Source organism: uncultured Desulfovibrio sp., from assembly GCF_902477725.1.
In the GTDB taxonomy this organism is placed as follows: Bacteria; Desulfobacterota; Desulfovibrionia; order Desulfovibrionales; family Desulfovibrionaceae; genus Desulfovibrio.
Genome location: NZ_CABSIF010000010.1, coordinates 1 through 115343 on the forward strand (window position 1 = coordinate 1; position 115343 = coordinate 115343).

Annotated in this window: 110 protein-coding genes, 3 tRNA genes, 1 pseudogene and 1 riboswitch; of the genes and pseudogenes, 63 read left to right on the forward strand and 51 right to left on the reverse strand. The window is 54.8% G+C overall.

Annotated features, from left to right (window positions below):
- From RDK48_RS10290 to RDK48_RS10300, 3 genes and pseudogenes are all read left to right on the forward strand, one after another.
- Positions 1–1315 (forward strand): annotated as a pseudogene (locus tag RDK48_RS10290) (glutamine synthetase type III); the annotation flags it as partial.
- Between the two features lie 327 nt (positions 1316–1642).
- Entirely contained in the window at positions 1643–2500 is an 858-nt protein-coding gene (dapF, locus tag RDK48_RS10295) for a diaminopimelate epimerase (protein WP_298997257.1), read from the forward strand.
- Positions 2501–2514: 14 nt separating this feature from the next.
- Positions 2515–3741, forward strand: a complete 1227-nt coding sequence (locus RDK48_RS10300) for an LL-diaminopimelate aminotransferase (RefSeq protein WP_298997254.1) — start codon at positions 2515–2517, stop codon at positions 3739–3741.
- 1248 nt (positions 3742–4989) lie between these two features.
- Here the strand turns inward: RDK48_RS10300 and RDK48_RS10305 are convergent.
- A tRNA-Pro gene (locus tag RDK48_RS10305) sits at positions 4990–5067 on the reverse strand.
- Positions 5068–5193: 126 nt separating this feature from the next.
- Between RDK48_RS10305 and RDK48_RS10310 the strand changes: the two genes are divergently transcribed.
- The 10 genes from RDK48_RS10310 (at position 5194) to RDK48_RS10355 (ending at position 16987) form a co-directional block, all read left to right on the forward strand.
- Positions 5194–6258 (forward strand): chemotaxis response regulator protein-glutamate methylesterase, encoded by a 1065-nt coding sequence (locus RDK48_RS10310; protein WP_240825599.1) that lies wholly within the window; start codon positions 5194–5196, stop codon positions 6256–6258.
- Between the two features lie 23 nt (positions 6259–6281).
- Positions 6282–8213 (forward strand): HEAT repeat domain-containing protein, encoded by a 1932-nt coding sequence (locus RDK48_RS10315; RefSeq protein ID WP_298997246.1) that lies wholly within the window; start codon positions 6282–6284, stop codon positions 8211–8213.
- A 692-nt stretch (positions 8214–8905) separates the two neighbouring features.
- Positions 8906–9742 carry a protein-glutamate O-methyltransferase CheR gene (locus tag RDK48_RS10320; RefSeq protein ID WP_298997542.1) on the forward strand — a complete coding sequence of 279 codons (837 nt, stop codon included), beginning with the start codon at positions 8906–8908 and terminating at the stop codon, positions 9740–9742.
- Positions 9743–9752: 10 nt separating this feature from the next.
- Positions 9753–10529 carry a ParA family protein gene (locus tag RDK48_RS10325; protein WP_298997243.1) on the forward strand — a complete coding sequence of 259 codons (777 nt, stop codon included), beginning with the start codon at positions 9753–9755 and terminating at the stop codon, positions 10527–10529.
- Positions 10523–11224, forward strand: coding sequence for a chemotaxis protein CheW (locus RDK48_RS10330; protein WP_298997240.1), 702 nt, complete (start codon positions 10523–10525; stop codon positions 11222–11224). The genes RDK48_RS10325 and RDK48_RS10330 overlap by 7 nt, the downstream gene beginning before the upstream one ends.
- 110 nt (positions 11225–11334) lie before the next feature.
- A complete protein-coding gene (locus RDK48_RS10335; RefSeq protein WP_022658680.1) occupies positions 11335–11703 on the forward strand; it encodes a response regulator in 369 nt (122 codons plus the stop codon).
- A 69-nt stretch (positions 11704–11772) separates the two neighbouring features.
- Positions 11773–14841, forward strand: coding sequence for a chemotaxis protein CheA (locus RDK48_RS10340; protein WP_298997237.1), 3069 nt, complete (start codon positions 11773–11775; stop codon positions 14839–14841).
- Positions 14842–14962: 121 nt separating this feature from the next.
- On the forward strand, positions 14963–15478 hold the full coding sequence (locus tag RDK48_RS10345) for a nitroreductase family protein (protein WP_298997234.1): 516 nt from the start codon (positions 14963–14965) through the stop codon (positions 15476–15478).
- Positions 15479–15745: 267 nt separating this feature from the next.
- Positions 15746–15955 carry a 50S ribosomal protein L28 gene (gene rpmB, locus RDK48_RS10350; protein ID WP_027180796.1) on the forward strand — a complete coding sequence of 70 codons (210 nt, stop codon included), beginning with the start codon at positions 15746–15748 and terminating at the stop codon, positions 15953–15955.
- Positions 15956–16012: 57 nt separating this feature from the next.
- Entirely contained in the window at positions 16013–16987 is a 975-nt protein-coding gene (locus RDK48_RS10355) for a rhomboid family intramembrane serine protease (protein ID WP_298997232.1), read from the forward strand.
- Between the two features lie 192 nt (positions 16988–17179).
- On the opposite strand, the gene RDK48_RS10360 is transcribed toward RDK48_RS10355, so the two are convergent.
- The 3 genes from RDK48_RS10360 to RDK48_RS10370 are packed head-to-tail and all read right to left on the reverse strand — an operon-like array spanning position 17180 to position 19464.
- The gene (locus tag RDK48_RS10360; protein WP_298997230.1) at positions 17180–17689 is read right to left on the reverse strand and encodes a threonine/serine exporter family protein; all 510 of its coding nucleotides are present in this window, start codon (positions 17687–17689) and stop codon (positions 17180–17182) included.
- A complete protein-coding gene (locus tag RDK48_RS10365) occupies positions 17686–18567 on the reverse strand; it encodes a threonine/serine exporter family protein (RefSeq protein ID WP_298997228.1) in 882 nt (293 codons plus the stop codon). The genes RDK48_RS10360 and RDK48_RS10365 overlap by 4 nt, the downstream gene beginning before the upstream one ends.
- Positions 18568–18570: 3 nt before the next feature.
- On the reverse strand, positions 18571–19464 hold the full coding sequence (locus RDK48_RS10370) for an ornithine carbamoyltransferase (protein ID WP_298997226.1): 894 nt from the start codon (positions 19462–19464) through the stop codon (positions 18571–18573).
- Between the two features lie 262 nt (positions 19465–19726).
- On the opposite strand from RDK48_RS10370, the gene RDK48_RS10375 reads away from it, so the two are divergent.
- From RDK48_RS10375 to RDK48_RS10410, 8 genes are all read left to right on the forward strand, one after another.
- Positions 19727–20389 (forward strand): HAD family hydrolase, encoded by a 663-nt coding sequence (locus RDK48_RS10375; protein WP_298997223.1) that lies wholly within the window; start codon positions 19727–19729, stop codon positions 20387–20389.
- A 1-nt stretch (position 20390) separates the two neighbouring features.
- Complete coding sequence (locus tag RDK48_RS10380; protein WP_298997221.1) at positions 20391–21098, forward strand: ATP-binding protein; 708 nt, start codon at positions 20391–20393, stop codon at positions 21096–21098.
- Between the two features lie 206 nt (positions 21099–21304).
- A complete protein-coding gene (metA, locus tag RDK48_RS10385; RefSeq protein ID WP_298997218.1) occupies positions 21305–22240 on the forward strand; it encodes a homoserine O-succinyltransferase in 936 nt (311 codons plus the stop codon).
- Positions 22241–22281: 41 nt separating this feature from the next.
- A complete protein-coding gene (locus RDK48_RS10390) occupies positions 22282–22725 on the forward strand; it encodes an Rrf2 family transcriptional regulator (protein WP_298997215.1) in 444 nt (147 codons plus the stop codon).
- Positions 22709–23545, forward strand: coding sequence for a Fe-S cluster assembly protein NifU (gene nifU, locus RDK48_RS10395; protein ID WP_297147991.1), 837 nt, complete (start codon positions 22709–22711; stop codon positions 23543–23545). Before RDK48_RS10390 ends, nifU begins: the two co-directional genes overlap by 17 nt.
- Positions 23546–23550: 5 nt before the next feature.
- On the forward strand, positions 23551–24705 hold the full coding sequence (gene nifS / locus RDK48_RS10400) for a cysteine desulfurase NifS (RefSeq protein WP_298997210.1): 1155 nt from the start codon (positions 23551–23553) through the stop codon (positions 24703–24705).
- 251 nt (positions 24706–24956) lie between these two features.
- Positions 24957–26216 carry an HD-GYP domain-containing protein gene (locus RDK48_RS10405; protein ID WP_298997206.1) on the forward strand — a complete coding sequence of 420 codons (1260 nt, stop codon included), beginning with the start codon at positions 24957–24959 and terminating at the stop codon, positions 26214–26216.
- 33 nt (positions 26217–26249) lie between these two features.
- Positions 26250–27254, forward strand: coding sequence for a bacteriohemerythrin (locus tag RDK48_RS10410; protein WP_298997203.1), 1005 nt, complete (start codon positions 26250–26252; stop codon positions 27252–27254).
- A gap of 91 nt (positions 27255–27345) precedes the next feature.
- Here RDK48_RS10410 and nrdG read toward each other — a convergent pair whose 3' ends face one another.
- The 12 genes from nrdG to rplM all read right to left on the reverse strand — a co-directional run bounded on the left by nrdG (position 27346) and on the right by rplM (position 41963).
- A complete protein-coding gene (gene nrdG, locus RDK48_RS10415) occupies positions 27346–27861 on the reverse strand; it encodes an anaerobic ribonucleoside-triphosphate reductase activating protein (protein ID WP_298997539.1) in 516 nt (171 codons plus the stop codon).
- Positions 27854–28024, reverse strand: coding sequence for an anaerobic ribonucleoside-triphosphate reductase (gene nrdD / locus RDK48_RS10420; RefSeq protein ID WP_034605181.1), 171 nt, complete (start codon positions 28022–28024; stop codon positions 27854–27856). Before nrdD (RDK48_RS10420) ends, nrdG begins: the two co-directional genes overlap by 8 nt.
- A gap of 52 nt (positions 28025–28076) precedes the next feature.
- Positions 28077–30332, reverse strand: a complete 2256-nt coding sequence (locus RDK48_RS10425; RefSeq protein WP_374042269.1) for an anaerobic ribonucleoside triphosphate reductase — start codon at positions 30330–30332, stop codon at positions 28077–28079.
- Between the two features lie 121 nt (positions 30333–30453).
- A riboswitch (cobalamin riboswitch) is annotated at positions 30454–30633 on the reverse strand.
- 605 nt (positions 30634–31238) lie between these two features.
- Positions 31239–33854: a pitrilysin family protein gene (locus RDK48_RS10430; protein ID WP_298997197.1), complete on the reverse strand. Its 2616-nt coding sequence runs from the start codon at positions 33852–33854 to the stop codon at positions 31239–31241.
- Between the two features lie 267 nt (positions 33855–34121).
- A complete protein-coding gene (locus RDK48_RS10435) occupies positions 34122–34844 on the reverse strand; it encodes an ABC transporter ATP-binding protein (protein WP_192111566.1) in 723 nt (240 codons plus the stop codon).
- A 156-nt stretch (positions 34845–35000) separates the two neighbouring features.
- Positions 35001–35822, reverse strand: a complete 822-nt coding sequence (locus tag RDK48_RS10440) for an ABC transporter ATP-binding protein (protein WP_298997194.1) — start codon at positions 35820–35822, stop codon at positions 35001–35003.
- On the reverse strand, positions 35819–36856 hold the full coding sequence (locus tag RDK48_RS10445; RefSeq protein WP_298997191.1) for a branched-chain amino acid ABC transporter permease: 1038 nt from the start codon (positions 36854–36856) through the stop codon (positions 35819–35821). Before RDK48_RS10445 ends, RDK48_RS10440 begins: the two co-directional genes overlap by 4 nt.
- Positions 36856–37749, reverse strand: coding sequence for a branched-chain amino acid ABC transporter permease (locus RDK48_RS10450; RefSeq protein ID WP_298997188.1), 894 nt, complete (start codon positions 37747–37749; stop codon positions 36856–36858). Before RDK48_RS10450 ends, RDK48_RS10445 begins: the two co-directional genes overlap by 1 nt.
- 123 nt (positions 37750–37872) lie before the next feature.
- A complete protein-coding gene (locus RDK48_RS10455; RefSeq protein WP_298997186.1) occupies positions 37873–39018 on the reverse strand; it encodes an ABC transporter substrate-binding protein in 1146 nt (381 codons plus the stop codon).
- A 117-nt stretch (positions 39019–39135) separates the two neighbouring features.
- Positions 39136–40950: a YcaO-like family protein gene (locus RDK48_RS10460; protein WP_298997184.1), complete on the reverse strand. Its 1815-nt coding sequence runs from the start codon at positions 40948–40950 to the stop codon at positions 39136–39138.
- Between the two features lie 172 nt (positions 40951–41122).
- The gene (rpsI, locus tag RDK48_RS10465) at positions 41123–41515 is read right to left on the reverse strand and encodes a 30S ribosomal protein S9 (protein WP_022658654.1); all 393 of its coding nucleotides are present in this window, start codon (positions 41513–41515) and stop codon (positions 41123–41125) included.
- Between the two features lie 13 nt (positions 41516–41528).
- Positions 41529–41963, reverse strand: a complete 435-nt coding sequence (rplM, locus tag RDK48_RS10470) for a 50S ribosomal protein L13 (protein WP_022658653.1) — start codon at positions 41961–41963, stop codon at positions 41529–41531.
- A 370-nt stretch (positions 41964–42333) separates the two neighbouring features.
- On the opposite strand from rplM, the gene RDK48_RS10475 reads away from it, so the two are divergent.
- Both RDK48_RS10475 and RDK48_RS10480 read left to right on the forward strand, forming a co-directional pair.
- Entirely contained in the window at positions 42334–43572 is a 1239-nt protein-coding gene (locus RDK48_RS10475) for an HD domain-containing protein (RefSeq protein WP_298997181.1), read from the forward strand.
- A gap of 13 nt (positions 43573–43585) precedes the next feature.
- Positions 43586–44338, forward strand: a complete 753-nt coding sequence (locus tag RDK48_RS10480; RefSeq protein ID WP_298997179.1) for a translation initiation factor 2 — start codon at positions 43586–43588, stop codon at positions 44336–44338.
- Positions 44339–44518: 180 nt separating this feature from the next.
- On the opposite strand, the gene RDK48_RS10485 is transcribed toward RDK48_RS10480, so the two are convergent.
- From RDK48_RS10485 to RDK48_RS10505, 5 genes are all read right to left on the reverse strand, one after another.
- Positions 44519–46549 carry a methyl-accepting chemotaxis protein gene (locus tag RDK48_RS10485; protein WP_298997176.1) on the reverse strand — a complete coding sequence of 677 codons (2031 nt, stop codon included), beginning with the start codon at positions 46547–46549 and terminating at the stop codon, positions 44519–44521.
- A 546-nt stretch (positions 46550–47095) separates the two neighbouring features.
- A complete protein-coding gene (locus RDK48_RS10490; RefSeq protein ID WP_298997173.1) occupies positions 47096–47836 on the reverse strand; it encodes an RNA methyltransferase in 741 nt (246 codons plus the stop codon).
- A 7-nt stretch (positions 47837–47843) separates the two neighbouring features.
- A complete protein-coding gene (locus RDK48_RS10495) occupies positions 47844–48449 on the reverse strand; it encodes a DUF456 domain-containing protein (protein ID WP_298997170.1) in 606 nt (201 codons plus the stop codon).
- A gap of 18 nt (positions 48450–48467) precedes the next feature.
- On the reverse strand, positions 48468–49766 hold the full coding sequence (locus RDK48_RS10500) for a phenylacetate--CoA ligase family protein (RefSeq protein WP_298997168.1): 1299 nt from the start codon (positions 49764–49766) through the stop codon (positions 48468–48470).
- 85 nt (positions 49767–49851) lie between these two features.
- Complete coding sequence (locus tag RDK48_RS10505) at positions 49852–50910, reverse strand: DUF1786 domain-containing protein (protein ID WP_298997165.1); 1059 nt, start codon at positions 50908–50910, stop codon at positions 49852–49854.
- Between the two features lie 117 nt (positions 50911–51027).
- Between RDK48_RS10505 and RDK48_RS10510 the strand changes: the two genes are divergently transcribed.
- Positions 51028–51112, forward strand: a tRNA-Leu gene (locus RDK48_RS10510).
- A 6-nt stretch (positions 51113–51118) separates the two neighbouring features.
- Here RDK48_RS10510 and RDK48_RS10515 read toward each other — a convergent pair.
- The 20 genes from RDK48_RS10515 to RDK48_RS10610 all read right to left on the reverse strand — a co-directional run bounded on the left by RDK48_RS10515 (position 51119) and on the right by RDK48_RS10610 (position 64228).
- Positions 51119–52213 (reverse strand): site-specific integrase, encoded by a 1095-nt coding sequence (locus RDK48_RS10515; RefSeq protein WP_298997163.1) that lies wholly within the window; start codon positions 52211–52213, stop codon positions 51119–51121.
- Positions 52214–52399: 186 nt separating this feature from the next.
- Positions 52400–52582: a hypothetical protein gene (locus RDK48_RS10520; protein WP_298997161.1), complete on the reverse strand. Its 183-nt coding sequence runs from the start codon at positions 52580–52582 to the stop codon at positions 52400–52402.
- The gene (locus RDK48_RS10525) at positions 52579–53097 is read right to left on the reverse strand and encodes a hypothetical protein (protein ID WP_298997158.1); all 519 of its coding nucleotides are present in this window, start codon (positions 53095–53097) and stop codon (positions 52579–52581) included. The genes RDK48_RS10520 and RDK48_RS10525 overlap by 4 nt, the downstream gene beginning before the upstream one ends.
- Complete coding sequence (locus tag RDK48_RS10530) at positions 53090–53461, reverse strand: hypothetical protein (RefSeq protein ID WP_298997155.1); 372 nt, start codon at positions 53459–53461, stop codon at positions 53090–53092. Before RDK48_RS10530 ends, RDK48_RS10525 begins: the two co-directional genes overlap by 8 nt.
- Positions 53449–53739, reverse strand: coding sequence for a hypothetical protein (locus RDK48_RS10535; RefSeq protein WP_298997152.1), 291 nt, complete (start codon positions 53737–53739; stop codon positions 53449–53451). Before RDK48_RS10535 ends, RDK48_RS10530 begins: the two co-directional genes overlap by 13 nt.
- Positions 53736–56063, reverse strand: coding sequence for a DNA methyltransferase (locus RDK48_RS10540; RefSeq protein ID WP_298997148.1), 2328 nt, complete (start codon positions 56061–56063; stop codon positions 53736–53738). The genes RDK48_RS10535 and RDK48_RS10540 overlap by 4 nt, the downstream gene beginning before the upstream one ends.
- Positions 56064–56458: 395 nt before the next feature.
- On the reverse strand, positions 56459–57181 hold the full coding sequence (locus RDK48_RS10545) for a hypothetical protein (RefSeq protein ID WP_298997146.1): 723 nt from the start codon (positions 57179–57181) through the stop codon (positions 56459–56461).
- A gap of 18 nt (positions 57182–57199) precedes the next feature.
- Positions 57200–57568: a hypothetical protein gene (locus tag RDK48_RS10550; RefSeq protein WP_298997144.1), complete on the reverse strand. Its 369-nt coding sequence runs from the start codon at positions 57566–57568 to the stop codon at positions 57200–57202.
- A 93-nt stretch (positions 57569–57661) separates the two neighbouring features.
- Positions 57662–58621, reverse strand: coding sequence for a DUF1351 domain-containing protein (locus tag RDK48_RS10555; protein WP_298997141.1), 960 nt, complete (start codon positions 58619–58621; stop codon positions 57662–57664).
- Positions 58622–58633: 12 nt separating this feature from the next.
- On the reverse strand, positions 58634–59086 hold the full coding sequence (locus tag RDK48_RS10560) for a single-stranded DNA-binding protein (RefSeq protein WP_298997139.1): 453 nt from the start codon (positions 59084–59086) through the stop codon (positions 58634–58636).
- Entirely contained in the window at positions 59086–59745 is a 660-nt protein-coding gene (locus RDK48_RS10565; RefSeq protein WP_298997136.1) for an ERF family protein, read from the reverse strand. The genes RDK48_RS10560 and RDK48_RS10565 overlap by 1 nt, the downstream gene beginning before the upstream one ends.
- Positions 59746–59874: 129 nt before the next feature.
- Positions 59875–60126: a hypothetical protein gene (locus RDK48_RS10570; protein ID WP_298997133.1), complete on the reverse strand. Its 252-nt coding sequence runs from the start codon at positions 60124–60126 to the stop codon at positions 59875–59877.
- A complete protein-coding gene (locus RDK48_RS10575) occupies positions 60123–60266 on the reverse strand; it encodes a hypothetical protein (RefSeq protein WP_298997130.1) in 144 nt (47 codons plus the stop codon). The genes RDK48_RS10570 and RDK48_RS10575 overlap by 4 nt, the downstream gene beginning before the upstream one ends.
- Before the next feature lie 97 nt (positions 60267–60363).
- The gene (locus RDK48_RS10580) at positions 60364–60675 is read right to left on the reverse strand and encodes a hypothetical protein (RefSeq protein ID WP_298997128.1); all 312 of its coding nucleotides are present in this window, start codon (positions 60673–60675) and stop codon (positions 60364–60366) included.
- Between the two features lie 21 nt (positions 60676–60696).
- A tRNA-Pro gene (locus RDK48_RS10585) sits at positions 60697–60771 on the reverse strand.
- A gap of 1148 nt (positions 60772–61919) precedes the next feature.
- Entirely contained in the window at positions 61920–62072 is a 153-nt protein-coding gene (locus RDK48_RS10590; protein WP_298997125.1) for a hypothetical protein, read from the reverse strand.
- Positions 62069–62206 carry a hypothetical protein gene (locus RDK48_RS10595; RefSeq protein WP_298997122.1) on the reverse strand — a complete coding sequence of 46 codons (138 nt, stop codon included), beginning with the start codon at positions 62204–62206 and terminating at the stop codon, positions 62069–62071. Before RDK48_RS10595 ends, RDK48_RS10590 begins: the two co-directional genes overlap by 4 nt.
- Before the next feature lie 85 nt (positions 62207–62291).
- The gene (locus RDK48_RS10600) at positions 62292–62492 is read right to left on the reverse strand and encodes a hypothetical protein (RefSeq protein WP_298997121.1); all 201 of its coding nucleotides are present in this window, start codon (positions 62490–62492) and stop codon (positions 62292–62294) included.
- Positions 62493–63359: 867 nt separating this feature from the next.
- Complete coding sequence (locus tag RDK48_RS10605) at positions 63360–63539, reverse strand: hypothetical protein (RefSeq protein ID WP_298997119.1); 180 nt, start codon at positions 63537–63539, stop codon at positions 63360–63362.
- A 62-nt stretch (positions 63540–63601) separates the two neighbouring features.
- Entirely contained in the window at positions 63602–64228 is a 627-nt protein-coding gene (locus RDK48_RS10610) for a S24 family peptidase (RefSeq protein ID WP_298997117.1), read from the reverse strand.
- 88 nt (positions 64229–64316) lie between these two features.
- Here RDK48_RS10610 and RDK48_RS10615 point away from each other — a divergent pair, with 88 nt between their 5' ends.
- The 31 genes from RDK48_RS10615 (at position 64317) to RDK48_RS10765 (ending at position 91483) form a co-directional block, all read left to right on the forward strand.
- Positions 64317–64556, forward strand: a complete 240-nt coding sequence (locus RDK48_RS10615; RefSeq protein WP_298997115.1) for a hypothetical protein — start codon at positions 64317–64319, stop codon at positions 64554–64556.
- Between the two features lie 236 nt (positions 64557–64792).
- Entirely contained in the window at positions 64793–65272 is a 480-nt protein-coding gene (locus tag RDK48_RS10620) for a phage regulatory CII family protein (RefSeq protein WP_298997112.1), read from the forward strand.
- A gap of 2 nt (positions 65273–65274) precedes the next feature.
- Complete coding sequence (locus tag RDK48_RS10625; protein ID WP_298997110.1) at positions 65275–65562, forward strand: hypothetical protein; 288 nt, start codon at positions 65275–65277, stop codon at positions 65560–65562.
- On the forward strand, positions 65562–65906 hold the full coding sequence (locus tag RDK48_RS10630; protein WP_298997107.1) for a hypothetical protein: 345 nt from the start codon (positions 65562–65564) through the stop codon (positions 65904–65906). Before RDK48_RS10625 ends, RDK48_RS10630 begins: the two co-directional genes overlap by 1 nt.
- Before the next feature lie 182 nt (positions 65907–66088).
- Positions 66089–66667, forward strand: coding sequence for a DNA cytosine methyltransferase (locus tag RDK48_RS10635; RefSeq protein WP_366125088.1), 579 nt, complete (start codon positions 66089–66091; stop codon positions 66665–66667).
- The gene (locus RDK48_RS10640; RefSeq protein WP_298997103.1) at positions 66657–66929 is read left to right on the forward strand and encodes a hypothetical protein; all 273 of its coding nucleotides are present in this window, start codon (positions 66657–66659) and stop codon (positions 66927–66929) included. The genes RDK48_RS10635 and RDK48_RS10640 overlap by 11 nt, the downstream gene beginning before the upstream one ends.
- A gap of 181 nt (positions 66930–67110) precedes the next feature.
- Positions 67111–67992 carry a hypothetical protein gene (locus tag RDK48_RS10645; protein WP_298997101.1) on the forward strand — a complete coding sequence of 294 codons (882 nt, stop codon included), beginning with the start codon at positions 67111–67113 and terminating at the stop codon, positions 67990–67992.
- A complete protein-coding gene (locus tag RDK48_RS10650; protein ID WP_298997099.1) occupies positions 67989–68594 on the forward strand; it encodes a hypothetical protein in 606 nt (201 codons plus the stop codon). Before RDK48_RS10645 ends, RDK48_RS10650 begins: the two co-directional genes overlap by 4 nt.
- 11 nt (positions 68595–68605) lie before the next feature.
- The gene (locus RDK48_RS10655) at positions 68606–69049 is read left to right on the forward strand and encodes a RusA family crossover junction endodeoxyribonuclease (protein ID WP_298997096.1); all 444 of its coding nucleotides are present in this window, start codon (positions 68606–68608) and stop codon (positions 69047–69049) included.
- Entirely contained in the window at positions 69046–69381 is a 336-nt protein-coding gene (locus RDK48_RS10660; protein WP_298997093.1) for a hypothetical protein, read from the forward strand. Before RDK48_RS10655 ends, RDK48_RS10660 begins: the two co-directional genes overlap by 4 nt.
- Positions 69378–69551 carry an anaerobic ribonucleoside-triphosphate reductase gene (nrdD, locus tag RDK48_RS10665; protein ID WP_298997090.1) on the forward strand — a complete coding sequence of 58 codons (174 nt, stop codon included), beginning with the start codon at positions 69378–69380 and terminating at the stop codon, positions 69549–69551. The genes RDK48_RS10660 and nrdD (RDK48_RS10665) overlap by 4 nt, the downstream gene beginning before the upstream one ends.
- A 242-nt stretch (positions 69552–69793) precedes the next feature.
- Positions 69794–70378, forward strand: a complete 585-nt coding sequence (locus tag RDK48_RS10670) for a glycoside hydrolase family 108 protein (protein WP_298997086.1) — start codon at positions 69794–69796, stop codon at positions 70376–70378.
- Positions 70378–70677, forward strand: coding sequence for a hypothetical protein (locus RDK48_RS10675; RefSeq protein ID WP_298997083.1), 300 nt, complete (start codon positions 70378–70380; stop codon positions 70675–70677). The genes RDK48_RS10670 and RDK48_RS10675 overlap by 1 nt, the downstream gene beginning before the upstream one ends.
- 56 nt (positions 70678–70733) lie before the next feature.
- Complete coding sequence (locus RDK48_RS10680; RefSeq protein WP_298997080.1) at positions 70734–70955, forward strand: hypothetical protein; 222 nt, start codon at positions 70734–70736, stop codon at positions 70953–70955.
- 127 nt (positions 70956–71082) lie between these two features.
- On the forward strand, positions 71083–71316 hold the full coding sequence (locus tag RDK48_RS10685) for a hypothetical protein (protein ID WP_298997078.1): 234 nt from the start codon (positions 71083–71085) through the stop codon (positions 71314–71316).
- Between the two features lie 2 nt (positions 71317–71318).
- Positions 71319–72590: a PBSX family phage terminase large subunit gene (locus tag RDK48_RS10690; protein WP_298997075.1), complete on the forward strand. Its 1272-nt coding sequence runs from the start codon at positions 71319–71321 to the stop codon at positions 72588–72590.
- A 2-nt stretch (positions 72591–72592) separates the two neighbouring features.
- Positions 72593–73099: an N-acetyltransferase gene (locus RDK48_RS10695; protein WP_298997072.1), complete on the forward strand. Its 507-nt coding sequence runs from the start codon at positions 72593–72595 to the stop codon at positions 73097–73099.
- A 2-nt stretch (positions 73100–73101) separates the two neighbouring features.
- On the forward strand, positions 73102–73317 hold the full coding sequence (locus RDK48_RS10700; RefSeq protein ID WP_298997069.1) for a hypothetical protein: 216 nt from the start codon (positions 73102–73104) through the stop codon (positions 73315–73317).
- 10 nt (positions 73318–73327) lie between these two features.
- Complete coding sequence (locus RDK48_RS10705; RefSeq protein WP_298997065.1) at positions 73328–75037, forward strand: portal protein; 1710 nt, start codon at positions 73328–73330, stop codon at positions 75035–75037.
- A gap of 1 nt (position 75038) precedes the next feature.
- Positions 75039–75341 (forward strand): hypothetical protein, encoded by a 303-nt coding sequence (locus tag RDK48_RS10710; protein WP_298997063.1) that lies wholly within the window; start codon positions 75039–75041, stop codon positions 75339–75341.
- The gene (locus RDK48_RS10715; RefSeq protein WP_298997061.1) at positions 75331–76002 is read left to right on the forward strand and encodes a hypothetical protein; all 672 of its coding nucleotides are present in this window, start codon (positions 75331–75333) and stop codon (positions 76000–76002) included. Before RDK48_RS10710 ends, RDK48_RS10715 begins: the two co-directional genes overlap by 11 nt.
- Before the next feature lie 24 nt (positions 76003–76026).
- Entirely contained in the window at positions 76027–77040 is a 1014-nt protein-coding gene (locus RDK48_RS10720; protein WP_298997058.1) for a major capsid protein, read from the forward strand.
- Between the two features lie 32 nt (positions 77041–77072).
- The gene (locus RDK48_RS10725) at positions 77073–77510 is read left to right on the forward strand and encodes a Bbp16 family capsid cement protein (RefSeq protein ID WP_298997055.1); all 438 of its coding nucleotides are present in this window, start codon (positions 77073–77075) and stop codon (positions 77508–77510) included.
- A 72-nt stretch (positions 77511–77582) separates the two neighbouring features.
- Positions 77583–78179, forward strand: a complete 597-nt coding sequence (locus RDK48_RS10730; protein WP_298997052.1) for a hypothetical protein — start codon at positions 77583–77585, stop codon at positions 78177–78179.
- On the forward strand, positions 78179–79282 hold the full coding sequence (locus RDK48_RS10735; protein ID WP_298997049.1) for a hypothetical protein: 1104 nt from the start codon (positions 78179–78181) through the stop codon (positions 79280–79282). The genes RDK48_RS10730 and RDK48_RS10735 overlap by 1 nt, the downstream gene beginning before the upstream one ends.
- 9 nt (positions 79283–79291) lie before the next feature.
- Positions 79292–79690 carry a hypothetical protein gene (locus RDK48_RS10740; RefSeq protein ID WP_298997046.1) on the forward strand — a complete coding sequence of 133 codons (399 nt, stop codon included), beginning with the start codon at positions 79292–79294 and terminating at the stop codon, positions 79688–79690.
- A gap of 2 nt (positions 79691–79692) precedes the next feature.
- On the forward strand, positions 79693–81738 hold the full coding sequence (locus RDK48_RS10745) for a hypothetical protein (protein WP_298997043.1): 2046 nt from the start codon (positions 79693–79695) through the stop codon (positions 81736–81738).
- 2 nt (positions 81739–81740) lie between these two features.
- Positions 81741–82202 (forward strand): GNAT family N-acetyltransferase, encoded by a 462-nt coding sequence (locus RDK48_RS10750; protein ID WP_298997040.1) that lies wholly within the window; start codon positions 81741–81743, stop codon positions 82200–82202.
- Between the two features lies 1 nt (position 82203).
- Entirely contained in the window at positions 82204–82830 is a 627-nt protein-coding gene (locus RDK48_RS10755; RefSeq protein ID WP_298997038.1) for a hypothetical protein, read from the forward strand.
- Positions 82827–84635, forward strand: a complete 1809-nt coding sequence (locus RDK48_RS10760) for a hypothetical protein (RefSeq protein ID WP_298997036.1) — start codon at positions 82827–82829, stop codon at positions 84633–84635. Before RDK48_RS10755 ends, RDK48_RS10760 begins: the two co-directional genes overlap by 4 nt.
- Positions 84635–91483, forward strand: a complete 6849-nt coding sequence (locus RDK48_RS10765; protein WP_298997034.1) for a hypothetical protein — start codon at positions 84635–84637, stop codon at positions 91481–91483. The genes RDK48_RS10760 and RDK48_RS10765 overlap by 1 nt, the downstream gene beginning before the upstream one ends.
- A gap of 29 nt (positions 91484–91512) precedes the next feature.
- On the opposite strand, the gene RDK48_RS10770 is transcribed toward RDK48_RS10765, so the two are convergent.
- Complete coding sequence (locus tag RDK48_RS10770) at positions 91513–92286, reverse strand: hypothetical protein (RefSeq protein WP_298997032.1); 774 nt, start codon at positions 92284–92286, stop codon at positions 91513–91515.
- A 90-nt stretch (positions 92287–92376) separates the two neighbouring features.
- Between RDK48_RS10770 and RDK48_RS14975 the strand changes: the two genes are divergently transcribed.
- Complete coding sequence (locus tag RDK48_RS14975; RefSeq protein WP_374042270.1) at positions 92377–92715, forward strand: type II toxin-antitoxin system PemK/MazF family toxin; 339 nt, start codon at positions 92377–92379, stop codon at positions 92713–92715.
- A 149-nt stretch (positions 92716–92864) separates the two neighbouring features.
- Positions 92865–93143: a hypothetical protein gene (locus tag RDK48_RS10775; RefSeq protein ID WP_298997027.1), complete on the forward strand. Its 279-nt coding sequence runs from the start codon at positions 92865–92867 to the stop codon at positions 93141–93143.
- A gap of 33 nt (positions 93144–93176) precedes the next feature.
- On the opposite strand, the gene yecR is transcribed toward RDK48_RS10775, so the two are convergent.
- Both yecR and RDK48_RS10785 read right to left on the reverse strand, forming a co-directional pair.
- Positions 93177–93566 (reverse strand): YecR family lipoprotein, encoded by a 390-nt coding sequence (gene yecR / locus RDK48_RS10780; protein WP_298997024.1) that lies wholly within the window; start codon positions 93564–93566, stop codon positions 93177–93179.
- Between the two features lie 31 nt (positions 93567–93597).
- The gene (locus RDK48_RS10785; protein ID WP_298997021.1) at positions 93598–93831 is read right to left on the reverse strand and encodes a hypothetical protein; all 234 of its coding nucleotides are present in this window, start codon (positions 93829–93831) and stop codon (positions 93598–93600) included.
- A gap of 371 nt (positions 93832–94202) precedes the next feature.
- Between RDK48_RS10785 and RDK48_RS10790 the strand changes: the two genes are divergently transcribed.
- Positions 94203–94949 carry an endonuclease gene (locus tag RDK48_RS10790; RefSeq protein WP_298997018.1) on the forward strand — a complete coding sequence of 249 codons (747 nt, stop codon included), beginning with the start codon at positions 94203–94205 and terminating at the stop codon, positions 94947–94949.
- A 1095-nt stretch (positions 94950–96044) separates the two neighbouring features.
- On the opposite strand, the gene RDK48_RS10795 is transcribed toward RDK48_RS10790, so the two are convergent.
- Positions 96045–97349 (reverse strand): McrC family protein, encoded by a 1305-nt coding sequence (locus RDK48_RS10795; RefSeq protein ID WP_298997016.1) that lies wholly within the window; start codon positions 97347–97349, stop codon positions 96045–96047.
- Between the two features lie 16 nt (positions 97350–97365).
- Entirely contained in the window at positions 97366–99882 is a 2517-nt protein-coding gene (locus tag RDK48_RS10800) for an McrB family protein (protein ID WP_298997012.1), read from the reverse strand.
- A gap of 360 nt (positions 99883–100242) precedes the next feature.
- Between RDK48_RS10800 and RDK48_RS10805 the strand changes: the two genes are divergently transcribed.
- The 3 genes from RDK48_RS10805 to hsdR are packed head-to-tail and all read left to right on the forward strand — an operon-like array spanning position 100243 to position 105273.
- On the forward strand, positions 100243–101694 hold the full coding sequence (locus tag RDK48_RS10805; protein WP_298997009.1) for an N-6 DNA methylase: 1452 nt from the start codon (positions 100243–100245) through the stop codon (positions 101692–101694).
- On the forward strand, positions 101691–102920 hold the full coding sequence (locus tag RDK48_RS10810; RefSeq protein ID WP_298997006.1) for a restriction endonuclease subunit S: 1230 nt from the start codon (positions 101691–101693) through the stop codon (positions 102918–102920). The genes RDK48_RS10805 and RDK48_RS10810 overlap by 4 nt, the downstream gene beginning before the upstream one ends.
- Before the next feature lie 10 nt (positions 102921–102930).
- Positions 102931–105273, forward strand: a complete 2343-nt coding sequence (gene hsdR, locus RDK48_RS10815; protein ID WP_298997004.1) for an EcoAI/FtnUII family type I restriction enzme subunit R — start codon at positions 102931–102933, stop codon at positions 105271–105273.
- A gap of 245 nt (positions 105274–105518) precedes the next feature.
- On the opposite strand, the gene RDK48_RS10820 is transcribed toward hsdR, so the two are convergent.
- The 5 genes from RDK48_RS10820 to RDK48_RS10840 form a co-directional block, all read right to left on the reverse strand.
- The gene (locus RDK48_RS10820; RefSeq protein WP_298997001.1) at positions 105519–106481 is read right to left on the reverse strand and encodes a peptidoglycan-binding protein; all 963 of its coding nucleotides are present in this window, start codon (positions 106479–106481) and stop codon (positions 105519–105521) included.
- A gap of 193 nt (positions 106482–106674) precedes the next feature.
- The gene (locus RDK48_RS10825; protein ID WP_298996998.1) at positions 106675–108321 is read right to left on the reverse strand and encodes a hypothetical protein; all 1647 of its coding nucleotides are present in this window, start codon (positions 108319–108321) and stop codon (positions 106675–106677) included.
- Between the two features lie 15 nt (positions 108322–108336).
- Positions 108337–109803 carry an ATP-binding protein gene (locus tag RDK48_RS10830; RefSeq protein WP_298996995.1) on the reverse strand — a complete coding sequence of 489 codons (1467 nt, stop codon included), beginning with the start codon at positions 109801–109803 and terminating at the stop codon, positions 108337–108339.
- 3 nt (positions 109804–109806) lie between these two features.
- A complete protein-coding gene (locus RDK48_RS10835; RefSeq protein ID WP_298996992.1) occupies positions 109807–112302 on the reverse strand; it encodes an Hsp70 family protein in 2496 nt (831 codons plus the stop codon).
- Positions 112299–112679: a hypothetical protein gene (locus RDK48_RS10840; RefSeq protein WP_298996989.1), complete on the reverse strand. Its 381-nt coding sequence runs from the start codon at positions 112677–112679 to the stop codon at positions 112299–112301. The genes RDK48_RS10835 and RDK48_RS10840 overlap by 4 nt, the downstream gene beginning before the upstream one ends.
- A 910-nt stretch (positions 112680–113589) precedes the next feature.
- Between RDK48_RS10840 and RDK48_RS14980 the strand changes: the two genes are divergently transcribed.
- Both RDK48_RS14980 and RDK48_RS10845 read left to right on the forward strand, forming a co-directional pair.
- The gene (locus RDK48_RS14980) at positions 113590–113775 is read left to right on the forward strand and encodes an integrase core domain-containing protein (RefSeq protein WP_366125083.1); all 186 of its coding nucleotides are present in this window, start codon (positions 113590–113592) and stop codon (positions 113773–113775) included.
- A 1183-nt stretch (positions 113776–114958) separates the two neighbouring features.
- Entirely contained in the window at positions 114959–115153 is a 195-nt protein-coding gene (locus RDK48_RS10845) for a hypothetical protein (RefSeq protein WP_298996986.1), read from the forward strand.
- Positions 115154–115343: the final 190 nt, after the last annotated feature.

Sequence of the window (115343 nt, forward strand, 5' to 3'; positions counted from 1 at the left end):
CGAAGTGGCCCCCGGTCAGTTTGAAATCGCCCCGGTGTACGAAGAAGCCAACATCGCCTGCGACCACAACATGCTCTGCATGAACATGATGCGTCACATGGCTGGCAAGCACGGTTTTGTGTGCCTGGTGCACGAAAAGCCCTTTGCGGGCGTGAACGGCAGCGGCAAGCACAACAACTGGTCCATCAGCGATTCTGATGGCTCCAACCTGCTCAACCCCGGCTCCACGCCGGTGGACAACGCCCAGTTCCTGGTCTTCCTGGCCGCCGTGCTGCGCGCCGTGCACATGCACAGCGCGGCCCTGCGCCTCGGCACCGTGGGCGCTGGCAACGACCACCGCCTTGGCGCCAACGAAGCCCCGCCGGCCATCCTGTCCGTCTACCTTGGCGAACAGCTTACCGACGTGCTTGACACCATCATCAACGGCAAGGGTTCCAAGAACAAGAAGAGCGCGGTCATGGAAGTGGGCGTTTCCACCCTGCCTCCGCTGCCCGTGGATCTTTCCGACCGTAACCGCACAAGCCCCTTTGCCTTCACCGGCAACAAGTTTGAATTCCGCGCCGTGGGCTCCTCGCAGTCCGTGGCTCCGGTCAATATCGCCCTGAACGCGGCTGTTGCCAGCGCCCTGGACGACATTGCCACCGAACTTGAAGCTTCGGTTGCCGGCGGCACCGATCTGAACACGGCCCTGCAGTCTCTGCTGCCCCGCCTGTTCAAGGAACACATGCCCATCGTCTTTAACGGCAATGGCTACGCTGAATCCTGGGCTGAAGAAGCCGCCCGCCGCGGCTTGCCCAACTACAACAACACCGTTACCGCTCTTGAGCACTACAGCGATCCCGATGTCATGAACGTCTTCCTGCGTCACGGCATCCTGACCGAGCGTGAAATTCTCTCCCGTCAGGACATCCTGCTGGAAAACTACAGCAAGACCGTGTGCATTGAAGGCAATCTGTTGGCCGACATGATCCGCTCTTCCGTGCTGCCGCCCAGCATGGAAGCCCAGACCAGGGCCGCCGATGCGGTGGTTAAAACCCGTGCCGTGCTTGGCGACAAGGGCGCTGCAAGCGAAGAGGAATACTTTAACGCACTGCGCGGCCACATTGTTGCACTCCAGAAGGGTGTGGCGGTGCTGGAAAAGGCCGTGGAAAAAGCCCAGTGCACCGAAGGCGCGCTGGAACAGGCCAAGGCCGCTCGTGACGGCATCTTGCCCGCCATGACCGAATGCCGCACCCATGCAGACGCTCTTGAGCGCATGGTTGATGACAACCTGTGGGTTCTGCCCAAGTACGCAGAACTGCTCTGGGCTCACTAGGTCGTTAAGAAATAGTTGGGGGCAGGGGGTCTCATCCCGGGGGGGAAGATGGTCCCCTTGCCTCCGGCCCCTGCGGTTCTGCCGCAGGGAGCCACAGGCCTCGCCGTTCGCCGCAACGGACGGCGAAGGCCAGTGGTCATCAAGCGGAGAGTCTGGCGGCTCTCCGCTTTTTTTTGCGTCCTTAAACCGCCGCCGCACGTTGGATTCACGGCAGGCGCGCCGCACTGTGTTTACTTTTGCCTTGAATCAGAATAAATACTTATTTGTGATACTGCCAAGATAATTATGGGCAGCCTGTTTCGGCCCCCCGTATGATAAGGAGTATATATGGCTGCAACACTGCGCTTTACAAAAATGCAGGGCATCGGCAACGATTATGTCTATGTGAATGGCTTTGAAGAACGTGTCGAGAACCCCAACGACCTTGCCCGACAGATCAGCGACCGCCATTTCGGTGTCGGGTCTGACGGTCTTGTACTGATCCTGCCTTCCGGCACTTCAGACGTGCGCATGCGCATGTTCAACTCTGATGGTTCCGAGGCTGAAATGTGCGGCAATGCCATCCGCTGCGTGGGCAAATATGTTCACGACCACGGCATTCTTTCCAAGGATGTTATCCGCGTTGAAACCCGCGCCGGGGAAAAAATCGTCCGCCTGCTGTTTGAAGGCGGCGAGGTCTGCGGCGCTACGGTTGATATGGGCGAACCCGTGCTGACCCCGGCCAACATTCCAGTGCTGGTCGAGGGCGACACAAGCGCCCAGCGTTTTGTGGCCCGCCCCGTCGAGGTTGACGGCGCAGGCTACGATATTACCGCTGTTTCCATGGGCAATCCGCATGCGGTTGTGTTCATGAAAGGCATTGACGACCTTGATCTGCCCAAGATCGGCCCCAGTTTTGAGCACCACAGGCTGTTTCCGCAGCGCACCAACACCGAATTTGTGGAAGTGATCTCTTCCACCAAGGTGAGAATGCGCGTGTGGGAACGCGGCGCGGGCGAAACCCTTGCCTGCGGCACCGGCGCATGCGCCGTTGCGGTTGCCTGCGTGCTCAACAACCTTACCGGGCGCGAGCTTGACGTGGAACTCAAAGGCGGCACCCTGCACATCCATTGGGACGAAATTTCCAACCATGTCTACATGACCGGCGGAGCCGTCACCGTCTTCACCGGCATATACCACATCTGATTCAGAGGAATGTGATGACCAGCGTAAACAGCAATTTTCTCAAGCTGCAAAGCAACTATCTTTTTGCGGAAATAGCCCGCAAGGTCGCCTCCTTCAAGGAAGCCAACCCCGAAAAGCGCGTCATCAGCCTGGGCATTGGCGATGTGACCCGCCCCCTTGCCCCTGCCGTTGTTGCGGCGCTGCACAAGGCTGCGGACGATATGGGCGATGCCGCTACGTTTCACGGGTACGGCCCGGAACAGGGCTATGCCTTTTTGCGCGAAATCATCGCGGAACACGACTACAAGGCGCGCGGTGTTGATCTGAGCCCCGACGAAGTGTTCGTGAGCGACGGCGCCAAGTCGGACGTGGGCAATTTTCAGGAGCTTTTTGCCGCTGACAGCATTGTGGCAGTGACTGACCCAGTCTACCCCGTCTATGTGGATTCCAACGCCATGGCGGGCCGTTCCGGCGAATTTGACGGCAAGCAGTGGGACAGGCTCGTGTACCTGCCCTGCCTCAAGGAAAACGACTTTGTGCCGGACTTTCCCAAAACCCGGCCCGACATCATCTATCTGTGCTACCCCAACAACCCCACGGGCACAGTGCTTTCGCGTCAGGCGCTTCAGGGTTGGGTCGACTACGCCCGCCGCGAAGGCTGCGTCATTCTGTATGACTCCGCTTACGAGGCGTATATCACCGACAGTTCTGTTCCCCACAGCATTTACGAACTTGAGGGTGCGCAGGAAGTGGCCGTGGAATTCCGCAGCTTCTCCAAAACCGCTGGCTTCACCGGCCTGCGTTGCGCCTACACGGTTGTACCCAAGGCGCTCCAGGTCAGCGATGCCAAGGGCGGCAAGGTTGCGCTCAACGGCCTCTGGAACCGCCGCCAGTGCACCAAGTACAACGGCTGCCCCTACATTGTGCAGCGGGCCGCTGCCGCCACCTACAGCCCGGAAGGCCGGGCGCAGGTCATGGACGTTATCCACGGCTACCAGCGCAATGCAGAAAGCCTGCGCAACGCAGTAACCGGCATGGGCCTTTCCGTCTACGGCGGCGTCAATGCTCCCTACATCTGGGTGAGCGTGCCTGACGGTATGACCTCCTGGGGATTCTTTGACCACGTGCTGAACAATACGGCTCTTGTGTGCACACCCGGCGCTGGCTTTGGCGCTTCTGGCGAAGGCTATGTGCGCCTGACGGCCTTCGGCTCCCCTGCTGATACGGAAGAAGCCATCAAGCGCCTTGCCTCACTGAGCTAGGTGTATGGCGCGCTCAGCGCGCCTCTAGAGCAACGAAACAAGCATCCGCAGGCCTAACCTCGGTTGCCGCAAAATAGCAGAAAGCCCGTTTCTTAGAGGATGTGATGAGCATCCCCCAAGAAACGGGCTTTCTCCACTTCAAATGATAACAGAATACTATGGTTCAGGATTATCTGGAGATGCCAGGGAGCATTCCCTTACTGCTGGCCCATATGACAACTTGAATTGATTAACTACGCCAGAAAAAGGTATCCCGCCACCCGGGCAAAAATGGCGGAATACCTGACTCCTGAACGCTAAACTGGAATAATCACAGATCAGGAGGTTGCCGACAGACAGCGTGAACCAACTTTCACGCCATCACTACGCTACCAGCCCCTGTGGATTCCAGCCTACCGATTCAGCAGTCTATTTCTTACCTTTACGGCAGATTCGTTCACATTATATTTTCAAGAGACCCTGATCATCAAAAACTCGACGAGTTCTTTTCTCTTACCGCTCGAATTGGCTGCAAAAACATTAAGTACAGGAATAGCTGGTTACATACACATTCATATTAGATAGCCAAAACATCCATATTGTCTGACTGCTGTCGGTGCAATATATATATTTATGAGCGAGTCAAACTTATTCTTAACTTATTTTGGTATGCCTTACTTTCACCAACGTGTGTTCATGCTTTTTTTGAAAACTACTTTTTCTGGCAGTTACACAAGAAATTATTATTTATACTTTATTTTTCAACATACCTAACATCAAAAAATAAATAATTTTTCTCAATATTTGCTAAAAATACCATCTCATAGACTGATAAATTTTTTACATAAATTGTATAGACACATATTACTATTCAGACGATTTAATGGCTTGTAATTTTCACAGATCTTTTTATCGCGCTTTATACACTATTTTTATGGGTACATGCATTAAAAAACAAAGCAGCTTGCTATGTTAAATTAGCCAGAGCTACCGGGTACACTTTTACAGATGCCTGTTCGTGCCACCACGCCATGGTGTTTATTGGTTTAGCAAGATCAATCTGGACATTGTGAGCATAGGATTAAGTCCTTGCAGACACCTTGCCGACGACTGCCAGCCATCAAACGGCGACAGATAAAACCGGGCACTGTCGGCAACTAACCAGAAATGATTCTTCAAAATTTAAAAGCAGAGAGCCGCGCGATGGAAATGAAGAAGGGAAAAACAAAAAAAGGGCTTACGGTGGTTACCGTAAACCCTTGATTTTGCTGGTCGGGATGGCGCGATTTGAACGCGCGGCCTCAGCGTCCCGAACGCTGCGCTCTAGCCAAGCTGAGCCACATCCCGTTGAGAGAGGGAACATAAGCGAGACTGAGTAGTTTGGCAAGTAATTTTTTATTTGTAAAAAAATAATGCCTGACGTAGCATACAAAAACTAGATAGAGAGAGAATTTTTTGGAGTGAGCTTATCCTATGATCAGTGTCCTCGTGGTTGATGATTCAACCTTTATGCGCAACACCATTACTTCACTTCTGGAGCAGGATTCTGAAATCAAGGTTGTGGGCACGGCCCGCAACGGTCAGGAGGCCCTGGAAAAAGCCGAAGAACTCGATCCGGACGTAATGACGCTTGATGTTGACCTCCCAAGGCTTGATGGCCTTGGAGTTTTGCAACAGTTGATGAAAAAGACTCCGATTCCCGTGCTGATGGTCAGCTCTCTCACACAGAGCGGCGCAGAAAGCACATTAAAGGCGTTAGAGTACGGCGCTCTTGATTTTATTCCTAAAACCATGAGCTGCGACCGGGAGTGTTTTGGGGCGGAACTGCAGCGCAAGGTGCGGGCCATCGCACGGCGTAAAACCATCATCAAACTCAAGTACAGGCGCATCAACCAGATTCAGGTTCCGGTTCCACGCCCTCAACCTTCGCAACCTGCGGATTATGTGCAAACGCCCTGCACCGGGCCGCGCGATCTGGTTGTAATCGGCGTATCCACCGGTGGGCCGCCAGTGGTGCAAAAGATTCTTTCAGCACTGCCTGCGGATCTTCCGGCCTGCATACTTATTGCGCAGCATATGCCGGCGGCTTTTACAAATCCGTTTGCCAAGCGTCTCGACAGTGTTTGCAAGATCGGCGTTACCGAAGCCCAGGATGGTGACAAGTTTAAAACCGGCCATGCGTATGTCTGCCCTGGCGGCAAACACTTGGGCATTCGCATGCGCGGCCCGTTGCCAGAAATCTTTGTTGCAGAAGAACCACGCGATGCCCTTTACAAACCTTCGGCAAACGTGCTTTTTGAAACTGCGGGCAAAGCAATGGGAAGACGCACGCTTGGCGCAATTCTCACCGGAATGGGTTCAGACGGATGCGAAGGGGCCAAGGTTCTTAAAGAGAAGGGCGGCTGCCTTATAGCGCAAAATGAGGCATCCTGTGTCGTTTACGGTATGCCCAAGGCGATTGTAGACAACAAGCTCGCCAACCTCATTCTTGATGTGGACGATATTGCCAACGCCATCATAACAACGGTCAGAGGCTGACCCCACCGTAGCAGGACATGACTATGAACATGGAAAATCCACAGCACAAAGCAATTCTTGAAGCCCTGAAGTCGGGCGAAAATGACGCGATTCGCGACGCGGCATTCAGCGCTGGCGATCAGGGCCTCCAGGATGCCGTTCCCATGCTCTGCGAACACATCAAAAGCCCAAGTGTGGGCGTACAGGAAGCAGCGGAATACGCCCTGCGCAAAATTCGCGGGCCACAGGTGGTTGTAGCTCTGCTGCCGCTCCTGAGCAGCGACGAAGCCCCCGTGCGCAACGTGGCCATGGACATTCTGCGCGAAATCGGCTCGGACAGCATTGAGAGCATTCAGCCCTACCTGCAGCACGACGATGCGGACCTGCGGATATTTATCACAGATATTCTGGGATACTGCCGTACGCATCAGTCCTGTCTGCTGCTCTGCCGCGCCCTGCTCAAAGATCCGGAAGTGAATGTGCGTTATCAGGCTGCTGTGAGCCTTGGCACACTGGCTTTTCCCGAAGCCGTCAACTCCCTGTGCCAGGCCATGCACGATGAGGAATGGGTGCAGTTTGCCGTGGTGGAAGCCCTTGCGAAAATCAAGGACTACTCCGCCGCCAGCGCTCTTGTGAAACTGCTTTCGCAGGCCTCGTCCCTTGTGAGTTCGGCCATTGTGGACGCCCTTGGCGATATGGGCGATGTAAAGTCCATTCCCCTGCTCTTCAGTTCGCTTGAAAATGTTCGCGAAGCCCTGCGCCACAAGATTGTCAAAGCTATCGTGCAGATTCTCAACGGGCGCGGCTTGTCGCTGCTGGCTGGCAAATCGCAGGAGAGGCTGCGTTCCTACCTGCTCGACGCCCTTACAGACAATGACGAAGACATTTTGCTGGCCTCCCTGCAAGGCCTGAGTGCCATTGGCTCGGACGCGTGCACCGAAGACATCATCAACATGGCTGCCACCCTCGACAGGGAACGCCAGGATGAACTCTATGAAGCCGCCATCAAGGCCATAGCCGCCATCGGCTACAATGACTCCGTGCGCGATGCCCTGAACAGCGTTGATGAATCGCGCACCCTGCTGGCAATGGAGGCCTGTCATCTTATGGCAGACCGCCGTTGCGTGCCTGATCTCAAGAATGTTTTCTGGGATGCCAGCCCGGAACTGCAGCGCATGGCGGCAGCGGAACTGGCTCAGCTTGGCGATTGCGCCGACTCCCCATTCTTTGTAACAATCATGAATGATTCAGAAGATGCAGAAGTTCTTAAGAGCGCACTGGTCTTCTTTGGCAACCAGCCCACCTGCCCTGACGTGGAAGACCTTGTCTTCGCCCAGCTGGATCACCGCTATGTGGACGTTAAGGAAATGGCGCTGGAAGCCTGCATCAATCTGCACAGCGCCAAGCTGAACGAGCGCTTCAAGGAGCGCGCCAAGAGCGAAGACCCCCTGCAGCGCATGATGGCCGTGTATGCCCTTGGCCGTTACGGCATTGTGGAAAATCTGTCTGAAATAACGGCAGCGCTTGACGATGAATCGCCCCGCATACGGCAGGTGGCGGTGGAATCCTTCCAGAGTCTTGGCGAACAGGCCGAGGGATATCTGCCCCTGCTGCTGCCCCGCCTTTCAGATGAAGACAAGGATGTCCGTCTTGCAGTGATTGACCTGCTTGGGCAAATCGCTTCCCCAACTGTGCTGCCCTACATTCTCAATGGGCTTGATGACGAAAACGAATGGGTTCGCATACGCGCTGTTGATGCGCTGGGCATGCACAAGGTTGCCAATGCCGTTCCGCAACTGGCGCAAATGCTTGAGAATTCAAGCCCCATGGTGGCCCTCAAAATTATTGAGGCTCTCGGTAAAATCGGCGGCAATGTGGCCTTTAGCGTGCTGCTGGGTTTGATGAATCATGAAGACCCAGATATCCAGCATGCAGCGGAAGAAGCGGTGGCAACGATCCAGGCCGAACAGGAGTAGGTATGTCTCAGCCCCCTACGTTATTTCCCAAAAGCCCGCTCGGCTCTGCCCAGAATAGCGGCAACGGCTCATCTGCTGGCGGCGCGGCTACTCCCGCAGAGCAACGTCCACGGTTTAGCGTGACGCCAACGCCCGGGGCAGCGCCTGCCGCTCCGGCTGCCAAACCCGTTGCGCCCGCCCCGGCCTCGCCATTCAGAACAACAGTTCCTGCCCCTGCAAGCCCGGCGCAAGGCACAGGCCTGACAGGTTCTGCATTCCGCACACCTGCGGGTGCAGGCGCTGGCACAGGCTTGGGGGGCACACAGCCAGCAGGCGGTGCCACCAGCCCAACTGTGCCTGCGGCAACACGCCCGCCCCTTGGACAATCCGGCCTGGGACAATCCGGCCTTGGTCAGACCGCATCCGGGCTGTCTGGAGCCACAACCCGGCCTCCTCTCGGGCAAACTGGTCTTGGACAATCAGGGCTAGGCCAGTCAGGCCTGGGGCAAACAGCAAGGCCTCCGTTGGGGTCTGCCCTGCCGCCGCGCACAGCAAGCCCCGCGCCTGCTGCGGGCGGCTTTGGTGCCACACGGTCCGCGCAAAGTGCACCCGCGACCAGCGCCATGCGCCCGCCGCTCACGCCTGCTGCGGCTTTTCGCTCGCCCACGCAAGCGGCAGAAAACACCCGCGCAGCCTCGCCCTTTCGCAAGGATTTGCAGATATCGGACGAAGAATTTCTGCAACTGCGCGATTTCATCTATCAGCAGTGCGGCATTTTCATTGCTGAAAACAGAAAGTACCTTGTTGAGAATCGGCTTTCAAACCGCATCAAGGAACTGAACCTCAAAAGTTACAGCGACTATTACAACTTTCTGCGCTTTGACGGCAGCCGCCGCACAGAACTCACCAAGCTTTTTGAAGTGGTGACAACCAACGAGACAAGCTTTTTCCGCAATCCGCCGCAGCTTGAAGTTTTTCAAAAAAGTGTGCTGCCCGACATACTTGACCAGTGCCGCAAGGCTGGGCGCAAAAAGCTGCGCATCTGGTCGGCTGGCTGTTCCACGGGCGAAGAACCCTACACGCTCGCCATCATATTGTGTGAGGTTCTGAAAAGTGAACTTTCCAGCTGGGACATCAAGATCACAGCCAACGACCTTTCCGAGGCCGTATTGGCTGCTGCCCGCCGGGGTGTTTACAACGATTATGCCCTGCGCACGACCCCCAAGGAAATTGTGGACGCTTACTTTATCAAGGAAGACACGCAATACAGGGTCAAGCCGGAACTGAAGTCGCTCATTTCCTTTGGGCCCATTAACCTCAACGAGAGGGAACAGCTCAAACGTATTGAAAAATCGCAGATTGTTTTCTGCCGCAACGTTATCATCTATTTTGACGATGAAATGAAGCGCAAGGTTATCAACGCCTTTTACGACAACCTTGAAATCAACGGCGCTTTGCTTATCGGGCATTCCGAATCCCTGCACAACATCAGCCGCGCGTTCCAGCTTGAACACCACAAGGGAACCATTGTTTACAGAAAAATGAGCTGATACTGATACCATGTGTGCAAAAATTCTGGCTATTGCCAATCAAAAAGGGGGCGTCGGCAAAACCACGACATCCATTTCGCTGAGCAGCGCGCTTGCCCGCATGGGGAAAAAAGTTCTTGTTCTTGATCTTGATCCCCACGCCTGCGCCACGTTGCATGCGAGAATATACCCCGAAGGCATCGCTTGCAGCCTGCATGATCTTTTTCTTGCGCAGGAAGATGCCTGGCCCGTGATCTGGCCTGACCTTATCCATGTGCAGGCGCTGCCGGGAATGGACGTGGCGCCGGGCAGTATACGGCTTTCAGAGCTTGAAGTTGACTTTCGCGAGCGTCAGGCCAAGGGAAGTGTGCTCCTCCGCAGCCTCACGCATGTGCGCGATGAATACGATTACATAATTCTGGATTGTCCGCCCCATGTGGGCATTCTGCTGGTCAATGCGCTGGTTGCCGCAGACCTGCTGATAATTCCGATCCAGACAGATTTTCTTGCCTTGCACGGGCTTAAGCTGCTGTTCGACACGCTGCACACGTTGAACAAGGCTCTGGGCAGGTCCGTACGCTACCGGGCGGTGCCCACCATGTACGACAGAAGAGCAAAAGCCTGCACACGGGTACTTGAACTGATGCGGCGCAAAATGGGGCAATCCATGTTCTCAACGGTCATTGGGGTGGACACGCACTTTCGCGAGGCCAGCGCCCAGGGGTGCACCATTTATGATATCGACGCCCGCTCAAAGGGTGCGCTCGGGTATAATTCGCTTGCAGAAGAAGTGGTAAAGCTATGGTAAAAACGCCCGAAGAGTACTTTGCAGACCAGTGCCTGGCCGTGCCGCAGGCGGCAGACGCAACGCTGAGCGTTGCGGAACAGGCCTTTGTGCAAAAATATCTGGGCAGCGATGCATTGCAGACCATGCCGGTGCTTGAGCCGGAACAGGTGATGGCTGGCGCAGCTGGAGAATCAAAAGACCATACGCGCCATTCCCGTCATGGCGGACATGCAGAGGCAGAAGCAGCCCGGCCTTCCTTGCGCACACGGCTTGCGGCAGAAGAACAGGTACAGATGGTTTCGTTCTATGTGCGCGAGCAGGTTTTTTTGCTGCCAGTACCGGTAATTGTCGAGGTGCTGCGCTACATGCCGCTGACCCGGCTGCCCATGGCGCCCCCCTTTATTGCTGGTGTTGTCAACTTGCGCGGCAAGGTTACGCCACTGCTGCACCTGGATGCATTGCTGACCACAGACCAGACAAAGCGCTATACCGAAAAGAGCTTTATCATCGTTTGTGGCACAGAAGACATGCAGCTTGGCCTTATTATTGACAAAATACATACCATGTACATGGTTTCAAAAGACAGCATCAGCTGGAACATTGAGGCGCAACTTGGCGAAGGGGCAGATTTTCTGTGCGGCCTCGCCAATATCAAGGAGCGCCTCCACGGTATTATCGACCCGGAACTGATTGTCGAAAAACTTATTGAAGTCTGATCGCCGGCCTAGCTGAAACAGCGTACGGTCTGACTTGCCAATAATCTGAATAATCTCTAGAGTTCGGTGAAATTTGTACGGCAGCCAACAACAGACGGACAGGATCACCTATGAAAAAACATATTATGGTCGTAGACGACTCCAAGACTATCCGTAACCTAGTAGCCTTTGTTCTCAAGGGCGAAGGCTTCAAGGTCAGCACCGCCGAGGACGGCCTTGATGCTATTGAAAAGCTTTACAGCCTTGAGCCGGTCGACCTGATTGTTTCGGACGTGAACATGCCCCGCATGGACGGTTTCACGTTTATCAAGACTATCCGCGCTCAGGATGCCTATAAGGATATTCCTATTATTGTCCTTTCAACCGAAGGGCAGGAAAAGGACATCCAGACCGGCATGAGCCTCGGCGCCAACCTTTACATGGTAAAACCGGCTCAGCCTGAAAAAATGGTTCGTAATATAAAGATGCTTCTGGGATAGCCGATAAGAAAGACAGTATGTGTCCAATTCGGACATTAGTGTGCTTTCAGCCATATAAAGGTACAGGTTATGAGCCAGGAATTTTTTGATCCGGAACTTTTCGCCGATTTTATCGCGGAAGCCAAAGAACATCTCGAAACTATCGAGCCTAACCTTCTTGAGCTTGAGAAGGCGCCGGACAATCTTGCTCTGCTGAATGATATCTTTCGGCCCATGCACTCCCTCAAGGGCGCATCGGGTTTTCTGGGGCTGAACCGCATCAATCAGCTTGCGCACAAGTCTGAGAATATTCTGGACGAACTGCGCAAGGGCACGATGGTTGTCACCTCGGAAATCATGGATGTCATTCTGGCATCCACCGATGCCCTGCGCCAGATGATCGACAATCTTGAATCCACCAACGCTGAAGGCGAAGTGGAGATTGGGCACATCATGGCTCAGATCGAAGCCATCATGGCCGGCGAAACAACGCCGCAACCAAAAGAAGAGATTGTCGAACCTGCCTCTGTTGCTGAAGAACCTGCCATGAGTGAAGAACTGTCCACGGCAGATGAAGCTGCGGAAGCGCACAGCGAAAACAGCCACGACAACCCAGCCGCCACAGCCGGGGACAAAGCAGAGTTTACGGCCATGTCTGGCAAGGATTGGGTGCAGACGCTGCCCGATCTGCCCACGTATACCCTCACCGCCTTTGGCGAAGGGCACCTGAAAGATTTTATCGATGAGTCCAACGACACCATCGAAAACCTCACAAGTTCCCTCCTGGATCTGGAAGAAAATCCCGTTGGCCGTGATGAACTGGTCAACGATATTTTCCGTTTCTTCCACAACATGAAGGGCAACAGCGGCATTATCGGCTACAGCGAACTGAATTCGCTCACGCACGAAGCAGAAACCCTGCTCAACAATGTCCGCCAGGGCAAGATCACGCCCACCCATGAGCTGATCGACCTTCTGCTTCTTGTGGTTGACGTGCTGGAAGCTCTGGTGCAACGCATCAATATTGAAGCGGGTTCAGCCACTCCTTTCAACATTTCTCCCGTGGTCAAGCAGCTTCAGGAAGCACAGACAGGCGGCCCCATTTCGCTGCCGCAGGAACTTCTTGACGCCCAGGCCAGCCAAAACGGCAACGGCGACCATCACGAAGCCGCAGAGAGCCAGGACGTAGCGCAAGAGGCCAGCGAGAAGGAAGCCCCTGCCGCCGCAGAACCCCACGCTCCGGTTGAAGTGGTCACACCGACATTTTTTGCCGTTGGCGCTGAAAACGATGATACCGAGGCCTTTCGCGTCACGGTGCGTCAGCAGTTTGAAATTATTCATGCTGCGCTGGAAACTCTCAAGAAAGACGGCAGCCACAAAGATTCCATTGATGCCCTGTACCGCTGCCTGATTGCGGTCAAGAACGCCTGCGCCTTCATGGAATTTGAAGACATCAAGGTTTACGCCGAGCGCACGGCTGGCATAGTGGATCAGGGGCGCATCAGCGGTATTGATTTTGAATTGATGGTTGACCTGCTGGATCAGGAAGTTTCCATCATCAAAGATATGGTTCAGCTTGCGCTGGACGGCCCTGCCAAGGCCGCCACCCCGTCAGCTGCGCCTGCTGCGGCTCCCAGCCCGGCCTCGACCCCGGCGGACGAAAAGCCTGCTGAACCTGCAGCCGAAACCAAGGTCGAACCCAAGATCGAAAAGGAACAGGCTGCTCCGGCTGCTGCCAAGCCCGCTGCACCTGCCAAGCCAGCCGCTCCGGCTGCTGCAAAGCCCGCTGCGCCCGCAAAACCGGTGGCACCAGCAGCCAAGCCTGCTGCACCTGCAAAACCGGCGGCTCCGGCTGCGGCAAAGCCTGCGGCACAGGCCGCGGCACCGGCTGCCGAGAACCACAAGGGTTCTTCCACTATCCGTGTTGACCATGAACGCCTTGACCACCTGATGAATCTCATTGGCGAACTCATCATCAACCGTAACAGGTACACCCTCATCGCCCGTTCGCTCGAAGACACCGGGCATGACGTGGATATTTCCCAGGTCGCCCAGAGCCTTTCTGAAACCACCTACGCCATGGCGCGCATTTCTGACGATCTGCAAGACACCATCATGAAGGTGCGCATGGTTCCGGTTTCTTCGGTCTTTTCCCGCTTCCCCCGGCTGGTGCGCGACCTTTCGCGCAAAAGCGGCAAGGAAGTGGATCTGGTCATGGAAGGTGAAGAAACTGAACTGGACAAGAGCGTTGTTGAGGTCATTGGCGATCCGCTTGTCCACCTTATCCGTAATTCTGTTGACCACGGTATTGAACCTGAAGACCAGCGCCTCGCTGCGGGCAAGCCCGCCAAGGGCAAGGTTGTACTGCGCGCCTTCCACAAGGGCAACTCTGTTGCCATTGAAATTGAAGATGATGGCAAGGGCATTGACCCCGCAAAAATGCGCGAAGTTGCCATCCGCAAGGGCGTCATCACACCTGAGGAAGCCGCACAGCTTGATGACCGCGAATCGCTGGAGCTCATCTTTGCCCCCGGTTTCTCCTCGGCTGAAAAAATCACTGATATTTCAGGCCGCGGCGTAGGTATGGATGTGGTGCGCACCAACATCAAGAATCTCAAGGGCAGCGTCAGCACGTATTCAGAGGTGGGCAAGGGCACTCGCTTCACCTTGAGCCTGCCCCTGACTCTGGCTATCATTGACGCGCTTATGGTCAATGTTTCCGGGCAGATGTACGCCATTCCCCTTGATGCCGTCTCTGAAACCACCAAGATTGAAGCCGAACGCCTCACAGATGTGAAGGGACGCAAGGCCGTAACCCTGCGCGGCGAGGTACTTGGTGTTGTGGAGCTTTCAGAAATGCTGGGGCTGCCCCGCACTGATCCTCTGCCAGATGTGCTTTCCGTGGTTGTCATTCACGACAACGACCGGCGTCTGGGTCTCGTGGTCGATCGGCTCCTGGAACGGCAGGAAATTGTTATCAAACCCCTGGGCGCATACCTTGGCGACCTCAAGGGGATTTCGGGCGCAACCATCATGGGCGATGGCTCGGTCATCCTGATTCTTGACCCGCACGAAATTTACATACTGGCGACCTCCAAAGCTCCTTCCATCGGCGCTGGGGGCGAACAGGGGAAGCAGCCGGTTTCAGTAAGAATGTAACGCTACAGGGGGCCAGAAGGCCCCCTTTTCCATTGGTGAGAAGTCAAGAAACACCACTTGACCTTTCTGCTGTTTTTTCAGCCAGCGGAGCAAAGCCATTCCTGCCAAAAAGGATAAAGCCATGATAGAATTGTTGAGCAATCGTCGCAGCATACGCAAATTCACAGATGAAGCCGTCAGTGATGAGCATCTGGAAAAACTGCTTATGGCCGGGCTTCTGGCCCCTTCATCCAAGGATACCCGCCCGGTGGAACTGGTGGCGGTGCGCGACAAGGCTGTTATTGCCGCGCTGGCCGACTGCCGTGACTCCGGCACCATGCCCCTGCGCACAGCCCCCCTGGTGCTGGCCGTGGTGGCAGATACCGACAAAGCGGACGTATGGGTTGAAAATGCCTCCATTGTTGCCATTCTGGTGCAACTGGAAGTGGAACGCCTGGGCCTCGGCTCCACATGGGTGCAAATGCGTCTGCGCACCAACGGTGCCGCTTCCGCCGAGGCGGAAGTAAGAAAAACACTTGGCATTCCCGATCATTATGGCGTACTTTGCCTCGTGGCCATTGGTCACAAGGACGAAGTAAAAAAGCCTCGGGAGCTTGATGCGTCTGACTGGGCGCGTACGCACCGGGATTACTTCTGAGTTGAGTAACCAGCTCCTATGGATTGGCTTGAAAAATTGGGCTGCTCCAGAGTGGTAAGGCCTGCCCTGTTCAATGATGGGCTGGCAAACCAGACCCCAAGTGAAGTCGCCTTTTTTTGAGAAAATTTCTTGCCTTTCCATGCTGCATGAGCTATATGACCTTTTCGCGCGGTTATGCCCATATGCAACGCTGTCATTTTTTTCGGCGCGGGCTTTGTTCTTGCCGCATTTGAATTGAACTATTTTTTTGCATATACGGAGGAATGTATGAGCAAGGAATGCATCTTTTGCGGCAAAAAGCCCCAGGTCGGCAATCTTGTGAGCCACTCCAACATTAAGACCAAGCGTCGCTTCAATCCCAATTTGCAGCGCGTGCGTCACCAGTTCCCCGATGGCAGCGTGCGGACCCTTTCCGTCTGCACCCGTTGCCTGCGCTCTGGCGTTGTTGTTAAGCCCACGGTGCGTAAGCAGGCCTAACTGACCTTCTTTTGCAGCTTTCAGCCCCGACAGGTTTCTGCCGGGGCTTTTTTGCTTATGCGTACAATTCCACCGAGAATTTTTGCCTTTTCGCGTTACTGGCGCGCCCGCCGCAGGCCCAGCAGCCTGCCTCTCGACTGGCGCCCGATTGCCAGCTTGCAAGGCACCACGGGCTATGCACGCTTTCGTGAATGGCTGCTTGTGCTCAATGCCTGCAATATCCCTCACCAGACTGTGCAGATGAACGGCAGAGAATACATTTATGTGCCCGCGCTGTTTGAAAATATTGCACTCAGGGAGCTGGGGGACTTTGTGCGCGAAAGCGCAGCGCCTGCCGCCCAGCCCCCGCCGCTGCATGTTTTTCCCCATGCCTACATGGCAATGCTGGCGCTGCTGCCGCTCATTCTCTGGCACGGCTGGCGCATGGGCTGGTGGCCTGCCCCCGCAGTCCTGCCACCGCCAGATATGTGGAGCAGCGCGGGCATCCTTGACGCAGTGCGGGTTCGCGTTTTCAATGAATGGTACAGAAGCTTCACCGCGCTTACCCTCCATGCCAGCCTTACCCATCTTTGCGGCAACATAGCCTTCGGGGCTATATTTATGACCCTGCTGGCCCGTATGACAGGCGTTGGCAGAGCCTTGTGGCTCACCCTGCTGGGAGGCGCGCTGGGCAATGCCCTGACCGTGCTGTTGCGGCCCCGCCCGGTTTTGAGCATGGGATTTTCCACGGCACTGTTTGCCAGCATTGGGGCTATTTCCGGCTACATGGCCTGCCAGCAACAAAGCAAACGCAAAACCATGCTGCCTGTGGCTGCCGCAGCCGCCTTGCTGGCCATGCTCGGCACAGAAGGCGAAAATACCGACTATGCCGCACATCTGGCCGGGCTTGGCTGTGGGCTGGCGCTGGGAGCATTTGAAGCATGGCAGGTGCGAAACTGCCGTAGGAGGTTGAGCCAATGGACGGCGGGTGCACTCACGGCCCTGATCTGCACCGCTGCATGGTGGTGGGCCTTTGCCGTCATGCGCAACTGACTGAGCAAAAAAAATCCTGACGTGAACACGCACATCAGGATCATGTTTTTAGCTGTAATTTTTTAATCACCACAAGTCAGCGCAGGCCAGCGCCTTCTCACGCCACTATCTTTCCACCAGACCTGCTCCCATCCTCTGTATGCCAGCCCAGAGCCGCACGGCAACACTATTCCTGCGTGGCAAGCGCCTGATTCAGACCGCGGTGCCGCCCTTGCTCAGCTTGTGCAGTGTACGCCCAAGCGGCGCTTCGCGGTGGAAAAGAAGCAGGGGTAGTATGGCCCCGATGGCCAGGGCGCACATGATGAAAAATGCCGTGAGCCCGTTGTAGACAACGCTGACAAGCACAGTCTGGCCCTGAGGCGTCCCGGCAGTGTTGAGGAACTGCAAGGTCGCCAGAATGGCCTTATAGGCAAACATGCCGGGAATCATGGGCAACAGCGCGGGGAACACAAACATTTCCGCCGGGGTATGGCAGCGGCGCGCGATGGGCATACTGCAAAAGGAAATAATCAACCCGGCGCAGAGCGATGCGCTGGCAATCCCCATACTGGCCTGCAACAGCAAAAAACGGCTCATATGGCCCGTGGCGGCAAGCAGGCCAGCCATGACGGCTATCCGCTTGGTGGGCCGCGAAATGGCCGCAAAACCAACTGCGGCAACAGCTGCGAGCGCGCCATCCGCAAGACAGTCAACCAGCATCATAGCGAATCCACCCCCATCAGCAGCATGGTTGTTGCCAGCCCCAGAGCAATGCAGATAATGAGCGTACTGGCCTGAATCAGCCGCGAAACGCCCATGAGCACATGCCCGTCAAGAATATCCAGCATGGCGTTGATCAGGGGGATGCCGGGGATGAGAAACAGCACGCTTGCAGCCATGCCTGTTTGCGGCGTGTTGCCCAGATGCAGCAGCACGCCCAGCGATGCCGCCAGAGAGGCTGCAAATGAGCAGAGAAAAAACGTGACCTTCAGGTCAAGGCCCCAGTGCAGCAGTTTCTGCCGCAGATAGAAGCCCAGAAAGGTTGCGCAGAAAACCAGCCCCATAGCCACCGCATCGCCGTTGAACAAACCGCAAAAGGCGGCATTGGCGCAGGCCACAAGAAAACGCAGCAGCACGGGATTAAGCGTGGGCACCGCGCAGATGGCGCTGAAATGCTCGCGCGCCTTGGCAAGGCTGAGTTTTTCATCGGCAATGCTCCAGCTCAGGGCATTGAGCGCCGCCACCCGCTGAAAATTGGGCGCTCCAGACACAATGGAGCTGACCGCGGTGCGGCGCTCCGCCGGAATGCCCCCTTCGGCTGGCTTGATGACCGAAAGCATGAGGTGCTTGGGGAATATGGCCAGTTCCACCTCAAAACCATATGCCCGTGCAATGCGGCAGGCGGTGCGGTCTACTCGTGAAGTCTGCCCGCCCGCCGCAAGCAATGTGGAAGCATAAACCTGTATGAACTCAATAAGCTCTTTGGCAGTCAGAACGTTATGCTTTGTTCCGCAAGCGGCATCAGCCTCACCCGCAACAGTCGAATCCGCCGCCAATGCAGACAGCGTATTCAGACCGCCCTGCCCGTTTTGCAAACCCATAAACTAGATCCCGCTTTCATTATCAAGAAAAACCCAGTGCAACATGCGCTTGTGAACCCGCAAACGGTATTCTGCCTGTTGCACCAACAGTGAGGCCTTACTGGCCAGAATGGAATCGTCAACACGGATGGCTGCTATGGGCGAAGCACTCAGCATAAGATGCGCGTCATGCGCCGCCTTGGCGAGCAGTTCCGGCGTCACGCTCCAGCTTTCGCGCTCTTCGTCCGTCAGGCCGCTACGGCAGCCCGCAAAAACATAGTTGACGCCGCGCACGGCCTCTTCCACACTATCCACAATGGTAATGCGCGACCCGTAGCGCTCCGCAGCTTCTTTGAGCGGCGCGGGGTCCACGCGGGACGGCACGGCAATGCGCAGTGAAAAGGGAAACCATGCCGTTGCCGCCATCAATGAATGCAGCGTTCCGTTGACGCAGCCCAGCCAGCCGCAGGTCACGCCGTCAAGATAACGCGAATTGCGCAACATGCAGGCGATGTCGGCCAGCGCATGCGCCGGGTGCGCATCCGGGCTGCCCGCATTGATAAGCGGGAAGCGCAGACACGATGCCTCCATATCCCACCCGCCCACGGGCATGCCATACATGTACATGCAGTCAATGTAGTAGCTGAAAACGGGCAGAAGCTGTTCCTGATAATCATTCATTTCATTGCGCCAGCTGCCACGGCTGCCCTCGTACACCACAGCGCCGCCCATTTGCCGCACAGCGGCAGAAACGCAAAGCCTCTCGGGCAGGGAGTGTTGCGAAAACATCAGCAGGGCCACGCGCTGCGCCATAAAGTCTGTTTGCAGCTTCGGTTCCGGCATGCCCAATGCCTGCTGCACCAGCAGCCAGGACGCCTTTTCACCAAGACTCTTGATATTTAAAATATGTCTCGCCATAGATCCTCCGTGACGGTCGTCACATACAGCATCTTGAGCCCGCGATACTGTTCTATCAATGCGTGAAAATTCTGTCCAGCAAAGCACAAAAAGCGGCAGGCATCACAAACCCTTATGTGCATTTTGCGAAACAATCTTTTAACACACTGAAAAAAAAGAGAATAGTGGATCTTGTCGCATTAATACCCATTGAATACTTGTGATTTAATCCACTTTTCAGCTACAGTACGGGTGCCCGCTTGCAGGGCCCACAGGAGCATACATGAGAGCATTCATTTTTGATCTGGATGGAACACTGGTTGACAGCCTGGAAGACATTGGTCAGGCCTGCAACGATGTTCTGGCCAGTCACGGCTATCCAGTTCATCCCTTGCCAGCGTACAGATTCTATGTGGGCCGCGGCTTTCACAAACTTGTGAATGACGCCCTCCCCGAGGGTGAAGCAGCAAAGCTTTCTTCAGCCCAGCTGACAGCGTTGATTGCAGAGGCCCGTAGCCGCTACGGTGAAAATATGTGCATCCGCACCAAGCCCTATGCCGGCATCACCGAAGCGCTGCACACGCTTGCCGCAGATGGCCACGCCCTGGCCGTCCTTTCCAACAAGCCGGACGACCTCACGGTTGAGCTGGTGCGCCGCTACTTTCCTGACGTGCCGTTTACCCTTGTGCGCGGCGGCAGGGAGGGGGTGCCCCTCAAGCCGGAGCCGGACGCCCCGCTCGACATGCTGCGGCACATGGACTTTTTGCCCCAACGCAGCTTTTACGTGGGCGACAGCAACGTGGACATCTTCACCGCCCGCAACGCGGGTATGATCTCAATCGGCGTGGCCTGGGGATTTCGCGGCGCGGACGAGCTGCGCGCAGCCCAGGCCGACCATGTCATCGACACGCCCGCAGCGCTGACGCGCCTGGCAAAGGAGGCATAATATGAAACGTCCCATCATTGAGATTGACGAAGAAAAGTGCAACGGCTGCGGGCAATGCGTACTCGACTGCGCCGAAGGCGCGCTTGCCATCATTGACGGCAAGGCCAAACTTGTCAGCGACATCTACTGCGACGGCCTCGGCGCGTGTCTGAACTGCCCCGAGGGCGCCCTGCGCCTTGTGGAAAGGGACGCGCCCGAATTTGATGAAGAAGCGGCCCTGGCCGCCAAGGCAAAAAGGGATGGAACCGCCCAGCCCCACCGCCCCCACGGCGGCGGCTGCCCCGGCAGCATGGCGCGCACGTTCACCCCGCTGACTGGCGGCCCTGCAACCACGGCCCCCGCCGGATCGCAAGACCTGCGGGCGCAGGTGCCCACCTGGCCCATCCAGTTGCGGCTGGTTCCGCCCACAGCGCCCTATCTGCGCGGGGCCAATATCTTGCTGGCCGCCCATTGCGCAGGCTTTGCCCTGCCCAATCTGCATACGGACTGGATGCGCGGGCGCGTACCCATCATTGCCTGCCCCAAGCTTGAAGACAACGAAGTGCTGGTGGAAAGGCTCACAGCCATCATCAAACAGGGCGGCATTGCGGGCATTACCGTACTGCGCATGAGCGTGCCCTGCTGCGGCGGGCTGGACAGGCTGGCGCACCGCGCCATTGAGGCAGCAGGTAGCACCTTGACGCTGGAGACGCATATTGTACAATTGTAAGTATGCTATAAGAAGTATACATGGGCAAGAAATGCCCATGTAGGAAATACCTAAAGTCCGCCTTGACAAAACATAGTGTAATGCTATGTTTTAGGGGCGGGCTTTTATTAATTGAAATCGCCCAAAAACTGTAACCCGCAGACGGGCCGTAAGGGGCAGTGAACGCACTGCCAAGTAAGACTGCTTTGCTGTAAAGGATCATCGACATGCCCATCAAGATTCCTGCTGATCTTCCCGCCTGTGCAGCGCTTGAGAGCGAAAACATCTTTGTGATGACGGAAGATCGCGCTGTTCAGCAGGACATTCGTCCGCTGGAAATCGCCATCGTCAACCTCATGCCCACCAAGATCGCCACAGAAACCCAGTTGCTGCGGCTTTTGAGTAATTCGCCCCTCCAGGTCAACATCACCCTGCTGCGCACAGAAGCTCACGAATCCAAAAATACTCCCACTCAGCATCTTGAGCGTTTTTACAAGACATTTTCAGAAATTCGCCACGGCAGCTTTGACGGCATGATCGTGACCGGCGCTCCGGTGGAACACCTCCCTTTTGAAGATGTGGACTACTGGCACGAGCTGCTGGACATCATGACCTTTGCGCAAAGCCGCGTGTACTCCACCTTGTACATCTGCTGGGCGGCGCAGGCGGCCCTGTACCATTTTTACGGTATCCCCAAGTACGCCTTGCCTGCCAAAGTTTCCGGCGTGTTCCAGCACGACATTTTGCAGCCGGCCTGCCGCCTGTTCAGCGGCTTTGACGATACGTTTGTCGCGCCCCATTCGCGCCATACAGAAGTTCGCGCCAAGGATGTGAGCAAACAATCCGAGCTGCGCATTCTTGCCGAATCGCCAGAAGCCGGGCTTGCTCTGGTTGAGAGCCGCGATCATTCACAGGTTTTCATGACCGGGCACCTTGAGTACGACAGGGGCACCCTGGATGCGGAATTCCGCCGCGATCAGGAACGGGGCATGAGTCCCATACCGCCCAGCAACTACTATCCCGGCAACGATCCCAGCCGTCTGCCCAACATGAACTGGAGGGCACACGCGCACCTGTTCTACTGCAACTGGCTTAACTACTACGTTTACCAGGAAACGCCCTTCAGCCTTACTGCCATTGCCCGTGACCGGCAGGGCAAGTAAGAGTTCATAATCCTGAACCCCTACAGGATACGAGGATGCCTATGCGATTTTCTACCAGAACCCGTTACGGATTGCGCTTCTTGCTGCGTCTGGCGGCCCAGCCCCAGGGCTCTCTTTTGCAACTGGGGCAGGTAGCCCGTGAAGAAAACATCTCATCGGGCTATCTGGAACAGATAGTGCGGGCACTGCGCCCCATGGGCATCTTGCGTGCTGTGCGCGGTTCTGGCGGCGGGTACTCCCTTGCCAAATCGCCATCAGATATTAACATTGAAGAAGTCTTTCAGCATCTTGAGGGTGAAATTTCCCCTGTGCGCTGTCTGAGCAAGGGTCGCCATTGCCAACGCGAATCCCACTGCTCCACCCGGGGCTTCTGGACAGAACTGGACGGGCACATCCGCTCCTTCCTGCAAAAGCGCACCTTGCAGGAAATCATTGACACAGAGAAATGCTCCGTAACGGGAGGCAATCATGTGGAATTACACTGAAGCAGTACACGACCACTTTCTGCGGCCGCACAATGTGGGTCCCCTTGAAGGCGCCAACGCCATTGGCGAAGTGGGCAGCCTGACCTGCGGCGACGCCCTTAAGCTATATCTCAAGATCAACGACCAGCACATCATTGAAGACGCCAGCTTTGAAACCTTTGGCTGCGCCAGCGCCATTGCGTCAAGCTCTGTGCTGACAGACATGGTCAAGGGCATGTCTGTTGAAGACGCGCTCAAGATCACCAACAAGGACATCACCAATGCTTTGGGCGGCCTGCCCAAGCAGAAGATGCACTGCTCCGTCATGGGCCAGGAGGCGCTTGAAGCCGCCATCCGCCAGTGGAAGGGCGAACCGCCCGTGCCCCATGCCCACGAAGACGGCAAGCTGGTGTGTAAGTGCTTTGGCATCACGGATGCCCAGATTATCCGCGCCATCACCGAAAACGGCCTCAAGACCGTTGAAGAAATCACCAACTACACCAAGGCTGGCGGCGCATGCGGCGAATGCCTTGATGAAATCGCCGAAATTCTGGCTGGTCAGCTCAAGCAGAAGCCCCTGGTCGAGCTCAAGCCCAAGCCGCGCCTCACCAACGTGCAGCGCATGCAGAAGGTGCTCAAGACCATCGATGAAGAAATCCGCCCCCAGCTTGCTGCTGACGGCGGTGATATTGAACTGGTGGATGTGGACGGTCTGCGCGTTGTGGTCTCCCTGCGCGGGCGCTGCGCCCAGTGCCGCTCGAGCGAAGTGACCATCCGCGATCTGGTGCAGCGCCTGCTGCGCGAACATGTTGAAGCCGACATCGTGGTTGAGGAGGCCTAACCGCCATGAAAACCATCTATCTTGACAACAACGCCACCACGGCTGTTGCGCCTGAAGTACGCGATGCCATTCTGCCCTATCTGAACGAGCTGTACGGCAACCCTTCAAGCATGCACACCTTTGGCGGTCAGGTGGCCGATGCGGTCGAAACAGCCCGTGAGCAGATGGCCGGGCTGCTGGGCGCAAACCCGGACGAAATCATCTTTACCTCCTGCGGGTCGGAGAGCGACAATGCCGCCATATGGTCTGCCATCCAGACCCAGCCTGAAAAGCGCCACCTCATAACCACCCGCGTGGAACATCCCGCCGTGCTCAGCGTCATGCAGCACTGGGAACGCCAGGGTTACCGGGTGACCTACCTTGGCGTGGACAACAAGGGACGCCTTGATCTGGACGAATACGCAGCTGCCCTCACGCCTGATACGGCGCTGGCATCCATCATGTTTGCCAACAATGAAGTGGGCAATATCTATCCCATCCAGCGCATGGCTGAAATGGCCAGCGAGCGCGGCGTGCTGTTCCATACTGATGCCGTGCAGGCCGTTGGCAAAACGCCCATTGACCTTGCCCATCTGCCTGCGGATATGCTTTCGCTCTCCGGCCACAAGTTGCACGCCCCCAAGGGAATTGGCGTGCTGTATGTGCGCAAGGGTGTGCGCTTCCGCCCGTTTTTGCGGGGCGGCCATCAGGAACGGGGCCGTCGTGCAGGCACCGAAAATGTGCCCTACATTGCAGGGCTTGGCGCAGCGGCTCAGCTTGCCATTGCACACATGCAGGAAGAACGTGTCAGCGTGGCCATGCTGCGCGACAGGCTTGAACAGGGACTGCTTGAACGTATCCCCGACTGCATGGTGAACGGCGATGTGGATAACCGCCTGCCCAACACCACCAATATTGCATTTAAAAACGTGGAAGGCGAAGCCATCCTGCTCATGCTCGACAGGTTCGGCATCTGTGCAAGCTCCGGGTCTGCCTGCACCTCTGGCAGCCTTGAACCTTCGCATGTACTGCGCGCCATGGGTGTGCCCTTTACATACGCCCACGGCTCCATCCGCCTTTCTCTCTCCCGCTACACCACGCAGGAAGAAGTGGACTTTGTCATCCAGAACTTCCCTGATGTCATCAAAACCCTGCGCATGATTTCTCCTTTCAAGAATTAATCCTGGCTCAAACAACAATTGGCGCAGACTTCAATACCTTTAGATTACGTGCCGCACTCATCCGGGTGCGGCACATTTACGTCTGCGGCAAAAATTCTGCGCAATTGTAACATACGGCTCTGGTTGCACCCATGATGCCAAAAAGTACTCTTTCTTTCGGTCGCTACGCAAATGAGCCTATTGCCTCCAAGGGCCGGTTGTCCTATTATTTTACTTTGAATATCTGTCCCGATTGGTGAGAGTGAGGTTTCATGCGTTCAATTCGCCTTTTTGATCTGCTGATGGGTTTTTCGCGTGCGCTGGATATGGTCACGCCGCTTCTTGCCGGACACCATCTGCGGGTTGCCTTTTTGAGCCAGGTTATTGCCGAACGCATGCGGTTACCCCGCACCACGCGCAAATACATGCTTATGGCCAGCATGCTGCACGATATTGGGGCAGTGCCGCTCAAAAGCGATACGCGCGACCTCATCTTTGAGCGCAACAAAGCCCTGCACTGCCGGGCTGGCTGGGCCTTTTGCAAAACAGCAGGGCTGCCCACGCCGGTATGCGAAATGGTGCTGCATCACCATACGGAATGGTGCAGCTATGAGGCATCCGACCAGCATTCACTGCCAGCCAATTGTATTCACATGGCTGACCGGGTTGACGTGGCCCTGCGCGGCAAGCAGACTTCTGACCTGCACAGCATCTGCCTCACCTTGCAGGCAAGAGACAGGGAATACGCCCCAGCCTGCCTTGCAGCGCTGGCAACCCTGGCTCATGATGCGGAAATTTCAGCGCTTCTGGGCAGCCACGAGCGCATGGAAGAATACCTGGCCACGGCATTTGGCTCTGTGATTCTTGGCCCGGTGCAGCTTGTGGAACTGTGCGGGCTTTTTTCGCAAACCATTGACTCCAAAAGCCCCTTTACCGCCACCCACTCCCTTGGCGTGGCCTATACGGCGCGCATGCTGCTCAGGCTGACCCGCATGGCCGATGCCGACGATCTCACAACCATGTTTGTGGCCGGTCTGCTGCATGACATTGGCAAACTCGCGGTGCCGCTCGAAATTCTGGAAAAACCAGCGGCGCTCACGCCTGACGAAGTGCAGGAAATTCAGAAACATGCTGAAATCAGCATGGAGTTGCTGGGTTCCATACCCGGTTTTACCTGCGTACGGGAATGGGGAGGCAGACACCACGAGCGCATTGACGGCACTGGCTATCCCCACAATATTGAAGGAAGCAGCCTGACACTCCCTGTGCGTATCATCGCCGTAGCGGATGTATTTACAGCCCTCACAGAAGACCGCCCCTACCGCAACGGCATGCCTCTGGCCGAAGCCATGAGAATCATCGCATCCATGGCGGAACTCGGCTATCTGGACAACGGCGTGGTAGCGCTCCTGGCCGATAATGTGCTACGCGTCAACAAAGAGCGCATACGCGCCCAGCGCAAAGCCGCAGCAAACTTTGTGGTTATGCGCAGGCTGTGCGATGAGGCGGCCAAGGCTGCCAGGCAACCTTGAACTGGGTAGCCATACCCACTGACGGGGGGAATCATGGGCGTTCCAATCATTTTTCTGATTATTGCTCCCTTGGCTGGCATTATCGCCATGCAGCTCACCCCGCCCTTTTCTCGGCTTGCTGTTGTCCTCTCCCTGATTTTTTCCTTCTGCGGCCTTGTGCTGCTCTACCGCTACCTCCTGCTTCCCTTGCGCACATTCGTAGCTGCCCTCGCGCAGCCAGGCTGCGCTGAAATTCCGTCCATACCCACGGCCTGCGATGTTGTGCGCGCTCTGGAAGACAGCCTCAATGCCAGAGAGGCCACGCTTCGCCACGATCTTGCCGAGGCGCGCGAAACAGCAGCCAAACTCCGGCAGGAAATTCAGGAACTACGCGAAAGGCGCGTTGTGGACATGCAGACGCAGCAGACTGCCCTTGCGGCGCTGCGCAAAGCCCAATCTGAATTGAATGACCTGGCTACAGCTGCTGATGCGGACAGTGGGTTGCCTGTGGACCGCCCGCACATCAGGGAGCAAATTCTTGACCTTTCTGCGGTGCTCCACCATAGCGAATGCATATTGCTGCACGCCAGCCAGCTTTTAGGTACAGCTGACACCGACAAAGACGAAGCAGATACTACGCTTGCAGAGGCCTTCCCTTGGGATAGCCGCTACAACACAAACATTCCGGTCATTGACGGCCAGCACAAACTTTTGCTTTCGTACATCAACAAACTACACCGTGGAATGCAGAAAGGCTGCGACAAAAAGCTGCTGCTCGAAATTCTTGATGATCTGACGGGCTATGCTTTTAGCCATTTTGCCACAGAAGAAATATTCTTCAGCCGCACGGCTTATCCGCTCACAGCACGGCACATTGAAGTACACCAGAGTTTCAGAAAAACAGTGACAGAACTCAGGGAGGCCGTGCTTGACGACAAGGCCTTTATTGATATTGCCCTGCTGGAATACCTGAAAACCTGGCTGGTGGATCATATACAGCAGATGGATGTGGGTTTTGCCTCATATGTGACCGGCACAAAGCCCACACCGGAGCAGTAAGCCTTCTGCGGCCAGACCCCAATAAAAAACCCCGCTAAAAGCGGGGAACAGACGCGATCGGCAGAGCAAACTGTCAGGACTCGCAAAAAGTTCAACGGCTGAGCAGTTCTGCCGCTATTCGTTCTCGGGCAGCGCGGTCAAGAAGGCGCTGGTTTGAACTGCCCCTAAACTGCAGCTCAAGGTCGCGGAGGCTTTCCACATAGGGGCCATCCACAAGAACATCCGTCAGTTCCAGCAGCCGGTTTGTCCAATAGTCATTGCGGGCAAGCAGGGCTTCGAATGTGTACCCCGTGTAAGTCATCACATTTTTGCGCATGGCCTGTACACCCTCGGCCACGGCGCAGAGCGCCTGGGCCTGCTCAAAGGGCTCCCCGCCAGACAGCGTCACGCCCGCCAGGAGAGGGTTCTCCCCAAGCTGGGCAAGGGCGGCCTCCGCCGTAAACGGAAAGCCGCCCTCAAAGTCGTGCGTCTGCGGATTGTGGCACCCTTTGCAGTGATGCGGGCAACCCTGCGTGAACAGGACATACCTCAGGCCCGGGCCGTCCACTATGGATTCTTCCACAATGCCTGACAGCCGCATGACCCCGGCATTACCGGATTCAGGCATGCTTGACACGATCGCGCTCTTCCGAGCGCTTGGCATTGTTGAAACGGTCAAGCGTTCCCACAAGGTAACCGGTGATGCGGCGGGTACGTTCAAAGCCCACATCCTGACCCACAAGTTTCTGCGCGGGCTTGGTTTCCTCGAACAGACGCGATTTCATTAGCATTTTCGCTCTCCTTGTTCTATCAGCAAAAGTTGATGAAAATTGTATATGACCGCTAGTCCCACTTGGGGGTGTGCGGGTATTTTTTACGCAGTTCTTTAAGCAGCTCGGCACTCACGGCTTCGCCTTCCTTACGGCCGCAACGGGGGCAGGCGCCGTTGATCACACCCACATAGCCGCAGACAGGGTCGCGATCCAGGGGATGGTTGATGGAGCCGTAGCCAACGCCATTATCATGCATAAAACGGATGATGCTCTCAAAAGCCTCAAGGTTTTTGCAGGTATCGCCATCCAGCTCCACATAGGTGATGTGGCCCGCATTGGTCAGCGCGTGGTACGGAGCCTCGATCTGTATCTTTTTAAAGGCCTTGATGGGGCAGTACACCGGCACGTGGAACGAGTTGGTGTAGTAATCCCTGTCAGTGATGCCGGGAATGCTGCCGAACTTTTCCTTGTCGAGGTTGACAAAGCGCCCGCTCAGGCTTTCCGCCGGGGTGGCGATGAGTGAAAAATTGAGCCCTGTCTTTTCAGCCTCGTCATCGCACCGTTTGCGCAGATGCGTAACAATCTCAATGCCAAGCTTCTGGGCATCTTCGCTTTCGCCGTGGTGCTGGCCCACAAGAGCCTTGAGCGTTTCGGCAAGGCCGATAAAGCCCACGGTCAGGGTGCCGTGCTTGAGCACTTCTTCAATGCTGTCGTCCCAACCCAGTTTGTCGGAATCAAGCCAGATGCCCTCGCCCATGAGGAAGGGATAGTTACGCACCTTTTTGGCGCTCTGGATCTTGAGCCGATGCAGCAACTGGCGGAACACCAGATCGATCTTGTCGTCCAGCAGGGCGTAGAAACGGCTGATATCACCGCGCGCATCCAGCCCAAGCCGGGGAAGGTTGATGGACGTAAAGCTCAGATTACCGCGACCGCACGTAACCTGCCTGTCCTTGTCGTACACGTTGCCAAGCACACGTGTGCGGCAGCCCATGTAGGCCACTTCCGTATTATAGTCGCCCGGGCGGTAGTACTGGAGGTTATACGGCGCGTCAAGAAAGCTGAAATTGGGGAAAAGCCGCATGGCGGAAACATCCATAGCCTGCTTGAAAAGATCGTAGTTGGGATCTTCAGGATTATAGTTGACCCCGGACTTAACCTTGAAAATCTGCACGGGGAAGATGGAGGTTTCTCCATTGCCAAGCCCGGCCTTGGTGGCGCGCAGCAAGTTTTTGACAACTATGCGGCCCTCGGCAGAAACATCCGTGCCGTAGTTGATGGAGCTGAAAGGCACCTGCGCGCCTGCGCGGGAATTCATGGTGTTCAGGTTGTGGATCAGGGCTTCCATGGCCTGATAGGTGCGGCGCTCTGTGTATTTGAAGGCTTCGCCGGCAGCATAGGCATGCGCGCGCGTTACAAGTTCGCGCTGGGCCTCGGGGGCAGCCGCCACAAGAGCTTCTCCAAAGGCATCGCAAGTGCCAAGGCGTGGGCCTTCGGGCAACAGTGCGATGGTTTCTCTGGCGGCGTCAATGGCTGCCTGCTCTTCCAGATTCTGGGCAATGCGCAAAAATGCGGCAAAGGCGCGCTCATATTCCTTGCGGTAGGTTTTGATAACGCCTTCGGCCATGGCAAAGTCAAAATGCGGCACACTCTGGCCGCCGTGCATTTCATTCTGGTTGGCCTGAATGGCAATGCAGGCAAGGGCCGAGTAGCTCTCAATGGAATTGGGCTCGCGCAAATGCCCGTGCCCCGTGGAAAAACCATTTTTAAACAGGGGGATAAGGTCAATCTGGCAGCACGTTTCCGTGAGCATGTAAAAATCTTTGTCGTGAATGTGGATATCGCCGTTGAGGTGCGCGGCAGATGCATCCTTGGGTAGAATGTAGTTGTCGATGAAGAATTTTGAGCCCTCGGAACCATACTTGAGCATAGTGCCCATGGCCGTATCGCCATCGATATTGGCGTTCTCGCGCTTGATGTCTTCCTGCAGGGCCGGGGAATACGTAAGTTTTTTATAGATATCCATGAGATACGATTCCGCATTACGGATTTTCGTATGCTCGGCCCGGTACAGAATGTAAGCCTTGGCGCTTTTGGCGTAGTCGTACTGAATCAGGGTTTCTTCAACAACATCCTGAATTTCTTCCACATGCTTGAGGCAGCGCGACTCCAGCTTTTTGCACACCTTTTCGGTGACAAACAGCAGGTCAGTGGGGGACATGTCTTCACCGCCAACGGCCTGATTGGCCTTGGTGATGGCATTGAGAATCTTGACCGAATCAAAAGGCACTTCCGTGCCGTCGCGCTTAATAATGCTGGCGAGCATGAACTTCGCTCCAAACGTGTGGGCTATGAACAAAAAGGCCGCCCGAACAAAACGGGCGGAGAGGCCATCAATGGCCTTTTTCTGACGGTTCATCTGCAAAAGCCCGTTGCAGATGCTCCACTTTCTTAGAACGGTTGAAAGCAGGTCTTCCGGCTTGCCTGCCGCTTTTCGGCCTTCCCGGTTTTATCCAGTGACACGCGAGGAAAAGCGGTTTTGAACAGGCACACGGCGGCGGGTCCGCTCCCGAATTTCACGGGAATTCCCTATTAAGCTCCATGGCGCTTTCAATGTCTAGAAAATCTCAAAAGAATTGCACCCTGTCAATAAATGCACGCAAAAAAGCTCTCCTAGTGCCGTAGCAACACTGCGAATTCACTATTGAATTTTCTTGCCTGCCCATTTTTTCACTACATCAAGGCCGCAAAACAGTGAGGGCGGGAACAAGAAAGTTCGCCCTGACTAGAGCCAGATCAGGCAACCTGACCCGCAACATGTGTGGCTTTGATTGGCGTTGCTGAAACATTTCGTCATGAATTCAGGCATCATGCCCGCATGGCGCTGCCGCCCAGGCACCGGCACTGCGACCGCAGCCGATACCTGGCGAGCTTTCCTCAGAAAGCAGTTCCCGTAACGCAGACAAGAACCTACTCTACCCACGCAGGGTTTTCAAGACGGCCTCCCCCACGTAAGGGGACTTACCTCGGACTTGACATTTTTATTTGCCCGCCGCTTGCCGAAGATATCGTTTATAAAAACTTTTTTTGTACACGCAAACAGGGTTTGAGAATTCCGTAACAGCTAATAAACACAAGGGGCCGCATCGGCCCAACTCCGCTTCCACCGCCAATTTGCAGAGAAGCGCAATCGGATACCCGATGCGGCCCGTCAATAAACCCGAAACGCCGTCTACGGCAGCAGGATCATGTTGTAGAGGTTCTTGTCGTCCAGATACTTCTGCGCCACGGCCTGAATATCCGCAGGGGTCAGCTTGGCTGCTTTGTCGATGAGCGACTTGCTGAAATCGCGGGGCAGGCCCAGCACGGCGTCTGTGGCGGCCACGCCTGCGCGGGAATCAAGGCTTTGCTTGTCGCGGTAGTATTCGCCAAGCAGGCGGTTGGCTCCGGCTTCAAGCAGTTCCGCAGGCAGGGGTTTTGCCTTGATATCGGCAATAATCTTGGCAAAGCCTTCACGCGCCTGCGCCACCTTGTCAGGCGTAGTGCCAATGTAAAAAGCCATCATGCCAGCCTGAGGCATGGCGCGGTAAAAGGCCGTGACCGTGTACCCAAGGCCCTGCTCGTCGCGCATCTGGCTGAACAGCAGGCCGCTCTGCCCGGAAAGCACAGACTGCAAAAGCATGAGTGCCGGGGCGTCCGGGCTGGTGTAGGGCACAGCCTTGAACATCTGGAGCACGTGGGCCTGATTGCGCCCTGGCAGATGCAGATCAAGGTTACGGGCATCACCCCATGAGGGAGCGGGCAAGGAGAAATCCTTTTTGTCTGGCGCGGGCAATGTGCGGGCAAAGGCCAGCACGGCCTCGCGGTCAAAATCGCCTGCCACTGCCAGCACCCAGGGCTGCACGAGCTGCTTGTCCCAGAACGAGCGCACATCCTTGGGCGTAAACTTGGAAAGGTTCGCTTCCGTCCCCAGGCTGTCGTAGCCGTAGGGCTGACCGCCGGGGAAGATGAAGGGATTCACGCGTGAGAACAGGAAGGAGGTGGGCCTGTCTGCCCGCTGGCGGATGGCGGCCTTCATATTTTCCGCTTCACGCTTGATTTCCTTGGCTTCAAACCGGGGCTTGCCCAGAACCTCGCCCAGCATGGAGAAATAATCGGCATTGAATCGGGCCGGGCCGGTCAGGGACACGGTAAAGGTTTGCAGGCCCGCCTTGGCGGAGAGTGAAGCCGCGCGGTCGGCGAAATAGCGTTCCATTGCCTGGGCGTCCAGTTTGCCGCTGCCGTCGCCAAGGGTGCTGGCCGTCAGTTCTGCCAGCCCCTGCTGGTCAGGCTTCAGCAGGGCGTTGCCGCCGGGCAGCATGAGATCAACCGCCACATAGGGCACAGTTGCATCAGGAATAAGAATGACGGTACGTCCCTGCCCCAGATCGACCACTTCCTGCTGACCCGCAGTGGCCGAAGCCTGCTGCGCAGTTTTGGCAGCGGCGCTGCCGGGCCAGTTCTTTTGCAGCACGGCTTCCAGATCGGGCAGCTTGGCATTCTCAGGCGCGAGCACACGCACCCGCGCCCTGCTGGGGTCAAGCCAGAGGTCAATGGCCTGCTGCACCTGCGGCTGCGAAACATTACGCTGGGTGAAGCGCAGATTTTGTTCCGCCACATCGCCGCCCAGCTCAAACTGGACGCTGCCCAGCCAGGAGGCCAGGCCGTTGAGCGTTTCCGCCGAGCGGTCCATGCTGTCTTCAAGGTTGTAGCGGGCGCGCTTGAGGGCCTCGGGCTTGAAGTCTGCGGCCTTGAGTTTGGCAAGGTCTGTGGTCAGCCCCTGCCAGAAGGCCTCCAGCTTTTCCGGGGCCATATTGGCTGTAATGTACAGCATGCCCGCGCGCGCAAGGCTCATGTTGCCCACGCTGATGCTGTCCACAAGCTGCTTTTCATACTCGTACTTGCGGCTCAGCAGCGAGGTGCCGTCGCCGCCAAGCAGGTAGCTCAGCACGTCCAGATCCACAGAGCGCAGGTCCCGCAAGGCTGGCGCAGGAAAGGCCATGCCCAGATAGACCTTGTTCCAGGGGCCGCGCACTACCTCAACGCGCTGGCCGCCGGGGGCCATAAGCAAATCAACCTGCGGCGGCGTAACAGCATCGTTGGTGTTGGCCATAGCGCCAAAAAGTTCCTGCGCGTGTTGCATCACAGCTTGCGGATCAATATCGCCCGCCACCAGCAGCATCATGTTTTGCGGCTGATACCAGCGCTGCACATAGGCGCGAAGGTCATCGGCAGTGATGGCGCGCACGGTTTCCTTAAAGCCGATGATGGGTCGCCCGTAGGGGGTGTTCTGGAGTGTGGACACCTGCAGGCTTTCAAACAGCCTGCTCATGGGCGAATCCTGATCGCGCTCAAGCTCGGAAATCACCACTTCTTTTTCCGACTCCAGCTCCTTGGGATCCAGAGAGGCCTGAAAGGCCATTTCTTTCACCACGTCCATGCCCATGCGCCAGTGAGCGGCGGGCATGTCCGTCATGTACCATGTCTTGTCAAAGCTGGTGGCCGCGTTGAGGTAGCCGCCAAGGGCTTCCACATCGCGCGCCACCTGGCCCTTGGGCCGATGCTCTGTACCTTTGAAGACCATGTGCTCAAGCAGATGGCTGATGCCAGCCTGCTTGGCGTCCTCATTGGCCGACCCGGTGCGCACGTAAAGGCGCGTTGCCACCAGAGGAAAGCGGCTGTCCTTGATGATATACACGGAAAGCCCGTTGGGCAGTTTGGTCAGGGTTCGCTGTTCGCCCGGAGCCGCAGAGGCCGCGCCAGCCAGCAAGGCCAGCAGCAAGGGCAATAACAGAAGTATGCGTTGCATGTTTGCTCCTTATGGATTTGCAGTCGCAAGGGTGCAGCGGCGATGGATTGCCCCGCCCTGCTCCCGGACTGTTTTAACCGACTTGAATACTAATACCCCCGGCACGGGGTGGCAAGCTGCTGTCTTTTACCAAACCCGGCGGCCCGGCCTCATGAGGTTGTGGCCATGTTGAATTTGCCGAAGTTTTCAGCAACAAAAAACCGGCAGTCATATGATCGCCGGTTTGAGCGCTGACCAGATCAACGCTGTTTGTAATCAGGAGAAGGTCTAGCCGCCGAGGTAGGCGTCTTTGACCTTGGGGTTTTCAAGCAGTTCGCGTCCAGGGCCTTCAAGCACGACCCTGCCAACTTCAAGAATGTAGGCATAGTGCGCCACAGAAAGCGCCGCAAAGGCGTTCTGCTCCACCAGCAGAACGGTTTTGCCTTCTTCGTTGATGCGCTTGACGATGTCGAAAATTTCGCGCACCAGCAGCGGGGCAAGCCCCAGCGAAGGCTCGTCAAGCATGAGCAGATCGGGGCGGCTCATGAGCGCGCGGCCCACGGCCAGCATCTGCTGCTCGCCGCCGGAGAGCGTACCGCCTTTCTGCCAGAGACGTTCCTTGAGTCGTGGAAACAAGCTGTAAACCCACTCGATATCATGGGCTATTTCTGCCTTGTCGCTGCGCGAATACGCGCCCAGGTGCAGGTTTTCCTCCACCGTCAGATGGGGCAGGATACGCCGCCCTTCCGGCGAAAGAGAAATGCCCTTGCGCACCATGTCTTCAGGCTTGAGGCCCATGAGCGAAGCCGGGGCGTCGCCCTCGTGGCGGGTTAGCAGAATGTCGCCGCTGATAGTTTTGTTCAGGCCGGCAATGGAGCGGATAATACTGCTCTTGCCCGCGCCGTTGGCCCCGATAAGCGTCACAATGCTGCCGCGCGGGATATTCAGGCTTACGCCCTGAACGGCCTGAATGCCGCCGTAGCGCACATGGAGATTACGAATTTCAAGCATGATGCACCCTGTCCATATGTCGGTCTGCACCGGAAGAGCTTTCCGGGCATGTCTATCTGCTGCGTATGGCCGTTTGCTCCTGCACAGGAGCGGCAAACAGCGCCTTTGCAAGCCGCAACGGGCAGCGGGAGCAAGGCTCCGCCGCTCTGGCCACGGCTAAATGACTTTTTCCAGCGAGGCGTCCTCACCCAGATAGGCGCGGATAACCACGGGGTTGTTGCGTATGGCTTCCGGCTCGCCCTCGGCGATCAAGGCGCCGTATTCCATGACCCAGATGTACTGGCACACGCCCATGACGACCTTCATGTCATGCTCGATCAGCAGGATGGTGAGGTCGAATTCGTCACGGATATGGCCGATAAAATGCATGAGATCCAGGCTTTCTTGCGGATTCATGCCCGCTGCGGGTTCATCAAGCAGCAACAGTTTTGGCTCTGTGGCCAGAGCGCGGGCAATCTCAAGCCTACGCTGCGCGCCGTAAGGCAGGCTGCCCGCCTGATCGTTGAGGTTGCCGCTCAGGTTTACCCGATCGGCAAGCTGCTTGCTTTTTTCCACAATGGCCGCTTCTTCCTTATAAAAAGCGGGAATCCCCAGAGGGGCCATCCACCAGGGGCAGCGGCGGCGCACATGACAGCCGACCATGATGTTTTCAAGCACGGTCATCTGCTGCGACAGACGGATGTTCTGGAAAGTGCGGGCCATGCCCATGCGGCAGATTTCCGAGGGGCCAAGGCCCTTCACGCTCTTGCCGTCAAAAACCACGTCGCCTTCCTGAGGCGTGTAAAAACCGCTCAGAACGTTGAATGCGGTGGTTTTGCCAGCGCCGTTGGGGCCGATAATGCCCGCGATGGCACCCTTGGGCAGGGCGATGGAAAGATCGCTCACGGCGGTCACGCCGCCAAAACGCATGGTTACGTCCTTGGCCAGCAGCAGTGCGCCCTCGTAATTGGGAGCCTTGGGCATATTAAAACCGCTCATGCCTTGCCCCTCCTGAAGAACGCGCCCATTGATTTCCAGGTCAGCTCACGGGTTCCCATGATGCCCTCGCGCCGATAAAGAATAATGGCCAGCAGCACCAGCGAAAACACCACCATACGCATGCCGGGGATGCCGGGGATTTCAATAAAGCCCAGATCCATGGGTTCTTCAATGGCGCGCAGCCATTCAAGCAGGATGGTGATGACCGTGGCGCCGAGCAGGCTGCCCGTCAGCGAGCCAAGACCGCCAGCCACAACGAACATGAGTACGTTGAAGGTCAGCAGGAAGTTGAACATCTTGGGGTCAATGGTGGAGAGGTGGGAGCCAAGCAGCGCACCGCCCACACCGGCAAAAAACGCGCCCACGCAGAACGAAAGCACCTTGTAGCGGAACACGTTGATGCCCATGACCCTGGCGGCGATTTCGTTATCACGTATACAGCGCATCACGTTTCCGAAATTGCTGAATATGAGCCGCGAAAGCACTATGAGCGTAAAGAGCATCCAGATGTAGCACGAAAGCAGACTTGCATGCCCTGGAATGCCCTTGATGCCCAGCGAACCGTTGGTAATGGAGGTAGCGTTGACGATCAGGACGCGGATGATTTCTGCAAAGCCGAGGGTGGCAATGCCGAGGTAGTCATCGCCAAGCCGCAGCACTGGCACGGCGATGATAAAGGCAAAGATGGTGGCCACCAGCCCGCCAGCCAGCGCAGAAACCCAGAAAGGCGTAAACAGATCGGAGAAAGGCCAGATGATGGGTTCAAGAATCCACATCATTTCTTTCTGCTCGGGGCTCAAGATGCACAGCGCAGAAACATACGCGCCGATGGCGATAAATCCGGCATGCCCCAGAGAGAAGAGCCCGGTAAACCCGTAGATCAGGTTGAGCGAAAGCGCCAGAATGGCGTTGATGAAAATGAGTTTGGCGATATAAATCTGGTAATCGCCGAGAAAGCTTTCTGCCTGGGAGAGCACAAGGCCAAACAGCAGCATGACCATGATGCTCAGAATGGTGCTTCTGTTCAGGCGCATTAGATTTTCTCCTCCATTCGCTCACCCAGCAGCCCTGTGGGCTTGAACAGCAGCACGAACACCAGCAGCACAAAGGCGAAAGCGTCGCGGTACCCCGAAAGCTCAGGCATGAAGGCCACGGTCATGATTTCAACAAAGCCAAGGGCAACACCGCCGATAACAGCGCCCTGAATGGAGCCAATGCCGCCGAATACCGCAGCGATAAAGGCCTTGAGGCCAGGCATGATGCCCATATAGGGATGCACCTGCGGGTAACGCAAGGCCCACATGATGCCCGAGGCCGCCGCCAGCGCTGAGCCTATGCCAAACGTGAGGGCAATGATGTTGTCCACCCGCACACCCAAAAGGCGCGTAGTTTCAATATCTTTTGAAATGGCCCGCATGGCGAGGCCAGGCTTTGTGCGGTACACCACATACAAAAGAATGGCCACAAGCACGATGGTCATGATCGGCACAAAGGCTGTGAGCGGCAGAATGCGTATGCCGCCAAGCTGCCATTCAGAAACCAGCCATTCGGGCTGCAACACGGGGCGGGGCTGGCCGGTAAAGACCACCACGGCGAGGCTTTCAATAAAAAATGATACGGCAATGGCGCTGATAAGCGCCGAAATACGCGGGGCATCGCGCAAGGGTCTGTAGGCTATCCTTTCTACAAGGATACCGAGCACGCTGGCGCCAAGAACGGCGACAACAGCGGCTACACCCCAGGGCCAGCCAAAGGCGAACGTGCCGAAAAATACAAAATACGCGCCGATCATCAAAATATCGCCGTGGGCAAAGTTGATCAGGCGCAGGATGCCGTAAACCATGGTGTAGCCGATGGCGATCAGCGCATACAGCGACCCAAGGGTCAGGGCGTTAAAGCAGTGCTGCAAAAACATATCAAGGCTCATGGGCCACCTCAGCGCCTCGCAACGGACAAAAGGCCATAATTGGCCCTTCCGCTCGAACAGCGGCAAAAAAATGAAAAAAGCACCCCGCGGCGAATATCGCCGCGGGGTTGATCTGTTGTTTACTTATTTGGGTGTAACTTCGCCCACGTAAACGCGCTTGCCATCTTTGTATTCAATGATGCCCACGGGCATTTCTGCGTCATGGGTCTTGTTGATGGTCAGCAGGCCCAGTGCGGTGGGCAGATCCTTGGTTTCTGCAAGAGCCTTGGTAATGGCCTTGGGATCAGAAGAATTGGCGCGCTTGATGGCGTCAAGGATCAGGAAATAGGTGTTGTAGCCAAGAGCGCCGTTAACGTTGGTTTCCTTGTCAGGATAGGCGGTCTTCCAGGCTTCGGTGAAGCGCTTGGCTTCGGGGCTCATGTTGGGCATGGCGGGGTCGTAGGGGAAGGTGGTGTGCAGGAAGCCTTCCGCAGCCTTGCCGCCCAGCTTGAGGGTGTCGGGGTTGTCCATGGCGTCCGCGCCCATGAGGCGGAACTTGGCGCCCAGTTCGCGGGCCTGCTTCATGATGATGGCGCCTTCGGCAAAGTAGGCGGGCATGAAGACGATGTCAGGCTTTTTGGCGATGAGTTCGGTCAGCTGGGCGGTGAAATCCTGATCGCCGGAGCTGTATTTGAGAGTAGCCACAATTTCGCCGCCGAGCTTCTTGAAATCGCGGGTAAAGAAGCTGGAGAGGCCCACGGCGTAGTCGCTGGTCATGTCCATGAGCACGGCGGCCTTGCGGAAGCCGAGGGTTTCATAGGCATAGGTAGCGGCGGCAGCGCCCTGGTAAGGATCAATGAAGCAGGCGCGGAAGTAGTACTTCTTGCCCTGGGTCACAAGGGGGTTGGTGCAGGAGGTGCCCACGCCGGGGACAGCGGCCTTTTCAGCCACTTCAGCGCCAGCCATGGCCAGCGAGGAACCGTAGGTGCCGATAAGGGCCACGACCTTGTCGCGTTCGATAAGGCGCTTCACGGCGTTGGCCGATTCGACCTTGTCAGACTTGTTGTCAACCACCACCAGTTCAACGGGGCGGTCAAGAACCTTGGGCATTTCCTTATGGGCGAGACGCACGCCCTCAAGTTCGAGCTGGCCGCCAAAGGCATTCTGCCCGGTCAGAGGAAGGTACACGCCGATTTTGATGGGACCGGCATCAGCGGCAAGCGCCTGGCCAGCAACGCCGAAGGTCAGCGCCAGACCAGCCAGCGCGGCAAGAAATTTACCCAGTTTCATCCTAACCCTCCAAAGGTTGTGCGTTCAGAGCGGCCTGTTCTCTTATGGGCCGGTCGCTCCCTACTATACCCGAGTTGCCGCCGGGCTGCAATTGTAATTAGCTGTACTTACGGCAACTCATAGACAACACGCGGCATAACGCGCAAAAAGGCGCGCGTCCGGCCTTGAGAACCTGTCCCACTCTGCCGTGAGGGCAAGACCGGGAACAATGGCCCTGACCACAGGGATATCAAAATCCTTGCGGGTCAGATCCACATAGAGAGGACTTCTGCCGTGCGCCGACAGCACCGACTCTAACAGGCGGCGGTTGGCGCGGGGGGAGGGCAGGCTGTAATCCGGCAGACCTTCTAACACACGGACGGGCAGTCCCGCTAGTCCTGGAGCTGAAGGGCATGGCGGCTTGGTTTGCGCCGTTGAATAAGGCCACGGGGTTTCGGTGAGCGCAGCCAAGGCAGCCCGCGCGCCGCAAAGATTGGCTCCTGTGGCCCGCGCGACAGTACCGTCACGCCCGGTGACAAAACACTGGTACACAGGCAGCCCAAGTTCCGTGGTCAAATCCTGAAACTGCACGCGGATGCCGCAGGCAGCGTAGTCGTCAAGCAGCGACTGAATGAGCTGATCGCGGCTGCGCAGCATAAAGCAGCGCGTGCGACTGTAAGGAGTTGTGGCCTCGGCGTCGCGCTCGGCGATTTCCGTAAGGGCGGCAACCACAGCTTCATCCATAATATTGCCAGATGCAAGGCCGGTGGAGCCACCAGCAATAAACAGAGCTTGCTCGTCCAGATTGCAGAACAGAAAAACCGCCTGCGCAGGCACAAGAACGGTCGCGCCAGATGCGTCCGAGGCCGGGAGCCAGTGCAGGGGGGCATCAGCATAGGGAGCTTCCAGAGGCAGCAGATTGGGATCGAGCGCCGCTCTGCCCTGCTCCGCCAGTTCGGAAAAACGCGCAAGCGTAAGGGGCAGTTCTGTTTTGCGGCCAAGGATAGTTCCGGCATGGGCGGCAGTGCCCCCCCCCGGCCCAACGCTCACATAGGTGCTGGCGCGTTCCACAATTTCCATGGCGTAGGATGCGCGGGCCGCTGCCAGGGACAGGCCGCGCCCGTAGGCTGTGGCCTCGCCCCGCAATGTATGGCGCACCGAACCGTTGGTTACGGCAATATCCACCTGCCAGCCGCGCAGTAGCGCAATGGGTGAAAGCGATGCCTCATGGCGCAGTTCAGGGCCATCCACGACACCGTTTTCCATCAGCGAGTCCACGGCGCGCAGGTATGTTTCCTGCGCCGGAGGACGCTGCCAGGGTTCCCAGGCTTCGGCCTTGAGTTTTTCGTGCTGCCGGGCCAGTGCATCGGCATGCTCCGCCATGCGCCGGGCAGTGGCATCGAGCAAATCCCCGCTGAACAGAGGTGCTATGCCAGCCTCGTCCGGTCGCGGCAGGGAATGATGCTCGCAGATATTGGCGCGGAACAGGGCGCTCCAGGCGGCGGCAATGGCGTGGTCAGGCAGGGTTGCAGCCCGCAGATACACGGCGGGGCTGTAAGCTGCCAGCCGCTCCGCGGCATCGGGCGGAAAGGACGCGCAAAAGCCCTGGCCCTTTTCTGGCGATTCCGCGCCGAGCAAGGCGCACTCAGCCAGCAGGGCCGCCAGCACTGGCCGGGTAAACTTGTTGCTGGCAGCGTCGTAACAACTGGCTGCCAGAAGGTTCAGCTCATCCTGCGCCTTGTCCGCGAGAAGCTTTAGCAGATGCAGGTGCAGAAAATCGTCCATTGGCGCGGCCTCAAGCCGTTCCAGCGCGCGGTCAAAATCCAGATTCTCTGGCGGAACACAGGAAAAATAGCCGGTAGTGGCCTGCGTCTGCTCATGGGTGTAGGCATAATCCAGCATCGGCAACACATCAGATGCGGAAGAAAAATTTGAAGTATTGTCGTTTTCCATAAGACCACCACAGATGCGGCACTCCGCAGAGTTGCCGGGATTGGAGCGGGAGCGGGCCGAGCATTCCTACAAAACTGCTCGGGAACTCCGCCAAAAAAAAGCGGGCCGACATGCGACCCGCTCAAAGGCAAAAAGGAAGCCCTCCCATAAAGAGGGCTTCCATAAAGGCATATTAACGCTTGGAGTACTGGTACCGGGCGCGGGCAGCGCGCAGGCCGTACTTTTTACGTTCTTTTTTGCGGGCATCGCGGGTAAGGAAGCCAGCTTTCTTGAGCATGGGGCGCAGGGCCGGATCAATCAGAAGCAGCGCACGGGAAATACCGTGGCGCACGGCTTCGGCCTGACCGGTAACGCCGCCACCGGCAACGTTCACGCGGATGTCAAACTTGTCGGACAGCTTGGCAAGAACCAGGGGCTGGCGGATGATCATCTGCAGGGTCTTGCGAGGAAAATAATCCTCAAAGTTGCGGCCGTTTACCGTGATGCCGCCGGAACCGGCGTAGACGCGGGTACGGGCCGTAGCGGTCTTGCGGCGGCCAGTGCCGTATTCAAATTTCTCGCTCATGGCTCTTTACTCCTTAATGCGGCAGCGTCAGCGGCTGGGGATTCTGGGCCGTATGCGGGTGTTCGGTCCCGGCGTAAATCTTCAGTTTCTTCAGCATGGCGCGGCCCAGACGATTCTTGGGCAGCATGCCTCGCACCGCAGTGGTCAGCACGCGGGCGGGCTTGTCGGCCAGCATGTCGCCGAGTTGGGTGGTTTTGAGACCGCCCACCCAGCCAGAGTGCCGGTAGTACTTTTTGTCAGTCATCTTTTTACCGGTAACTTTAATCTTTTCGCAGTTAACAACCACGATAAAGTCACCGTTATCCATATGGGGAGCGAATTCGGGCTTATGTTTGCCGCGCAGGCGGTGGGCTATCTGGCTGGCCAGACGACCGAGCACCTGATCCTGAGCGTCAACCACGAACCATTCACGGTTGATGTCTTTGGGGGTGGGGCTGAACGTCTTCATCGGAGTGACTCCTCACATCTGCAAATATCAGCGGCCATAACGGCAGCAAAAAGATCCATTGCGCGATGTGCCGTCGAACGGGATGACGACAATATCGCAGTAAAGGCAGCCTCAATACTATAAACGCCAATAGCTGTCAAGCGATCGCCTTCATCAGGGGCGAAAAAATGACCACTTTGGCGATACACCGCGTCACCAGGATTCGCGAGTTGTATACGCAACTGCTCATCGCAATCGGGATGCACCCCACATGCCCTTGGCATATGCGGCTTTTTCCGGGCAACAGCGTTGAAGCTCTTGAGCTTTACTCCACTCCGCCCTATAGTGCAAACGGTTTTTTGCGTAGCCATTTTTTTTGGGGGGGCTTTTCATGCCTGTAATTCGCAAGAATCTTCTACAGCTTATTTTTTCCGGCGCATACCTGTTACGCTGGAATGACAAGCTGCGGCCAGTGGAACTGCTTGAAATTGACAAGCAGGCCCACAAAATGCTCCTGGCCTGCGTGCTCTGGCACGAAAACTCCCGCCACATGACAGCCCCGGAGCGCACGGCGCTTGCAACAGAAATCATTGAGGGCGGGCTGTTTGATTATTTCTACCGGCTCATCATCACCGACATCAAGCCGCCCATCTACTACAGAATCAAGGAAAACCCCGAGCAGTTCCGCCAGTTGACCGAGCACGTGCTCGACATGCTTGAGCCTTCGCTTGCGCCTCTTGGCCCCTTTTGGGAACGCATGCGCCAGTGGCACACCAGCCCTGATGACGACACGCTTGCGCGCCGCATTCTTACTGCTGCCCACCTCTTTGCCTCGCAGTGGGAATTCAGGCTCATAGAGCCGCTTAACGCGCCGTTTGATGATGAAATGGGCGACATAGGCCAGTCGTTTCCCGACCGGCTGGATACGTTCACGGACTTGCGCGGCCTTGCCTCCATGCGCAGTCAGGGCACTGCCCTCTCGCGCCTTGCCAACCTGTGCGGGCAGCTGCGCTTTCAGGTGCGGTGGACGCAGGCCCCGCGCATTCCGGCCACGTCTGTTCTCGGCCATATGTTTATTGTGGCCAGCTACGCCTACTGTTTCAGCCTTGCCGTCGATGCCTGCCCAGCGCGCGCCAACAACAACTTTTTCTGCGGATTGTTCCACGACCTGCCGGAAGTGCTCACTCGCGACATTATCTCGCCGGTCAAGCAGTCCATTTCAGACTTGCCAAAGATTATCAAGGAATACGAGGATAAAGAGCTGGAGCGCCGCGTGTATGGCCCCTTGCGCGCGGAGGGCTTCACCTCCCTGGTGGAGCGCATTGAATACTACCTTGGCGCGGCAGTCGGCTCCGAATTTCAGGAATGCGTGTGTGAAAATGGCACAGTTCGGGCAGTTGAGGGCTTTCAGGCTCTTGCCGCATGCAACCGGGACGATCTGGATCCCAAGGACGGCCAGCTTGTTAAGGTTTGCGACAATCTGGCGGCTTTTCTGGAGGCGCACAGTTCCATCCGCAACGGCGTGTCCTCACCCCACCTGCTGGAAGCCCGCGTGCGCCTGCTGAACCGCCTGCGCGAAAGTTCACCCAATGTGCTGGGGCTGGATGCCCTGCTTGCCGACTTTGATTAACCCACACCCACCCATGAAAATTGCTACTCCCCCTGCCCGCTTTGCGGTTTTTCTGCTTATTGCGGCAACCCTTGCCTGTCTGTTGCCCGCTGCATGGCCGCGCCCTTGCAATGCGCTTGCCATTTCCAAGGGATTGTCCTTTTATGCCAACGACCTGGAATATTATTACCAGCACCGCCGCACCGAGACGCTCCCAGGCATTCTGCGCACGTTTGACGGGCAAGGGGTGCTGAAAGACAGCCTCAAGCAGATCATGCTGGCAACCTTTCTGGCGCAGGTGCTGCGCGATGATCCGTCTGCCCGGCAACGACTGTTGCCGCCCCAGCCCGGTCTGAGCCGCGATGGACGGCGCACTCTGGCCTGGATGGCCCATCTTGCGCAATTGCCTGATGAAGAAGAGCTGCTTGCCACCCTGCTGCAACCGGAGGAAAAGTTGCTGCTCCAGCAGATCCGGCACAGCCCCGCCCAGTTGATCAACTGGGATATCTACTCGGAGAAATCCGTATTGCAGATGTATTGGGCGGCCTTTATGGCCTCTGGCAGCAATGAATTTCTGGATGCCATTATCCGCGCTGCCCTGCGCTACGCCAAGCTGAATTCAGAGGGATTGCGCAATGACGACACATTTTCCGGCAGCGCCGCCGCCGCGGCCTCACTGTACGACCTCGCCCCAAGGCACCCTGCCGTACAAGCCCGCCTTGAGCAGTTTCTTAAAAGCTGCAGCGGGGCAGAGGCTGAAACATTGAAAACAATTTTGCGTAAATAGACCAAGGCAGGAGCAAGTTAACGGGAATATCTCATGGGAACCGGGAGGGGGCGATATGCGCTGTAATCCTTTTTTGCCCTGACAGCCCGAACTGGGCGGAGAACGCCTACCTCAAAAAGCAAAGGCTCTGTTCCTTCGGGAACAGAGCCTTTATTCGTTATGGGAGCAAGCCGCTGGGCCTTAGCCCTTCTTCATATGTTCTATAAGATCCATAAGGTTGCGGGCCAGGGCGCGCAGGGATTCCAGTTCCTTCATGGCGACCTGCATGGATTGCGAAGTGCTTGCCGCAATGTGGTTAACATCAGCAACAGACCTGTTGATTTCTTCGCTGGTGGCAGACTGCTGCTCGCTTGCGGCGGCAATGGCCCGCACTTCATCGGCTGTCTGATCCACCATGCCAACGATTTCTTTCAGGGCTTCGCCAGACTTGTTGGAATACTCCGTAGCTTCAGAAATGTTGCCAACTGCCTTTTCCACCTGCTGAATGCTCTGTCCGGCGCTTTGCTGGATGGCAGCAATGGCGTTGCCCACATCGGTGGTGGAGGACATGGTCTTTTCCGCCAGCTTGCGCACTTCGTCAGCCACCACGGCAAATCCGCGCCCGGCATCGCCCGCACGGGCGGCTTCAATAGCCGCGTTCAGGGCCAGCAGGTTGGTTTGATCCGCGATATCTGAAATGACGCCCATGATCTGGCTGATGGCCTTGGCGTGGTCGTCCAGCTGGGTCATGCCGTCCCTGAGGGCCTGCGACTGCCGCTGCACTTCCTGAATACCCACCACGGCCCTGGACACAATCTCGGAACCGACCTCTGCCTTACGCTTGGCGGCGTTGGAGATGTCAGACGCCCCGCCGGCATTCTTGGCGACTTCAAGCACCGTGGAATTCATTTCTTCCATGGCGGTTGCGGTTTCCGCCAATCGGCTTGCGGCATGGTCAAGAGCTCCGCTGGTATTTTCTACCTGCTCGGAGATATCATTGATGGAGGCATTCAACTGTCCCACCACTTCTTCTATCTGGGCAGCAGCACTGATCATGCCCTCGCGCTTGGCCTGTTCCGCCTGCGCCTGGGCTACGCGGGCCTCTTCCATGGCGAGCTTGGCTTCTTCACCCATCTTGTGGGCTTCTTCGGCCTTTTCGCTGGCATCGCGCACCAGCTTGCGCAGATTATCTTCCATTGTGCGCAAGGAATCTGCAAGTTGGCCCATATCGTCACGGCTGTATACGTCAAGCTGCGCCTCGTTATTGCCGTCGGCAACAGCCTGCGCATAGGCGGTTATCTTGCGAATGGGAGCACTGATCTTGATGCCTAAAATCAGGGAAAGAATCAGCTGAAAGACCAGCAGGCCCACGCCAATCCAGATGGAATTGCTTATGGCCACGCGTTCCAGACGCTGCAAATCATCAATGGGCATGCCCACAAACCACATGCCCACGATTTTGCCATTGGCATCTTTGACTGGCCAGTAGGCAGAATTGTAGTCAATTCCAAGAATATTATTATGTGAGTATACCGTTTCTCCACGCTCAAGCACGGCCTTGAGGATTTCAGGCGATTGCAGCTTGGTGCCGACCGCGCGTTTGCCATCCTGCATCATGATGGTTGTCATTACGCGCGTATCACCCTTGAAAATGGTGACGTTGACGCCAGAAAGCTTTTTGAGCCAATCAAGGTATGCGGGCGTAACAAGCGAGGTGCCAATAGATACGCTGCCCACAATCTTGCCGTCGAACATTACAGGAAAGCTTGCGCGTATGGTGAACGGCACCTCTGTGCCAGCCACCACGGCCACGGCGGGCTTGCCCGTAAGGGCAATAACCACGGTTTCCTGATTGGTAACGCTGTCGCCGTGCTTTTTGGAATGCCCGCGTCCTATGACTATCCCCTTTTCATCGGTGATGGTCATAAAATCCGAACCGGCCTTTTTCATCAGGACTGAGCCGAGTTTGACCGCCGCATCAGTGTTTTTTTCAGCGACAGCCTTGGCAAAGTCATCATCTTCTGCAATAAGATCAGCACTTTGCAAAAACTTTTGAGCTGTGGTTTCATTGGCAGAACTGATGACCTGCTGCATCCTTACGATGCCCTTGTTCAGTTCGTCTTCGATCGGAACTTTCATGAAGTAGATTGAGACAAAAAGCACAACGCCACAGCATGTAATCAGCGCGCCGAATAGCGATCCGACATATGTGTGCGCAATAGTCCAACGCATGCCATTCTCCTTGCCAGAAACGTCCACCACAAAATTTACCGTATCATAACGCCATGTGGCCGGTGCATAACCAGCCGCCAGCGCTCACCCTCGGAGTGCAAAAACTCTGCACGGGGCTTACGGCCAGCTTCATTTAAGACTAAGTGATCTTCATTCTCCTTAACGGCATGGTTAAAAAAATTAATAGGCCACAGGTCAGGTTAATTACGAAAAAACGATTTCTCCTGCACAAAATAGATAACACAAAATATACTTTTAGAGTATCAGATACTTGAGTATGGTCAATGGGCTCTACTTGTTTGCTTGTTACGTAAAAAAAAAATCACACATAAATCTAGACCGTTAACGGACAAACACAGCTCAAAAGATTGTGAATTTTTTTTCAAATAGTCTGTTTTTTAGTGCCGCCAGCGGACGCTGCCCATTGCCGAAAAAAAATTACAGGAAGCATTGCGCTCAATAAAAAAACCCATTCCTGCGTCCTCACAGCACTATGCCATGCATGGGGAGCAAGAACGGGCTTTTTAAAAGCCTGCATAAAAAAAATTAATCTGGCAGTTTGTTACGCACCTGACGGCACAGTCCCATGAGGGCATCATATTCGTGCCGTAATAGTCCTGCCCGACTAATAAGCCTGCGCCAGGGCATCAAAAAATAATCACGGTTGTCACCGTGCAGATAATCAAGACGCAGTAACACATCCTTAAGCGATTCCACCAAGCGCTCCTGCTCTGCCGCAGTTGCCACCTTGCCGCCGCGCGGCATTTCTATCTGCCTTTCGCCGTGTTGCAGGGCACGCACGGCATTGGCGCAGGTGTAACTGAGCAGCAGCACGGCCTGGGCAAGATTGAGCGAACTGGCAGCCGGATCCGTGGGGATAGTTACCAAGCGGTGGCAGTGCATAATCTCATCATTGTTGAGGCCTCGGTCTTCCGGGCCAAAAACAAAGGAAACCTTCTCGCCCTTGGCGAGCACGGCTGCGGCCTCGCGCGCGGCCTGCTCCGGCGAGAGCAGCGCCTGACGCCAGCCGCCCACGCGCGCGGTGGTACCAAATACCAGTGCGCTTTGAGCCACGGCCTGCGCCACGTCTTCATGCTCTTCCACGGCATCCAGAATATCCTGCCCCTTTGGCGTTGCCAAAGGGCGCGCCTTTTCCCTGTCCCACCGTTCCGGATCAACAAGGCGCAAGGTTGGGCAGCCCATGTTGACGCAGGCGCGGGCAGCCATGCCTATATTTTCAGGAAAGCGAGTTTTGACCAATACAACTTCAAGACCTTGCAGCAACATCATAACCTCAGCACAGGCCCCGCAGCAGCGTCAGCAAGACCTGCGTGGGAGCTTCGGGAGAAAAAGCGGGCATCTGGGGCGGCAGCTTGGGCCAGATACGCCCGGCAGCCAGAGCCAGCATGGCCCCGCCTGCGCCGCACTTGCACACGGTGCCGAGGAATCGGCCCATCATGGCGCCAAAAGCCGCGTCCAGTGCTTCTCGCAGTGGGCGCCCCTTGAGGTGCTCCACAACAAAACAGCCTGTCCACGCCCCAGCCAGCGCGCCGATAAGCGCCCCAAGCCCAAAAAAGAGCGGCGCAAGCAGAATGGCCCCCGCTATGGCCCCGATCATCCCCGCAAATGTGCCGGAAGAGCTGGAGCCATAGCGTTTGGCCTTGAGTATCTGCATGCCCATTTCCAGGGCTTCGCCCACAAGGGCCATGCCCACCATCATGATCCAGAACCAGACATCCATGGAGGTCGCGCCGGGATGCACCACCTTCCACAACGCCACAAGCCCCAGCAGCACCCAGTTGGCGGGCAGCCCAAAAATGTTGAGCAGCAGCACAAAGCACAGCAGCGTTATGAATGCCCCGGCCAGCAATGAAGCCAGGGGAAAAGGCAGAAAATCCATGCGGCTCTCCGGTCGCTGTTAGTTTTTGTTGCGCATATCCTGCAAGCGCACGGCCTTGCCCTCGGTACGCGGCAGGCTGTTGCTTTCCACAAGTTCAACCCTGGGCGTAATGAGGATTTCATCGCGCAGGCGCGCGGCAATGGCCTTTTGCAGGTTTTGCAGCACGCGCATGTCTTCGACAAAATGCTCGTCGCGGATTTCGATCTGCACGCGCATGACATCGCCAAGCCCATCGTTCTCAAGCAAGATCAGGTAGCTCTGGCCCACTTCGGCAAAGGTCATGATGACCTGCTCAATTTGCATGGGGTAGATGTTGACGCCCTTGATGATGAACATGTCGTCCGCGCGGCCAAGGATGCGGTCTATGCGGCGGTGCTTGCGGCCACAGGCGCATTCGCCCGGCAAAAAGCGCGTAAGGTCGCGCGTGCGGTAACGCAGGATGGGCATGCCCTGGCGGCACAGGCAGGTCATGACAAGTTCGCCCACTTCGCCCTCGGGCATGGGCTCACCAGTTTCAGGATCGACGATTTCAGGGATATAGGCGTCTTCCCACAGGTGCATTCCCGCCTGATGCAGGCACTCAAAGCCCACGCCGGGGCCGTTCATTTCAGACAGCCCGTAGGAGTTGTAGGCCTTCATGTCAAAAAGGTCTTCGATGCGGCGGCGGAATTCTTCGGTATACGGCTCCGCACCCACAAGGGCGATGCGCAAGGGGAACTGGCGCGGGTCTTCACCCATATTGCGCAGGTGCTCACCCAGAATGAGGGCGTATGAGGGCAGAATGTGGGCCACCGTAGTGCGGAAATCCTTGGCGAGCTTGATCTGGCGGCGCGAGTTGCCAGCCCCGGCGGGGATGGTCATGCAGCCCAGGCGCTCCGCGCCAAAATGGATGCCAAGACCGCCCGTGAACAGCCCGTAGCCGGACATATTCTGAAAAACGTCGTCCCGGCGCACGCCAACCATGTGGATGCTGCGCGCCATGAGGTCGGCCCAGGAATTGATGTCGTTCTGCGTGTGGCAGATGGCCACGGGCGAACCGGTGGTGCCGCTGGAACAGTGCATGCGCACTATCTCGGACTGCGGCACGCACAAAAGCCCGGTGGGGTACTGCGAACGCAGATCCTGCTTTGTGGTAAAGGGGATGCGCCGCAGATCATCCAGACTGCGGATGGAATCCGGGCCAACGCCCGCTTCGTCCAGGCGCTGACGATAAAAATCGCACTTGCGCGTCTGGGCCACTGTGCTTCTCAGCCTCGAAAGCTGAGCCTGCTCAATCTGATCCCTGCTCCAACACTCCGCCTCATCAAAGAATTCCATGCCGCCTCCTCAGCTTCATGCCGCAACGCCCCCGAGGCGCGCCAGCTTATAATGCGTATTCACCCGCCATGGCGGGAACAAAAAGCTACTCTCCGGCCCGGGTGTGCGCCCATCCCCAGATAAGGCCGAAACATCCGGCGATCATCATATCGCCATGCGGGGCCAGAAAACGCCCCTGCCCTTGCAGCAGTGCGCGCTTTGGCCCGGTGATGTAGGTTGGCTCGTAACCGCCGGCTTCTTCACAATAAGGGCCAAAAGCCGTGCCGTGCCCGCCGGAAGCCTGCACCTCTTCTGTGGGCAGCCAGTGCTTGCGGAACTGTTCAAGATCGCCCAGCAACTGCTCCAGAGTGCGCATGCCGGTGTGGTGCTCGAAAATTCCGCGCACCTGCCCCTTATATACCAGCGCAGCCACGGTATGCCCGTTGCCCACGTTGATGACCGTGATGCCCTGCCGATAACTGCGGTCCATCACTTCCTTGTCGCACAATGCGCCAAGCAGCGCACTGGCCCCGGTGTCTGCAACCGGGCCGCCTGTTTTATCGTGCAGGGGTACAAGGCGCGTCAGCGATGGCGGCGGTGTTTCGTATATCCAGCGCCTGGGATCAGAAGATGCGCCCAGCAGTTCCGTCCATGCGCGCATGCGCGCCTGACGGTTGCCGTGGGTATGAAAGCCGTGATCCTGCGCAGCGGTCAGTACCAGATGCGGCAGGGGCAGCCCGGCATGACGCAACAAGCCCCCCCAGAATTCCGGCGAATAATCGGTGAGAAAAACCGGCACGCTGCCCTCGGGGCAGCTGGAACGCACTTCCACGCCGATTTTGCGCACGACTTCTTCATTATCATGAATACCGCGCGTGGCCGCTGCGGTTGCGCTGACAGAAAGGCCCGCTGCAAGGTGTTCCTTGATGGCCTGGGTAAAGCCACCGCCCATGTTGGCGCCGTAAAGCCATATATTACGCTTGAGCAGGGTCAGCTCGCGGATGCGCTGCGCAACGAGCCGCGCTGGAGCTGGCAAAACAAAGCGCGGCCAGTTCTCGCACTCAAGGCCTGGGCGGGCCAAAAGGGCATCCTGCGTGCCGCTGCCTATATCCACGCACAGCACAGGCCCTGTGCCGCGCAAAAACTTTTGTACTATCTCGTCCATACTCACCTCTCATGAACGAAAAAATCTACCTGTATCAACCTTCAAGCGCAAGTCTTGATAAATTTTTGAAAAAAAAGCTTGCCAAGTATTTCAGTTTGCCGTAGTACATCTTCTCGCGCCGAGGTGGTGGAACTGGTAGACACGCTATCTTGAGGGGGTAGTGAGGATTCTCGTGCGGGTTCGAGTCCCGCCCTCGGCACCATTGATATTATTGAAGTTTTACGGAAGGCGTTTCAAATTGTGGGCCTCCGTGTGGGACTTCTGATTTTTCAGGCTCGAAACGCTGTAACGTTTCGGGCCTTTCTCGTTTTACGAGGACGCCTTCGAGGACGTTTTCACGCGGCATCATCCGTGCTATATAATTCTCAGTTGTAGCAAGCCTCTTGTGACGCAAGATGGCTTGGATATCCTTCATCGGCACACCTTCTTTAGCCAGAAGGGTTGCCGTCAGATGGCGAATTGCGTGCAGGCAAAAGTGTCCTACCTCAGCCTTTACGCACAATCTCTTGGTGAGCCTGATCCTGTTCGTGTACGGCTTGCCGTTGCAGTGACAAAACACATATTCCTTATTCCACCCCTCCTTGCGCTGTTCCAGCAATAACGCCCGTAGCGTGCTAGTCATGGGCACAGGGTCATACTCCATTCCGCCGCCTTTTCTTTTGCGGGTGCCAAGCATGACCACCCCACGCTCAAAGTCCACATCTGACCATTTGAGCCTGAACAGCTCACTTTTGCGCGCCGCCGTGTGGAGGCAGGCTTGCAAAAAGAGTCTGTCCCTTGGTTGTGCAACGTCCAGAACAAGGTTGAACTCTGCCTCAGTTGGAACCCTCCTTGGGGACTGGTCAACAGGAAACGGTTCAACAACACGAAATGGGTTTTGCACAGGAAGGCTCAGATACTTGATTCCCCAGGCCCACGCGGCGCCCAAGTTTTTTCTAATCGCATTAGACGCCGCATTGCTCATGCGCTGTGCGGCGTACCTCATGGCTTCAAGGACAATATGAGGGGTAATATCCTCAACGTCCGTTTCGCCTGAAACTGCGGACAAAAAAAGACGCGCCGAGCGCGTCCGTTGCTGGTAGCAGATTTTGGAATGGCGCTCACTGGAAAAGTCCAGGAACTGATTCAACCATTCCAAGGCCGTGACGGTTGGAGTTTTTACTTCCGGCTGGGCCAGAACTGCCTTTTTCACCGCGCTTTCCCAGTCCAGAGCTTCCCTTTTGGTTGCGCAGACTTTGGAGTATCGCTTGCCGTCTATCTGCCTTTCCGCCCTCCACTTTCCTGATTTGAGAGGGTACGGCATATAATTCTCCTTTCTCTATTTTCTCTATGACATTTTCAGGGAACGAGAGCAGACGCGAGCCAGGCACGCGAACCGCCCCAAGCGCATGCTTATGTCTGTAAACCCATTTGACCGTCCGGCTCAAGCGTTCAGCTACCTGTTCGGCGGTAAGTTGCATATATCCTCCCTACGCCCGAGGCGCATTCATCACTTCACAAAATTCAGCACGAGGCCTACGGTCGCCGCACACGACAACCCGAAGACCCACCCGCAGAACAAATCTATCCGGCGCGCCAGGGCGCCCTGTTTATATGCTGCCCAAAACATGAGGCCAGAACCGCCAAGGCCGATGCCAATGGCAATAATTCCTATGGGGTCAATGGCGTTCATGCTGCTGCCTCCATCATTTGCGGCAGTTCTGGCGCGTCCCAATCCTCGCCATGCAGCCGCATGTAAAGGGCTGTGCCGTCCACGTCGCAGCCGGGAACCATCTGCATGAGCATTTGCCCAAGCGTCCAGGCGGTCATGTCGAGGTATACCCACTGCTGGCTCTTGCCGTAATCGGGACAAGTGCATTTGACGCCAAGCACATAGAGTATGCCCACCCATGCGAGGGCGGCCCATTGCCTCAAACGGGCATCGTGGTTCATGTGCTCGGTTTGCATGTAGGGCGCCAGCTTGATGCACACCGCGTCAAGTTCACGCTTTGCGCCTGCTGAAAGTCGCTTTGTTTTGGTGGCGTTGGCGCACTCGTCGCGCCAGCGCATGACCTTTTGCATCTGCTGTGCAAACTTGCTGCCGGGCATGACTGCGGGTTCAAGCACCTCAAGCGGGCCGGTCAGCGTAGTGAGGGCCAGCACGGCTCTTGTGTGCTGGCGGGCGAGCTCTTTTTGCTGGTTATCCATTGCGGGCCTCCAGAGCGTGACGCATATCTGCCAGCAGGCCGTCAAAGACTGCCTCGGCATCAGTAACGCTGTCCTCGTTAGATCCGTATTGCTCGTAGGCTGCCTGTGCCTCGCGCATGGCGTGTGCGGCATCCATGAGCCTTTGCAGGGCAAGCGCCGCGCCTGCGGCCTGGAACTGCCAGGCAATGATAGTGGACATGCGGGGCAGGGCATTGTGTGCCTTAATGGCATCTTCCTCTGACGCACAATAGCGCCCAGCATGCCCGCAGCCGCAATGCACGCTCCATTCTTCTGACGGCAATTCATGAACGACAATTAGGCATTCATCATCACCGCATTCAGGGCAGGGCATTATTTCTGGCATGGCTGGTGCTCCTTATTTTTCAAAGCCGTTGAGATAATCGCGCCAGTATGTTTCGGCTGTTTCACCTGATGGGCCTCGGCATTATACCGCTCCCTGTCTGAAACCGCCGTAATCAGGTCGCCTGCAAGTATATCCATGGCTCTTAGGATTGCCTTGCCGAGCTCAGGTGAAATGACCACGCCGGAATTAACCCGGGCGCGCACCGTTTTCAAAGCTGTCAGGGCATCGCCTGTGAGCCAGCCGTCAAGGAACTCGTCGTGCTCTCGTTGCATGATCATTCTCCAACCGCTTTTGAAGTTTTCATTTCACATAGGTCAAAAAGGCTCGGCATGCTCACCTGCTGTTCGGCCCCGCGCAGATATTTCACGCCGTCAGACCAATACCCGGCATTGAGTTCACAGCCGTATCCCTTGCGCCCGGCCATCACGGAACGATAGGGCACAGTCATGAGCCCGCCGAACGGGTCAAAAACGAGATCGCCGGGGTTGCTGTACCGGTTGATGATGCGGTCGACGATGTCGAACTGCAGGGGACAAACGTGCATCTGCCAGCCCTTTTGCGCTTGTTTTCCGTTTAGGGTCTGCATGCGCACGACATCATGCCAGCACCATTCTGAATGGCTTCCGGGGGCTAAGCTCATGAACTGTGAGGGCAGCGCGCCCTTTGCCTGTAGCCGCTCCCCGATGTGGACGTGCTCTTCGTAATCGTAAATGGATTCCAGGCTTGCCCTAGTGAAGTAGCTGGCCAGAACATCCGGCGTCAGCGTGGCCATTTCATCCGCGGTCATGAGGCGATCACCAGAACTGCGCCAGAACGCATGCGCGTCGATCTGCCAGCGCGCAAGGCTGTAATCGTCCTTTGGCTTATTGACCGGAACATCGGCGTAACCGCGTCCTCGATCGCTCTGCGGCTTGCGGAACAGCAGCACATATTCAGGGCTGCCAACACCCATCTTTGTGCCGTCCTTGCAGTTCTCGGTGTAGCCGAGGCGGTACGTTTGGTTGTTCTCCCGTACCACGTCCGTCACCACCGTAACCATGCCCATGAAGTCGAACCCGTGCCGCAGGTTGTGGAATATGGCCTCGGCATGGAACGGGCTAACAGTCGGCGCGCCAGCGCCCGTGACGTTGCCAAACAGGATTCTGTCCTTGACGTGGCATGCGTAAATGCGGCCCGGCTGAAGGATGCGCAAAAGCTCCGGCGTCAGAAAATCCATCTGCGCCCAGAAATGTGCGTTGTTGTCGGTATGGCCGAAGTCGTTGACCGACGGCGTGTATTCGTAATGGTTGGCAAATGGGATGCTGGTACAGATCAGACCAACAGAGTTTTCAGCCATGCGCCGGGTTTCCTCGACACAATCGTTATTAACGGCCGTCCAGTGCTGACCGCGCGCCTCAATGCGCTCAACGCCGATTGAGCGGCGAAGTTCTTCTTGCATCTGCGCGGCCGACAGACCGTATTTCTTTATTATTTCGCTCATTTTTTGCACCATTTCTTCATGTCGCGCCCACTTGGCTTGCAGTGCTTCCAGAACCTGGGCCTCGGCATCAGCGTAAATGATATGAATATGGCATTCCCGCTCTTGCAAAAAGCGGTAGATACGGTGGATGGCTTGTATGAAGTCGTTGAACTTGAAGCCAATGCCCAAGAAGATGGCCATGCGGCAATGACGCTGAAAATTACAGCCAGAACCTGATAGAATTGGCTTGCTGGCGAACAGCGGGAACTCGCCGTCGGAGAAGCCAACGACCCTGTTTTCTCGCTCGTCCAGATCCATGCTGCCGTGGATGTCGACCACGCTAGGAACTGCCTCCTTAATGGCGTGACGCTCGGCCTCCTGGTCATGCCAGATGATGCAATGCTCACCAGAATTGGCGTCGAGAATGGCCCGCATTTTATCTATGCGCGCCGGAAGGCTGTTCCGCTTCACGCGGCTAGCTGCCCGGAGATCCATGGCCGCGTTGTCCACAAGCTGGAGCTGTCCGCGCCTGTCACATGCATGCGCCGCGGCAGTGCTGACCTTGTGATAGTGCACATGCAGCTCTGGCAGGTCATAGCCATCATCGGAGTACCCGAGGTCTGACGGCTTCTGCAGGAACACGGCCCAAGAACTTACCCACAACCAGAACTCGCGCTCCATGTGAGGGTAAAGCGTGAGGTTGTTGGCCTGCGTGCTATCCCGCTTGAAAAAACGGGTCAGAGCCTGGCCTGTGTCCATGACGCCCAGAAACCCCGCATAGTGGATAAGCTCTTTGTAGCGGTTCGGGCTGGGGGTAGCCGTGGCCACCAAACGGTATTTTACGCTCTCAAACAGCGTGAGAAACGTCTGGTAAGTCAGGCTGCCAAAGGACCGCAGCACAGAAGCCTCATCGAGGGAGGCGGCGTTGAAGTGGTCGACGTGCAACCTACCGTCGCGCACGCTCTCATAGTTCGTGAGGTATAGGCCGGGACCTTTAAGCTCTTCATCACGGCGAATAAATGTAATGCTCAAATTCAACTTGGCGGCGTCGGCTTTAAATTCCTGACGCACGCCCAGGGGGGCAATAATTAGCTGGTTTCCGCCTTCGCGCTTGGCAATCTGGCGCATGCACTCAAGCTGCATGAAGGACTTCCCAAGGCCAAAAGCCGCGAATATTGCCCGCCTCCCGCCAAGTAACGCCCAACGCGTAATGTCACGCTGGTGCGGCTTCAGCATGGGACTAATGGCATCATCTGACACAGCAAATCCAGACGGCTTTGATACTGCCAGCTTTGCCTCAAGGAACGACCGATATCCCATACCCACCTCGCTAAAATAAAAAGCCGCCATAAGGCGGCATGTTTGCAGTTACGGCCCGCGTATGGCCCCACGGGCAGGGGTTGAGGTTGGCTACCGTGATTTGTTCATATATGGCTAAAATTTGCGGCATTATCGCCGCTTATGCACATTTTTCTGGTCACTCCACAATTCCCGCCTGCGTTCTCAGGCGCAGGCGGTCGTATGGGGTGAAGGGAGGTCTAGGCGATCACGTTCAGGCCGGGCACAGCCGCTTCAAGGAATGCCTTGATGTTCTTCATGGCTTCGCCGCGCCATGCGCCGCCGTCGGCTTCAACCAGCATAAATTCCATGCCGTCGTTATTTCTGGCGCGGAAGACGAACTTGCTTTCGGGCTGTTCCACTTCGACAAAGGTGCGGAACGGGCGGAGCTTGACGGGGTTGGGCATCACCACGTTTTCAACGCTGGCGATGCCCTTCTTGATGGTCACGGCCTGAGACACGCCATCATCAGCCTGAACGCCTTCGACCATCGTCTTGACGTTGGCGGTGTACTTCAACACAAGGCCGCGGTCTGTGGCCTTCATGGGGTCGTCAGGCTCCACAAAGCAGGATTGCAGCAGGATGTTGAAGGCCTCGGCATCCAGATATTTGTTGAGCGGGATTTGCAACTGTTGAAGCTCTGCGGCAATGAAAGCGGCACGGTCGCCAAAGTCGCCGAGCAAATTGGAATTGAGCGTGACCTTAGCCGGGCTCTCCACATGGCAGAGCAGGTTGCTCAATTCCAGACCATCCACGTTGGACTTGAGGTAATCCACAAGCCCGGTGAGTGTGGACACAGTGAGCTTTGCGGGCGTCGGGGTAGACACAGGTACAACGGCCTTGCTGGTGTAGTTGCGGTCGCCGATTTTAATCACGGTGGGGGCGGCATCGCCACGGATGGCATTGTAGAGTTCTTTCAGCATGTCGTTTCCTTCAAACGGTTAATTGTTGGTAGCAAACTTTGTGATCTTGCCGGTCATGGACGATTCAGCTCCGGGCAGAATGTTCTGCATGGGGTTTTCGCCGCTGGCCATTTCCGAAGCGCCAATTTCGCCAGTCATGGGGTTGGCCCCGATGTAGATGCTGGTTTCAATGGGGCTAGCTGGGCATACGGTCGAAGACGTGGCAACCAGAACTTCCGCCATGTTGCGCTGCTCATTCGGCTTGATGGTCATTTTCAGCGTGACCGTGCGCGTCTTCTTTGCCGGGGTGTTGGGGTCGGTGATGTTGGCAATGACCCGCGAAAGTTCATCCTGAAACCGTTCTACGGCTCCGCCCTGTGAAAGTGTGGCAACATTGAGTTCAAGCATTGCATTCTCCTGTAGATGCGTAGTGTTATAAAAATTATGCGCCCGCAGTGCAGAGAAACACCGCGGGCGCTTGGGCAGGGGGGTGAGGTGGGGTTAGGCGTGCGAAAAGGTCACAATGCCAATTTCACGCAGGGCATCAATGGCCCGCATCACATCGTTATGGCGGCTGGCGCTGTAGCTGACGCGCACATTCAGCACGCGGGTAATGTCGGCCTTATGTTCGGGTTGCGTTGCGGGCTGTGGCGCTTCCTGCTGAATGGGCTGTTCAACGGGTTCAGCCTCTACCGTCGGCGCAGGGTCAACGGGCTTGCGGCGTTCAGCCTCGGCTGCAAACCATTCATCGACCTGCGCCAGCGCGTTGTTAGTGTCCCATTCCAGCGAGAACAGGCGGGAGAACTTGGCAACGGGCAGATCAAAGCCGTAACGCTTCCCGGCACTCTCCACGGCCTGCTCGATCAGAAGAATGCGGTCTTGCCTTGCGCGTTCAAGCTGCTCTGCTTCCATAAGCCTGGTCTTTTCACGCAGGGCGATGTTTTCAACCTCGGCGCGGATGTCCTTATCTTTTGCAGACTTGTTCAGCCATCGCTCGTCAATATCGATTGCCAAGCCGTCCAGCTTGGCAGGCTCCAGCACTTCGTCAATGATGGCCTGCACTTTTGCTCTCCGCGATTCGCGCTGTTTTTGCTCAAATGCCTTTACTTGGGCATCGAGTTTGCCGCGCCCGTCAATGATGCGCTGGACTGCGCCCTTCACCTGCGCCTCAAATTCTCTGACCGGTGCGCTGATTTGTCCGGCAATGTCCTTGCGGGCCGCTTCAAGCTTGTCTTTGACCTTATTCAGCGCGGACATTTCGGACTTGATTCCTGCAAGCTCACCTTCTCCGACGACACGCCCTTCATATGGTTTAAGCACCGCATCCACGGCGGCGTTCAGGACGTCCACGTCAAAGGTGATAACCAAAGGTGTTGCCGTAACCTTGAGGTCGAAAAGAGCAAGGCCGCCATCCTGGGGGACAGCGGCCTGTGCGGTGGTGTCTATAATTTCTTGTTGCATTTCATATCCTTATCAGAACGGTATATCATCCATGTTGGATGCTTCGGACGGCCTTGCCTGTTGCGAATTACCGCGCGGTGCTGCCTGCTGCCTTGATTGCTGCTGCGGCTGCTCTGAGCCGCCCTGGTTGTCACCCTTGCGGTCAAGGAACTGCACGCGCTCGGCCTTGATCTCAGTTGTGTAGCGGTCTTGACCCTGCTGGTCTTGCCACTTGCGCGTTGTCAGGCTGCCCTCGACGTAGACAAGGCTTCCCTTGGCAAGGTAGTTCGCGCAGTTTTCGGCCTGCTTTTGGAAGCAGGTTATGCGATGCCACTCTGTGCGCTCGACCTTGTTGCCGTCTCGGTCAGTGTAGGATTCGTCGGTGGCCGCTTGAAGCGTACATACAGGCGTGCCGGACTGCGTGTATCGCAATTCAGGGTCACGCCCCAGACGCCCAATGAGCATCACTCGGTTAAGGCTTGCCATTATGCGGCCTCCCTGCTCTTATTCAGCACTTCAATCATTTCAGAAATTTCACTCTTGGTAAGCTCGTTTGAGCTGGTAATCTTGCGCCCAAAATACGATGAAAGGTCGTCAAGAATGGCTGGCCTGTTGCCCTTATGCTTCTGATTCATAAGGGTTTGAAACATTTTCATTTGCGGGTCGCTTGGCGGGCTTGGGTTGTTAGCCTTGGCAGCGGCACGATCTTTTTCAATCTGAGCTTTGTTGTTTCTCCCCTGAGCACTGTTACCGTCATCGTCTTCATCCGCGACAACGCCAAGTATTGCAGACAGGCTGTAACGGCGGGCGTAGGTAATTGCGCTCCCCATTCCCTGTGCACCACCCTGCCGATCAAGGGGCATCACGCACTCGCTGGCAAACCACTGGCCAGACTTGTGGGCCAATATCGTGCGAACGTGGGCGCGTGTCCCGTCTGTGGGCAACATGGTCTGCACCACACATAGCCCATGTTTTGGAAGAACTTCGCGAACCGCGTCATATATCGCGGATATGTTCGCATACTTGTTCTTGAGGTGCGGGTTGATGGCATTCTTTTCAGCCGGGTTGATCTCCGCCTGGGCTATAGAAAGAGCCTCCGCGATCTCCCCAATTTCCGCACTCTGTAAATCCTTCAATTCGCACATCGTACCCTCCAAACAAAAAAGTCCCTCTCACGGGGCCAACGTAATTATCATCAGGCGTCACCGGGCAGTGGTCAGCCTGCGCACACCCCGGCCCCGCCGTGGGGCAGTCTGCGACATGGCGGCACATGGCTACCTCCTCGGCGCTTGCTGCGCACCACTGCGGCGCTGATTGTTGTCCATGCGGCATGCCCAGCACAGTGACCGGCCCGGCTCGGCAGGCTCATTACGGCACCGCTGGCATATGCCGCGCTCTTTGCACCATGCCTGCGTGTCTGCGTAGTAGGCCCGCATGTAGCGGCGTTGTTTGTCGCGGCGCTGGGACATGGAGACGTCAACATGGGCGCATGCCGTGCGTATGTCCGTGCGGGTTACGCTGGTCATGCTGCCCCCCTTGCCGCCAGAACTTCGCGGCCCCACTCTGCCCACGTCCAGCACAGCACGATGCCGAGCCGCGTTGTCAGCTTGAGAGGCTTTAACAAGCGGCGTTCACGCAGCTCCAGACGAAATTGCTTCACGGACATAACCACGCCTCCATGCTCTGAAAGATTATCAGCAGGCCAATGACGATCACCGCGCCGCTCCAACCGGGCCAGCTATGTGCAGGGCTGATTGCTCTGTTCATGCGACCCTCCGCAGGCTGTCAGGGCAGTCAATTCCGGGGGTCACACCGTTGTAGGCCGCCATGTCCTCGATCTGCTCGGGATGATATTTGGCCGCGATATGTACCACGGCAGCAAGCATGCCCTGATCTGCGCATTCCTTGGCGTGCGCTTCTGCCTCTTTCTGACTGCGGCAGGTTGTCCACTCTCCATCATCCGTAAAGACGTGCCAGCCTTCGGGCAGTTCGTTCATGATGTTGTGGAGTCGGCTAACCTCGTATTGCGCGAGGGTGAGCTGACGGCGTGCTTCTGATTCTGTGATCTTACTCATGGCGTACCCTCTCTATAAATTTGGTCTGAGCGGCGGGGATTGAACCCGCGACCCCCTGCGCCCAAGGCAGGTGCGCTACCGCTGCGCCACGCTCAGTTGTTTGGGCCTTGTGGATGCCGTGGGCAAACCGGGTAGCGGCGTAAAGGTATAATCCCTCGCTGTTGTGCTACTTTGCCCACGGCCCACAATTCCCAACGTGTTAAGCCTTGTGGTGGATGGTGGATAGGTGCCGAACCTCTATTCCATCTAGCCTGTGGCCAGCAGGGGCGATGCCCGCTCCGCGCGCCACCATCCAACACAATTCCCAAAAGTTAAGCCTTGCGGATGGATGGTGCGAGTGCGCTTGCAAGTTACCCAGCGGCTGCGACTCGAACGCAGCATCTGTCCCGGTCAGGGAAGAGATTACCGTTCTCCCACGCTGGCACGTCACGCTCACACCATCCCCACAATTCCCAACGAAAAAGCCGGGAGCGTTTTGTAACTGCGCTCCCGGCACGTCACAGGAAAAGGAGGAATTATTGACTCCGATTTACCCACCGGGCGGGCAGAACACGCCGAACATCTTGTGGCGCATGGCGTCCTCACGCTGTTGAGGTTTGGACAAACACAATTGAACGCATGTGACGCTTAAGGCTGGTGGCGCAGGGCCGGTGGCGCAGGGCCGGTGGTCAGATCATATAATGTTTTTCGGTGCGAACGATGGATTTCATGTCCATGCTCCTGTGTGTTGGCAGCTACCATGCTGCGCAGTTGGTTTGTTTGAGAACAATCATTTCTCGCCCCTACCAACTAGCAAACACGCTCTGGAAGCGTGCGCCGATCGGTTGCGCCATCGGTGGTTGATGTGGCGTATGTGGGGCGGTTTCTCCCGTCGTTGCTGGCGTGTAGTCTACCCTCGCCGTTTCAACAAGGGATATCAGGGCAGGCAGGATATGCTGCATGCGCCCTCCCGTTTGTGGGTAATGAAAAACCCCGGCGAATGTCGGGGTTGGTGGGTTGGACCATCTGTTCTACTTAGGATCTTTTGGGAAACATGAAATACCCTTGGCATTTCCAGCAGTCACAATACATGTGACATGTGGTGAAGATGCAGGGGTGAATTCGTAAAACCAGATGCTTTCTCGTGGTAAGACATATCGCGCAGTCACTTCTATTTCTGTATAGTTGCTGCTTCCCACAGGATCACTGCACCCCAAGGCTAGAGCCGCAACCAAGGCAACAACGGATAGTCGCATAAGCCCTCCCTAGGCCGTGAAGATGTAAAATGTTTTACCGTTTTCGTCAGCCTCGGCAGAAACTGTGTTGTACACATAGTCGTCATGGTTCTCCGACATTATTTCTACCTCCGCATCATCCGGCACGCCTTCCAGGTCCTTGCGCAGTTCACCGACGGTCATGACAGAACAACCTCCTCGCACAATTTTACTTCTTCAACTTCGTCAACGGCGGTACGCTTATTGCCAATACTCATGGTCACTTCATAGCCCTGAGGAAGTTCTTCAAGCTTCACAATCAACTCGCTAACAGTCATCGTCCCACCTCCATAAAAATAAAGGCCGCTCCCCGATGGAACGGCCCCAGCGACGCGACATAGACACAGAACGCGGCGCAAATCTTTAAACACCGAGCTTATCAGCAATCTTGCGGCAGTCCATGCACCCATGCGCGATCTCTGCCGGGATGTCGCAATTGCCGCTTGATTTTTCCATAAGGCCAATCTGAAGCTTTCTAAGTACAGAAAATTTCCTTACGGAAAAAATGTTGTGCTCTCTGAGGTGCTTGCGCTCCTCTTTGGTCAGCTTGTCTTGCCAGCGCATATGCACCTCCTAAAATTTAAAACAGCACGGGCCGGGATTTGCACCCGACATGGAGATATCAACGGTCAGCCGACACCCATCAGATGGGGACTATGGATTTAACATTATCGTTGTTTATCGGGGCTGTCGGCGTTGAGCTGTTTACTCGGCTTCTCTTCGTACCGACCTCGCGCAATCCCCGCTCCTTAACCATGACTAGCGTCTACCTATTCCGCCACCGTGCTGAACAACCTCTCCATCACCGCCAACGACCTTTTTGCTGATGGTAGCAATATGGTCGCTGGCAGGGGGAAAAGATTCTGTTGTAACCATCTAAACTTATTTGCATACCATTTTCAGGACTTGCCGAAAATGGTTGTTTCACGGCCCGCTCTTTACGTCGTAGCCATGAGGGTTTGTTGGTCGGCTCACCCTAACCGTCGCTCCGGTGCGCTTGTGCGCTGCGGCCTTACTTTCAGCACGCTTTTCCGTCCACGCCCCTTCCGCACCGGGCCAGTTCCCCTTTTCCGAGCTTCTCTCGCGGTTTCCTACTGATCCACCGTGCCGCATGGGCCGTGTGTCGTTCGGGCCTCTGGAATCCTGCTCAATCCGCGCTCCCCGGTTCCGGCATCTGGCTACTTTCGCCCGTGGGCTTGTTTCGCCACCGTCCCCGTCTCGCAAAATCAGTGTCTCAAAACAGAGACGAGTGGTCAAGACATTTGTTGCAATACAGAAACTAAATTTACAAAAAAAATTTACCCCCAGAGACGAAGACAATAAAAAAATACTAAAATCTGAGGCTGAACTAACTAAAAAAAAGCCCCCGCTGACTACTGCGGGGGCTTACATTTTCACAAACTGCGAGTTTGCGAATTGTATAGCTTATTTTTATCCCTCATGGATCTCAATCTGAACCTTTATCATTTCCCGATAAACTGAAGCAATATTCGAAGAGGATGTCCCGTTCATGCCAGCAGAAGCAAAGGCTTCAGCAATTTTTGCCGCATTTTTTTCCAACACTTCAATTTCTAACCCTAACTGTTCAGCTTTGTCAGCAAGAGACGTCATATTAATCCTCCAAATGTGACAATGTGTTTTTATGAAAATTCCACTTATGCCAATATGCCTGCCTACAAAACGCGCCCAAACCAGCGCACACGCCCATAAACGCGGAATGTTTCCATTTCATCGCCCTGCACGGAAAGTGGCGCGTACCGTTCGTTGATCGAGCATATATTCCAGCCATTAGGTATTTTTTGCAGAACCTTAACCATTAACTCTTCGCCAAGGCCAACAAGAAAAATGCGCCCGTCCTGTGGCGTTTTGTCATTCTGGTCAATCAAGATGGTGTCGCCTTCCTTAATAAGAGGCTCCATGCTGTCACCGCGCACCACCATCATGACGGAGTTTTTACCGTTGATGTGTTCGCGCTTCAAAAATTCGTTTCTGAATGCATAGAATCCTGCGACATCGCCATTCGTTTCAAGACTTGCCCCTGCACCAGCTACAGCTTTGACCTTTGGGATCATGACGTAATCGTCAAGCTCTTCACCCGGGAATGAAATCTGGGCATTGATTTTGTCCAGCCACTCGCACAGGACGTCCGGCGCAGGCAATGACGGATCTTCGTCGTCAAGCGCCCGGTAAATTGTCGCTTTTTTAGCGTCAAGAAACCGCATCAGATTGGCCTTTCCTCCAATCCGCTCGGCATACTTCCTCAGTCCACTGGCAATTTCATCGTAGGTACTCATAATCATATTATCTGCCTTGGTTGTTCCAAAACTGCAACATATTTTTTTGAGATTTTGACTTGCCAATTTGTTCCCAAATTGAGACAATCAGTCCATGAAATATGACATTTTTATTCAATCATACCTCAAGTCGTCTGGGGAGCCTGTTGGAAAGTTCGCTGAACGTGCTGGCGTCCACCGCTCTTCCGTCTACCGCGCAATGGATGGTCAGCCCATCATGTTTCCGCTGGTGAAGAGCATGGTTGAAGCCGCTGGCGGCTCATTTGAAATCATTGAGCTGACAACACCGCCTGCCACGTCACCCGCACCCGTGTCGGCCCAGCCAGCGCCGTAACGATAGCTGCGGCGTGGCCCACGGCCCGCTCTACTGCCGCGTCTGCGCCCATGTCTGCCGGATAGCTCCGGTACAGCGGCGAGGACAGCAGAGGCGACAGGACAGTGACCAGCAGGCGATTGCGCTTGGGTGAAATGTAGGCACGGAAGGAAAGGGTGGGGGCTGGTTCTGGCATGTAGTCAGAATACAGAACCTTGCAAGGCTCACAATAGACCAATTTTAGAAGGCTTTGACCTATGCAATCGATAAATCTCAGGCACGCCACGTTTAATCAGGTTCTGGCTTACGCCAAGATGCTCTCTGGCCTGACCAATGCCGAAATTTCCGAGAAGTCCGGCATATCCCCGGCCAATGTCGCCAAGTATTTCAAAGAGAACGAAGCCTATTACCCTAACCCTTGCAACATACCCGCCCTGTGCTGCGCCCTTGGCAACCGCATCATTCTGGATTGGCAGCTTGCCCAGGTCGAGGAACTTTGCCCGCAGGAGCCAATCTCAGGGGCAAGGGGGCTTTCTGACGCAGCTATGTCCATTGCCGACCTTGTGGGTCAGTTCTGCGCAGAAACGCGGGAACAGGTGGCCGACAATCAGGTTTCACAGCATGAGGCAAAGCAGAGCCAAGCCAAGATCGCCAGCATGGAAAGGGCCTTGGCATCCATTCGCATTTCCCTTGAACCGCTGGCCAGTGGAAAAATTACAGACAACGGGGAGGCATAGCCATGGACACCCGCACGAAACAAAAACACCTGCGCGCCGTACGCCTGCTGATGCACGCGCTGGAAGGCCATCGCAGCAGCTTGCCCGCAGGGAAGCCGATCAACGCTGTGCTGTCCGAGGGCATGGCCGCAGCTCAAGCCCTTGGCTTTGACCTCATGGCCGGGGAAGCTCGGGCCGTCGCTGGTCGTGCTGTCGTCGTTGGCCGTGGGGTTGAGGCGCTGTACTCCGGCCCGGCATACCTGCCGCCATCCTGCGGCATAGAGCGCAGCCTGCCCAATGGTGACGCGTAATGTGCGGGCGCAAATGGACAGAGGACGAAGTCGCCTTTCTGCGGGCCAATTACCCGGCGCAATCAGCCTACTGGTGTGCGCAACAGCTCGGGCGAGGGAAAAGCAGCGTGGCGGTAAAAATCAGTGGTTTAAAGCTGCTGCCTAAGAAGCCGCGCCCGCCCAAGGTTGAGCGCGAAGACCCCGAACTTGGCCCGGTAGATCCGCCGCTGGCTAACCGCTGCGTGGACTGCGGCAGAGTGTCGAGCACTCGGCGTTGCCCTGTGTGCCAGGCAAGATATCTGGAGAGGTACAACGGCGAATGCTGGGGGCCGACGTATGACGAAACTTATGGAGTGGCGCAGTAGTGGCCGCCTACTACAACGAAATCGACCCGTTTGCCGCCGCATGGCTGCGGGAACTCATCAAGGCTGGCCATATTGCGCCGGGTGAGGTTGATACGAGGAGCATTGCCGATGTTGTGCCAAGCGACCTTGCCGGGTTTGCCCAATGCCATTTTTTCGCCGGCATCGGCGTTTGGAGCTACGCCATGCGCCAAGCTGGATGGTCAGACGACAGACCAGTTTGGACAGGGAGTTGCCCCTGCCAGCCTTTCAGCACGGCAGGCGATGGAAAAGGGTTTGCTGACGAGCGGCACCTGTGGCCTGCGTTTTTCCACCTCATTAGCCAGTGCCGCCCTACAGTCTGCTTTGGAGAACAAGTTGCGAAAAAGCGTGGACTTAGATGGTTCGACCTTGTTCGATCTGACCTGGAGTGTTCGGGTTACGCCTGTGGGGGTGTTGTTACCTGCGCTGCTGGCTTCGGTGCGCCACATATCAGGGAAAGGATCTATTGGTGCGCCACCGACATTGGCGGCACGAGATCATCGCGGACGCATGAGCATGGAAAATCTGCGTCGGAGAGAGACAATGTCGAAACGTGGCGTGAATTTGCAAGAATTCATGCAACGCAAAGTTGGGCATCCTGGGTATCTCAATCCGGAGCTGGCCCGCTTGTGGATGGGGCTACCGCAAGAGTGGGACGAGTGCGCGGTTACGGCAATGGACTCAATGTCGAACAAGCAATCCCGTTCATAAAAGCGTTCATGGAGGTTCAGAATGGCCAGTAAAACACCCGATGGATTTCGCGCAGTCCGATACTGCGACTCGCAGCGGATCTACTACGTCACCGAGCAGGCAGAGGACGGCTGGTTCAAGGCCACCAGCGACGACGGCAAGGTGAAGCTTTTGGTCGAGCCGAAGGCTTTCAAGGTCACATTCTGCCGTGAGCACAACCCATCCATACCGCCAGCGGTGTGCGCAAGGTTTGAGGGCAAGCCAACGTTTTCGGAGTGGTGGGCAGCCAAGGTGCAAAAGGAGAGCGCGGCATGAAGAAGAAAGACGCAAAGCTGCTGCTGTGGATGCTGGTGTTCGTACAGTTTTGGAATGGGCGCAAGACATAAGAAAAGCCCCTGGCAGAAACAGGGGCTAACAGGAAATGAACCGCATTAATGTGATGGAGTGATTATGCAAAACTACTGCACAAAAGTCAATAATTGTCAGGGGAACAGTTATGCGTGCGCGTGACATAAAGCCAGGATTCTACACAAATGAGCAGCTTGCAGAGTGCTCATTCGCTGCACGCTTGCTGTACCCAGGCTTGTGGATGCTTGCTGATCGCCTTGGACGCCTTGAATACAGGCCGAAGCGCATCAAAGCAGAACTTCTACCATTCGACGTTGTGGATGTCACAGCATTGCTCGATGAGCTTGAAGTCAATGGCCTCATAAGGCGCTATTCCGTTGACGCCAAGGAATACTTGTGGATTCCAGCATTCCTCAAGCATCAACGTCCACACTCAAACGAAAAGCCCAGTGTTTTGCCTCCTTGTCCAGAAGAGGGAATGACCAAGGCTTCAACATCTTGTGACCAAGGAGAGAAGGACTTGTCACCAAGGGAGAAAGCGCTTCGCCCCTCTTCATTGACTCCCTCTTCATTGACTCCCTCTTCATTGACTGCTGATACACATATCTCTCCTGTAGAGAGTCTTGAGAACGAAGAACCCGCGCGAGTGGAAGGCAACGCAGGGGCGGATATTGGCTGCGCCGATGAACCGAGCATTGATTTCCTGGAACTGCGCCAGTTTTGGAACGAGCACTTCCGCCCTGAAGGCCCGCTTGCGGGGTTTGGTGAGTACAAGCAGCTCAGGGCTGCCCGCGCCTATCCCGGAGACTCACGGATCTACGCCGACCTGCAAGCCCGCATTGACGGTCAGTTTTGGAACCAAGGGTTTGCAATCAGCCTTGCCCGCTACCTGCGTGAAAGGACGTGGGAAACTCCGCCAAAGGCCAGAGCCGCGCCCACAGCCACCGACGACACGTGGGAAGCTGCCAGGGCGAGGGTTGAAGCACAGCAGGCACTGATTAACGGCACAGCGCGAGGAGTACGGGCATGAGGCTGGACACGTTTGAAGCTGGAATCGACAGGATTTACACCATTTTCGGCATGTCCAGAAAGCCCAGCAAAGACATGCAGCTCGTCTGGTACACGCGCCTAGATCATATCCCCGACGAGGCGGTTAACTTCATCGTCGAGCAAATTTGCGACCTGGAATCTATGCCGCGCAATATGACCGTAGCGTGGAAAAACTACTGGTCGAACTGGAAGACGGCAAACCCGTCTAAGATCGTCCGGCAGGATTGCCCGCACTGCCGAAATACTGGCGCCCGCGATTGCTGGGCAAGGCCGGAAGATGGCGGCCAGTGGATGCACTTCATGACGCCCTGCCCTGTCTGCCAGCAAAACGAAACCCGCATGCCAATGCCACTCGCTGAGCTTGAGGCCAAGGGTGCCGTAATCATGCCCGTTGATTACCGCGGCGGGCCCGTTGGTTTTGACAGGGACAACGGCTTTGGTTGCCTGCACCCAGTTTCCCTGGATACCAGCACGCCGCGCAAGACCATGCACGTTGGCGTGAACATGAAGCAGGATTTTAAACGCGTGCGCCACCTGCCCGCTGGTGAGCGGGAAGAATACGGCAAAAGCTCAAACTGGTAGGGAGCAAAAACATGATGCTCAGATTCAGGCTCAATACGATACCCACGGCGCAGGCACGTACCCGCCACAGGTCAATGACCAACAAGCGCGGAAAGACAATTTCCGTGGCCTACAAGGCCAAATCGCAGAAGATCAACGAAAGGGTGCTGGAAGACCTGCTTAAACTGTATGCTCCTGCACAGCCCATTGACGGCCCTCTGGTGCTGGAGTTTGTGGCCGCCCTACCCGTCCCAGAATCGGACAGCAAAAAAAAGCGTGCTGAAAAACTCGCCGGACTTTTGCCGCCGTCGAAAAAACCGGACATCGACAACGTAACCAAGCAGCTCATGGACGCCATGACGCGGCAAGGGTTTTGGAATGACGACGTACAGGTGGTCGAGTTGCACTGCCGTAAGATTTACGCGCAGCAGGGCTACATTGACGTTGTGTTGCATACCAAGGGCGGGTTGAAATGACCGAGCACATAGGCGACCCACTGCCGCAGCCGACCCACCGCCAGCGTAGCGACATGTCATACACGCGCATGCGTCTGGCATTCGGCAACGGGGATAAGGCCAAAGGCAAGCAGATCATGGAGGCCATAGCCGAGAGGCTTGAGCATGCACGCCGGAAGCACCCGCCGGAAGAGTGGGAAGGCCAGGGGCCGAAGTGGGCAGCCGGGAAGCTGGCCGACGAACTGAGCGAGTTGCACAGGGCCATCAGCCTTGAGGGGCCAGAGCGCGAGAAGGAAGAGGCGAAGGACTGCGCGGCTGTGATTGTGCGCATCATCGGCAGGGAGTTTGAATGATGGCTGGCGACAAGCTGGTTGGCCAGGGCGTGGGGTTTGACCGGACGCGCAGGATTACCGGGTATCTGGTGGGCAGTCTGGAGCGGTTCAATAATGCGAAAAGATCGGAAGAACGGGACAGAGTTAAGCACGGAACGGAGGCAGAGAGTGGGCAACCCAGAAAAGCTTGAGGGATGGGCACAGATTGAGGCGCATCTCAGTTTGTCACGTAAAACAATACTCGCAAGAGGCTATCCCATCAGAAAGGATGGAGGTGTGTTCGCTTTTCGGGGTGAGCTTGATGAACATGGGAAAGGTAAGCCGTTTTTAACCCATTCCCAAAGTTTCCCAAAAACTCCCAGTATTTCCCAATCTTTCCCATAGGTGCTTGTCTTGTACCGCGCTACGCTTCCTGCAAACAGGAGTGTAGACCGTGGCCGACAATTTCAGCATTGCACATGCCTTTACCGCAAAATGGGAAGGCGGTTTGTCAGACGATGCCGCAGACAGCGGCGGCCTGACAAAATTTGGCGTTGATCTGGCCATGATGCAGGACATTGCATCCATTCAGGCCGGACGCGATACCCTTGACCGCATGGGCATTATCCTGCCCGTCACTCGCAATACCATCAAAAACCTGACCGAAACCCAGGCCGCCAGCATCTACCGTTGGCAGGCATGGGAAGCCCTCAAGCTCGACCTTATACCTTTACGCCCTGCCGTCGTGATCTACGACGCTGCCGTTAACAGCGGCCCCAAGCAGTCCGTGCGCTTTGCTCAGCGCGGCTATAACGCCTGCGTCGCCTACGGCCAGCCGTTGGACACTGACGGCATCATGGGCCCGGCCACACGTAAGGCTATGCAGCAGGCAGACACAGACAAAATCCTCATGGCCATGCTCGACCAGCGCGAGCAATTCTATCGCGACCTTGTGGCAGCCAAGCCTAGCCAGGAAGTGTTTTTGCGCGGCTGGCTCAATCGCGTCACGGATCTGCGACGATACGTCAGGGGGCTGTGATGGGACTGATCGACAGTATTCTCGGCATTGGTGGCAAGGTCATGGACAAGGTGTGGCCTGACCGCGCTGCGTCGCGTGAACAGCAATCCCAGATCAACCAGGCTGAGGTCAGTGGTGCACCAGCCAGCCGCCTGCGCCTGTGGCGCTCCTTTCTCGGCTGGATGCTCTCCTTGCTGTTCTGCTGGGAGGTCGTGGGCCGCACTATCATCTTGACCTACTGGCCTGATACCAAATTGCCTCCTTCTGTGCTCAAGGAAGTTCTTCAGCTCCTTCTGGGGATGTTGGGTTTGGGGTTCTAACCATGTCTTCTGAGGCCTTCGACCACGAAGCACGTCTCGCCCGCATCGAGACGAAAATGGATGCCCTGCACACCCGCATTGACGAGGTGGTTGTCACTCAGCTCAAGGATCAGGGAAAGCGCATGCGTGACCTTGAATCAGAGGTTCGTGACCTGCGGGAAGACCGGGCGCGCAATGAGGGCAAGAAGGCCGGAAGCAAGGCTGTGTGGGTAGGGTTAATCGCTATCGTCTCAGCGGCCAGCAGCGCAATAAGCGCGGTCATAACGAAGATGTTTTAGGAAATATGTGATGGCAGCTCGCAAGCGGGAAGACAACCTTTTGCCAATTCGAAGCGAGAAGGAAGCGAGAAGCAAGGGCAGAAAGGGGGGCAAAGCTTCTGGCGAGGCACGGCGCAGGAAGAAGACCATGCGCGAGTTGCTTGAAATCGCCATGGAGCGGCCACAGGGCGACAAAACCACAGCCGAGGCTATCACCGTTGCTCTGCTCGAAAAGGCGCTCAGCGGCGACGTGAAGGCCTACGAAGTGGTGCGCGACACGCTGGGAGAGAATCCCAAGGTGAAGCAAGAAGTGTCTGGCCCTGATGGTGACCCCGTTGATCATTTATTCACTGTTCGCTTTGTGGCTCCAGAGGACAAATAGTAATGACAGAAGCTCAAATACCCGTAGCCTTTAGAGGGCTGTTTGAGCCGCACCGCTTCAAGGTTTTTTATGGCGGGCGAGGCGGCGCTAAGTCGCGATCTTTTGCCGCAGCCCTGCTCATTATTGGGCGCACACGGACTATCCGCGTGCTGTGTGCTCGCGAGATTCAGAACTCAATCCGCGATTCCGTCAAGCGCCTGCTGGACGATGAAATTTCACGTTGTGGATTTGGCGACTTTTACACCAGCACTGACCAAGAGGTGCGCGGTCTAAACGGTTCCCTGTTCCTCTTCGCCGGACTGCGCACCAACCCTGCCCGCATAAAATCATACGAGGGTCTGACTCATTGCTGGATTGAAGAGGCAGAAACCATAAGCCAAAAGTCGCTCGACCTGCTCATTCCAACTATGCGCACAGAGGGGAGCGAGATTTGGATGAGTTTCAACCCTGATAGGGTCAATAGTCCTGTCTGGGAAATTTTCGTCCTTGGGCCACCGCCGCCGGACAGCCTGATTTGCAAGGTTACTTGGCGGGATAACCCATGGTTTCCAGAAGTTCTGCGCAAGGAAATGGAGCATTGCAAGGCGACTGATCCTGACAAGTACGCGCACGTCTGGGAGGGGGAGCCTGTTCTTATTTCGTCAGGTTCCTACTATGGCAAAATTTTACAGGCTGCCGAAGATGCCGGACGCATCGGCATAGTTCCTGTTGAACCGCAGCTGCTGGTCAACACGGCCTGGGATTTGGGCATGGCTGACTCAACGGCAATTTGGTTTTTCCAACATTTGCCCGTGGGGCACACAGGCGAATGGCGCTTTATTGACTACTACGAGGCTTCCGGCGAGGGACTGGCCCACTACGCCAAGGTGCTTTCCGATAAGGGGTACAGCTACGGCATTCACACCGCCCCGCACGACATTGCAGTGCGCGAGCTTGGAAGCGGCAAGAGTCGCATTGACACTGCAAAAGGCCTAGGCATCAATTTTAAGGCGTGCCCTCAGCAGGCTATTCCAGACGGTATAGAGGCGGTTCGACAAGTCTTGGCCGCATCTTGGCTTGATCGAGAGAAGTGCAAGCAGGGGCTGCAATGCCTTTGGGGATATCAGCGCGAATGGGATGATGTTTATGGGCGCTTCAAGGACAAGCCGCGCCACGATTGGACGAGCCATGGGGCTGATGCCATGCGTTACGCCGCCGTCGGATTCCGCCGCCCGGTTGACCTGTCGGGAGCCCCCCGCAAGGCCCGCACCGCTTACGACATGTGGGGCCAATAGCCATGGCCTTTACCTACACCGAAGCAACTACGCCCGAAGCCAAGGCCGCGCCATTCCACAAGATGAAGGCCGAGGGTCTACTGCCCTGGGCAATGAGCTGCATCGACAACCCGACGCTGGAACGCTGGCTGGAAATAACAGCAGCGGGGGTTCTGCTCTGCTGCACCGACGAGGCCAGCGGTAAGTTACTTGGCTGCGCCCACTTCACGCAGTTTCAGGGAACAATTTGGCGCTTTGACTTCACCGCCTTCCACGCTGGATTCCATTGCGCCGCACAACAGGCCCAGGGCGGTTTTGACTACATGTTCGAGCGGCACAGCGCCAGCGCCATAGTGGGCATTACACCTGTGCAGTTCCGTCATGCATGGGGGCTGGCCGAGGCCTGCGGCTTTAAAATCGTCACCCGCCTGCCCGGTGCCTGCTGGCTGGCCCGCAAACAGCGTTTTGTGGCTGGCGTCATGGTCATGTGTACACCGCAAACCCTGCGCAATGTGCAGGAAGGAGAATAGCTATGGGATTTGGAGGAGGCGGAACGCCTGACACGCCGGAAGTCGCACCAGTGCCCAAGGCCGAAGTGACCAAGCCTGTTACCGAGGCCGCCACTGCTGCGCGCCAGAGCCAGAAGGACAAGGCCGCAAAGGCTGCGGGCCTCAATTCCACCATTCTGACAGGGAAAGACGCCACGGCAACCACCAGCACCGCAGGCAAAACCCTGTTGGGCCAGTAGGAGCAACGCCATGCCCGTTGAAATTGAAAAGCTGAACCAGCGTTTTCAGGCTCTGCGCAACGAGCGGAGTCCCTGGGACACGGCGTGGCGTGATCTGGCTGACCACTTTTGCCCCACGCGGTTCAGGGCGGATACCGATTCCAGCGACCGAAAGCCGGAAATCCTCAATCGCGACATTGTGGATACCACGGGCTTGCAGGATATGCGCACCCTCGCCGCTGGTATGCAAGGCGGCATGACCTCGCCTGTTCGCCCCTGGTTCAAAATCGGGCTGGAAGACGAAGAGGCCGCGCAGGCTCCTGACGCCGGGGCATGGCTGGATGAAGTCAGGAAGCGCATGCAGGTTCTGTTGCACCGCTCCAACTTCTACAACATGGCGCATTCGCTTTACAGCGATCTCGGCACGTTCGGGCAAGGACTGATGATCGAAACTGCGGATTGGGACGGCCTGCACTTCCAGCTTATCCCGGCTGGTGAATACGTGCTCGACACCAACGACAAGGGCGACGTGGACACTTTCATGTACCGCACCCGCATGTCTGCCCGCCAGATCATTCAGAAGTTTGGCGAGGATGTTGTTCCGAGCCATGTCAAAGCAGCCGCCAGCAACAGCGGCTCTGCGGTCACAAGCTTCTTTGACGTGATCCACGCCGTTTTCCCGCGTTCCGAGCGCACGTTCGGCAGGCTTGATAGCCTCAACATGCCGTGGGCCTCTGTGTGGTGGATGGGCTTTGGCAACACCGGCGGCGGCAAGCCCTGCGTGTTGCGGGAATCAGGCTTTCGCTCCTTCCCGGCTTTTGCCCCTCGCTGGGGCGTGACCGGCAACGACAAATATGGCCGAAGCCCGGCAATGGATGCGCTGCCTGATTGCCGCATGTTGCAGCAGATGGGCAAAACCACGCTGCGGGCCATGCACAAGGCTGTTGATCCGCCGGTGGCCGTGCCGTCGTCACTCAAAAACGAGGGCGTAGACCTTACCCCGGCCGGGGTTAACTACCTGTCCATGGACGGGCCGGAAAAAGGCCGCATAGAACCCATCCAGCAAATCCAGCCGCAGATCATAGCCGCAGCAGAGCAGAAGATCGAGAGCGTCCGGCAGGCTGTGCATGATGGCCTGTTCGCCGACCTGTTCAAAATGCTCATGCTCAATGACCGCCGCCAGATCACCGCCACGGAAATTGAGGCCAGAGAACGGGAAAAGCTGATTTTGCTTGGCCCTGTGGTGGAGCGTCTTGACCGCGAGTTTCTCTCGCCGATGGTTATGCGCACGTTCCAGCTCATGGCCGACTTTGATCACCTCCCTCCACAGCCGGATTCTATCGCAGGCGCGCCGCTGCGGGTCGAATTTGTGAGCGTCATGGCCCAGGCGCAGAAGCTCGTCAGCACCAGCCCCATAGATCAGACATTCGCCTTTGTCGCCAACGTGGCCCAGGCCAAGCCGGAAGTGCTGGACATTATCGACGTGGATTACGCCGTGCGCGAATACGCCGACGCCCTTGGCGCACCGGCTGCGCTGATGCTGCCAGAAGGTCAGGTGCAGCAAACCCGCGCGGCTCGCGCTCAGGCACAACAGCAGGCGGCAGCACAGGCGCAGCAACAGGCGGCAATGCAGCAGGCCGTTGACCTGACCGGCGCGGCAAAAAACCTTGGACAAACCCCGCTAGGCGCTGACGGGCAAACGGCCATGGATGCCCTCATGGGCGGGATGGGGAAGATGTAGCATGAACAATTATTTAGACCCGGACAACAAGCAGGCGCAGGCCGATGAACAGCGCCTTAAGGCGCAGATGTTTGAACGGCAGGTTCAGGAATCCTTTGCCTTTGTGATCTCAACGCCCGAAGGCCTGCTGATAATGCGCTGGCTCGTAGATTTGAGCGGCATCCTTAAAAGCCAATACCCCGGCGACCACGCGCAGGCCACCTACATCGAGGGCAAGCGCTTTATCGGCGCAAAACTTTTGAACATGGCCGCACAGGCCGGAAAACTCCCAGCAATTTTGGAGGGCAACAACAATGACAACTGATGCTGACACCAACGCCACCGACACCGGAACGGGTTCCGCCGATTCCGGCACCGCCAACAACACTGAAACCGTGGCCAATGCCGGGGCGGGCGCTTCGGGAACCCTGCTCACCAACAAGCCCGGCGAGGGAGAAAACGGCCAACAGGCAACAGGCAATGCCGATGCCAAGGACGGCAAGGGCGAGGGCGGAAAAGAAGGCGGGGAATCTGCGGCCTATACCCTCACAGCGCCGGAAGGCTACCCGATCAGCGAAGGCGCGCTTAAAGGGCTGAATGAGGTCTGCATGGCCGAAAACCTGAACGAAAAGCAGGCCAATGCCGTCATGGCCTACATGCAGGGCAACTACACCTCGTTTGTGGCCCAGCAGCAGGAGGCCATGCAGGCCCAGGCCAAGACGTGGATTGGCGAGTTCCAAGCGGACAAGGAATTTGGCGGCGACAAATTTGACGCCAGTGTAGCCGATGCCCAGCGCGCCCTTGCCACGTTCGATGAGGGCGGCACGGTCAGCAAAATGCTGGCTGAAACCGGCTACGGCAACAACCCAGAAGTGCTGCGCATCTTTGCCCGCGTGGGCCGTGCCTTGGGTGAAGATCAACTTATTGGCAAGGGTGGCGGCGCGGAAAATAAGCCGCTTGAAGATCGTATGTATCCCAACATGTAACCGTTGCAGCAGCAGGAGAACAACATGAGCTACAACAAAGGCATTGTCGCCACCCTTGCGGAGTTGGAAGACTTCTACAAGGGGCAGAAAGCCGGTGACACCATCGAGCTGATGAACCAGACCAACGACATTATTACAGACGTTCCCTTCATGGAAACGAACCAGACGGACGGACACCTCACCCGCGTGCGTACAGGCCTGCCCACTGTCTACTGGCGCAGGCTCTACCAGGGCACGCCGCCTTCCAAGTCGCAGTGGAGCCAGGTCAAGGAAGGCTGCGGCATCCTTGAGGCCATCATGGAGCTGGACGTGGAGGAGATCAATCTCTACGGCGACAAGGCCAAGGCCTTCCGCCTCTCCGAGGGCAAGTCTTTCACCGAGTCCATGCGTCAGAAGGTTGCGGCCACCATGTTCTATGGCGACAGCAACAGGAATCCCGACGAATTCAACGGCCTTGCCATGCGCTACCCGTCCAAAGCCAGCCCCAACGTCATTGATGCAGGCGGCACGGGCAATGCCTGCACGTCCATGTACCTGACCTGCTGGGGAGCCAATACTGCACACGGCCTGTACCCCAAGGGCAGTACTGGTGGTCTGGCGAATGAAGACCTTGGCAAGTATATGACAACCGACCCCGACGGCAGAAAATTCCAGGTTGTGGGCGACAAATACAACTGGCGCTGCGGCCTTACGGTGCGCGACTGGCGCGCTGTGGTGCGCATCGCCAATATCCCCCTTTCGGCCCTCACCCTCAAGAAAACTGACTCCGGTTTCATTGACCTGCACCGGCTGACCATCATGGCCAAGAACAAGATGCCGGAAACCATGCGCAATCAAGCCATCTGGTACTGCAACGCAGACGTGCTGACCGCCTTGGAACTCCAGGCAACCGATGCAGGCAACGTGACGCTGACATATCGCTCGGAAGACTCCGGCAAGGGCGGCCCGCTGTTCAAGTCCACGCAGATTACCAACCTGCACGGCCAGCCCATCCGTCAGTGTGACGCACTCCGCAACGACGAAAAGGCCATCAGTTAACCCCGCGTGACGGGCAGATATAGAGGATAGCCATGATTATTGATTCCAACCTTGTATTGATGGACAGCTCCCCCGTTCTTGGGGCGGCTGTTACCGGCTCCCCCGTTCCGCTTACGTCGTTTCTCAAACCGGGGCGTCAAGAACCCATTCCCATTTGCGCCAAGGTCGTGGGAACGGACTTTGCGGGCGGCACTTCCATAACTTTCAAACTGACGCAGTGCGCCACGTCCGACGGAACCTATGCGGATGTTCCCGGCTCGTCCGTCACCGTGGCCCTGGCCGACCTCACCGTGGGCAAGTCCATCGGCTGGCGTTTTTTGCCGCGCGGCGTGACCGCGCCGTGGCTCAAAATGGTTGCCACGCCCACGGGTGCGTTTACCGCTGGCAACGTGTTTGCCGCCGTGGTGCGCGAGGATGCCTTGCCCTACGAGGCTGGCATGTTCATCGACAAGGGCGTGGTCAAGGGTTAGCACCCGCCCGGCCAGCATAAAGGGGAGGGCCGCGCAGGCCTTCCCCACTTAAACAACTTTTTGGAGCGGCAGATGGAAAGTAAAATCGAGGTGTGGAACAAGGCTCTCGGGCACATAGGCACCCGCACCGTAGCCAGCGAGTCGGAAAACTGCGAGGAGGCCCGGCAGTGCGCCCTGTATTGGGATGCTGCACGCCGTCAGGCCTTGCGCGATTTCCCCTACCCTTGGGCGCAGACCCGTATCGCGCTGGCCGCAAAAGCCCTGCCTGCCGTGTGGGATGGCGAGTGGCGCAACGCCTACGCCTACCCCAGCAACTGCCTTAAGCTCCATAAAATTTCCCGCCCCGGCAGTCGCAAGCGTGAGGACTTCAAACTGATCTCCGACCCTGACGGCGGCGCATCCATGATCCTCACAAACTGCGCGGACGCAGTGGCGGACTACACGTGCGATATCCCTAGCCCGGCACAGTGGGACGATCTGTTCATTTACTTGCTGGGCCGCAAGCTGGCCTGCCTGATCGCCGTGCCGCTGCTCAAAAATAACGGCAGCAAGGTCAACGAGCTGGAGCAACTTTACCGCGCGTCAATCCCGGCGGCATACGAGGGCGGCGCGTCCGAGGGTAAACCGCAATTTGAAGAAGATAGCTGGATCACCGGCAGGGGGGACTAATGACGCTCGACAGCAAGCTTAGCAAGGCCGTCTACCAGGGCAACGGATCTACCACCGTCTTTCCCTTTGCCTTCAAGGTGTGGGACTCAAACCATATTGCCGTAACGGTGACGGACGCGGCAGGCGTGAGCACGGACGTGACCAGCAACAGCACCGTCACGCTCACCAGCTCCGGCGGTTCCGTCACCTATCCCAAGTCCGGCAGTCCCCTGCCCGGCAGCGCAAAGCTGGCAATCACGCGCAACATGCCGTTTGTGCAGGGTATCAACCTTGTTTCGGCCTCGCGCTTTGATCCGCAGGTGCTCGAGGACGGGCTGGATCAGGCAACGGCAGAACGCCAGCAGATACTGGAGCAGATGGCCCGCGCCGTCATACTCCCACCAACCAGCAACGAGTCGCCGGAAGATGTGGTTGCGTCCATCTACGCCAGCCGGGACGCCGCAGCGGCCAGCGCCAGCGCGGCCAGCAACAAGGCTGATGCCGCAGAGGTCAGCGCGCAGGCGGCGGCAAACAGCGCAAGCACCGCCGCACAGACGGTTGAAACCGCAGCGGCAGAGGCCGTAAGCGCCGCTACGGCGCAGGCCAATGCAGCGCATGATAGCGCACTTGCTGCGGCACAGAGTGCGGCAGAGGCCGAGGCGGCAGTGCCGGATAACCTTGTTGCGCGCGTGACCGCAGTTGAGGACAAAAACACACAGCAGGATACGCGACTGGACGCTGTAGAAACAAAGAACACGCAGCAAGATACGCGGCTTGATGCTGTCAATACGAGCCTTGCAGGCAAGCTCAATGCAGACATGAGCAATCGTCCTGCTGGGTCTCAATACCTTGTGTCCACATGGACAAACGGAACAAGCTGGTACCGTAAGTATTCCGATGGATTCATAGAACAGGGCGGTTATCTTGGTGTTATCGGAACTACCAACATTACTGTAACGTTCCCAATTCCTTTTGCAGGTGCATCATATGTCCTGAATGTGTATGCCTTTGATCTGGACACGACTTCGGGGCATCCGCGTACTGCATGGAGAAACACCTATGGCTTCAATTTTGGGAAAACGTCTTCCGCTGTCGATACCAACTGGTACGCCGCTGGATACTAAGGAGGCACCATGTACGCAATCGGACAAAAATTTAAAGGGGTATATCCGCCGGAAGCCGCACAGTGGTGCAATGATAATTGCGCCATGATGGTGCCAATAGAAGGCAGTTTTGAAATACAGACAGTGCCACAGCCCGCGCTGTTAGATTTGCAAATCGTCAAGCGTATGGAGATCAACGCTGGCTTTGACGCGGCCATGACTGCAAGCCTGACAATGCCCAGTGCCAGCACACCAGCCAGCGCCTTTGCGGTATATCAGGCCATTGAAGCATGGAAGACGGAAGACCCCGAAGGATACTCCACACTGCTGGCTATCCATGAGGCCCGCCGAGCGTCCCTGCTTGCCGCTGTGGACGCGGCCACAACCATTGCGGAGGTGCAGGCAATCTCCGTTACCTACGCGGTGTAATCATGGGCGCGCGCATAGCTTACAACAACTTCACAGGCGGCGAGGTATCGCCCACGCTCAACGCCCGCTATAATCTGGAGCGTTTCGCCAATTTTTCGCAGGCCATGCAAAACATGCGGCCCGGTCTGCACGGCGACTGCGCCCGCCGCCCTGGCACCCGTTTTGTAGCCGACCTTGAGGAATTTTCCGTACTCGTGCCGTTCAGCTTTAACGCCGATGCCGCCAACAACTTCGTCTTGGTGCTATCCGACAAAAGGCTGCGCGTAAGTAACGGCAAAAACAACCTCGCCGCCGCCATTGCCACTCCATACGCCGCCGCAGACCTGCTGGCGATATCATGGTCTCAGGTGGGCGATGTGGTCTATCTGGCCCATCCGGCCTACACCCTGCACAAAATTTTGCGGCAAAAAACAGCCACGCCGGGTATTTACGCATGGTCAATCGTTGAGGTTGTGCTTAACCAGAGCATTGCCGCGCCCGCAACTCCGTCCGTATCATTCAGCGATTCCGGCTCGTACACGCTGCGTTATAAAGTGGTGGCTATTGATGCCAGCGGCAAGGAAAGTTTACCATCTGCTGCGGGCTCTTGTTCTGGCAAGCATCCTTCGGATTGGGTTCAGGGCAACAGCGCTACCGTTTCGTGGGCAGCCGTGCCCGGAGCCAAGGAATACAACGTCTATCGGGAGTCTGCGGGCTATTTCGGCTTTATCGGCATATCCACCGGCACAAGCTTCACCGATAACAACTATGAGGCCAAAACAGACGACACCCCAAAGGAAGATTGGGACCCGTTTGCCAACGGCAACAACCCCGGCGTAGTGGCCTTTCACCAGCAACGCATGGTGCTGACCGGTTGCGCTGGCAGCCCTGGTTATTTCTATCTGTCCCGCACGGGAGATTTTGAATCCTTCCGCAAGTCCCGCCCCTTGCAGGACGACGATCCGGTGGAATACCAGATCGCCTCGGGCGCTATCAATGCGGTAACGTGGGCCGCCAGCTTTGGCGACCTGCTGCTTGGCACCACAGGCAGCGAGTATAAAGCCACGGGCGATAACGGCATCATCACGCCCAAGATTTCCTACGTCACCGCGCAGTCATATTGGGGCAGCGCGGGCCTTGCGCCGCTTATCATCGGCAACTCGGTGCTGCATGTGCAGCGCCACGGCTCCAGAGTGCGCGACCTTTTCTACTCGCTGGAAAAGGACGGCTACGCGGGTAACGATCTTTCCATCTTTGCGCCCCACCTGTTTGACGGGCACACCCTCAAGCAGTGGGCCTACCAGCAAACCCCCGGTTCAACCATCTGGTGCGTTCGTGAGGACGGCCTGCTGCTGGCCCTGACCTACATGAAGGAACACGACATATGGGGCTGGTCGCGCCATGTGACAGACGGCGAGGTGCTCTCTGTGGCCACAATCTCCGGTGACGACGGCGACGCCGTTTTACTGGTAGTGCGCCGGACGGTTGCAGGCCAGACTCGCTACTTCCTTGAGCGCCTTGCCGCCCCCTTCCAGCCCAGCGACGACATTGCCGAGGCCTATTTTGTTGATTGCGGCGTGAGCCAGCGCAGCGCGGAGCCTACGCACACAGTGACGGGCCTCGGGCACCTTGAAGGCCGCACTCTGGCCGTGCTGGCGGACGGCAGCCCGGTAGAGGGCTGTGTGGTTTCTGGTGGACAGATCACCATTCCTTACGCCGCCAAGGTGGTACATGCGGGCCTGCCGTACACGTCCGTTCTCTCGCCGCTCTCCTTTGAGGTTCAGGCACAATCCGGCGTGACCCTGGGTAAAAAGCGGGCCTATGGCAAGTGCGTGGTGCGCCTGTTCCGCAGCGTGGGCGGCAAGTACGGGGCCGACCTCGATCATCTGGACGACTTCCCTTTCATCCCCACCAATTACGGCGAACCCTGCGAACCCTTCACGGGCGACAGGGAGTTTACCCCCGGCGGCGGCCAGAGCGAAAGCACGTCCGTCTGGCTGGTGCAGGATAAGCCCCTGCCGTGGCAGGTTGTGGCAATCATGTGTGATGTGGACTTTGGGCAGGTGTAGCTATGGAAATTACATTCGCGGTTGAAACTTACTCTGCCATCAGTGAAGAGGTCGCGCCCCTGACCGTGGCCCATTGGCAGGAGACAGAAGCATCCATGTACGGCAGTCAATCAGCCGTGCCGGTGACGCATCATATGTATTGCGCCATGGAGCAAAGCGGCATCCTGCATGCCGTAACTGCCCGCGTAAGCGGGGCGTTGCATGGCTACGCGGCCTATTGCTTGTCTGAAAACATCAATATGCCTGGGCGTATTACGGCGTCAGCGCTGGCTTTGTACCTCTCGCGCGAAATCAGGACAGACGCATTCGCTGCCCTTCGCCTCCTGCGTTGGGCAGAGGAAAGCCTGCGGCAGCGTGGGGTTTACGGTATTGGCTATAATTCCCCGGCATCACGCCCTTGCGATGCCCTGTATCGCCGCTTGGGGGCTAAAATGACCGAAACTGTCTGGTTCAAGGAGCTTTGATATGGCCGCAATTTCTGGAACTACAGCCGCAGTTATCGCAGGCATAACCGCCGCAACAGCTCTCGCTGGCACCGCCGTGAGCATCTCTGCGCAACAACGGCAGGCCCAACAACAAAAGGATGCCGCAGAATATCAAGCCAAAATTGCCGAGCAAAATCAGGAGCTGGCTCAGGAGCAGGCCGCGTCGGTCAAACGCCAGGGCTACGATGATGCCCAGCGCCAGCGCCTCAAGGCGGCGGGCATTATCGGCACACAGCGGGCAATTGCTGGCGCAAGCGGTATCACCGTGGACACTGGCAGCAACCTTGATCTGACCATGGAAACCGCTGAAAAGGGTGAGCTGGACGCGCTGGCTATTCAGCAACAGGCGCTGGACAAATCCCACAACATACAGATCCAAGGCTGGAACTCCGGCCAGCAGGCGCAGGCCTACGCATGGCAGGCGGACAGCATAGACCCCACGGCGGGCATGATTGGAACGGCCCTTGGTGGCCTCGCCAAAGCCGGGAGCAACTTCGGCTCTGGCCTGTGGGGCGGAAAAGCAAGTAGTCCGCTTACAAAGAAAGGCGGCAGTATATTTGATTCCGCCGTAGCCCCGGCATTCGGTACAAAGGCGGTGAGATCATGAACAACTTTTCTTTCCGCGTCCCTGAAAAAGCTGGCGCTGGCATGCCCACCTATCAGCAACAGCAGCAATACCCCACGCCGGGCGTGGATACTTCCGCGCGCCTGTCAGACAGCGCCGCGCAGATCTACCAGCAGGGAGCAGACCAGCAGGCCAAGGGGCTGGAAAAGCTCGGGCAGGGATTGGAGCAGGCTTCCAAGGCCGGATATGATCTCTATACGGACTACCAGACCAGCAAGGCCAAGGACGCATGGTTGCAGTACAAGCAGGGTGCGCAAAAGCTGCAAGCCCAGCTTGGTTCTTTGGCTGGCAAGGATGCCATAGACGAAAGCAACGGCGTTGTAGCGCAGTTGAAATCATGGCGGGAGCAGGCCAGGGGCGAAATTTCCGGCAAGCTTGGCAGCATGGCCGCTGGCCTTTTTGACCGCGCAGCATCGGAAACTGATGCCACTCTTGATGCTTGGGCGACAGGCAAGGTGCATGCCGAGGCCATCAACTACGGCAATGCCACCAGCAAGGCCAATATCTCGCTGGCACAAAATCAGGCCGTGGCAGATGCCGCCAACCCCGCAGCCTTTGGCGCGCAAATGGGCGTGGTCAAGGCAGAGCTTGAAAACATGGCCAAGCGCAGCGGCTACGGCGCTGAATGGGTGCAGGCTGGCTTGCAGGATATGCAGCAAAAGACGCTCACGCAGGCCATTTCTGACCGCATCGCCGGGGAGGATTTGGGCACCGCCAACAACATGATTAAGGCCTACGGCCCCTTGCTGGGCGGCAATGCTGATGGACTGCGCGCAAGAGCCGCTTCCAAAGGCCGCGAACTGGAGGCCAGAAATAGGGCGGATGCTGCTAGGGCTGAAACAGAGGCCCTTAAAGGGAAAGTGAACGCGTTCAACTCAGATACTGCCGGAATGTCTGACGCAGAAAAGCTCGATGTGCTGGATAAGACATATGGCGGGGACGCAAAAAACAAGAAGGTTTACAGGGCCATTCTTGATGATATCGCCTACGAGGCTGGGGCAAAGACAGACCTGCGCAATAAGGCTCAGGCTATCCGCCTGCGTGGCATTGAGGACAGACTGACAGAAGCGGCCAAGGGAACGCCGGAAGAGAGCTTTCAGAAAACGCGCGAGGTTGTCCAAGGACTACCGCTTGAAGACCGTCCAAAAGCTCTCAAGATTGCTGACAATCTCCGAGCGGCAAATATGTACGACGATGGCAAGATTACGCAGGATGATCCTCTTGCTAAGTCTGAACTCGCAACCAGGCTTGCCAGCGGTGAGGATGTTTCCGTTGACGCGGAATACGGCAGTCGTCTCAGCAAGGTGACGCGCGAGAAGTACAAGAGTGAGGCTTTCCGCTCTGCCCTGCCCTCCGTCAAGACGGCTTTTGAAGTCGAAGCCGCCACATGGATGGGCGCCAACAAATCCCAGGCCAAGTCTGCTCTCGGCAAGGGTGGAGTAGGCGCTCTCTGGACGCGCTTCCTTGACCAAACCAATGCCGATGAAAAGAAAGACCCTGCACGCCTACGTCAGGAGGCAAGGGATTTCTTCAAGTCAGTTACGCTTGAAGCGGGATTCTTTGGCCGTGATAAAAAAACTATCCAAGGCCTGCAAAATATCTATCTCGACAAATACGACGATGCCCGCCCAGCGCAGGGCACACCAGAATATGACCATGCGGTGCAGATGCTCAAGCAGGCCGGTAAAAAGCCGGAGGGCATGTTTGGTCGGTATTCAGATAAACAGCTTTCTACCGCGTATAGACTGCTTCTTCAGAGCAGCCCTGATGCAGGCGGGGGTGAATAATGTCCCAGAATTTTGACCTCGAAAAATTCAGCCAGGAATTTGATCGGCGTATGGGCAAGTCCTCTGATAGCGCGCAATATCAGGGATACAAGCCCCCTTCCATCTCGCTGGACAACACGGGTGAAATATCCATCGAGCATCAGAACAGCGGCGAAGAAGGTGGGTTCGTCAGCGCGCCGCCAGTTGAAGATGTTCTTTCGCTCTATGGTTCGCTTGAAAACAGCGTGCAGAATGAAGTCCAGGATATCGGGAGTGGGCTTCATGCACTGAAAAACAATATGAATTTGAGTCCGTTGGAGGCCCGCAAACTCCAACTCGCCTCTGGCCTTCCCCCTAACTTTGTTGATATGGACCCAGGATTTGCACGCAAAAAGATCGCATCTGACCAGTATGCTGAATCATTGCAGGCATTCAGCGACAACATCCACCAGACGCCAAACACCCTTGGTTTTCTGCGTGAAGCTGACGCCATTGAGCAACTTGCTATCACCCAGGACAGGCCGCTGGCAGAAATTGAGCGCAGCGTTGACAGTGAAGGTCTGGGGTTCTTTAACTCCGGCGTAATTGGCACAGCCCGCAACGCCTGGGACGTTGGCATGGTTGGGCGTGAGCTGAACAAGCTTTATCTCAAGGAGATGTACGGCTCCTCTCTGACGGATGAAGAAGAGCAGCAGATGCGCGTCTTCACCTCGGCCCTCAACTACTATGATAACCTTGGCGACAAGATGCCGCTGCCGCAACGCATGGTGCGCGGAACTGTGGGCAGCGTTGCTGTGCCGCTGTATGGATCTGCCGAGGGTGGCGTCAGAGGGCTTACGCGACTCGGAACAACCATGGCGTCTGCTGGAGCTATTTACGGTGCTCTGGCTGGCGGTGGTGTGTTCTCTGCTCCAACAGCAGTTGCTGGGGCCATGTCTGGCCTCGGGGCAGCCGCAACCGGCGGCGCTGTTCTGGATATGATGGAACAGGAAGGCGCGGCCATCTACGGAACGCTGCGCGCCATGGAAGACGAGAGCGGCAACAAGATTGACCGCGACGTAGCACGGACGCTGGCCGTCATTGGCGGCGGAATATCCGGCGGCCTTGAGTACGCCAGTTTTCATATGTTGGGCCGGATGGTCCCGCAGCTTGAGCGATTGATAGCTCCAGAGGCGGCGGCAACTTCTCTGAAATATTTGCAGCAGCACCCAAGCCTGATGGCGAAGGTGGGCGATACGCTCAAAAGCGCGTTGCGGGCCTTTGCTGGGGAAACATCAACGGAAGTTGCGCAGGAAGGCGTTTCCATAGTCGCAGAAGAGCTTGGCCGCAAGCTCTCCAACGTCAATTCAGCCGGGCAATCTGCTGACGATATTAAAGAACGCCTCTGGCAGACGGCCCAGCAGGCAGCCGAGGCTATGGCAATACCCATTGCAGCCGGTGGTGGCGTACGTCTTGCGCGCGGCGTGAAGGCGCAGGAACGCATGGATACAGCCATGCAGACAGCGCGGGACTATCAGAACAACCTCATGGATACGGTGGCAAAGGCCGCACAGTCCTCAGAAGTGTTCAAAGATATGCCGGAGACAGGCGAAGCCCTGCTTCAACATCTTTCAGACAGCGGCGTCACCCCTGGCCATATATTCATCAAGCCGGAAACGGTGCAGAAGATATTCTTCCAGGACGAAAACCCTGATCTTGTGCAGGCCGCCCGCGACATGGGTGTCACCCCTGAAAGCCTGGAAGAGAACCTTACCCTCGGCACTGACGTTGCCGTGGACTTTTCCAAGGCAGCCACGCATATCTTGCGCGAACCTGAACGCTATGAGGCTATGCGGCCAGATATGCGCTTTGACCCGGCCATGCCCACAGATATGGAAATTGGGGCGCTTGAGGGTATGAACGAGGACAATAATGCGCGCCTTGAATACCTGAATAGCATCCTTGATCCCATTGTGGACGAGGAAAATCAGGCACTCAGCCGACATGAAGCGCGCATGGAAACTGTTGCGCCATATGTGCAGCAGATGCAGAACGCCGGGTTTAGCGAGGCACAGGCAAAGGCATATGGTACAATTCTCGCCGCAAATGCCGAGCGCATGGGCGAAGTGTTCGGCATGACCCCCAAAGAGTATCTTGAAAGCCGCCTTGCCGGATATATGGCAATGACGCCTGACGAGTTTAGGGGGCTTGGAAATAGCGACCTTGAGGGGATTGATCGTGACCGCGCATATAGCCAGCTTATGGACGATCTCGGCGTAAAAAAAGGCATGGGGCGCGTAAAAAAACGGCGCATACTTCAGCCTGAATTTGCGTATGCCTGGGGAAAGGTGAACCCTGAAAACATTATAAACACATATGGCAAAGATGCTTATAACGAATTGCGCCAACAATTCGGGCCTGGATTTTTTGCAAAAAAAGGCGAGGGGCAGGGCCTCGACGCTCTGGCACACTCTTTTTTTAGTGAAAATAGGGCTGGCTACGAATTAAGCCGTGGAGAAATCGACACTGAATCTTTTGCTGAAAAAGTGATGATGCCACATGACGAATTTGAAACCAACTTTCGCAAGAGCGTTGGGCAAGGAATGCTGTGGCAGGATAGGCTGAAGAAAGCAAAAGATCGCATCAAGTATGATGATGCTACGGCTGAACTAGTTGGCAGCGTCACGCCTGAAATGGCCGAAAATCTTCCTTTGGGGAAGCCGGGCAATATTATTCTACTGCCGAAAGACTTGCAGCATATTGAAGATGAGCACGGAGAGCAGATTCGCGGGCTTGGGTATTCCGATGCACGAGAGTTTGTGAATCATGTTTTGTCGCATGTAGATGCGATTTATCAGGGCAACACAAATAGAAAATTTGAATTGGTATTCAGAGATGACAAGCCGAAGTCGCGCATTATTGCCAAGCTCGAATTTAGGGAGGAGGGAGATCACTATGAAATAAAGACAGCCGGGCTTGTGAGGGAAAAATATTATGATAAAAGAACTCCGCTTTGGGAGAGAGCGAATTCAGCTCTTTTCCAGGAGGAAAACCCTTCGGCTACACGCCACGCTTCACAACGAGGCCAAAGCGGAGAACGTCTTAATCTTACGCTCTTCAGCACGGGCGTCAACAATTCACCCCGTGGCGGCATGCGCCAGCTTGCCGATGGGCGATATGTTGTCGCTCTTTTTCAAAAGGCAGACGCATCCACTATCCTGCACGAAACTGCCCATTTCTGGCTTGAAGAATTGCGCGACGCCGCCAAGTTGGATTCCTCACCGGAATGGGTGCGCGAGGCATGGGCGAAGCTGCAACAGGCATACGGGTTTGATGGTACACTTGAAGGCCAAGAATCCGCCGCCAGATGGACGGAGACACAGGAGCGATTTGCCCGCGAGTTTGAGGCCTATGCCCGCGAAGGCAAAGCCCCGTCTTGGGAATTGCAGTCTGCCTTCAACAAGTTCCGTAACTGGATCACAGACATCTACAAGAGCGTCAAGACTCTCCTTGGAGCGGACAATATTTCCCCGGCAGCAAGTGAGGTGTTTGACTCTCTTCTGGCAACACAGGAGGAAATAGACCTTTCCCAGCGCAGGGCCAATAGCGGATCTGTAATGGACTTGCTTGGTGACAGTGTAAGGCCAGAACTGCGAGACAAATACGCCAAAGCAGCACAGGCAGCTTATGACAATGCCAGCGCCGCTATTGCAAACCGCAGGCTTGTGGAACGCCGCCGGGTAGAGCGAGAATTTAAGGCTGCGGCAACCGAGAGCGTGAACTCTTCCCCTGTCCACACCATGCTGCAAGCCCTGCGCATTGAAGGTATTGATTTTGACGCGCTGAAACAGGCCATATCTGAAGACGTTGCCTATAAGCTGAGGGACAAGTGGAAAGGCAACCGCTGGGAAGGAAAAGCCCTTATTCGCCCTGGCGGCAAACTTGACCTGCTGGACGTGGCGGCACGGTTCAATGAGGATACAGTACAGGGATTGGCCGCCAAACTGATGGAAACACCCACCAAACGCGAAGCCATTTCGGCAGAGGTTCAGCAGCAGTTGCAGACGTGGGAGCGCGATTTTGACGCCGAGGTGGAATACACCAGCGCAATGGATCAGGCCATGGCCATTGAAATGGAAGCCATCACCGGCAATAAGCAGCCAAGTCCGGCAGCGCTCCGGCGCGAGGTCGATCTTTTGGTGGGGGCGAAGAAGCTCAAGGACGTTGACGCGCAATACAAAGCGCTCATGGCAAGACTACAGAGTGAGGCACGCGGTGCCCGCAAGGCATGGGTAGAGGCAAAAAAAGAATCCCGCGAGAATATGGCCGATATGAGGTCTGAATTCCGCGCGAAGATTGCCGGAATGCGGGAGCAGGAACGCATACGCCGGGCAGCGCTCGGAGCAGCCTATCGCACTCGCATGGAGCGGGACAACATCGTTTCGCAGCTTCGCAAAGTCGCCAACAGCAAAACCATCAACGACGCATATCAGCAGCAGATATTGCGAATCATCTCAAGCTGGAAAGGACTTGGCACTGAAAGTATGGCCCCCCGTGATGTGCAGGCCATGCCCAGTCTTTCAGACTTCATGCAAAGCAACGTGTCGCTTTTTGAGGAACCTTCTACGCTTGCCCCTGATTGGCTTCTTTCTGGCGCAACGGGTCGCGCTGGTGATCTCAGTATCACGCAGTTGCGCGACCTGCACAGCCTGGTCAAAGAACTCGCGCACATGGGTCGCATCCATGATCGCATGCTGGCCAGCCGGGAGAAGTCCCGCATCTCTGTTGTAGCAAGCAATTGTGCGCAGCAGATGGGAAAACTTTCCCAGCGCAGATTCCTTTCTGATCGGGAAGGAGTCTTGGGAACAATCCAAGGGGCCTTGCGCAAAGGGCTTTCTTCGCTCACCAGCGTGCGCTTTCTGGCCCGCGCGCTTGATGGATTCACAGACAACGGTGTTAACCATGATGCATGGCTGAACCCTTTGCAGCAGGCCCAGACCGATGAGTTAAAACTGCGCCGCCAGATGGGCGACCTCCTGCGCGAAGCCCTTTCCCCAATTGTTCAGGCCGGCAGAATGACCAAGGCCTTCACCATGGACGGCGTTGCGCTGCAAAAAGATGTTGCCCGCTTGTGGAAAGGCATGTGGGACATGGACAAGGTTTACTCTGTGGCCATGAACATGGGAAACGCCGGGAACATTAAGGCGCTCATGCGCGGCTATGGCTGGACAGAACAGGATCTGCACGCCATCACGTCCAGAATGACTGAAGCGGAATGGCGGGCAGTTGAAAAAACGTGGGATGCCATCGATACACTCTATCCGCGCCTGAATGAAGTATATCAGGCAATGAAGGGCGTTCCCCTGCCAAAGGTTGAAGCTCAAGAGCTTACGGTTGCGACGGCAGACGGGAAAACAATCACGCTCAAGGGCGGCTATTATCCGCTCATTTTTGATCATCGCCTGAGTGGCAAGGCCGCAGAACTGACCTCAGCAGACCAGATGCTTAACGGCATGGAAGCTGTGTTGCGCAGCCCGAACCCTAAAAGCGGCATGACCAAGGCACGCCAGGGGGGCACGTTGCCGCCCCGGCTTTCGCTGGATGTGATCGACCAGCATGTGAATGACACAACCCATTACGTTACCCACGTTTTGCCACTGCGCGACACCATGCGCCTTTTCAACAATGCCGACTTTAAGGAGGCTTTTGCAGGGGCAGCAGGGCAGGAAAACTATTCGCAGCTTCTTCCATGGTTGCGTGGCATTGCGCGCCCAGGCGGGGAGCAAGCAACAGGGATGCTGGCTGTCATGGATTGGCTTGCCCGGCGCGGCACCATGTATGCCCTTGGGGCAAATATGAAGTCTGCCCTCTTGCAGCTTACCAGTGTTGGAAACTCTTGGGGTGAGGTCGGCGCGGGGAACTTTTTCAAAGCCTCGGCCACCATCCTTTCATCCCCGTTGCAGTCCTGGCAGACGATCCGCGAAAAGTCTGCATACATGCAGCAACGCGCCATGCTTATGGACGATACCTTGCGGCGCGAGTATGAGCGCATGCGGAACAATGGCGTGGGCGGCGTGCGCTTTATGGGGGCGCAATACGCGCTGGACACTGTGCAGCGGGCGCAATTCGCGCTTATATCTTCACTGGATGCCGCTGTTGCTTACCCCACATGGCTTGCGGCCTACGACAAGGCCATTGCCAGCGGGCTTGAGGAAAGCGTAGCCATTGCGCGGGCAGACGGGGCGGTTGTTGCGGCACAGGGCGGCGGCGGTGCGCTGGATACACCATCTGTAATGCGGCAAGCCGGGCTTATGCGGATGCTCTGCCCTTTCATGAGCTTTGCCCTTTCTGACTTCAACCGCAAAATGGAACAGGTGCGAGGGCTGACAGAGTGGGCCAGAACAGGAAACAGCAGCATGGCCCCGGCCAAGGCTTTTCAGGCTTTCGCATTCCAGTGGGTGATGCCCGTGGCTCTCTCTGCTCTGCTCGTTTCTCTGGGGCGTGATGATGATCTTCCAGACGAGGAAGACTACGCATGGGAAGCGGCGGGCTTTTTGAGTATGGGCATTCCCGTGGTGCGCGATATAACCAGAATGGCCGAAAGCCACTTTTCAAGCGACGGATTCAAGGGGGGGCGCACGCCGCTAATGCTGGCTGGGTTGGATAACGCTATTCGCGGTGCCGGGCATGCGGCAACGGCTCTGGAAGAAGATGATGACGATGCCACATATTTGGCACTCAAGGAAACTACAAACGCGGTAGGCTTTCTGCTGGGCCTTGGCACACCACAACTCTGGCGTACCATTGAAGGCTCAAATGCCTACTTTGTGGACGATGAGGGCGGCGTGTTGGCCCCGCTGTTGGGCAAGCCGAGAGCACGGAAAGATTAATCAGAATGGGCCGGGAAACCGGCCTTTAATTAATTTAAAAGGCTATCAACCGTATCTTTTCTCTCTTTGAGCCTCAAATCTATTTTAACTTCAGGAATCTTCCCTGTATTCAATTTCGAATTATTTGTGCCGCTATTGGTTTTTTCATAAGTCCTCTTTACTCTAGAGTACTCTTTTTCTATTTCAGGTGCAGTAATGTTATAATCTTTGCTCCACAGGACGACACCACTAATCATCATGGAAAATGTGTCTTTTATTTTATATATACTTGAATAGCTGTGAGCCTTGTTTATATACAATCCAACTCTATCAACATACTCATGCTTGTCAGCGCCGCCCCCTAATTTTGTATATATAGCAGCAGCTAGGTCGATATAATAATCCATATCTGATGAGTTGCCACGATTGTTCAATTTGTCAAAAAATGTAATTAAAAAAATGCATACAAGTGACTCGCCAGAAAATTTGTAAGAGATTACCGTATTGCAGTTATTTTCTCGTGTTATGATAAAATCTAAATTCACATTATTGTTTATAGTCCCTTTGGAAACTAATGCCTCCTTTAGAATTTCGCGTTTTCCTTTAATTAATCCAACTTCTGCTTTGGGCATTCTTACATGCCATGCGTTGTTTTCTTCTAACTTTTTGACCACAGAGTCTCGATCCATCCCCCATTTTGCCCCCAAGAAACATAATCCATCTTGATAAAAACCAATATCAGTAGATGAGCAACCATACCCGTTTTGAGGCGCATAAGCCGTGATTATGAGAATCAATAGGATTATTTTGACATGCTTAGTCATGTTCAATCACCTACCAGCTATGCCCTCTTGCCGCAAGGACGGTGGACTGGTAGGGGAATAGAAAAAAATATTTTCCTGGGCGGTGTCGGCATGGCAATAAAATTTACACCAGATGTAGGAACAATACTTCTTTGCGATTTTGGGAACGTGATTGAGCCTGAAATGTGCAAAAAAAGGCCTGTCGTTGTTTTGTCCTCGGTATCTCCTTGGCTTTGCATCGTTGTCCCACTTAGCACGACAGACCCTGAAGAGCAGATGCCTTGGCACTGCCTAGTCAACACGCCTAAAACATTGCCATATCCATATGACTCCAAAGTGCATTGGCTTAAACATGTGTCCTCGCCGCAATTTCTCCGAATTGCCTTGACACCGGCGACGACTAGCCCCATATTGAGGTTGTCAGCGCCCACCATTATTGGTGTGGCCTAAGTCCTTGGGGTTCGTCCGCAAGGCCGCTGTGGATAGGAGATTGCAATCCGCCAAAGTGTCTGCTGGAAGGCTGTCACCAGCAACATTTTTGCTATCGGGCCGCCTCGCGCGGCCCTTTCTTTTTCCCCAGCCCGCCTTATCCTCTCCCTATGCCTACCCTCTTTGACCCACTCGCCTACCTCGCCACCCTTGGCGCATATGCCAAGGTGTCTTTGGACGCGGACGGAGAACGATATATCACGTTGGACTTCAAGCGCGGGATCAAGAGCAAGGTACAATTGCAGGCCAAGGCCATCGCCAAGCGATATGAGCGCCTGCTGTTGATGCAACTTGACGTGCCCATGGGCACAATGCCGCGCACCATTCAGCAGCTCGTGGCCGCCGGGCGCGTCAGGGTCGAGGGCAGGAAGTTCAAAAAGGTGGAATAAAAAAGCCGCCCATTTCTGAGCGGCCTAGGCATCTTATTTTACTTGCTTCCCTGTAACTGGCGAAGGCACAGGCGCGGCTGGTGCGATAGATCCAGTGCACTGATACTGAATTTCGGCTTGCATTTGATAGCAAATCGGCCCGTATCCAGTGTACTGCAAATTTGTACAATGCTGGTTAATGCTGCCGAAAGCCTCGGCATCTTCGTATCCCCAAGTGCGGCATTTTTGCGCGGCCAAAGAATCTGCTTGTTGCCTACTCGTTTCAGGCTGTTCGGTGTTTGGGTTCCAGCTCACGCCAAGTTTTACGGTTGCATCGCTCTTGCTCCCTCCCATTGCAAACCAATCCTTGTGCACGGGCTTAGCACACCCGATCAGAGCAGCAAAAATTATCCCCATAATAAAAATTGCAACTTTGTTCCTCATAACCGTTCCCCTTTAAATAGTTATTTGACTCCTACGGCTTCTTCGTCCCCTTTTTCCCCGTATAGGGGTTTGTGTTTCCCTTAGTCGAATAATTGTCCATCTTGGTATTGTTGGGGGCAGTGCGCTTGTGTGGGGCAACATATGTGCCGCTCTTTTTGGTGTAGCCTTTAACGCTTGTTGATCCCCTGGCGCTGGCATCCGTAACAATCAAGCATGGGGCAAAGGCCAGAGAAAACGCAATCAAAGCAAAAATGATCCTTTTCATGCTCCCTCCCAATGGTTTATTGATTGTCGAACATGCACTTCGACAACAATGTTTTCAACCTAGTATTGGGATAGAAAAGGACATGTTATGGGCCTGAAAAAAATTACACTCTTCCTTGGTTTGTTCCTTCTCCTCGCTGCCCCAGCTTTTGCCGACACCGCCGCGCCTCAGCCTATCATCTCCGACCTATGCGCCACCACGGCCCAGCCTGACTACTTGCCCGGCATCCTAGAGGCTGCCCGTGGCTGCTGCTCACATCACGGCGGTATGTCAGGCCAGTGCAGCAATGGCCGCGTTGTGTGCCGTGACGGCACGCTCAGCCCGTCGTGCAAATGCCGTGCGGATTCCGAGACACAAGGAGATAAAGGCTAATGCGCAAATTCCTGCTTTCCTTCCTTCTGACCGCCCTCCTGCTCCCTGCTCTGGCCATGGCCGCAGGCAACACGACCAACGACAGTTTTTCGCGCTCAAAAAAAATGTTGTCACAGGTCTACGCCGACCACCGCGTTACCTTTTACTGCGGGGCAGAGTATGACGCTCAGGGCAACATTACACTGCCGGATGGCTTCGAGACGCCCAAGCACGAACGGCGTGCAGACAAGATCGAATGGGAACATGTCTTGCCCGCTGAAAACTTCGGCCAGACGTTCCCAGAATGGCGCGACGGTGCGTCCGAGTGTGTGGACAACCGGGGCAAAGAATTCAAAGGCCGCAAATGCGCCGAGAAGGTCAACCCAGAATACCGCCTGATGCAGGCCGATATGTACAACCTGTATCCGGCCATCGGCGCGGTTAACGCCATGCGCTCGAATTACAATTACGCCATATTGGCAGGCGAACAGCCAACCTTCGGCGCATGCGAAATGAAGATCGCAGACCGCAAGGCCGAGCCCCCGGCGCGCGCCCGTGGACAGATCGCCCGCACATATTTTTACATGGCAGACTCCTACGGCCCGCGCTACCACATGAGCCGCCAACAAGAGCAGCTTATGCAGGCCTGGGACAAGCAGTATCCCGTGGACGCGTGGGAGTGCACCCGCGCCAAGCGCATTGAAGCCCTACAAGGCAACGAGAACAGGTTTGTTAAGCAGCCGTGTCTGGCCGCCGGACTGTGGTAATCCTACCTAGTCCATAGAGTACCGACATGCGGAAGCAACCGCATGAGTAGTTGCAGACCCTCCTTTGCAGCCTGCTCATAATCGTGTGTGTAAAGAGCCAAAACAAAATGACTAAAATGATAACCAATCCAAAACCATCCCAGCGCAGTACGCAAAAACTTTCGCATACATATTCCTCCTAATATATTTGCGAAAGCGTAACCTTGATTTTCTCACCCCATAGAGACTTGCCGCAATACATGGGTATAAGACGGCGCTAATGGATCTTGACAAAGTATTTTAAGCTTGGAGATTTACCCAGAACCGGGCGAGGTGGGATTGAAGGCGGGAAAAGTGTGTGGGCCTGTGTGTGGGACTTGGTGTTAAAGTGTGGGCTTAAAATGAACTTAACGGAAGATTAAACCGTTGATTTTAAAGCCTATGCGCTGGGGCTTTGTTCTCGTGCGGGTTCGAGTCCCGCCCTCGGCACCATGAAAACACTTTTAATGAATTACAATAAATTCATTAAGTTTAAAAAACCGCTCCAGTCCTTGAGATTGGAGCGGTTTTTATTTCATTTACTTCCGCTAACAACCACCTGTGTTGGTTATATTGTTGGTCTTGAGACACCAGTGCTGCCACAAAACCAACAAAAAACCGCAAAACAGCACACAGGCACATTTTTCAGACTTGTCTACATCCCTTCTGAATAAAACAAAGTACAACACGTACCTGTTCGTGCATTAAAAAAAGCAAGGCGAAAGAAGGACAACTTGATCAACAATGGATCGAAACAGAAAGAGACCTCAAAGCCTTAATGAAGGCAAACTTACACTTGCCTCCGCAGAGGCATTTTGTCGAATAGCCCACTTTCGATTGTTTGACGGATGCAACAAACGTATTGGGGTAAGGCCAGGGGCAAGGGTGTCATCTTCATCTAGGATAAAAAAGAGCAGTGGGCATAATTGATGCAAAGAACACGATCAAAATGAATGGTCAGTCAGCACTTCAACTGACCGACACGCAGAAGTTGTGTTTACGTTGACACATGAACTGAAATTTGAGGGTTCACGCTAAAAGAACAGCGTTTTAGGTGTTTCACGCCTACAGTGCGAATTATGTAAAGAATTCATTGAGGCTGCCACAGTCTGGCAACAGCAAACGCTTTTTCTCCAGGCAAAACGGCAAAACCCATAGGCGAAGGCCTGCGGGCCGCACGAATTCAAATTTTGGCAGCGCCCGATCAAACTCGCCTGTCTTTGGATAAATCAGCACCACGCTGCCCTCGCCGTCCAGATAGTTCTGACCGTAGGCATATAGTTGATAAAAATCAGACTGGGCTATCCCGTATTTTTCATAGCTGTTGCACTGGCTGGAATAGATCAGCTTCCATTTTGTATCCAGAACCAGACGGTTTTTCCTTGATTCCAGCACGAGCAAATCGGGTTTAAGCCCAAACCAGTCCTGCTCACCATGCCTGACCAGATGCCTCGATTTCTCCTGTTCATGTAAGTAAAACGAAGGCTTGAGCTGCCGACCAAGATGCCGTGCAACAAAGGCCTCGAACACTTCTTCCATGGGAAACAGCAGCGAAGGAGCACAATGACGGCCTGTGCTCGTAAGCGGTGATTCGTCGCGCAAGATCAGGCGGGCCCAGGCCAGAGCCGCCTCATAATGCGCCATGCAGCGATCGTGGCGCACAAGGGTAAAATCCACCACAGGATCAACGGATGCAGGCACTTCGGCAAAAACAAAGCCCAGCTCCCGCGCCAGCTGATGATTACTCTGCGAGGTTGTCCAGACGAGAACCCGCCGAAGCGCCGCATGCAGCAAGCGGTTTTCAGGCCGGTTGGAAGAAAATTCGTCTGCCGCAGTAAAAAAACGATCGCGCCGACACAGATTCTGGCGCAAGTGCGAAGCCATTTGCAGCTTGCCCCGCAAGGCAAAGCGGTTCTCCTGCTCCTGTCTGTAATCGCTCTGCAAGCCGCGTTTTACAATGCGTTCAACTGCGTGCAAAAATTCGCCAATAAATATCTCCAGCAGGGGCATGTTGGTGGCGGCCAGATGGGCGCTGGCAGTCTGGATATGGCGAAACTCCCCAAGGCAACGCAGCATGTCGATAAGCAGGGTGCGGGCCTCGGCATCGCCGCCCATGGCCTTGGCGACCTTGGGCAGCACCTCAATCTGATACCCGCAAGGGGCGCGAACAACGCCAACAAAGCTGTTCACCTTTACCGCAGGCCGCCCGTGCGCCTGAGCAAGACGCAGCCAGGTAGCCCCGCCCAGCTCGGCAAAGCGCAACGCCTCGCCTGCCAGCCAGTCAAACACCTTTTCCGGCACTGGTTGCAGCCCGGCCATCGCTGCATCGCCGGGCCGCTCGGCTACCAATGCGTCAAATTCATAAACCGTGCATCGTGTCATTCGCTGTCCGTCAAGCCTAAGGCTGATAAATGCCGATATATGCCTGCGGATTGGCAAAGGCTGCGGGCTGCACAGTATAACGCCTCTTTATGGTGTAACTTTCCAGCCCATGACCGTTGCCAAACAGGGAGCTCAAATCTTGGTTAGCATCACTTTCGGCAATAAACTGGTCATTCACATCATTCTTTTGATTGTCGCCCAGCACAAGGCGAATTTTTCGCCAGTCTTCAAAGAAATATTCTTCGAGCAGCGGAATAACACGGTTGCGGAATATACCTGCCAACATGTCAAAGAGTTTATCCTCATTCTGCTCTTTTTTCAGCAGTGTAAAATATGCGTGACCAATGCAGTGATCTCTGTCGTAGAGCACTTCGATGCGTTCATTAATGCGCATCAGCATCTGGCGCACATCAATATCTCCAGCACTTGTCTTTACAATCAGGCCCGCAAGCGGCGGATCATCTGATTCTCCAGCATCTTTCACCGCACGCACATCGGGCAGCAGCGGAACAAATTCAAAGCGGCGGCGCAGTGCAGTATCTAGCAGGGCCAGCGACCGATCTGCGGTATTCATGGTGCCGATGATATCCACGTTTGCAGGAACGGAAAATTTTTCGCCAGAATAGGCCAGGGCAAGCTCCAGTGGGGGCTTAGCTCCCTTATCCAGCGGGGCGCGCTTGTCTGGCTCGATCAGCGTGATAAGTTCACCAAAAATTTTGCTGATATTGCCCCGGTTGATTTCGTCAATCACCATGGCAAAACGCTGGCCAGGGGCCTGCCGCGCCTTGTGGCACAGCTCCTTGAACACCCCGGCACGAATTTCATACGCAACATCATCTGTTTCGCCATCGCCGTTCAAAACAGGGCGCAGGCCTTCAACAAATTCTTCGTAGCCGTATGACTGATGAAAGGTCACAATGCTGTACCGCTGCACGGTGGCGTCAACTGCTGGGCCGGCTTTGAACTGGTCAACCAGGTCAATAATGTCAGAGCACACATCCTGCCAGTCACCGGCAAATTCCCACACAGAATCGGCAGCCTTGTCAAAAATTGCCGGATTCATCCTTTTTTTTGTATTTACCGTTGTTGATGATTCAACCGTGTGCGATTGCAGCGTATCCCATAGCGTGGTTCTTATTCCACCAACGCTGTTTTTTGATGCGGCAATGGCCTGAATGAAAGGATGCTTGGCGATTTCAGGAACCTTTGCCTCCGTGCCAAGATCATACAGAGCGGCTGCTACACCCTCCCACCACTTCAGCCCAGCGATCTTGTCGGCGAAAAACTGGCTGCGCCACTCCTCTGGTGTAATGGACGCAGATTCTGACTTATAGTTTTTTTCGAGCAACTGCATCAAGGTATAGGTTTTGCCTGTACCTGGGGGGCCGTAATAGATGCGGTTAAATCCGAGTACTGTGGGTTTGCTGTTCATGTTTATCTCAGCTCCATTGTCAGCAGGCGTTGGCGCTGCCTCTTCACACTCTGATTCGTCAAACTCGCCCGCCCACACGGCCAGCTCCGCCAGATCCGTTTCAAAATAGGGCTTGAGCAAGGTTGCTTCAAAAAGCGCCAGATCTTCAGGCCCCACTCGCCAGAAGATAGAATTTTCTCTTGGCGACCATTTTTTGTTGTTGGCGGCATAGCTGTCATTTTTCACAGCATCTTTAAAAACACGGTAACTGCGCTGCACCCAGCCTTCTCCTTTATCGGTGCAAGGCGATACATTAGATGTAAACTGCCCAATACATATCGGGCTATTGCCTTGGCAAAGAAAAAACAAAGTACCAATTGGAGCTTTAATGAATTTAGTGCCTTGATTGTTCGTTGCATTTTCGTCTATTACCGCCAACTTATCTTTTAGATACCGCTGTCGTAGTTCTGGTTGTTCTTTGAAATCTGAATTGCCGTGCAAGTGCTTCCAGATCACCAGATTCTTCTGGCTCCAGTCCTCCCAGACCTTATATCCGTATTCCAGAATACCCATACCAGCAGGCATTTTGGCAAGCGTAGCCTTTTGCAGTGCGCCCATGCTCAGCTTTTCACTTTCACCCAGATGGACAGCCAACATTGATTTTTTAAAAATATTTACGATTTTAGGCTGTTTCGGATTCTGATAGTGAAAGGCAATTTTCCACTTAAAGAATTCCCATAAAGGCTGCTCGTAGGTGTCTATGGAATCCAGATCGCCCTCTGCGGCCCACGTTGCAATCTTGACAACATGATCCCGCACACTTTTGAAGGCCAGCTCTGCCGTTTTGCCCAACTTGGCGTTCCAGCCGTAATCGTCTGAATAACCATGTAACGCAGTTGTTTTCTTGGCATCCGTAGCTTTTCGGGAATACACGCCAAATTTGAAGGCATTGCCCCCCCAAATGCTGCCCATTTTATCCAGGCGGGCCTCAAGCCAGTAGGTAAAAGTATCTGTCGATCCTGCCTTGATGTACTCATCCAGCGTCATGGTTGCCAGGCGCGAAATCGGCCAAAGGCGAATAAATTTATCCCAAAGTTCATACTGCTCAGCAAAACTAATCATAACGGCAGCCTCTTACGTAATATTTCCACCAAGCCGCAAAAATATTCCCTGCGGCCCGCAATTTCAAAACAACGCATGGCGAGCAAAACTGAATTTACAGGCCGTGCCGGGGCGCAACCGGCCACGGCGCAAACCACCAGCAAAATATTTATGTCTTTTATTTTAATCACAAAGCTGTGTAAAGATAATTCGATAATCCCGCCGCAGATCACTGGCGCGGCTTTGTACCATACGGCTGCCCGCAAACGCCTTGGCCTATCCGCCGCTTTGACAGAGCAAGACCTAACAGCTAGACATTATTCACTGAGCCCCAAGCCGATTGGTGCGGGGCAAGCACATGCCCAAAGGATACCGCAGCACATGTTTCAGCAAGCCTTCAATAACATAGACAATCTGCTTCGCAACGAGGCAGGCTGCTCCACAGAACTGGACTACACAGAGCAGACCTCGTGGCTACTTTTTCTCAAATACCTTGATGATCTTGAGCACGATAAGGCCATGGAAGCCGAGCTGTACAGCAAGCCCTACAGCTTTATTCTTGATGCCCCCTACCGCTGGGAAACATGGGCCGCACCCAAAAACGCCGCAGGCGAGATTGACCACAACACCGCCATGACAGGCGACGACATGCGCGACTTTGTGGAGCACAAGCTTTTTCCCTACCTGCGGGGATTCAAGCTGCGGGCCAGCAGCCCGCACACCATAGAATACAAGATTGGCGAAATTTTTAGCGAGATCAAAAACAAGATTCAGAGCGGCTACAATCTGCGCGAAATGGTGGAAGAAATAGACGGCCTGCGCTTTCGCTCTCAGGCAGAGAAGCACGAGCTTTCCGTACTATACGAAGAAAAAATCAAGCGCATGGGCAATGCCGGGCGCAACGGCGGCGAATACTACACGCCCCGACCGCTCATCCGCGCCATTATCAAAGTAGTTCAGCCCAAGATTGGCGAGAGCATCTATGACGGCGCTGCGGGTTCGGCGGGCTTTTTGTGCGAGGCCTACGAATATCTGCGCCCACGGGCCAGCAAGGCGGCAGACCTGCAAACGCTTCAGAGCCGCACCTTTTTTGCCAAAGAGAAAAAGAGCCTCGCCTACGTTATTGGTATTATGAACATGATTCTGCACGGCATTGAAGCACCCAACATCATTCACACCAATACCCTGTCAGAAAACCTGGCTGATATTCAGGAAAAAGACCGCTACAACATTGTGCTGGCCAATCCCCCCTTTGGCGGCGGCGAGCGCAAAGAGGTGCAGCAGAACTTTCCCGTCAAAAGCAAGGAAACCGCCTTTCTGTTTCTGCAACACTTTATCAAAATTCTCAAAGCCGGGGGCCGCGCGGGCATTGTTATCAAAAACACCTTTCTGTCCAATACAGACAATGCCTCGGTAAGCCTGCGCAAGCTGTTGCTAGAGAGCTGCAACCTGCACACGGTGTTGGACATGCCGGGCGGCACGTTTCAGGGTGCGGGCGTAAAAACCGTGGTGCTCTTTTTTGAGAAGGGCGCGCCCACGCGCAACATATGGTATTATCAGCTCAACCCTGGCCGCAACCTGGGCAAGACCAACCCGCTGAACGATGACGACCTTGCGGATTTTGTAACCCAACAGCAAAGCTTTGCCGACAGCCCGCAATCGTGGTCTGTGGATGCGGCAAGTATAGACCAGACCAGCTTTGACCTATCTGTAAAAAACCCCAGCAGCAATGATGCCGTGCAACTGCGCAGCCCGCAGGAAATTATAGACGAAATTGCCGCGCTGGATGCGGAAGGCGCGGAAGTGCTGACGAATATCAGGGGGCTGCTGTGAGAGAGGGGTGGAAAGAAATAACACTTGATAGAGCATGCACCATTATAACTGGGCTCTGGAAAGGCAAGAAGCCGCCATTTGTAAATGTTGGCGTAATAAGAAATACTAATTTTTCAGTTGATGCCCAAATAGATAGATCTGATATTGCATCTATTAACGTTGAACAAAATAAATTTAACAAAAGGCGCCTGCTATTCGGAGATATTATAGTTGAAAAATCTGGTGGCGGGCCCAAACAACCAGTTGGGAGAGTTGCCCTCTTTGACATGCGAGATGGCTTATTTTCATTAAGTAATTTTACAGCAGCGCTTCGCGTCAAAACTCCTTCAGAATTAGACTTCCGCTTCCTGCATAAATTTTTACATTTTGCCTATTTGTCAGGAGTGACTGAGCATATGCAAAGCCACTCTACAGGGATTCGGAATTTAAACAGCAAGGCTTATAAAGCAATTACCATCCCACTCCCCCCTCTTCCAGAACAGCAACGCATCGTTGCCATTCTCGATGAGGCCTTTGAGGGCATTGCCAAGGCCAAGGCCAACGCAGAACAGAATCTCAAGAACGCGCGGGAATTGTTTGAGAGCCATTTGCAGATGGTATTTTCTCAGCGCGGCGAGGGGTGGACAGAAACGAACATAGCATCCGAAGTTGACCTCCTTGCTGGATTCGCATTCAAAAGTTCCCAATATACTGAATCGACTGATAGTATTCGGCTGCTTCGGGGGGATAACATAATACCTGGTAGCATCCGATGGGACGATGTTAAATTTTGGTCAGCTTCAGATACGGCAGACTATGAGCGATACCAACTCAAGGTTGACGATGTGGTTCTTGCTATGGATCGCCCATGGATCAAAGATGGACTTAAACGTGCGCTAATTGCCGATAAAGATATACCCTGCCTTCAAGTTCAACGAACAGCCCGTTTGCGCAGCAATGGTCATATACATAAGCATTTTTTATACTACCTCATTAGTTCAAGGGCATTTATTAAGCACATACTGGGAAGCCAAACAGGTATTGGGGTTCCACATATTAGCGGGAAACAAATAGGCAACTTTAAATTTTCTATGCCAAAATTTGACGAACAAAAACATATTGTTAAACAATTACACAACTTTCATTCAGCAATTCAGCGCCTCGAATCCATCTATCAGCGCAAAATCGCCGCACTGGACGAACTGAAAAAATCGCTGCTGCACAAGGCCTTTTCTGGCGAATTATAGGAGCCTGCGCATGAACGAAGCCGAAACCCGCGCCGAACATATAGACCCAGCCCTCAAGGCCGCTGGCTGGGGCGTGGTAGAGGGCAGCCGTGTGTACCGCGAGCATATCACGCCCGGCAGATTGCAGGGCGCGGGCGTGCGCACCAAGCCGGAGATTGCGGATTATGTGCTGTTTTACCGCAACCGCAAGCTGGCTGTCATAGAGGCCAAAAAATGGAGCCTGCCCTACACCGAGGGCGTGGCCCAGGCCAAGCGCTACGCGCACAAGCTGGCTGTGCGCTTTGCCTACTCCACCAACGGGCAGGCCATTTACGGCATAGACATGGAAACCGGGGCCGAGGGTGATGTACCCGCCTTTTCCGGCCCGGAAGAACTGTGGAACAAAACCTTTGCCCTCCAAAATATCTGGCGCAACCGCTTTGCCCAGATCCCTTTTGAGGACAAGGGCGGCTACTTTGGCGCGCGCTATTATCAGGATATAGCCATCAACCGGGTGCTGGAGGCCATTGCCGAGGACAAGCGACGCATATTGCTTACGCTTGCCACCGGCACGGGCAAAACCTTTATTGCCTTTCAGCTTGCGTGGAAGCTCTTTCACAGCCGCTGGAACCTTGTGGACTGGCACAGGGATGGCGATCCCGCGCGCCGCCCGCGCATTCTGTTTCTGGCCGACCGCAATATTCTGGCCGATCAGGCCTACAACGCCTTTTCCGCCTTTGAGGATTCCACCCCCGGTGCTCTGCTGCGCATTGACCCAGAGAGCATTCGCAAAAAGGGCAAAGTGCCAAAAAACGGCAGCATCTTTTTTACTATTTTTCAAACATTCATGTGCGGGCCGGGCGACACCCCCTACTTTGGCGAATATCCGCCAGATTTTTTTGACCTTATCATTATTGACGAATGCCACCGGGGTGGCGCGACTGATGAAAGTCAGTGGCGCAGCATACTCAATTACTTTGCCCCTGCCGTGCAGCTTGGCCTTACCGCCACGCCCAAGCGCAAGGGTAATGCCGATACTTACGCCTACTTTGGCGAACCCGTGTATGTGTATTCTCTCAAGGAGGGCATTAACGATGGCTTCCTTACGCCCTTCAAGGTAAGGCAGTTTGCCACAACTATTGACGACTACACATATACCCCGGACGACCAGATCATTGAAGGCGAGGTGGTGGAAGGCAAGCGCTATACAGAAAACGAGTTTAACAAAAGCATCATCATTCCCGAACGCGAGCGTTACAGGGTGGGGCTTTTTATGGACAGCATTAACCAGCAGGAAAAATCGCTGGTGTTTTGCGCCACTCAGGAACACGCGCTCATGGTGCGCGACCTCGTTAACCAGAAAAAAACCAACAAAGATCCCGATTACTGTGTGCGCGTGACTGCCAATGATGGACCGGCGGGCGACCAGTTTTTGCGGGAGTTTCAGGATAACGACAAAACCATTCCCACCATACTTACCACCTCGCAAAAGCTCTCTACCGGCGTGGATGCGCGTAATGTTCGCAATATTATTCTGATGAGGCCGGTCAATTCCATGATCGAGTTCAAGCAGATCATCGGGCGCGGCACGCGGCTTTTTGACGGCAAGGACTACTTTACCATTTACGATTTTGTAAAGGCCCATCACCATTTCAGCGATCCGGAGTGGGACGGCGAACCAGAAGAACCGGTAACTCCACAACCAAAGCCGGAGGACACGGGCGGAGGCAAGCCCATGCCGCCAGACGGCAACCCAGAGCCGGATGGCACCCCTGGGCCAGATCGCCCTGTGCGCCTTAAAATAAAGCTGGCCGATGGCAAGGAGCGTGAGTTGCAGCACATGTCTGCCACCGCATTCTGGAGCCCGGACGGCAAGCCCATGTCTGCCGCGCAGTTTCTGGAAAGCCTGTACGGCGCACTGCCAGAGTTTTTTAAGGATGAAGACGAGCTGCGGGCCATTTGGAGCCAGCCCGATTCACGCAGGGCGCTGTTGCAGGGCCTAGCCGACAAAGGCTTTGGCAAGGGCGAACTGGCAGAAATGCAAAAGGTTATTGACGCCGAAAACAGCGACCTGTTTGACGTGCTGGCCTATGTTGCCTTTGCCCTACGCCGTTATACCCGACAGGAGCGCGCAGACAAGGCGCAGCCAGAGATTAGGGCCCACTATAGCGACAGACAGCAGGCATTTCTCGAATTTGTGCTTTCGCAGTATGTAAAAGAAGGCGTGGACGAACTGGATATGGAAAAACTGCCAGCACTGCTTCGTCTACACTATGGCGGCCTGCCAGATGCATTACCCCACCTTGGCAGCATGCAGCAGATCAAGGGCCTGTTTGTGGGCTTTCAGCGTCATGTGTACGAAGATAAAATTTAGGGCGGTACAACCTTGCCAGTGGGCAGCGGAATGCGCCAAGCCCTGATTATATAGAAATTCTTTACATACAGGATTGATTTGTTTTGTGTTGCAGGCTGCCACAGAAGCGGGGCACTTTTGCGGACTAGTCAACGGCAAAGCTAAGGTGGACAATTTTATGTGCTGTGCCGCCTTTAGGACTACTAGTTAGAGGAGTGTCCAGTCTAAATCAGGGCTACTCCATTTAGAGCTTTCGTCTTTAAGTCCTATTGACTTTTGGGTTGCGATCCCAACAGAGATCTGTATGCGATGCTGGCTTTACGCATAAGAATGAGCAGTTCTTCGTTAATTTCTCCATTTTGCACACTTCCTATGTCGCGCTGGAATGTCTTCACGGCATCTGCAGTCCTGCGTCCATAGCCACCATCCACTGGCCCAGGATCGTATCCTAATTCTGTAAGTAGCTGTTGAGCCTCTTTAATCTGCTGGGCTGCGCCCTTATTTCGCGTAAGATTGTTAGACTGGCCTGCTGATGAAGATGGGTTAGAACGGTTATCCATCTGTCTAGCTTCACGAATGGCCTCAGCAACAATCTGTGCTCGGTAAACTTCAACTTCTCGTTCTGCTTGCGACCGTGAGCCCTTACGATATTGGAAGCTTCCACAGCGGCTGTTATAATCTTGCACGATTAAATTAAATTTTTCAATTCCATCATTAGATGTTATGCCACCGCGCATTGCTTCGATACGAATTGAGTGCTTAATGCACCAACGGATTTCTGCTACGGACAGCACGTTGTTGGTACCGGGTGATGGCTTAGTATATTCCAGTGCTGCGGTTGAGGGTGTATTTTGCGGTTTTCCTTGGGAAGCCGGAGACGGCTGAGAAGAGCTATAGCTTGGCGAGGGAGTTTGTGGACTGTATGAGGGGGGCTTATTGCTCTTGCTGTTTAAGACGCAGATTAGAAGGACAATAGCAATAGCAATAACTACCCATTTGCCACCAGTCCATTCATTGCCACTACTAGAACTTACGGCAATAGGTTGGGAAGCGTTGCCAGGTTTTGCACCTGTAGATGCGGTCTCATCCTGATTTTGGCTTGCTGTGGTGGCCAGGTGAGGAGTTGAATTTCTTGATTCTGGTATTATGATCGCATCAAGACCATGTAACTCAGACGCCAAGCCTGAAAGAGCAGAAAATCCCTTAGGGGTATCATTAGAACCAGACATGGATATTGCTTCCTTCAGTTTTGCTTATAACCATCCTGCCGCCCCTTTTATGTGAGCGTAAATCTTTAACGCAATGCGAATATTACCAACGTAAATGGATTAGCTCTACAATTTACTGTATTGTTATTAGAACTTTTTGACAAATCAATGTATAGCATGGTGCCTTGTAGCTGAGCATTCAGTGCGGGGCAAGCTATTTAGCAAAGATACAGCTCAGCCGGTCCCCACCTTTTTTCCAAAGCGTTCGAATTGCAGCTTCTAAAACGTGGATATTATCTTCCTTGATGTAAGAAAATTCCATAGATAATCCTTTATCTTCACGCTTTCCTATGCAAAAAACTCCCGGACCATTCCAAATTACGAGCTCACTCCAACGGCAAAAAACATGCTCTGTGTTGGAAAAAAAACTTTTGCGTTCCAGCTCCATCCCGTGATCACTCAATACTGCGGATCCAAACCTATATTTTTTACCTTCGCTTAACCCTTCCAAAAGCTCTATCAGTAATCGCACACCAACAGCACGCCACAGGCGATCTATAAAGTTGGAGTAGATGTTTTCATTTCGTAGTGAGACTGAGGAATTGCCAGAATTATTCCCAAAAACAACACTATACGTTGTCCCTGTGGGAATGCCGTTAACTGAATGCCGAGTCCCTCCCCAGCGAATCGTTGTAATTGAGTCGAGGCTCCAGCGGTAGCCTTTCCATTCGATCCCTTCGGGAGAAATGAGCAGCTTATCTTTAAATATTGCCCCGACTTCAGCTTCATAGCTAATTTCTTGCCGCCATTCTTCAGCCTTACCTTTCGCACTCTCTCGTGTGCGGATTTGCTGTTCCGCCAGCTCACTCAATGTGCATGCATCCTGCGCAGTACGTTCGGCAATTTCACCAACTTCAGCAAATACATCTTGAAGCATATTTGTAAGTTGCTGCGAAAAATCGAGTTTGTCGTGCTCATTAAACATATGGATTGCCAACCCACGGACAAGATAGGCAATACGCTGGCTCGCTTCGTGACCAAGCCCTCGGCTTTTCGTGCTGACTTGAATTGGCTGGGCAATAATATCCCAATTTTTAACAACACATATTAGTTGGTCTACCAATGGGGCTAGCATGGAGTCAGGGCATTTTGCATCAACAGCTTCTCGTAATTTCTCCACAAGAATTTTTATATTAGATTCTTCTTTTTCAAAAAACTCCTGCGCTCCAACCTCATACAAATCAACAAGGTCGTCTATTAACGTCGGGCCATGTTCCAGACCATTATGCGTGGCTACGTCAATGACGTTAGTGACTGTTTTTACCAGTTCTTTTGGGGGAAGATTGTCGAGGGCGGATTTGATTGTGTTGCGATAATGGGCACGCCGCACCTGAATTTCAGCTTCAATAGTGGAGGTATCCGATACTTCGGGAAAACCAGCTGCGACCCTTTCTTCGTTGATGCTTGCGCATAATTCAATAAATTTTATATGCTCAAATGCACTCGCTAGTTCAAGAATCCATTTTGCAACAGCAGCGGCATTGCAGTCAGGCAAACGTATCAGCCCTGCTGCAAGCAGATTCGCCCGTGCAATAGCAGGCAGATTCTCGGCAGCGAGCAGCTCAGTTGGTGCGGAATTTAGAAGTGACAAAACCTCACCAGTTTTTTTGGGCCCAACACCAGGCAACCAGGCGATTTCAGCGGAAAGCCTTTTTCTTGGTGAGGTTAATTCAGAACGAGCGTTTGTGCACTCACTTGAGTCTTGTAAAAGACTATGCTCTTCAGCAAGCTCCAAGATCCTCATGCGGTTATCGCGAGGACTCGCAGTCAGGATATGAAAAGGATTTTGCAAAAGATCCATATCATTCTCCGGTTACTAGTCTTCCGAGAAGAACCCTATACGTTTACTTCTTTTTTTCTGGGTGTCAGGGAGACTATTTAAAGCTTCAATTAAGCTCTCTTGGTTGATAGCTGTTTTTCTGGCTTTGGCCGCAAGCCTTGCAGCCTCCCGTATAACAAATGCTGAATCAGAAAGGGCTTTGCCCGTTAAGGTGTCAAGAATCAGATCAACATTGAGGTCGCACGCCTTTGGTAATTGGCTTAAAAGTGAATCTATAAGCGAAGCAACCTCTTGTCGCGATGGCATGCCAACTTCGATAATGTGGTCAAAGCGTCCTCTACGCAGGATAGCGGGGTCAATTGACTCTATCATGTTGGTCATAGCAATAATTAACACTCTGTTTTTGATAGCATCCGGAATGCGCCGAAGGAATTCGGCAACTTCCTCTATGTGGTGGAGCCCTGTAGCGCTGCCAGACCGCCTGTCTGATAGAAAAGACTCCATTTCATCGATGACGATAACAGACGGGGCATTATCAATTGCCATGTCAAAAAGTTCTGAAATTTTTTTGCTGGTTTCGTGAATATAAGGACTACCAATACTGTTAGAATCAATAGAATAGCTTGGCCAAGCTATAAATTCAACAAGGCGCTCTACCGCGAAAGTTTTTCCACAACCTGGTGGTCCATGCAAAACTATTGCAGACGGGAAATTAATCCCCAACGCTTGGTAGTTTGATGTGTTGAAAATAATGTCAATGACATGCTCATTAAAAAAATTTTCAATTAGGGGACGCCCAGGAAGTCGGAATGTTCTAAGCTCAGCGGATTTATCTGAATTTTGTAGTTGATCACAAGAAGTAGCTATTCTTTTAGAAATAACGTCCGTTTCAACCCTAGTTTGAGGTGCTGATATGCGCATCGTTATCATGCTTGCGTCCGCAGGCACACTAAACCCTGCAGTTTTTATAACATCGGATACGTCGCCTGCCGATATTCTGCTTGTGAGGTTTACCAAACGCCTAAATGAAGAGGTAGAGATAACAACTCCACCTGTTAACCATGTGCCTAAAATGACGTCATCTTCAACCGGAGGCGTTGGTGTCCACGTTGGTAGGAGACGGGAGTACTGCTCTACATAAATGGCATCGTGCAGGGAGACGTCTGTGGATAGCTTTCGGGAAGCTTTTAGGGCAAGAGCAAAGGCTAAAGCGTCAACCTTACTTCCGGGAGGATTATCATTCTCAACAGGTGCAAGACGGTATTTTTTATTGCTAAGCATGTACTGAAGTATTTGACCTTCATACACAATTTCTGTGAAGAGAGATTCGGCAAGAAAGCCGATCTGATTCCACCTTCGTACTATCTGTGGGCGCGCAATCAGCATGTTATCAATGCCACTGGTATCTAAAATCTGCCAATCTTTACTAAAATGAAGTAGGGCGCAGGTTCTAGATCCATGGGACAGTTCATAGCCCTTCGGCAGCCACATGTTGCAAGACATAGACTATCCCCTAATAATATTGACGATGTCTAACATCTCATTGTCAGAAAACCCGCCGGTTTGGATCATAGCGAGTTGGGCGACAACCGTCCGAAGTTTTTCGATATCATCAGAACGCATGTACTGCGTGCCAATCTGGGCGAGTTCTTCAAAGCGATGCTTATCGGCAAAAAGTGATGGCGTTTTAGTCATATACTTAAAACGTTCAACTACAAACCAATCTTGCCGCCAAAGTATTTCAAAATTTTTGCCTTTCAGAGCATCAAGATGATACTCAAAGGCATTGTCGTTTTGTTCGATTGATCGCTGAGCTGTCTTTGCCAGGTTATCAAAAGCGGTGGCTTCTGCTGGGCGTGCAAATTGGCGTATGTGCGTAGTAAAGAAAGATACCACCCCATTGAGATCAATTTGCCTGATTTCTTTCAAATGCTCTTTTCTGACCTCTGAAAGGAGTTTTCTTGCTTCAAGAACCTTCTCCATAGCCTCCTGAGATTTTTCTGTTTCTGTTTCATCTGGGGCAAGGGAGATTGCAGGCTCAAGTTTTTGACGCGCTTGCTCGAGTTTGGGATCGTTAACTACTGAGCTGACTTCATCAATGCGATCCAGAGTTTTTTCTCCTTCCTGTGCAACCATGGCAGCGTATACAGTGTAGTTGGGCTGTCCCTCTAGGCGGGAATAAAAATTCTTGCCCGAGTGGAAAGTGCCGCCAATGCTAGGCACCGACACCTCAACATTGATGGTGCCAGAATCCAAAATTTCATATTCGCACACCAAGTCTGCGCCAGCAGGAATCACTCCATCGTCAAAATCAGAACCAGAAATTTTCAATACGCCTATATAGCGATTGTCCGAAATGGGGTCTGGAATCTCACCTTCCCAAATATTCAGGTTAAGTGAGCTAGCAGCACCGGATTTTAGGGATTCCGCTGCCTTGAAAATAGTTTGCCCCTTCTTGGGTAGAGATTCGCCAGCACGAACCAAAAATGCGAGGGTGGGCTTACCTCCAAGTTTCTCCAATACCTCAACACCAACTGAGTGCGAGGCTGGAATTGCATCTACAGAAGCCGTGGTTCTGGTAATGATTATGTTGTTTTGTTCCAGAGCAATTGGGCCACCCGAGGGATCAAAAACAAAAGCTTTAAATGTGTTATCTCCATTTTTTGCTAATGTGACATCTATTATTGTGCCATGCTTGAGAGGCAGACGGCCTGAAGTCCAACCCGTGTCAATGCAATCTACCTGGAATTCAGAGCCTGCGGCCACTTGACCAATCAGTTGGACTGCAATCTTTGTCTTTGAATTCGGAGTGCGGGCAATGTAGTTGAAAGATAGGGACAGGGATCCACCAGAAGATATTTGTCCTCGGGTGCTTTTGCGTGATCGGCTTTGGGAAGACCAGTCGATAGATTCTGCAAACAAACTTGCCCCTTCGGCCACAGCTGTCATGGGGTTAACATCGGTGCTGCCCGGAACCCCCAGCTCAAAGGCGACCTTATCCCGCAAGGGTTTGTAATTTGTCGGCCCTCCGATAAATACAATGCGTTCTAAATCGTGAGGAGAAAGGCAAGCTTTTAAGATGGTTTCGCGGGCTGCGGCGATTGATTCACCAACACGCTCAGCAATAAGTTTATTATAGGTGTCACGGTGCAAAGGAATATCGAGATAAATTTCATTGCCATTGAGGTCGCGAACTCGAGTTTCAGTTTCCGAAAGGGTGATGACCACATCTTCTTTGGCTGAGAGTTCTATTTTTGCACGTTCTGTAGCCCACGCGGCAAGCCTAAGGAGCGATTTATAATTTGGATTGACAGAAAAATTTTCTGGAAGATCAAAGTGTTCTAATAACCAGGGGCGCACAACACTATCTACTAGAGAACGGTCAAAATCCCTTCCGCCACACATTGAAATGCCACCGTGAGCGAGTAGATTAACCTGTCCGTTAAGGCTTTCGGCGATGGCAATATCTAGAGTGCCACCTCCTAAGTCATAGATCAAAAACATGCCGTCGGTACTGCGAACTCGCATAACGCTCATCACAGCCGCAACCGGCTCTTGCATAAGTGCAACCTTGCCGAGGCCAGCTAGATTGGCGGCCTGCATGGTGGCATTCTTCTGCATTTGATTAAACGCAGCAGGAACGGTGATTACGGTTCCTGTATCTTGATCATTTCTAATTTCTTCCGGCAAGTAACCAAAAAGGACCTTAAGTATCTCTGCAGAGCATTCTTCGGGGGTTTTCGTGAGATTCACCGCAGAAAGAGAAATTGGAGTGCTTGTCCCCATAAGGCGCTTGAACAGCAAGGCTGCGTTATCTGGACTGTGTGGGGCAGAATCATAAGCATGCCTGCCCACATATCTATTTCCACGTTTGTCAATATAGATCGCAGATGGGGTTACGTCGTTTTGCTCTGGGCTTTTCCAGATTCTGGTCTCGGAACCATCATAAGAACACACCGCGCTATTTGTTGTGCCCAGGTCAATACCAACAAAGTTTTTCATAGTTCGACCTTCTTTAAAATGACAGTTCCTGTCCTAACCAAGCCTTCGTGCCCCATGATGATCGGTTCAAGCATTTGGTCCACGACCAAGACGTCTTTCGCGTCAAATTCATCAATATTCAGGGGCGTTGCGGCCATGCCAGGGTCGAAAGGATGCCCTTCAATATTGACGAGCCTCATTCCAGCCAGATCCAGAGCCTCTTCAACTTTTTTAATGAACCAACGAAACTGGCTTATGTATCTGTGCTGTTCTCCAGCATCAAGCTTCGTAAGAAGTCTGTCAAATACACGGCTAAAGCGCCAAGACTCGACCGCCATACTAATAACGGAATCCCTCATGGATTGTTCTGGCGTGGTGGTCTTCTGAGAGTTCGTCATGTGCACCTTCCTTGTTAAGCCTAGTAAGTCGTAGCAAAGATGTTAACTCATCTGCTTCTAGCCACGAAAGGGCAGCGCTCATTTTAATCATTTTATATGTGCGCTTCATATTCATTTTTTATGTGAAAGGGGCATCGCACTCCGCGTTGTCTAGTACATAACTATTTGAAAGGTTATTGATAACAAAAAAAAAGATATGTGCAAATACCATGTAATCATAGTAAATTGCGAGGGTTACTCCGCTTCAAAATTGTCCATCTCGGGTTATTGCGGCAAACAGAGGCTAGCGTTCGCGTTGTCTATCTGTGCCGTTAGAATGGGATTATTGTCGCCCTGAAGGATATACTCTCAAAAAACTTTTGAAGCCCGGAGCCAACAGGGAGACCGTGCATCACATTAACACTGGGCATTACTACTCAGAGCGGCGGACCTGCCGAGTTATTCAGTTAAATCGCTATTCAGCCAGGCTACCACCACCTGAAGGCCGCGACCTACTTTTACTGACTGGGATGCTGGAACTGGGAGAAGAACGACGAAGTTTCAGTTCTCCGCGCCTGCATGAATTATTGCGCCGGGAATATCTGACACTAAACCACAAGCAGACAGAAAGGATTTATCAGGAAGAAAATCTTTTCCAGCGTGCCCGCAAACGAGTATACGTCTAAGCCATGCCCTTATTGTCCAGGCTGGCCCGGATGAGCAATGGGAATGAATTTTGTAAGCTCGGATTTTGACGATTGTGGAATCGCTCAAGCCCGCATTTGAAGTGAATATGCCTTTTCCGGGGATACTGCTTGTGCGAGTGCTTGAAAAATTACTCCTTCAAGGAAGATTGCCACCGCGTATCACGGTTGATAACGGCCCATAATTTTGCATTAAGACCTAGGAGGCATGGGCTTTTGAGCACGATGTGCAGATAGCGCTTACTAGTTCGGTCAAGCCCATGGATAATGGGTACATTGAAAGCTCTAACGGAACGCTGCGGGATGAGTATTTAAATCAAACGTATTTTTCCCTGTACGATGCCTGTAATACGGTTGAGCCCAGGCGGCAGGAGACAACCAACGGCGACCGCACAGTTCATTGGGCAGGCTAACACCAGTAGAGTTCCGAGCAATGAAAATAACCTGCAACTCATTAGGGACAGTTAACTTATAAACAGTATGTGTAGTGAGGTAAGGCCAACAGGAATGATCCAAGGCAACCATAAAACATAACATTATCTGTATAATAAAATTAAGTTTCTTTAACATCTCCAAAAAAATTGAACTTAAATCCAGTGATTTTTTATGTTGGTCTTTATGTTGGTTCTGGAGTGACAGGCATACGAATAGATGCTTGAATACTTGACTTTTTTCTTTAAAAACAAGTCCCGCCCTCGGCACCATTTGAACTCGAAGAGAGTTCAAAGAAGCCCGTTAAGCTAACAGCTTAGCGGGCTTTCTTCTTTTCAGACTTCTGTTCAGTTCAAGCGATTCTGACTTGCCTCTTCCCTCTTGGGACTCTATGCCCCCGTCTTTGAGGTAGAGCAAGATTCTGCCCCTCAACAAAAAACTTGTTCCGACTGCCGCCCCTCATGTTTTCCTGCCTTGCCAGCCCCCGTGGTGGCGATCCCCATGCCTCTTGTTTGATACCAGAGTTCGCAATGCCAAAGCGCAAGACAAAGCCCTCAAGCTTTTTGATGGGGGCGGTCTGTTCCTGTTTGTTTCCCGCTGGCGGCAAACTATGGCGGCTCAAGTACCGTTTCCAGGGCAAAGAAAAACTACTCGCCTTGGGCGCGTAACACCGGTTATGCAGCTCTTGACCGTGACGGGGCTATCACATTGGTCCAAAGCATCAAGAAGATGGCCCTCGAAACAGGAGCGTTTTTAGTGCCAGATTCGGATACGGTTGAAGGCAAGGCAGCCACGGGGAGCTTCAACTTGATTCACTGCGCTGCCGCCGCTCTGCTGGACTATTTGAACGATATTGCCCAGACGAGCCTTCCACAACAGAAATAGACACACGTCTGACGCACCAAAGCAAAGCCCTGACCCTGCTCCGAAGGTCTGGGCTTTTGCTGCTTAGCGTCAAGGTAATATAACATTAAACGCAAGTAATTTTGCATATATGTTCTGATTTACATATTTATATTATTGCAATACACAATAATAATTTATTTATTTTGACTAATAGTCAATTCATATTACACATAATAACTACATTTATTATAAATTATAAAGACAGTAATTATTTGTCATGATAATGTGTATACAGTCTAAATACAGATAGGAGAATTTATGAATTATCTATTCAAGTTGGCCGATGTGGCTCTCAAGAGCGTTGGTAAAAAGACGTTCACCCTTGAAGATGGGCACAGTATGACAATTTCTCCATCAGGTGATGGAAAAACCATGAAAATTGATATTGAGGACGGGGAATCGTACAAAACCAGGGGAAGTAACAGCTTTGTCTCGCAGATAGTAAAGATTTAAAAAAATAGAGGGGTTGCCTGGTGGGACGAAACGAAAGAAGGGCAAGACAATGTTTACAACGTGCTTTCAATGTATGAACAATTTGAGGATGTTCCTCAGGAAGAACTCCCCAATATGCCCGGCAACAAATGTTCGATTAACTCACACTAACGAATCGCATTCGTCCATGTTTATAAAAAATCAACAAGCT

Bases quoted from the DNA above. Each gene is read 5' to 3' on its own strand.
- dapF (WP_298997257.1), top strand. From the start codon at position 1,643: ATGGCTGCAACACTGCGCTTTACAAAAATGCAGGGCATCGGCAACGAT.
- RDK48_RS10300 (WP_298997254.1), top strand. From the start codon at position 2,515: ATGACCAGCGTAAACAGCAATTTTCTCAAGCTGCAAAGCAACTATCTT.
- RDK48_RS10310 (WP_240825599.1), top strand. From the start codon at position 5,194: ATGATCAGTGTCCTCGTGGTTGATGATTCAACCTTTATGCGCAACACC.
- RDK48_RS10315 (WP_298997246.1), top strand. From the start codon at position 6,282: ATGAACATGGAAAATCCACAGCACAAAGCAATTCTTGAAGCCCTGAAG.
- RDK48_RS10325 (WP_298997243.1), top strand. From the start codon at position 9,753: ATGTGTGCAAAAATTCTGGCTATTGCCAATCAAAAAGGGGGCGTCGGC.
- RDK48_RS10330 (WP_298997240.1), top strand. From the start codon at position 10,523: ATGGTAAAAACGCCCGAAGAGTACTTTGCAGACCAGTGCCTGGCCGTG.
- RDK48_RS10335 (WP_022658680.1), top strand. From the start codon at position 11,335: ATGAAAAAACATATTATGGTCGTAGACGACTCCAAGACTATCCGTAAC.
- RDK48_RS10340 (WP_298997237.1), top strand. From the start codon at position 11,773: ATGAGCCAGGAATTTTTTGATCCGGAACTTTTCGCCGATTTTATCGCG.
- RDK48_RS10345 (WP_298997234.1), top strand. From the start codon at position 14,963: ATGATAGAATTGTTGAGCAATCGTCGCAGCATACGCAAATTCACAGAT.
- rpmB (WP_027180796.1), top strand. From the start codon at position 15,746: ATGAGCAAGGAATGCATCTTTTGCGGCAAAAAGCCCCAGGTCGGCAAT.
- RDK48_RS10355 (WP_298997232.1), top strand. From the start codon at position 16,013: ATGCGTACAATTCCACCGAGAATTTTTGCCTTTTCGCGTTACTGGCGC.
- RDK48_RS10360 (WP_298997230.1), bottom strand. From the start codon at position 17,689: ATGATGCTGGTTGACTGTCTTGCGGATGGCGCGCTCGCAGCTGTTGCC.
- RDK48_RS10365 (WP_298997228.1), bottom strand. From the start codon at position 18,567: ATGGGTTTGCAAAACGGGCAGGGCGGTCTGAATACGCTGTCTGCATTG.
- RDK48_RS10370 (WP_298997226.1), bottom strand. From the start codon at position 19,464: ATGGCGAGACATATTTTAAATATCAAGAGTCTTGGTGAAAAGGCGTCC.
- RDK48_RS10375 (WP_298997223.1), top strand. From the start codon at position 19,727: ATGAGAGCATTCATTTTTGATCTGGATGGAACACTGGTTGACAGCCTG.
- RDK48_RS10380 (WP_298997221.1), top strand. From the start codon at position 20,391: ATGAAACGTCCCATCATTGAGATTGACGAAGAAAAGTGCAACGGCTGC.
- metA (WP_298997218.1), top strand. From the start codon at position 21,305: ATGCCCATCAAGATTCCTGCTGATCTTCCCGCCTGTGCAGCGCTTGAG.
- RDK48_RS10390 (WP_298997215.1), top strand. From the start codon at position 22,282: ATGCGATTTTCTACCAGAACCCGTTACGGATTGCGCTTCTTGCTGCGT.
- nifU (WP_297147991.1), top strand. From the start codon at position 22,709: ATGTGGAATTACACTGAAGCAGTACACGACCACTTTCTGCGGCCGCAC.
- nifS (WP_298997210.1), top strand. From the start codon at position 23,551: ATGAAAACCATCTATCTTGACAACAACGCCACCACGGCTGTTGCGCCT.
- RDK48_RS10405 (WP_298997206.1), top strand. From the start codon at position 24,957: ATGCGTTCAATTCGCCTTTTTGATCTGCTGATGGGTTTTTCGCGTGCG.
- RDK48_RS10410 (WP_298997203.1), top strand. From the start codon at position 26,250: ATGGGCGTTCCAATCATTTTTCTGATTATTGCTCCCTTGGCTGGCATT.
- nrdG (WP_298997539.1), bottom strand. From the start codon at position 27,861: ATGCCTGAATCCGGTAATGCCGGGGTCATGCGGCTGTCAGGCATTGTG.
- nrdD (WP_034605181.1), bottom strand. From the start codon at position 28,024: ATGCTAATGAAATCGCGTCTGTTCGAGGAAACCAAGCCCGCGCAGAAA.
- RDK48_RS10425 (WP_374042269.1), bottom strand. From the start codon at position 30,332: ATGCTCGCCAGCATTATTAAGCGCGACGGCACGGAAGTGCCTTTTGAT.
- RDK48_RS10430 (WP_298997197.1), bottom strand. From the start codon at position 33,854: ATGCAACGCATACTTCTGTTATTGCCCTTGCTGCTGGCCTTGCTGGCT.
- RDK48_RS10435 (WP_192111566.1), bottom strand. From the start codon at position 34,844: ATGCTTGAAATTCGTAATCTCCATGTGCGCTACGGCGGCATTCAGGCC.
- RDK48_RS10440 (WP_298997194.1), bottom strand. From the start codon at position 35,822: ATGAGCGGTTTTAATATGCCCAAGGCTCCCAATTACGAGGGCGCACTG.
- RDK48_RS10445 (WP_298997191.1), bottom strand. From the start codon at position 36,856: ATGCGCCTGAACAGAAGCACCATTCTGAGCATCATGGTCATGCTGCTG.
- RDK48_RS10450 (WP_298997188.1), bottom strand. From the start codon at position 37,749: ATGAGCCTTGATATGTTTTTGCAGCACTGCTTTAACGCCCTGACCCTT.
- RDK48_RS10455 (WP_298997186.1), bottom strand. From the start codon at position 39,018: ATGAAACTGGGTAAATTTCTTGCCGCGCTGGCTGGTCTGGCGCTGACC.
- RDK48_RS10460 (WP_298997184.1), bottom strand. From the start codon at position 40,950: ATGGAAAACGACAATACTTCAAATTTTTCTTCCGCATCTGATGTGTTG.
- rpsI (WP_022658654.1), bottom strand. From the start codon at position 41,515: ATGAGCGAGAAATTTGAATACGGCACTGGCCGCCGCAAGACCGCTACG.
- rplM (WP_022658653.1), bottom strand. From the start codon at position 41,963: ATGAAGACGTTCAGCCCCACCCCCAAAGACATCAACCGTGAATGGTTC.
- RDK48_RS10475 (WP_298997181.1), top strand. From the start codon at position 42,334: ATGCCTGTAATTCGCAAGAATCTTCTACAGCTTATTTTTTCCGGCGCA.
- RDK48_RS10480 (WP_298997179.1), top strand. From the start codon at position 43,586: ATGAAAATTGCTACTCCCCCTGCCCGCTTTGCGGTTTTTCTGCTTATT.
- RDK48_RS10485 (WP_298997176.1), bottom strand. From the start codon at position 46,549: ATGCGTTGGACTATTGCGCACACATATGTCGGATCGCTATTCGGCGCG.
- RDK48_RS10490 (WP_298997173.1), bottom strand. From the start codon at position 47,836: ATGTTGCTGCAAGGTCTTGAAGTTGTATTGGTCAAAACTCGCTTTCCT.
- RDK48_RS10495 (WP_298997170.1), bottom strand. From the start codon at position 48,449: ATGGATTTTCTGCCTTTTCCCCTGGCTTCATTGCTGGCCGGGGCATTC.
- RDK48_RS10500 (WP_298997168.1), bottom strand. From the start codon at position 49,766: ATGGAATTCTTTGATGAGGCGGAGTGTTGGAGCAGGGATCAGATTGAG.
- RDK48_RS10505 (WP_298997165.1), bottom strand. From the start codon at position 50,910: ATGGACGAGATAGTACAAAAGTTTTTGCGCGGCACAGGGCCTGTGCTG.
- RDK48_RS10515 (WP_298997163.1), bottom strand. From the start codon at position 52,213: ATGCCGTACCCTCTCAAATCAGGAAAGTGGAGGGCGGAAAGGCAGATA.
- RDK48_RS10520 (WP_298997161.1), bottom strand. From the start codon at position 52,582: ATGAACGCCATTGACCCCATAGGAATTATTGCCATTGGCATCGGCCTT.
- RDK48_RS10525 (WP_298997158.1), bottom strand. From the start codon at position 53,097: ATGGATAACCAGCAAAAAGAGCTCGCCCGCCAGCACACAAGAGCCGTG.
- RDK48_RS10530 (WP_298997155.1), bottom strand. From the start codon at position 53,461: ATGCCAGAAATAATGCCCTGCCCTGAATGCGGTGATGATGAATGCCTA.
- RDK48_RS10535 (WP_298997152.1), bottom strand. From the start codon at position 53,739: ATGATCATGCAACGAGAGCACGACGAGTTCCTTGACGGCTGGCTCACA.
- RDK48_RS10540 (WP_298997148.1), bottom strand. From the start codon at position 56,063: ATGCAGCTTGAGTGCATGCGCCAGATTGCCAAGCGCGAAGGCGGAAAC.
- RDK48_RS10545 (WP_298997146.1), bottom strand. From the start codon at position 57,181: ATGCTGAAAGAACTCTACAATGCCATCCGTGGCGATGCCGCCCCCACC.
- RDK48_RS10550 (WP_298997144.1), bottom strand. From the start codon at position 57,568: ATGCTTGAACTCAATGTTGCCACACTTTCACAGGGCGGAGCCGTAGAA.
- RDK48_RS10555 (WP_298997141.1), bottom strand. From the start codon at position 58,621: ATGCAACAAGAAATTATAGACACCACCGCACAGGCCGCTGTCCCCCAG.
- RDK48_RS10560 (WP_298997139.1), bottom strand. From the start codon at position 59,086: ATGGCAAGCCTTAACCGAGTGATGCTCATTGGGCGTCTGGGGCGTGAC.
- RDK48_RS10565 (WP_298997136.1), bottom strand. From the start codon at position 59,745: ATGTGCGAATTGAAGGATTTACAGAGTGCGGAAATTGGGGAGATCGCG.
- RDK48_RS10570 (WP_298997133.1), bottom strand. From the start codon at position 60,126: ATGACCAGCGTAACCCGCACGGACATACGCACGGCATGCGCCCATGTT.
- RDK48_RS10575 (WP_298997130.1), bottom strand. From the start codon at position 60,266: ATGTCCGTGAAGCAATTTCGTCTGGAGCTGCGTGAACGCCGCTTGTTA.
- RDK48_RS10580 (WP_298997128.1), bottom strand. From the start codon at position 60,675: ATGAGTAAGATCACAGAATCAGAAGCACGCCGTCAGCTCACCCTCGCG.
- RDK48_RS10590 (WP_298997125.1), bottom strand. From the start codon at position 62,072: ATGACCGTCGGTGAACTGCGCAAGGACCTGGAAGGCGTGCCGGATGAT.
- RDK48_RS10595 (WP_298997122.1), bottom strand. From the start codon at position 62,206: ATGACTGTTAGCGAGTTGATTGTGAAGCTTGAAGAACTTCCTCAGGGC.
- RDK48_RS10600 (WP_298997121.1), bottom strand. From the start codon at position 62,492: ATGCGCTGGCAAGACAAGCTGACCAAAGAGGAGCGCAAGCACCTCAGA.
- RDK48_RS10605 (WP_298997119.1), bottom strand. From the start codon at position 63,539: ATGACGTCTCTTGCTGACAAAGCTGAACAGTTAGGGTTAGAAATTGAA.
- RDK48_RS10610 (WP_298997117.1), bottom strand. From the start codon at position 64,228: ATGATTATGAGTACCTACGATGAAATTGCCAGTGGACTGAGGAAGTAT.
- RDK48_RS10615 (WP_298997115.1), top strand. From the start codon at position 64,317: ATGAAATATGACATTTTTATTCAATCATACCTCAAGTCGTCTGGGGAG.
- RDK48_RS10620 (WP_298997112.1), top strand. From the start codon at position 64,793: ATGCAATCGATAAATCTCAGGCACGCCACGTTTAATCAGGTTCTGGCT.
- RDK48_RS10625 (WP_298997110.1), top strand. From the start codon at position 65,275: ATGGACACCCGCACGAAACAAAAACACCTGCGCGCCGTACGCCTGCTG.
- RDK48_RS10630 (WP_298997107.1), top strand. From the start codon at position 65,562: ATGTGCGGGCGCAAATGGACAGAGGACGAAGTCGCCTTTCTGCGGGCC.
- RDK48_RS10635 (WP_366125088.1), top strand. From the start codon at position 66,089: ATGCGCCAAGCTGGATGGTCAGACGACAGACCAGTTTGGACAGGGAGT.
- RDK48_RS10640 (WP_298997103.1), top strand. From the start codon at position 66,657: ATGGCCAGTAAAACACCCGATGGATTTCGCGCAGTCCGATACTGCGAC.
- RDK48_RS10645 (WP_298997101.1), top strand. From the start codon at position 67,111: ATGCGTGCGCGTGACATAAAGCCAGGATTCTACACAAATGAGCAGCTT.
- RDK48_RS10650 (WP_298997099.1), top strand. From the start codon at position 67,989: ATGAGGCTGGACACGTTTGAAGCTGGAATCGACAGGATTTACACCATT.
- RDK48_RS10655 (WP_298997096.1), top strand. From the start codon at position 68,606: ATGATGCTCAGATTCAGGCTCAATACGATACCCACGGCGCAGGCACGT.
- RDK48_RS10660 (WP_298997093.1), top strand. From the start codon at position 69,046: ATGACCGAGCACATAGGCGACCCACTGCCGCAGCCGACCCACCGCCAG.
- nrdD (WP_298997090.1), top strand. From the start codon at position 69,378: ATGATGGCTGGCGACAAGCTGGTTGGCCAGGGCGTGGGGTTTGACCGG.
- RDK48_RS10675 (WP_298997083.1), top strand. From the start codon at position 70,378: ATGGGACTGATCGACAGTATTCTCGGCATTGGTGGCAAGGTCATGGAC.
- RDK48_RS10680 (WP_298997080.1), top strand. From the start codon at position 70,734: ATGGATGCCCTGCACACCCGCATTGACGAGGTGGTTGTCACTCAGCTC.
- RDK48_RS10685 (WP_298997078.1), top strand. From the start codon at position 71,083: ATGCGCGAGTTGCTTGAAATCGCCATGGAGCGGCCACAGGGCGACAAA.
- RDK48_RS10690 (WP_298997075.1), top strand. From the start codon at position 71,319: ATGACAGAAGCTCAAATACCCGTAGCCTTTAGAGGGCTGTTTGAGCCG.
- RDK48_RS10695 (WP_298997072.1), top strand. From the start codon at position 72,593: ATGGCCTTTACCTACACCGAAGCAACTACGCCCGAAGCCAAGGCCGCG.
- RDK48_RS10700 (WP_298997069.1), top strand. From the start codon at position 73,102: ATGGGATTTGGAGGAGGCGGAACGCCTGACACGCCGGAAGTCGCACCA.
- RDK48_RS10705 (WP_298997065.1), top strand. From the start codon at position 73,328: ATGCCCGTTGAAATTGAAAAGCTGAACCAGCGTTTTCAGGCTCTGCGC.
- RDK48_RS10710 (WP_298997063.1), top strand. From the start codon at position 75,039: ATGAACAATTATTTAGACCCGGACAACAAGCAGGCGCAGGCCGATGAA.
- RDK48_RS10715 (WP_298997061.1), top strand. From the start codon at position 75,331: ATGACAACTGATGCTGACACCAACGCCACCGACACCGGAACGGGTTCC.
- RDK48_RS10720 (WP_298997058.1), top strand. From the start codon at position 76,027: ATGAGCTACAACAAAGGCATTGTCGCCACCCTTGCGGAGTTGGAAGAC.
- RDK48_RS10725 (WP_298997055.1), top strand. From the start codon at position 77,073: ATGATTATTGATTCCAACCTTGTATTGATGGACAGCTCCCCCGTTCTT.
- RDK48_RS10730 (WP_298997052.1), top strand. From the start codon at position 77,583: ATGGAAAGTAAAATCGAGGTGTGGAACAAGGCTCTCGGGCACATAGGC.
- RDK48_RS10735 (WP_298997049.1), top strand. From the start codon at position 78,179: ATGACGCTCGACAGCAAGCTTAGCAAGGCCGTCTACCAGGGCAACGGA.
- RDK48_RS10740 (WP_298997046.1), top strand. From the start codon at position 79,292: ATGTACGCAATCGGACAAAAATTTAAAGGGGTATATCCGCCGGAAGCC.
- RDK48_RS10745 (WP_298997043.1), top strand. From the start codon at position 79,693: ATGGGCGCGCGCATAGCTTACAACAACTTCACAGGCGGCGAGGTATCG.
- RDK48_RS10750 (WP_298997040.1), top strand. From the start codon at position 81,741: ATGGAAATTACATTCGCGGTTGAAACTTACTCTGCCATCAGTGAAGAG.
- RDK48_RS10755 (WP_298997038.1), top strand. From the start codon at position 82,204: ATGGCCGCAATTTCTGGAACTACAGCCGCAGTTATCGCAGGCATAACC.
- RDK48_RS10760 (WP_298997036.1), top strand. From the start codon at position 82,827: ATGAACAACTTTTCTTTCCGCGTCCCTGAAAAAGCTGGCGCTGGCATG.
- RDK48_RS10765 (WP_298997034.1), top strand. From the start codon at position 84,635: ATGTCCCAGAATTTTGACCTCGAAAAATTCAGCCAGGAATTTGATCGG.
- RDK48_RS10770 (WP_298997032.1), bottom strand. From the start codon at position 92,286: ATGACTAAGCATGTCAAAATAATCCTATTGATTCTCATAATCACGGCT.
- RDK48_RS14975 (WP_374042270.1), top strand. From the start codon at position 92,377: ATGGCAATAAAATTTACACCAGATGTAGGAACAATACTTCTTTGCGAT.
- RDK48_RS10775 (WP_298997027.1), top strand. From the start codon at position 92,865: ATGCCTACCCTCTTTGACCCACTCGCCTACCTCGCCACCCTTGGCGCA.
- yecR (WP_298997024.1), bottom strand. From the start codon at position 93,566: ATGAGGAACAAAGTTGCAATTTTTATTATGGGGATAATTTTTGCTGCT.
- RDK48_RS10785 (WP_298997021.1), bottom strand. From the start codon at position 93,831: ATGAAAAGGATCATTTTTGCTTTGATTGCGTTTTCTCTGGCCTTTGCC.
- RDK48_RS10790 (WP_298997018.1), top strand. From the start codon at position 94,203: ATGCGCAAATTCCTGCTTTCCTTCCTTCTGACCGCCCTCCTGCTCCCT.
- RDK48_RS10795 (WP_298997016.1), bottom strand. From the start codon at position 97,349: ATGACACGATGCACGGTTTATGAATTTGACGCATTGGTAGCCGAGCGG.
- RDK48_RS10800 (WP_298997012.1), bottom strand. From the start codon at position 99,882: ATGATTAGTTTTGCTGAGCAGTATGAACTTTGGGATAAATTTATTCGC.
- RDK48_RS10805 (WP_298997009.1), top strand. From the start codon at position 100,243: ATGTTTCAGCAAGCCTTCAATAACATAGACAATCTGCTTCGCAACGAG.
- hsdR (WP_298997004.1), top strand. From the start codon at position 102,931: ATGAACGAAGCCGAAACCCGCGCCGAACATATAGACCCAGCCCTCAAG.
- RDK48_RS10820 (WP_298997001.1), bottom strand. From the start codon at position 106,481: ATGTCTGGTTCTAATGATACCCCTAAGGGATTTTCTGCTCTTTCAGGC.
- RDK48_RS10825 (WP_298996998.1), bottom strand. From the start codon at position 108,321: ATGGATCTTTTGCAAAATCCTTTTCATATCCTGACTGCGAGTCCTCGC.
- RDK48_RS10830 (WP_298996995.1), bottom strand. From the start codon at position 109,803: ATGTCTTGCAACATGTGGCTGCCGAAGGGCTATGAACTGTCCCATGGA.
- RDK48_RS10835 (WP_298996992.1), bottom strand. From the start codon at position 112,302: ATGAAAAACTTTGTTGGTATTGACCTGGGCACAACAAATAGCGCGGTG.
- RDK48_RS10840 (WP_298996989.1), bottom strand. From the start codon at position 112,679: ATGACGAACTCTCAGAAGACCACCACGCCAGAACAATCCATGAGGGAT.
- RDK48_RS10845 (WP_298996986.1), top strand. From the start codon at position 114,959: ATGAATTATCTATTCAAGTTGGCCGATGTGGCTCTCAAGAGCGTTGGT.